This is a genomic window from Novosphingobium cyanobacteriorum (assembly GCF_029436685.1).
GTDB classification, from domain to species: domain Bacteria; phylum Pseudomonadota; class Alphaproteobacteria; order Sphingomonadales; family Sphingomonadaceae; genus Novosphingobium; species Novosphingobium cyanobacteriorum.
On sequence record NZ_JAROCY010000010.1, the window covers coordinates 1 to 115,343 of the forward strand.

Genomic DNA, 115,343 nt, shown 5'->3' on the forward strand with positions numbered 1-115,343 from the left:
CCGCAACTGGCGCGGCACCGCCTTCGGCGGCGCCAAGGGCCGCACCGACGTGCCCAAGATCGTCGACATGTACATGACCGGCAAGATCGAGATCGATCCCATGATCACCCACGTCATGGGCCTGGAAGAGATCAACACCGCCTTCGACCTGATGCACGCCGGAAAGTCCATCCGCAGCGTCATCGTCTTCTGATCATTCAAAAGGGAGTAACATGATGGCTGATCCAGTGATTTCGGGCGACGATGTGTTTTCGCATGCCTGTCTGGGGGCGAAGGATCTTGCAACGTCGACGGCCTTTTACGACGCTGCTCTGGCTCCGCTCGGTATCAAGAACATGGGGCCGTTCGGGGATTCTGCTGTGCTTTACGGCAAGACCAAGCCGGCGTTCCTGGTGCTGAAGCCTGGCAACGGCGATGCGCCTTCTGGCAACGGCGTGACCCTTGGTTTTGCCGCTTCCTCGCCGGCCGACGTGGATGCATTCCACGCTGCCGGTCTTGCAGCCGGTGGGACCTGCGAAGGTGCTCCGGGTGCCCGCGGCCACCTGCCCGGCGCCTATGCGGCTTACCTGCGCGATCCGGCCGGCAACAAGGTCTGCTCGTACACCTTCGTCTGAGGCCGCAGCATATGGAACAGGTCAGCTCCAACAAGAGCCACTTTGGTACGCAAGGGGTCTATACCCATCAGTCGGCAGAGACGGGCACGGCAATGACTTTCTCGGTGTTTGTGCCCGACCACGCCGAATCTGCAACGATGCCAGTGCTCTGGTACCTTTCGGGGCTGACCTGCACCCATGCGAATGTCACGGAAAAGGGCGAGTTCCGCGCTGCCTGCGCTGAACACGGGATCATACTGATTGCCCCTGACACCAGCCCCCGAGGGGACGATGTCCCTGATGACGAGGCCTACGATTTCGGCAAGGGGGCCGGCTTCTACGTGGATGCAACCCGGTCACCATGGGCAGCCAACTTTCGCATGCGCTCCTACATTGAACGCGAACTGCCAGCCCTCATCGCCGAAGAGTTTCCGGTTGACATGGGGCGCCAGGGCATCACGGGCCATTCAATGGGCGGGCACGGGGCATTGACCATTGCCTTGCGCAACCCTGGACGGTTTCGCTCGGTCAGCGCCTTTGCCCCGATTGTCAGTCCTTTGAACTGCCCCTGGGGTGAGAAGGCGCTTGCGGGTTATCTGGGGGCCGATCGCATGGCCTGGCGCGAATACGATGCGTGCGCCCTGCTCGAAGATGGTGCGCGCCTGCCGGATCTGCTGGTTGACCAGGGCGGGGCTGACACCTTCCTCGATGAACAGCTCAAGACCTCATTGCTGCAGGAAGCCTGCAGCAAAGCCGGCCAACCAGCAATGATCCGGATGCAGCCCGGTTATGACCACTCCTATTACTTCATCTCCACCTTCATGGCCCAGCACATTGCCTGGCACGCAACGCGGCTGAAAGATTGATGCGATCAATCTGAAGGAGCTCCGGCAGGCCTCACGCTGCGCCGGGCCTGCCAGAGGCTTCACCTTCCGCAAAGGTGGAGCCTGCATGAGCTGGACAGCGCCGGTAGTCAGCCAATGGGAAAAGCCAATTGGCGATCGATGTAGTTGGCCAAGGCGTGCGGGTCAGCGCCATGAAGACCCAGCTTGCTGCGCCGCCACAGCACGTCTTCGGCGCTGCGTGCCATCTCGTGGGCGACAAGGTAGTCAACCTCTGCGGCAAACAGGTCACCGCCAAAATTCTCGCCGAGATCATGCACAGTGCCAGCCCTGCCCAGCAGATCAGTCGTGCGGGACCCATAGGCGCGCGCGAGACGGTGGAGCAGGCTTTTCGGCAGGGCGGGATAGTCTGACTGCAGGCGGCGTGTGAAAGCGGCAAAGTCCCCACCCGGAATGTCGCCGCCGGGCAGTGCGGCCCCCCCGGTCCAGGCACCACTGGCCAGCGGGAAGAACGGCGCCAGTTTTTCCAGCGCATGTTCCGCCAGCTTGCGGAACGTGGTGATCTTGCCACCGAACACGCTGAGCATGGGCGCGACCCCATCGGCGGTGTCGATATCCAGCACATAATCGCGTGTGATGGCCGAGGCGCTGGCGGCGTGATCATCATAGAGCGGGCGGATGCCGGCATAGCTCCACACCACATCAGCCGGAGTGATCTGCTGCTGGAAATACGCGCAGATCGTGGCGCACAGGTACTCGGTTTCGTGCGGCGAGATCTCCGCCTTGCCCGGTGCCCCGGTCCACGGCTCGTCCGTGGTGCCGACCAAGGTGAAATCGCGCTCGTAGGGAATGGCGAAGACCACGCGCTTGTCCGCGTTCTGCAGCAGGAAGGCGTGATCGCCTGGGTAGAGCCGGGGCACAACGATGTGGCTGCCCTTGACCAGCCGCACGCCGCGATCCTGCCGCGCGCCGGCCGTCCGTTGCAGCACGTCTTCCACCCATGGGCCCGCTGCATTGACCAGACAGCGCGCGCGCACCGTGCGCCGGCCTTGGGCGTCCTCCAGTTCCGCCTGCCAGGCGGCGCCTTCGCGCCGTGCCGATACCAGCCGGGTGCGGGTGGCGACGGTTGCCCCCCGCGCGGCGGCATCCATGGCGTTGAGCACCACCAGCCGGCTGTCCTCAACCCAGCAGTCGGAATAGACGAAGGCCTTGCGCGCATCGCGCTTCAGCCCTGCGCCGAAGGCCGAGCTATGCAGGTTCACCGTCTGCGTGGCGGGCAGGATCTTGCGCCCGCCGATGTGGTCGTAGAGGAACAGGCCGAGCCGCACCATCCACGCCGGGCGCGGTGAATTGAGCTGCGGCAGCACAAAGCGCAGTGGCCAGATGATGTGTGGTGCCATGCCCAGCAGCCGCTCCCGCTCGATCAACGATTCACGCACCAGCCGGAACTCGCCGTATTCCAGGTAGCGCAGCCCGCCGTGGATCAGTTTGGTGCTGGCGGATGAAGTGTGGCTGGCAAGGTCTTCCTGCTCCACCAACATCACCGAAAGCCCGCGCCCCGCCGCATCGCGGGCGATCCCCGCGCCGTTGATCCCGCCGCCGACGATCAACAGGTCGAATTCTGGCGGGTCGACGGGGGAAGGCATGTTTGTGTGGTTCCTGCTTCGCTGCCGGCTTCATGCTGGCGCAAAAGAACCGGCGAAGCCAATGACAAATGAGACGAATGCAAAGCCGAATGCCTGTACGAGATGGGCCAACCCGGCTTGCAGCCAACACGGTTCCGGGCAAGAAGCGGGACGCGAGGAGGATCTGCCATGACCCAGGCGACACATCTGCTGGCGATCGACCAGGGCACGACATCCACGCGTGCCATCGTGTTCAACGGTCAAGCGCGGCCGGTGGCGACCGCGCAGGCGGAATTCGCGCAGCATTACCCGCAGCCGGGCTGGGTGGAGCATGATCCTGAGGACATCTGGCGCGATGTTCTCGGCACCGCGCGTGAAGCGCTGGCCAAGGCGGGCCTTTCCGCCCGGCAGGTGGCCGCCATCGGCATAACCAACCAGCGCGAGACGGCGGTGATCTGGGACCGCGCCACCGGAGAGCCGATCCACCGTGCCATCGTCTGGCAGGATCGCCGCACCGCCGATGTGTGCCAGGCTCTGAAATCCGATGGAGCCGAACCGCTGGTCGGCGCGCGGACCGGGCTGCTGATCGATCCCTATTTTTCCGGCACCAAAGTGGCGTGGATGCTGGACCATGTGCCCGGCGCGCGGGCGCGGGCGGAGCGAGGCGAGCTGGCCTTCGGCACGATCGACAGCTTTCTGCTCTGGCGTTTCACCGGGGGAAGGGTTCACGCCACCGATGTGACCAACGCCGGGCGCACCATGCTTTATGACATTCACCGTCAGTGCTGGGACGAAGACCTTTGCCGCCTGCTGCGCGTGCCGCTGCAGATCCTGCCGCAGGTGCATGACAACGCGCACGAATTCGGCACGACCGCGCCCGGCCTGTTCGATGCGCCGATCCCGATCGCCGGCATGGCGGGCGACCAGCAGGCGGCGCTGTTCGGGCAGGCCTGCTTCGGCGCGGGCGAAGCCAAGTCCACCTATGGTACCGGCTGCTTCATGCTGCTCAACACGGGTGAGACCGCCTTCACCTCGCACAACCGCCTGCTCACCACCCCGGCCTATCGCCTCGGCGGCCGGATGACCTATGCGCTGGAGGGTTCGATCTTCGTTGCGGGCGCGGCGGTGAAATGGCTGCGCGACGGCATCGGCGTGATCACCCATGCGCGTGATACCGATGACATGGCGACCCAGGTGCCCGACAGCCACGGGGTTTACATGGTGCCCGCCTTTGCCGGGCTCGGCGCGCCGCATTGGGATCCGGATGCGCGCGGCGCGATCTTTGGCCTCACGCTCGGCAGCACCCAGGCGCACCTGGCGCGCGCCGCTCTGGAAGCGGTGGGATACCAGACGCTGGACCTTGCCCGCACCATGGAGGCCGATGGCGCACGCTATCCCGCGGCTTTGCGTGTGGATGGCGGCATGGCGGCCAACGACTGGCTGTGCCAGTTCCTGGCGGACCTGCTGGAAACCACGGTGGAGCGCCCTGCGCATCTCGAAACGACCGCGTTGGGGGCGGCGTTCTTCGCCGGACTGGCGACTGGGGTGTGGTCGGGCCTGGACGACCTGGCCGCGACCTGGACCTGCAGCCGCCGCTTCGTGCCCGTGATGGATGCGGCAAAGCGACAGGGGCTGGTTGCAGGCTGGCACGATGCGGTGTCGCGCACCCTGTCACGGCCAGCCTAGCACCGTGCGGCGCTGGTTCCGGCAATCGACGCCGGCATCAGCCCGCCACCCGTTCCAGCCGGTAGATCCGTTCCGTGCCGTGGTTCTTGGCCAGCGCAATCCGGCCGACATAGCGGCAGGCGAAGCGATCTGGCGCGTTTAGCGCCACGGCGGCGGCCATAGGCTCGGTAAGCCAAACCTGCGCTGGTGGAGTGACCGGCTCTACGCGGGCGGCGCGGCTCACCTCGCTGCCATAGTAGTTGGCGGCGTTCGTGACCGGGTCTTCCACTTCATAGACTGCGCCGAAATGCGCGGCGATGCGCATGCCGCCGCCAGCCGGCAGGCCCAGTTCCGCAAGATCCAGCGCGGCCATGGCCTCGCTCAGGCTGACCAGCGCCTCGGCGGCGGTCGTCACCTCGTCGAAGGAAAGATAGAGCGCATCACCCCAGGTGTTGCGTGAAGTTATGCGGCTGCTGAAGGGCGCCAGCACATCGGCGCAACGCCCCATTACCCCGCGCCAGAATGCGGGCACGGAGGCTTCGGGCAGGCCTGAAAAACCCTTGAAGTCGGTAAACACCATGATCCGCAGGGCGCGTGGCGCATCGGCTTGGGGCGGTGCGGGAAAGGCGCTGGCGGCATTGGGGCGCGGAAGCCCCGCGCCATCGATGATCACGCTGCGCCCGCCGCTCGCCTTCCAGCGCGCGACGTCGGCGCCGGTGCCGGCGACCCCGTGCGAGGGCACGCCATCCCAAACTGCCAGCTGCACCGCCTCGCTGCCCACCTGCGCCGCGCGCAGGCGGGCAAGGCCCATGGCGACTTCGCTGCCAAAGGCGAACTGGTTTGGGTCCACCACATAGCGCATGGCGGAGGCGGCATAGGTCCGGCTGGCCGCGTCTCGGCAGCGCCTGTAGCGGTCAAGCCACTCCGCACCTGCGGGAAGGACCGAGGCGGCAATGAAGTCGTCCTCGTCGAACGGAAGCACGGCGTGCAGTTCCACGCCTGCGGCAAGGCAGGCTTCGGCAATGACAATGTCGGCCCCGCTGGCAAGCGCGCCAAAGGCCCATCCGATGCCTTCCCGCGCGATCGCATCGGCCGACTCCTGCGCAATACGGGCTTCCGCTGCGGGATCGATCCGGAACATGTGGCCGCAGAAATGCGCGGTGCGCGGTGGGCGGATGGCGGAAAGGTCCACCGTCACCCCCTGCTTCGCCGCCAGCGCTGAAAGCTGGCGGTACGTGGAGGCCCGGGCAGTCACGCTCGACCCGGCCAAGTCGGGCGCGGCCCGCAATGCATCTTCGGCCTCGGTCACGCGACCCAGAAGCAATAGGGCCTCCGCCCGCGTGGCCTGTGCCCAGTAATCGGGTCTTGCCACAGGTTGCAGGGCGGCGAGGGCGCGCTGCGCATAGTCAGCGGCGCGGGCCGGATCGCCGGCAAGCGCCGCAGTGGCGGCGGCGTTTATGGGCGCATAGAAATCGTCCGGTCCGCCGATGGCGGCAGCGTAGGCCTCGCTTGCCTCCGCAAAGCGCGCTGGTTGATCGGCGGGCGCTGCGGCAAAGGCTGCGTCCTTCAGGATGCGCCCTTCCAACGCGCGGCTGTCCACATCGCCCCGTTCGGCGATTCCGGCTGCGCGATAGCGGCGCAGTGCGTTGCGCCAATCACCAAGGCCGGCCAGCGCGCGCACTTCAAAATACGCAAGATCGCGGTCTTCGGGCTCGCCCTCGGCGGTGGCGAGGTCATAGGCCGCGATCAGGTCTCCCCGCGCCAGCGCACCGCGCGCATCCTGCAATCGGGCTGTCGTTGTCATCGCGCTGCTCCGGTCAGGCGGCTGCGTGCGGCGGCGCCGATCATCGTGTTTGCTGCCCAGCGCTTTTCAAGTGAGGGCAGGCTCTTTCTTACGAGCGCCATCCCCTCCGGCCTGCGTCCTCCAGCGATCAGGCAGCCGCCCCGCACATTCTCCACCCAGGCAACGCGCCAGGCGGTGTCGGCATGATCGCGGGCCACGGCCTTGGCAGCCTCTGAGGTCAGGGCCAGTCCTTCTGCGGTGTGGCCCATGCGGCACCACAAGGCTGCGCGGTCGGTCAGCACGGGGCCGAGCATCGGGTGATCGACCTTGCGGGCAATGCCGGCCGCCCGGCCGAACAGTGCATCGGCCTCTGCCATGCGGCCCTGCGCAGCGCGGACTAGGGCGAGGTTGGAAGTGAAATAGACAAGATCGTCGGCTTCCTTGCCACGCTGGCGCTCCACCAGGATGATCGCGCGTTCGAGCAAAGGCGCGGCCTCATCGAAACGGCGCTGGTCGATCAGCATGCGGGCAAGGTTGTTGAGCGTTATGCCGAGATCGGGGTGCATCGGCCCAAGCACGCGCTCATCGCGAGCCAGGTTGCCGCGATAGAGCGCTTCGGCGCCTTTCAGGTCGCCCTCGGCATAGGCCACGTTGGCCAGCATGTTGCGGTTGTCGGTCACGCTTGGGCTGTTCGGGCCTTCCACTTCGGTACGGATTGCGAGGGCTTCGGTCACCAGCCTGCGCGCCTCAGCATGGCGACCGGCATAGAACGCGTTGTAGCCAAGCCCTTCAAGATCGCGCGCCGCGTCGGCGCGACCTTCCTCTTTCAGCGCGCGGTCGATGGCCAGCGCCTCTCGCATCAGATCGTCACCCCTGGCTTCCTCGCCATCACCCGACAGCGCCTGCCCCAGGCTGAAAAGGACGTGCGACCGCATGGACGGGGTAACCCCGGGGTGGTTCAACAGCGTGCTGGCCCGACGGAAGTTCTCGATCGCCAGCGCGGTCTGGCCAAGTTGCGCCTGCGTTTCGGCCAGCGTGGTCCATTGCCGGACATGAACGTCGGGCTGGCCATGGGGCAGCTTCAGCGTACCCGCCACGATGGCATAGCCGCGATCATACAGCCCCAGCGCGTTGTAGACTTCGGCCAGCGTCACGCCGAGGTCGGCCTTGGCCGCAGGCTCCTTGTCCAGCCCGGTTTCCATCATGCGTGCACCACGGTCCACCACCTCGCGCGCGGTGATCTTGTCGCCTTCACCCTGGGCCACGGATGGATCGGAAACGCGGAACATGCCTTTCACGAAGCCGAGCGTGCGTTCGGCGGTCATGGTCCGGGCCTCTGCGATGCGGCGGGCCTCTTCGGCCTGCTGCCGCGCGATGACAGCGGCAATGGCAAGGCCGGTGGTCACCGCAAAGCCGAGGGTCGAAGCTGCCGCGACAATCGCAAGGCGGCGATGCCGGCGCTGCGCCTCGCGCTGGCGCAGTTCGTCATAGGGTACGCCAAGCAGCGCGGCGAGGACCTTCAGCCGCGCACCTTCGCGCCCGTCCTGCCCGGGGCGGGCATCGGCGGCCAGCGGTTCGCCCTCTGCGCCTTCGAGGATCGCTGGGGGGATGCAGTTGCGCGCAGGATCGGGCGAAAGTGGTTCGCCATCCACCACGATAAGCCGGATGCGATCGCGCCGCCCCATGGCCACGAAGGTGCGGATTTCCTCGTTCACCCAGCGCGAGGCGGCCGAGTTTGGCGAACAGATCACGATCAGGAAGGCGGATTGCTCCAGCCCCTCTCGCACAGCGGCGGCAAGGTCAGATGATGAGGCGAGCTCGTCGCGATCGCGGAAGAACGGGGGCAAGCGCTTCTGCAGCAGACCAAGGGGAGAATCGCGCCCGCGGAGGCGCTTGGGCACGACATAGCGTTCCAGCGCGCGGTGCAGGCGAATGGCCTCGCGCTTGTCCCTGTGGTTATAGCTTATGAAGGCGCTGTATTTCAGTGCTTGGCCCCCTGCATCCTTCCGGCATCCCCCGATGCTCGAACTGTTCCGGAATGACGCCCTTATGCGAAAAGGCACAGTCCGGATTGGCTAGTCGTGTTACGCGAAACATGAAAGAATTCAATCGAACAGCGGATTCGGTTGGTTAACGGGGACTTTCGGTGGGCAGAAGCAGGCGCGCGGCGATCGACCAGGATGGCAGCTGGATCTACCGGACGTACTACGAGGCAGCGCTGCCCGCAGACGCCACGATTTCTCACGATGCGGACTATGTCGTTGTTTCGCCAGGCGGCGGCGATGACTCTGACTATCCCGGTATTTCCACACCGTTCTACAGCGACCTGCACACCAGCACCCAGGATCTTGTGTTGTGGGGCAATGGCGTCGTCTCGCTGGGGGCGGTGACGCAGGAGCAGATCGATTTCATGAGTGCAGCCGATGGCAGCACTGACATGAACCTGTTTCCGGGGCGATACATCGCGGTCGGCTTCATTGGCACGGCGGATGAAATATTCCTCGGTATCAAGTCCGACCATACCGAGATCTATTTCACCAACACATTCACCGGCTCCAACGTGGCCGAGATTTACATATATGCCGATCATATCGAGGTGCGCGGGGCATTGACCACGGGCGGCCTTGATCTGGGCACCGGGGCCGTGATTTCGAATACCGCCGGTGGCACGCTCATCTATGACCTGCGCGATCTGATAGTGGTGAACGGCACGAGCGGTGCCGACGCCATCGCCGGCACCGACGCGCCGCAGACGATCAATGCGGGCGGTGGCGACGATATCGTCACCGGCGCGCTCGGCCCGCTCAAGGTTTTCGGCGGGGACGGCAACGATACGATAACCGGTTCGGGCCGGGCCGATGTGATCATTGGCGGCGCAGGGAATGACACGATCACCATTGGTGCGAACGATTTCATCGATGCTGGGACCGGCAATGATACCATCAAGGTTGTGGCGGGGCCGGCAGGCAGTCCGGGGACGACGATAGTCGGCGGGACAGGGTTCGATACACTCGTTCTCGATTTCAGCCGGCAGATTCCCGGTTTCTCCTTCATCCTGCCATCGCCAGGCGATCGCACGATTGCCAGTCCATCGATCAGTTACAGCGGTATTGAAGCCTTCCAGATCAGCGGTTCGATCTACAACGACTCGCTCCGCGGCAACAGCGGCAACGATGTGCTGAAGGGCGGGCTGGGCGCAGACACGCTGGTTGGCGGAGCGGGCGACGATATTCTGGATGCAGGAACAGGCCCGCGCCAGTCGCGCGAGCCTGTGGTTACCGCTGGCGGCTTCGATTTCGGGACTGCCGTTTCGCTCGATGGCAAGTTCACCCAAGGGCCCAACGGGACGCTCCCGTTCGTGCAGATCGACCAACTGACCGACGGCAGTGATCACTTCAACACCGACGACTACTTTGCGTTCACCGCTACGGAGGGATCATTCCTTTCGGTTGAACTGAACCAGTTTTTCGGAGGGACGGAGATCGCGTCCTATTCGCTCACGCTCTATGATAGCCAAGGCAACGTGATCGCCACCGACAATTCGGGCTTCAGCCTGTTTCCCTCGCTCGAACTCACCAACCTCGACGCCGGCACCTATTACCTGGAGATCGGCTCAACCAACAACTTCAACGGTCCTTCGCAGTTCGAGACCACGGTCACGCTGTCCAATGGCATTGTGCCGGTGCGCCACGATGTGCTGAAGGGCGGTACCGGCAATGACACCTATTTTGTCTATGCGAGCGACGACATCATCACCGAAAAGGCCGGTGAAGGTTTCGACCGGGTGATCAGCGATGTCGCCTGGCGGCTGGGCTCCAATCTTGAGGACCTGACGCTTTCAGGCATCGCCGCCATCAATGGCACCGGTAATACGCTGGACAACGTGCTCACCGGCAATTCGGCTGCCAACGTGCTCAAGGGGTTCGATGGGGCGGATACTCTGGACGGACTTGGCGGGGCCGACGTCATGCTTGGTGGCACGGGCGACGACACCTACATCGTCGACAGCAGCAGCGACCGCGTGCGCGAATTGGCGGCAGAGGGGAACGATACGGTTCGTGCCTCGGCCAGCTTCACCCTGTCCGACAATATCGAGAAGCTGGCGCTCACCGGCACGTCGGCCATCAACGGCTCCGGCAACGCGCTGGGCAACACCATGTCAGGCAACAATGCGGCGAACACCCTGAGCGGCAACGACGGCACCGACGTGCTGAACGGCGCCGGCGGCAATGATACCCTGCGCGGCGGAACCGGGTCTGACCGGCTTGACGGCGGGGAGGGGATAGACCTGCTGCAGGGCGGCACAGGTGGTGACCTGTTCATCTTCACCTCGGCCGGCGTGGCGGGATCAAGCAAGGCCACGCCCGAGCGCATCCTGGACTTCAAAAGCGCCGAAGGCGACCATATCGATCTGCGCGGCATCGACGCCAACACCGGGGCGGCAGGCGACCAGGCCTTCACCTTCATCGGCGGTGCGGCTTTCGGCAACCACGCCGGGGAACTGCGCGCGGTGGTCGGCGCAACCAGCACCTTCGTGTATGGCGACACCAACGGCGATGGCGTGGCCGACTTTGCGATCCGCCTGGATGGTGCGCCCGTGATGGTTGCGGGGGACTTCCTGCTCTGATCAGCGTGGGCAATTGCGGGCGATGCGCTTTTCCACCTCGCGCAGGTTGGTGGCGCGATCGAAAGCGGTGAGCATGCCCTTGCGTGAAAGCTCGGCATAGAGCGCGGCGGTTTCCCCGTCGGCGGCGCAGGCGGCATCCCTGCGTCCCGCATGGTCCAGCGCCTCGCCGATCAGGGTGTGGTCATAGGCCAGGTCGCGCGCCCGCTCGGGCGAAGGTGATTGCCGCAGCAGCCGCGCATCATCGGCCCGCACCGCCGCGAATTGCGCCAACGCCGGCCCGATCTCACCCGCACGGGCCAAGACCTGTGCCTGCGCGTTGCGGATCACGCGCAACCGGCGGACCGCCTCGGCATCTTCCACATCGCGCGCCACAGCCGCATCGGCCGCCGCGCGCGCGCGCGCCAGCCCCGCGCGTGCCTCTGTCAGGTTTCCCAGTTCCAGATGCGTGCTCGCCAGATCGTGCCAGGCTATGGTCCGTGAACTCAGCAGCTTGCCCTGCGGCACGCCAGCATGGGCAAAATCTTCCACCATGGCCGCACGTTCGGCATAGAACGGCAGCGCCGCCTTCGCTCCTTCGGTCTGGTAGATGCTTTCCGCCCGATACCCCGCAAAGCGAAAGCGCATGAGCGCTTCATCGGCCGATTGGGGAGCGCCGATCAGCGCAAGGCCCGCTTCGCCGTTGCGCCGCTCGGTTGCGAAGTCACCCTGCCATGATGCCAGTTCGGCAATGGCCTGCATCCGGGCCAACTGCATGGTGCGTGTTGGATTGCTGAGCGTGGCATAGATGGAAACGCCGCGCGCGGTCGCCAGTTCTGCACCCTTTTGATCGCCCAGCTTCCACAGATCGAGCCAGGCCCTGTCAAAGTGAACGCGCGCCAGCAGTTCTCGCGCCTCGACTTGCTGCAACGGAGCCAGAAGCGTCCGCGCGCGATCAAGGTTGCGCGCCGCCTGCTGTGGCTGGGCAAGGTTCGGGCTGCCCGCGCGCGCCTGAAACCGGGCGAGGCGCAGCAGTCCGTCTGCCGCCTCGATGCGAACGGGATCGGTCGCGTGCGGACTTTCGGCCAGCCGCTCGAGATAGACCTGCGCCACCGCTGCCGTCTCGGCCTGGACGCGCAGCGATCCGGGTATCGTCTCCAGGCGCGGCAGCACGCGCTCGATCAACGCCCGTGCGACTGCGCGGGCGTCGGCAAACCGGGCATCAGCCTCCGTCCGCTCTGCTTCGGCACGCAGGTAGAAAACGGTCGACGTCGCAGCAGCCCCGGCCAGCGCCACGAACAGCGCCGTGGCCACGGCAAGGCCAGCGGCATGACGGCGCATGAACAGCCGGCTGTGATAGGTCCAGCCTGCACCGCTCAAAGCAGCGAGCGGGAGTTGCTGGTCGAGCCGGCGCAGGTCTTCGATCAGCGCGGTCACGTCTGGATAGCGATGCTCCGGTGCGATGGCCAGCGCGCGGCGGGCAATGGCGCCAAGGTCACCTTCCAGCCAGCCGCACGGCAGCATCGTGCCCGTCTCGCGCGGCAGGTCCCCCACCGGAGACCTGCCCGCCATGATTTCCGCAAAGAGCATGCCCAGCGAAAACACATCGCCGGAAACGGTCGGTGCTGCACCGCCTGCGCGTTCCGGCGCGGCATAGGCGCGGGTCAGTGGGCTTGGTTCGGTGGAAAGGCTGCGCGCACCCGCTGTCTCGGCATCCAGATCGTCGATCAGCCGCGCGATGCCGAAATCCAGCAGGTGCACCTGTCCATCCCGATCCAGCATCACGTTGCTGGGCTTGATATCGGCATGCACCACCAGCGCGCGGTGGGCGTGGGCAACCGCCTCGCACACCGTGCGAAAGGCCGCCATCCGCTCGCTTCGGCTGGCATTTTTTGCTTCGAGGCCCTGCGTGATCGGCAGCCCATCCACAAAATCCATCGCCAGCCAGGGATGGTCGACATGCTCTCCGCCATCGACGATGCGGACAATCGCGGGGTGGCTCAGCCGGGCGAGGATCCGGCGTTCTTCCGCAAACCTCAGCCGGGCCGCATCGCTGGCGATATCGCGCCGGATCAGCTTGATGGCCACATCCTGCCGAAACAGGCCATCGGCGCGTTCGGCACGCACCACCGTGCCCATGCCCCCACGCGCGATCTGCCCGGTTACCCGCCACGCTCCGATGCGTTCCGCAATCACATCGTCCAGCGCAAAGGCGCGCACGAAGCTCTCGGTAAAGGGGAACTCCGCTTCGGTGCTCTCCATCGCCAGAAGCTGCTCCACCCGCGCCCGCAGGGCTTCGTCGCTGCCACAGGCCTGCGCCACCTTGTGCGCGCGCACGGCGGGGTCCGGCTCGCCGAGCGCCATCTCCACGATTTCCAGGGCCCGGGCATCCGTCATCGGCCAGGCGTCACGGATCGCGCAGTTCGGCCGCCAGCCACAGGCGCGCGGCTTTCCATCGGCGCTTCACCGTGCTTTCGGATTCGTCCCACAGCGCCGCCACTTCCGGCACCGAAAGGCCGACGAAGAAGCGCAGTTCCACCAGCGCGGCCAGATCGGGCGATGCCTGTTCCAGCCGGGTGAGGGCGGCATCCAGCGCCTCCACATCGTAAGCGGGCTCGCCCGGCCCGCCGGCAATGGTCATGGCATCGGGCACCTGTCGCTTGCGCGACCGACGCTGGCGAATGGCGTCGATCATCGCCTGACGCAGGATGCGTGCGCCCGTGGCAAATACATGGCGCTGGTCCGCCCATTCAATGCGGTCCAGCTTCAGCACGCGCAGGGCCGCCTCGTTCACCAGTTCGGTTGGCTGCATGGTGAGGAACGCGGCCTCGCGCCGCAGCAGGCGCGCCGCTGCCTGTCGCAGCTCGTCGTACACCGCCGCAAGCATCGCATCGCGCGTCACGGGGGGCTGCGCCCCTGTGCTGTCGCCGCGGGTCTTGTCCGCGTTCCCGCCGCTGCCCGGCATCGCCCGTCCCCTTTCCTGTGATGCAGGATAGGGGCAGGCTCGCCCGATTGGCAACGGTGATGGCCACGGCCCGGCCGATCGGCATCGTCAGGTAAAGATAAGGTCGGAAGCGGCCAGGTCCGGGTGCCCAGCCAGAACGGCGATGCGGATCTGCGCCTGCGATCCCGTGCCGTCGGCATCGTACCACAGGTTGCCGGTGGCCTTGTCATAGATCATTCGGTCATCGGCATCGCCCGCCTTGGTGCCCAGCACGAAGTGCGATGGATCGAGTGCCCCGTTGGCGCCCACGCCGCCGTAGTAGTAGCGCTCGAACGACAGAACGTCCTCACCATGTAAGAAGTCGATGATCTGGTCGCGCCCGGCATCGGCCACGTTAACGCCTGCGAAGCGGAAGGTATCGGTCCCTGCGCCACCGGTCAGCGTATCGTTGCCCGCACCGCCGCTCAGCACGTCATCGCCGTTGCCCCCCACCAGCGCATCGTTCCCCGCCCTGCCGGTCAGCACATTGGCCGCGGCATTGCCGGTCAGGGTGTTGTCCAGCTCGTTGCCGGTGCCGTCGATCGCGGCATTGCCCTTCAGCACCAGCAGTTCCAGGTTGGCTGAAAGCGTGTAGGTTACGCTGGACTGAACCGTATCGCGCCCTTCACCGGTGTTCTCGTTGCAGGTGTCGCCAGTGTTATCGACCACATACCTGTCGTTGCCCTGGCCACCGGCCATGTAGTCCGCGCCGCCCATGCCATCCAGCTTGTCGTTGCCATCCATGCCGCGCAGTTCATTGTAGGAGCCGTTGCCGCGCAGCTGGTTGGCGCTGGCATTGCCGGTCGCGCGATAGCCTGCGCCGGTAAGGACCAGCGTCTCGATATTGTCGGAGAGGGTGTAATCGACCGTGGACTTGACCGTGTCCCGTCCTTCGCCAGCCGCTTCAACGATCCGGTCATCGGTTTCGGTGACCAGATAGAAATCGTTGCCAAGGCCGCCGATCATCGTGTCAGCCCCACCGCGCCCATCAAGAATGTCGCTGCCGGCAAGGCCGGTCAGGATATTCACTCCTGCATCCCCGGCCAGTCGATCGGCAAAGGCGCTGCCGGTCAGGTTCTCGACGCTGTAGAACGTATCGCCTTCGGCATCGCCGAACTGCGAGGTTGCGTTCGCAAGGCTGATGGAGACCTTGGTGGCGCTTTGGGCATAGCTGGCGGTATCGCTGCCGTTGCCACCCGAAAGCACGTCTGCGCCTGTCCCACCGGTCAAGGTATCGTTGCCTTCGCCCCCGGCGAGCGTGTCGATACCAATGCCGCCAGTCAGCGCATCGTCGCCAAATCCGCCTTCAAGCCGGTCGTTGCCGTCCCCGCCGCCCATCGTATCGTTTCCATCCCAGCCGGTGATCAGGTCATTTCCTGCGCCACCCGTGTGGTTGTCTGCGGTGGCGCTGCCGCCAAAGGTCTCACCGGTCACGCCTGCTCCGGTTGAAAAACGTTCGATCACCGTCGTGTTGACGGCGCCGCCTGACCCATCGCTGCGCGCGCGGGCGTTGTTGTAGACCACGTCGATGGTGCCGTCGGTCCTCACCGCAAGGTCATTGATGCCGAAAAACTTCCCGGGCGTGGCGGCATCGGGATTGATGCGCGTCGTTTCCATGCTGGAACCGCCGGCGGTCACGATGCCGAGATAGGCATCGGCGAGGCTGGTGCCGTTGACGCCATACACGCCATCCTGCCAGGCAACGGCGATGCGGCCATCGGGCAGGGCATCGGCCCAGACGAACTTGGTGATGTTGCCGATGTCGGTGCCGCGATGAAACAGCAGCATGGCATCGCTGGTGGCCGCGCCATTGGCGGCGAAATAGCGGATCATCGTGTTGTAGCCGCTGAATGCCTTGCCGCCGAACACGCTCCCGTCGGCAACGTAGCTGTATTCGGTCCAGACCACGGCAAAGCCACCACCCGGCAAGGCGACGATATTGGCGCCATTATCCGCGTTGATGCGGCTCAGCCCGTCAAAGCCGCCATCGTTGCCAGCGTAGAAGGCGTTCTGGTCGACCACCACCGGTGTCAGTGCTGCGCCTTTTCCGGTTGAAACCTGCACCAGCAGGTGACCCTGCGTGTTGAACCCGCCGACCGACTGCTGGATCGCGATGTCCGAGAAGTATGCAAACGCAACCTGCCCGCCCGTTAGCGTGGCGGTATCGCGGATGGATTGCGCGCCGGTGAGGTAGGACGTGCTCGTGCTGCTGTATGCATAGGTTTCGGTCGATGCTGCGACAGAAGGGGCCACGGCCGCGCCCTTGCCGCTGAAATAGCGCGTGCGCACATCCATGTATTCATAGGAGTTGTAGGTTGCGGGGTGTCCCAGGCCATCGAGGTAGTTCACCGGGAGCAGGCTCGCACCAGCGAAGTCCGAGCCATAGGCGACGAAGAAGCCGCCGTTCTTGGTTGGAGTGACCGAATAACCGATGCCCGACGCGGCATCGCCACCCTGCTCGGCATTGGGCTGGATCGGCCCGCTCGTGGCGACGCCACTTGCCGAGAACGTCTGCAGCCGGACGCCACGGCCATAAGGCCCTTCATCAGAGAAGAGCACGAAGCCGCCGTTGGTCAGCCGTTCGAGGTTGCCGTATGAGAAGTGCGGATCAACGTAGTTTGCGATGATCGTGGTGCGGACGCCCGCATCGGACAGGGTCGAGATCCACTGCCCGTTGCCCGCCACCCGCACCAGCAGGTCCGCATTTGCGCCTGCATCGATCTGGGTGTCCTGCCCGGTTTCCAGCGTGTTCATGTGGACGATCGTCATGCTTGGCGCTCCTCTGCCGCTTGCGACCGTCCCGCTCGGGACAGCCCTCAAGAACAAAGGCGCAAAGCATCGGCAAACCGGGTCAGCCGAAGTTCAGAATAATTGGCGTGGGGGCAGGGGCCTCAAGGGGCGGTGAGATAGGCCAGGCACATACGGCCCAGTTCGCGCTTCAGCTGGCCCCAATCATAGTTGGTTACCGATTCCCCGGTCGATCCCAGGCTCAGCTGGCGGGCCAGTGTGGCGAAGATGATGTGGTAGGCTGAACTGGCGCGCAGTTCATGGTCGGAGCCGCCAAATTCGGGGGCGTAGCGAAGCATCGTCGCGATGGTGCGGTCCAGCGAGAATGCCGCCGTCTGCTTGCCCGGTTCTGCCACCTGCGGATCGTTGGCGGCGCGCAGCATCGACAGGCGCAGCAGCGGCGCATTCGATCGCAGCACTTCGGCATAGGCCTCGACATAGCGGGGCACGAAATCGGCCAGGGTGGTGCATTCGGCGCTCAGCACGCCCAGCATCATGTCTTCCGCCTCGGCCAGCAGGGCCAATCCCTGGCCAAGCACGGCGCGCACCAGGTTGTCCTTGCTTTCAAAGCGCAGGTAGATCGAACCAATCGATACATTGCCACGCTTGCTGACTTCCTGCAGCGTGAAGTCCTCGTTGCCGCGCTCGATCATCAATTCGCGGGCCGCTGCGAGCATGCGTTCAAGCGAGGCCTTGCTGCGGCCCTGCTGGGGCATGCGGCTGACCGTTTCGACCGAGAGGATCGCCATGTCTTGGGGAGTGTCGGCCGGATCGGACATCGCTGCAGGTTCGCCCTTCAAATCAGAATGCAGAAACTAGAAAGTCCCTGAAGGCCTGCATAGCGGGAATGACGCGGGGCTGGAACAACTTTTAAGCCGCACCAGCCCCTGCCGGAAGGGCGTCTCAATCGTGCCTGACCCCATGTCAGTCGATCTCAACCCCTTCTCAGTCGTTCTCAACTTACGTCATCCGGCGAAGTCGATGACTTTCTCGTCGTTGTTGAACGAAGGAAAGGGCATGTAGGAGATGCGCAGCTTCTGCTGGAGCGAAAGCTTGTGCTGGCCCTTTGGAAACCCGCCTGCGCGTTCCACATAAAGGGTTGCCGGCGCTCCGAAAGCCCAGCGGCGATCGAACGCGGTTTCCATCTCGTCCAGGGTCAATGCTCCCGGTCCTTCGTCAAAGCGAACGGCCTCGCGCGGCAGGACTTCACCGTCGATGCCGACATTCAGTTCCTCGACCATGGACAGGCCCAAGCCGCGGTAATAGCCGAGCTTGCTTTCGAACGCGAAGCCGGTGGGCGCTTCGGCAGGGCCGGTGTTGCGCAGCGTGGTGGGGTCGATGATATACTTGTCGAACATCAGGCCTGCTCCTTCGCCCCGAATTTCGTTTCTGCATCGGCGATAAGCCGTTCGAACATCACATGCTGGCGGCGCACCTGCTCGCGGCTGTCCACCTCGTGCACGTCCTGGATCCAGCGATTGCCTTCGTATTCGCTGGACAGGGTGCCTTCCCATCCGGCCTTGACCAGTTCGGGGATGACTTCGTCATAGGCGATGGCGGGGTCGGTGCAGTCCTCGTTCATTTCATAGAACTTGGCCTGGATGTGCCGGAAATAGGGCACATAGTCGCCAATCCGCTTGGGATTGGCATAAGGCGCGTGGCGAAGCGTTTCCGCCATGGCGATCTCCGCCTTGTTGCCGCCCATCTTCACCGCGACTTCATAGATCGTGTACTCGCACATGATCTTGGCTTCGTGCTGGTCGACGATGAACTGTGCGACTTCCGGCCGTGCTCCCTGGCGTTCGAAGCGGGCGCGGAAAGCGGGAGGGTAATGCTTCATGAAGATGCCCATGTCGGGCAGGATGCCGAGATGCTTCGTGTTGAGGCGATCGGCTTCCTCGATCGTGCGCAGGATCCACGCATGTTCAAGGTGCCAGGGCGCGTGGACTTCCACGCCCATGTGCACGTCCATTTCCTCGGCATACGGCACGCAGCGGCCAAGTATGTCGGGACGGACGAACACCAGCACACGCATGTTGCGGATGCCCAGGCGGTTGCAGAGCAGGAGGTCGCGCTTGATGCTCTCGACCTGCTCGTCATCGCTCATCAGGCGGTCCTTGCGGCGCTTGGTGTCAAGGAACATGTCATAGGCGGTGAAGTGGCAGCCGTGGCGGGCGACCATCTCCTTCCACTCTTCAACCTGCGCGTCGGTGAGGTTGGGGAAGGTGGGCATGTTCTGTTCGGGCAGTACCTCGATGCCTTTCGCGCCGATAGACGCGGCGAAGGACACGCAGTCCTCCACCGTCATACGGCCGAGAAACATCTCTTCCTGGAAGCTGTAGAGGCTCACGCCCCGGTGGATTTTTGCTGTCACTTGGCACCCTTCATGACGGATTGATCTGCCCGGTCATGGGATGCGGTGGGCCTCGACGGCGCCATCTCCTCTCCCACCCTCCGTTATTGGAATGAATATTCTTGTTATCGCGGGCCGTCAAGAGCGGAATGGCAGAGATCGGGCTGACAGCGTGGTGCCACGGGCAGGTTCTCGATGATCCAATGCGGGACAGCCCCTTGCAAAAATTGCTGCATCGCGGCGTATTCAGATGCCGCAGCGAGTGTTATGTGCGACGGACTGAACAGAGACAGGCCATGCACGGCTTGCTGTATAAGTAAAACTATGTAGGTATTGCGCCGTTAAAGCATTCCACCGGTCTGGAAACCGGTCGATGTGAAACGGTGGGGTGTGGTGCCTGGCAAAAATTGCTGCACTGCACAGGGGAACGGTTCGGCATCGGAACAGCGCATGACGACGCTAGAAAAGGATACCGATACCGGCACGAAAGTGCGCGGTGAGACGGAGCAGCAGGCCCGACGCCTGAAGCTGCCGCTTGCACCTGCACTGGAGCGCAGGCGCCTGCAATGCTACCTTGCGCTGATCGTCATGGATATTGCGGGCTTCGTCGCCTCGTTTCTCCTGGTCGATTATCTATACCTCGGAACGGTTTCGCCCGAAAACAGCGAGCAGATGTGGATCGGGATGATCCCGCTCTACCTGACCGCAGCCATTGCGCTGAAGGCGTATTCCATCCCGGCGCTGACTTCGCGCGCCAGTGCGCAGCGTGCCGCGGTTGCCGCACTGCTGGCTGCCTTCACGCTGACGTTGTTCATTGCCTTCTTCACAAAATCCAGCGCACAGTTCTCACGCTTCTCGACTGCGGCCGGCGTGGGTGTCACCGCACTGTCGCTGCTGTGGATCCGGGCAGCAGTGCAGGGCGCGATCCGTTTCCGGGTCGGTCCCACGGCGCAGAATGTCCTGGTGTTCGACGATGGCGGCGTGCCGGCGCGCGTCCCGCATGCCTGGCATATCGACACCAAGCAGCACCGCCTGATCCCCGATCGCGATGATCCCCACATGCTGGACCGGCCGGGCATGTTCATGGCCAACATGGATCGCGTGCTCGTGTCCTGCCCACCTGAGCGCCGGATGGACTGGGCGATGATCTTCAAGGGATCGAACATCAGTGGCGAGATCATCGATGCCGAGGTGACCCGTCTGGGTGTGCTGGGTGCCCGGCGAGGGCACGGCTTTGGCGCACTGGTCGTTTCCACCGGGCCACTGGGTTTGCGCGGCCGCGCTGCAAAGCGCGCCATGGACATTGCCATCGCCGGTTCTGCTCTTCTTTTTCTTGCACCCCTGCTCGGCGTTGTGGCGTTGCTGATCAGAATGGAGGACCGGGGGCCGGTGTTCTTCATGCAGCAGCGCCAGGGCCGCAACAACCGCCTGTTCTGGATCTACAAGTTCCGCTCGATGCGCGTCGAGAAGCTCGATGCCACCGGTTCACGATCAGCCAGCAAGGACGACGACCGGATCACGCGGATCGGACGGTTCATCCGTCGGACCAGCATCGACGAACTGCCGCAGTTGCTCAACGTTCTGCGTGGTGACATGGCTAGGTGGAGTCAGTCAGGTCCCCATAGTGCAGGTGAAACCGCTGGTGCGGCACGTGCGGATCTTCATAGATGTCTTCGATGCGGCCCGTGTTGAACGAGGAAGACCGGCGCTTCAGGCCGTGGACGATATAGCCCTTTTCCAGCAGCAGGCGGGATAGATAGGCACCATCCTGACCGGTAACGCCCGTGATCAACGCAACTTTCGCACCGCTATCTGTCATCTATGCACCTGACCGTTTATTTCGCAGTTGCACAATTTCCTACCGAGGAGATGCGTGGTTGCAAAGCGGAAAATCGGCGCGTGGTGTCCAAAGGTGGGGCACTCAATGCAAATCAGCATGTTGCGTTGGTCAAATGCAGCAATTTTTGCCGATTGGGCTCTGCGGCCTGTCACGTGCCCTGAAACCGTCGCACCTGACAAAATCGGCAGCGCACCTCGGACCTGCGGCCTGCTAGGACGGTGGCAAAGGGAGAGTCCTGCCATGATCAACCGCCGTATCGTCCTCGCTTCGCGCCCCACCGGCATTCCGGTTCCGGAGAACTTCCGCTTCGAGGAAGTGCCTGTGCCAGAGCTTCAGGAGGGCGAGGTCCTGCTGGAAAACCGCGTCTTCGCCATCGATCCGGCGGTGCGTGGGATGCTGGACGATGTGAAGAGCTACATGCCGCCCGTGCAGATTGGCGGGCTGATCCCGGCGATGGTGCTGGGCCGCGTCGTCGCCTCGCGCCATCCAGATTTCCGCGAAGGGGATTATGGCCGGGCCTTCAACGGCTGGGAGCATTATTCGGTCATCACGCCGGGCAACATCGCATTTGAAAACGTGAACGTTGCCAACGATTTGCCCCTGACATCCTATATGGGTGCGATCGGCTGGTCAGGCATCACCGCCTATGTCGGCCTTAAGAAGTACGGCGAGTTCCGTGAAGGCGACGAAGTGCTGGTTTCCGCCGCTGCCGGTGCAGTGGGTTCCGTCGCCGGCCAGATTGCGCGGCTCTCCGGCGCGGCGAAGGTGATCGGCACTGTGGGGTCGGACGACAAGGCGCGGATCGTCACCGATCTGCTCGGCTTCGATGGCGCGATCAACTACCGTTCGGCGCCCGATCTCGGCGCCGCGATGGACGAACATTTCCCTGAAGGCATAGACCTTTACTTTGACAATGTGGGCGGCATCACGCTCGATATGGCGCTGCCGCGGATGAAGGCGTTCGGCCGCATTCCGGTCTGCGGCATGATCGCCAACTACAACCACCAGACCGACCCCTACAAGCTGAGCAACATCTGGCAGGTGCTGGTCAACCGCATCACGATGCGCGGCTTCCTGGCGTATGAAGCCACGGACATGATTCACGAGGCAGAACAGGCACTTGCGGACTGGGTGCGGACCGGAAAGCTGGTCGCGACGGAGAACGTTTCGACCGGGCTGGAATCGACCCCGGCCGCGTTCATCCGCCTGATGTCCGGCGAAACGACTGGCAAGACATTGGTTCGGCTGGATGAATCCGTTTCCACGCTGGAGGGTTGGACGCCCGCGGGCTGACGGCCAAAATGGCGGATTTCCGCCATTGCCGCGTGCGGCCCAGCGTGCTTCAGTGCGTTGTGACGTAACAAAGGATGGGGCATGCGGACTGCGACATGGCTGGCGGCTGTCCTGACACTTGCCGCCTGCCGGGACATGCCCCCGTCAAGCCGCGCGAATCCGATTGCTTTCAATGCCTTGGCCGCCACGCCTTCGCCCGTGGTGCAGGCAACCACTGCCGCTATCCTCGCCCCGCTGCCAGTCTCACCGGGGCGGGAGGTGCCTGCGCCGTGGCGTGGCCTTACCATTGATTCCATTGCTGATTTTCCCGCCGTGCTGGCGGCGGTGAAAGCGCATCGGGCGCGGCCCATGGTGCGGGTGGTGATGGATCCGGGCACGCATCCGGCTGATTATGTAGACGCGATTACCCGATTGCGATCAAGGGCTTACATCCTTGCCGAGCCGATCGATTCCACCGCGATGCGCGCCCTGTCGCTCAACGGCGTGCGCAGGCGGATGCGTGAGTTCGTCACCGCGATGGCAGGTCAGGTCGATTACTGGGAAATCGGCAATGAAATCAACGGGGAATGGGTCGGATCAAACCCTGCCGAGATCAACGCCAAGGTCCAGGCCGCCTATGACGAGGTGAATGCGGCGGGCGGGCGGACGATGGTGACGCTGAACTTTTGGTCCGGCCCCGATTGCTATGCAAAGCCTTGGGAAACCACGCTTTATTACCCAAGGACAATGGCGAAAAGCCTGCGCCAGGGCATCGATGTGGTGTCCCTCTCGCTTTATGAAACCGCATGCAATCCGGTGCAGCGTCCGTCGGCACTGCAATTGGCCAATACATTCAACAGGTTGGGCCCGATGTTTCCCAACGCCCGGCTGGCCATGGGGGAAGTGGGGGCACAGCGCATTGAAGATGGCCTGCCCGCCGACCCTACGCTGGCGGAAAAGAAAAGAGTGGCAAGGACTTACTACGGAATGCAACAGGAACTTGCGAACCGCGTGGGGCCGCGTTTCGTGGGCGGATACTTCTGGTGGTACTATGTTCAGGACGCCGTGCCGCGCGCCCGGCCGGAAACGTTGTGGCCCACGTTGGATGCCCTTTTCGTCGGAATGTGACGTAAGTTGAGAGCGACTGAGACGGGGTTGAGATCGACTGAGGCCGGGTTGAGCCCGTCAGAGGCCGGTCTAGGCGACCCCCAGAATGCGCCGGTACAGGGCCAGGTAGTCGTCCGCCATCCGCTCCACCGAAAACCTCTCCTCCGCGATCCGGCGACAGGCCGACCGATCGATTTCCCCGATCCGCGCGATGGCCTCCACCGCTTCCTCCTCGGTGTCCACCAGAAAGCCGTTGACGCCGTGTTCGATCAGTTCGGGCATCGATCCCCGGCGTGTTGCGATTACCGGAGTGCCACAGGCCATGGCCTCCACCACCGACAGGCCAAAGGGTTCCTCGAAGTCTATCAGGTGGAGCAGCGCCTTTGCCTGCCCCAGCGCACGAATCCGCTCAGGCCCGCCGACAGGCCCGTGAAAGCGGATCTGGTCTCCATCGACCAGCGGCAGCACGCTGCGTTCGTGTTGGTCGCGGTCCTGCACCACGCCGTACATCTGCAGGCGAAGGCCGCTTTTCAGCGCGGCTTCGATCGCGGCCACCGGCCCCTTGTCCGGGTGGATGCGGCCGAAATAGAGCAGGTCAGGCCCGCCGGTGGGTTCGAAGGTGAACTGTTCGATCGGGATGCCGTGATGGATCGTGGCGGCATAGTGCAGCCGGGGACTGCGGTCCGCTTCGCTAATGGCGACATAATGCACCCGGTCCTGAAAAGGGCGGTACATCGGCAGGATGCGTTCGGAGGAGAAGCCGTGGATGGTGGTGACCATCGGCGTATCCACCAGCGGGGCGAAGGCATGGGCGGGAAAATCAGCCTGGTTGTGGATCAGGTCAAACTCGCCAGCCTTGGCGAACAGGTGGGAAAGATGGCGGTATTCCCACACCTTTGCGTCGATCGAGGGGTCCTCCTCATAAGGCGCGGGCACCACGCCATCGAGCTTGCCCGCCGTGACGCTGTCCAGCGTGGCAAAGAGGGTGACGTCCACGCCACGGGTGACCAGCGCCTCGGTGAGCAGGCTGGTGACGAGTTCCCACGGGCCGTAATGGCGCGGCGGAGTGCGCCACGCGATGGGCGCGAGCATCGCGATCTTCATGGCTGGTCAGTCCTCAGGCAACAGGATCACGCCTTCATGCGGGCGCAGGGTGACAGGATCGGCCGGCAGACCCCGGGTGGAAACCAGCGCCACGCCGCGCACGGGATGAGGCCGAGGCAGGGCGGAAAGGTTCAGCACCACCACAAGCCGTTCATCGGCAAAGGTGCGTTCATAGGCCAGCACCGCCTCGTCTGCGTGGAGCAGGCTGAACGCACCCCTGGTCAGCGCATCGCTCAGCCGCCGGAAATGCAGCAGTTTGCGCGTGAGCGCCAGCATCGATCCGGGATCGGCGGCCTGGGCGGAAACATTGCGGCTGCCCCAGTCGGGATTGAGCGGCAGCCAGGGTTCGGTGCTGCTGAACCCCGCGAAGGGCGCGCTGTTCCAGGGCATGGGGGTGCGTGACCGGTCCCGACCAAGGCCAAGGCCAGGCTGACGCAGGTCTTGCGGATCGCGCACGCGGTGGGCTGGGATCGGCACCTTGCCGATACCGAGTTCATCACCCTGGTACAGCGTGGGAGTGCCGCGCAGGGTGAGCAGCAGCATCATGGCCACGCGGGCCTGCGCTTCACCGATGCGGGCGGCGATGCGCGGGGCATCGTGGCTGCCGATGACCCAGTTGGGCCAGCCAGCGGGCGGCAGCGCGGCTTCATAGGTCGTGATGATCTCAGCCAGCGCGCGCGGGTTCCACGGGCAATCGAGCAGCGCGAAATTGAACGGCAGGTGGACGCCCGGTGCCGCCTCGCTGCCGTAATACGCCATCAGACGGGGCAAGGGCAGGCAGACTTCGCCGACCAGCAACCGTTCGCCATAGCTGTCAGCCATGGTGCGGAAGGCGGCAGCCAGTTCATGGATTTCCGGCTGGTCGGCGCTGTAGTGCTGCAGCACCTTGTGCTTTTCGCCCAGTTCGGGCCGGTAATCGGGGTTGGGGGGATTGTCGGGCAGTTCCGCCGCCTTGTAGCAATGCCACAGCACATCGATGCGGAAACCATCGACGCCGCGATCCAGCCAGAAATGCAGAACATCGAGCATGGCCTGCCGCACGTCCGGATTTCGCCAGTTGAGATCGGGCTGTTCGCGCAGGAAGGCGTGGAGGTAATACTGCCCGGTGGCCGCGTCCCACTCCCAAGCAGAACCGCCCATGTCGCTGGTCCAGTTGTTGGGTGGGCCACCATCGGGGGCGGGATCACGCCAGATATACCAGTCCCGCTTTGGGTTCGAGCGGCTGGAGCGGCTTTCATGGAACCAGGGGTGCTGGTCAGAGGTGTGGTTGGGCACGAAATCGAGCAGCAGCTTCAGCCCGTGCGCATGGACATCGTCGAGCAGTTTGTCGAACGAGGCAAGGCTGCCGAACATGGGGTCGACATCGCAATGATCGGCCACGTCATAGCCGAAATCCGCCATGGGAGAGGGGTAGATCGGGGAAAGCCAGATCGCATCAACGCCGAGTGAGGCAATGTAATCCAGCCTTCGGCGGATCCCTTCAAGATCGCCGACGCCATCGGCGTTGCTGTCCTGGAATGAGCGGGGATAGATCTGGTAGATGACGGCGCGTTCCCACCAGCGATCGCTCTTCGCGGCCGGGACGCGGGTGGTCTGCGGATTATTCCCTTCCATCGCCAGCGCAATGCACAACGGCATGGGGCGTTCCAGACGAAAATGCGGGCTGGCGCAAAGGCGGAACGGCCTGCCCCAGCGGATCAGGAAAGGGTCAGACGCGACGTATCCGGCTGGGATCGACCTGCGGGTTCACGACCCGGTGGCGTGATTCCACATGCCATTCGCCATTCACGCGGGAAACGTGGGCCTGTTGCTGAAGCGCCTGGCTCAGCATGGCAATGTCGAAGGGTTCATCGAGCCGCATGCCGAAGGCATGATCGCGAAACCAGCGGACCTCGCCCGTGATCTCCCGGCCGCCGGGCAGGACCACGACAATGCGCTCTCCACGGACCGGGGCAGGGCCCTTGCAACTGCCGCCAAGGCCATGTTCGGATACGTTGCGGATGACAAAGTCCCGCAGGTTCTGGCCACTACCGCGCAATCCGCCAAGCTGTGCCCGGACGATGCGCGGATGGCGCACTTCCCGCAGCACCTGGGCCTTGCTGAATTCGTGATCCATGAAAGACACGGCGACGCGATACCCCGAGAGCGGATGCGAAGACTGCGATGGTAGACCAGTTCGGTAAAGAGTCCGTTATGGACTGTTCCTGAGGACTGGGCGCAAGGGAACCTTGCGGCGGAGCCGCGTGTTACGGCTGATCAAGACGCGCGGAAGTGAGTTGAAATGGATTGGACCTATCGCATCGTTGACCACGGTCAGCACTTCGCCCTGCACGAGGTTTGCCTGGATGAAAGCGGCAGACCCGAAGAGTGGGTTGCAAGGGCCATAGACTTTGCGGTCGATCGCGATTGCGGGCCGGATGGCCTGATCGCCTCGCTGGAAGAAGCGCTGGCGGCGGCCCGTTCGTCGCCTCTGCTCGTGCTGCGTGAAGGCCGGCTGGAGCCCGCCTGACCCGGGGCCGTGGGGCCACCGAGCCAGGCAGGTGTTCGCCGCCAGCGGGGAAAGCGGCGGCGAACGGGGTTCAAGCCTGAACATCAGGCAGGTTGATCATGCGGCGTCGACCAGAACGATCTCCGCATCCTCGATCGCCGTGACGGTGACCGCTTCGACATCGCTGATCGCTGCGCCATCGCGGGCATTCACGGTCACATCGTCGATCCGGACCGCGCCCGTGGCGGGGACAAGGTATGCCTTGCGGTCCCTGCCCAGCGGATAGGTGGCGGTTTCACCCGCCTTCAGCTTGGCCGCCACGATGCGCGCATCGGTGCGGATCGGCAGGGCGTCGGTATCCTCCTGATACCCCGAAGCGAGGGTGACGAAGCGGCCGGCGCGATCCCCGGTGGGAAAGGGGCGGGTCCCCCAGCTGGGCTGTTCACCGGTGCGGGTGGGGATGATCCAGATCTGGAAGATGCGGGTCTCCACGTCCTCCATGTTGTATTCCGAATGGCGGATGCCGGTCCCGGCGCTCATCACCTGCACGTCGCCCGCTTCGGTGCGGCCCTTGTTGCCCAGGCTGTCCTGATGGGTGATGGCACCTTCGCGAACATAGGTCACGATCTCCATGTCACGGTGGGGGTGCGGGGGGAAACCGGTGTGCGGGGCGATCACGTCATCGTTCCACACCCGCAGATTGCCCCAGTGCATGCGCGCCGGATCATGATAGTTGGCGAACGAGAAATGATGCTTTGCATTGAGCCAGCCGTGGTTTTCACCGCCGAGGCTGGCGAAGGGGCGCAGTTCGATCATGGTCTGTCTCCGGGAAGGCATCTGGGATCATCGCCTTCGTTGCAACGGCAGATAGGACTTGCGGGCTTTTCTGTTCAGAGGGATAATGCGGATCGAAACGTTCCATTATCTTGAAAGGTCTTGCGCATGGCGCAGCCAGGCACGCCCACATATGACCAGCTGCGCATTTTCCTGACCATTGTCGATACCGGCAGTTTCGCCGCCGCGGGGCGCAAGCTGAACCGCGCGGTTTCGGTGATCAGCTATGGCATCACCAACCTTGAGGCGCAGTTGGGTGTCTCGCTGTTCGACCGCGAGGGGACGCGCAGGCCGGTGCTGACCGTGGCGGGTCGTGCGTTGCTGGCCGAGGCGCGGGCGATCGCGGCGGGTATGGATGGCCTGCGCGCCAAGGTGAAGGGGATGCTGGAAGGGCTGGAGGCGGAAGTCGACCTGGTGGTGGACGTGATGCTGCCTTCCGAGCAGGTGGCGCGGGTGCTGCGCGCCTTTGCAGTGGAATTCCCGACGGTGCAGCTGCGCCTGCATGTGGAGGCGCTGGGCGCGGTCTCTGCCATGGTGCTCGACGGGCGAGCGGTGGTCGGCGTTTCCGGCCCCCTGGCGAGCGAGGCTTCGGCGATAGAGCGGCTGGCGGCCTGTTCGGTGGAGATGGTGCCGGTGGCGGCGCCGGACCATCCGCTGGCGCGGATGGCGGCGATCCCGCCGGGGGCAGGCAGCGAGCATGTGCAGCTGGTGCTGTCGGACCGGTCGACCGTGACCGAGGGACGCGATTTCGGCGTGCTGAGCACGCGCACCTGGCGGCTGGCGGACCTTTCGGCCAAGCATGCGCTGCTGCGCGAAGGGATCGGGTGGGGCAACATGCCGCTGCCGATGGTCGAGGCGGACTTCGTGGCCGGAACGCTGGTGCGGCTGGCGCTGCCGGACTTCTCCGGCGAGACCTATCGCATGTCGGTGATCTGGCGGCGCGATGCGCCTCCGGGGCCGGCCGCAGCCTGGCTGGTGGACCAGTTCGTGGGGCAGGGCGCAGCGGCGGGTTAGGGGATTTCCCGGATTACCGTTCGTAAGTGGAATTAGAGGTGCCGTGCCAAGTGTACCTGATGCTGAAGCGCGTACCGACATCCGACATCGAATTGGGCATGTTCATCCACAAGCTGGAGGGGAGCTGGTTCAAGCATCCCTTCTGGAAGTCACGGTTTTTGCTGACTGATGAGAAGACGCTGGATTCGCTGCTGAATTCCGATGTGCCCAGCGTGGTGATCGACACCGAGCGGGGCCTGGACGTGCGCCCCGTGCGTCGCGACGCGACAGGTGGCGCGGTGGCAGACCGCGCGCCGGCGCGCAGGCCCATGCCCAGCCCTGCGCCAAGGCTGCGGGCCGTGGCTCCGGCGGCGAGCGCCGATCCCTATGCGCCAACCACCACCGCCAAGGAATTCGGCCGCTGTCGCAAGAACATGGTTCACGTGGGCCGCGTGGTCAGCCGGGTGTTCCTGGAAGCGCGGCTGGGCAAGGCGATCAGCAGCCAGGACGTGGAGCCGGTGATCGAGGAGGTCTATGCCTCGGTCCAGCGCAACCTCTATGCCTTCAACGGCCTGCTGCGCTGCCAGCAGGACAACGAATATGTCTATCGCCACTCGTTGGCGGTCAGCGCGCTGATGATCGCACTGGCGCGGCAGCTGAGACTGAGCCCCAACGACATGCGCGACGCGGGCATGGCCGGCCTGCTGATGGATGTGGGCGTGGGCCAGCTGCCGGTGGACGAGATTCCGCCGCAGGGCGATTATCGCGCGCTGCCGCCTGATCTGCTCGAACAGCACGTGCTGCTGGGCCATGCCCTGCTCAAATCCGCCGGCGACATTCCGCCGCGGGTGGTGGAGGCCTGCCTCAACCATCACGAGCGGCTTGACGGAACGGGCTATCCCAACAAGCTTTCCGGCCTTGAGATCGACCTGTTCGGGCGGATGGCGGCGATCTGCGATTGCTATGACAACTTCGTGTCGGGCGGTGCGGGCAGGCCTGCGCTCGATCCGGCGGAGGCGATCCGCGCGCTGGTGGCGATGGGGCCGAAGCTGGACCGCGACGTGCTGCGCGCCTTTGTCGAGACGCTGGGCGTCTATCCGATCGGATCGTTCGTCCGCCTGCGTTCTGAACGGCTGGCGATGGTGGTGGACGAGGACCCGGCAGATACCACCCGGCCGACGGTGCGCACGTTCTATTCGCTGATCCTGGAAAAGCGCATCCGCAGCGAAACGATCGCGCTGGCCAACTGCTTTGGCGAGGACGAGATCGTGGGCATTGCCGACCTTACCGGGCTGGACATTCCCGACGTGACGGACCTGCGGGCCTCGATCCTCGCGTCCTTCGGGCGCGAGGCGGCCTGACCGGGCTTCAGAACAAGGTCGTGACGAGGTAGAACAGCGCGCCCACGGTGGCCGATGCGGGGATGGTGATGATCCATGCCGCCACCACGTTGCCCGCCACGCCCCAGCGCACGGCCGAGGCGCGCCGCGCGGTGCCCGCGCCGATCACGCAGCCGGTGATCGTGTGCGTGGTGGAAACCGGGATGCCCAGCAGCGAGGCCGAGAACACGATCACCGACCCGCCGAGCGAGGCGCTGAAGCCCTGGTGGTGATCGAGCTTGGTGATGCGGCTGCCCATCGTTTCGATGATCTTCCACCCGCCGGCCATGGTGCCCGCCGCCATGGCGACATAGCAGCAGATCGCCACCCAGTGCGGCACTGCGAATTCGCCCTTCAGGTAGCCGGTGGAGAACAGCAGCACGGTGATCACGCCCATCGTCTTCTGCGCGTCGTTCAAACCGTGGCTGACCGAATAGGCGGCAGAGGACAGGAGGTGGAGCGAACGGAAGCTGCGCTCCGCCGTCTTGCTGGAGGCGCGGGCGAAGAGCCAGCTGGTGATCAGCATGACCAGCATCGACAGCATCATGCCCAGCACCGGTGACAGCACGATGGCGATCAGCGTCTTGTTCAGGCCTGTCCACTGGATGCCGGTGAAGCCGGCATGGGCCACGCCCGCGCCCACGATACCGCCCACCAGCGCGTGGCTTGATGAGGACGGAATGCCCTTCAGCCAGGTGACCACGTTCCAGAACATCGCGCCTGACAGCGCGCCGAACACCACTGCGGGCGTCACCAGATCCTTGTCGATCAGGCCCTTGCCGATGGTTTCGGCCACCTTGTGCAGGCTGGGGAAGGCGATGGTCAGGAAATAGGCGGCAAAGTTGAACGCGGCGGCAAAGAGCACGGCAGGCACCGGCTTCAGCAGCTTGGTGGAAACCACCGTGGCGATGGAATTGGCCGCATCGTGAAGCCCGTTGAGAAAATCGAACGCCAGCGCGACGATGATGAGCCCGACGAGCAGCGGGAAGGCAAGCTCGTGCATGTCAGGCGTTGTCGATCACGATGCCGTCGATCTCGTTCGCCACATCCTCGAACGCATCGACGATCATTTCCAAGTGCTTGTAGATCTCGCGTGCGACGAGGAAGCGCATCGTCGCCTTTTCCCCGTGTTCGCGGAACGCCCGCTTCAACCCGGCGCGGTGCAGTTCGTCGGCATGGTTTTCCATGCGCACGAGCCGCTCCGTCAGTTCATGCAGGCGGGTGCCGTTGCGGCCCACGTCGCGCAGCAGGGGCATGGCTTCCGCCACCAGGCGCGCGGCGTCGACGATGATCGCGCCCATGTCCTTCATTTCCTGTTCGAACGTGGTCACGTCATAGACGTCGACCGCCTGCACGGTGGCCTGCATCTCGTCGATGGCGTCGTCCATCGCGCCGATCAGGCTGGTGATCGCGCTGCGGTCGAACGGGGTCAGGAAGGTCTCGCGCACGGTGCGCAGCACTTCGCGGATCACGGTGTCGCCGTCGTTCTCGCGCTCGATCACCTCGCGGATGTGGTCGGCCGGGTTGCCGGTGCCCTGAAGCAGCCGGGCGAGCGCATCGGCACCGGCCACGATCGTCTGGGCATGGGCTTCGAACAGTTCGAAGAAGTTTCCGGTCATGGGCAGCAGGCGCTGGAACCAGGCAGACATGTGAGAGATCCTCGATTTGTGGGCGACCGTGGCCAGCATCCCCGTGCGGCGTGTGGCGGCCTGGAATTCCGATGCCACGAAGCTGCGCATCAGTTCGCGCAGGTCGGCCTCCTCCACCTTGTCGGCAGCATCGGCCAGCGTGAACCACATGCGTTCGCGCTCGTGCGCTTCCTTCCACGCGGGCAGTTCGTCGGTGACGGAAAGCGGGAAGACATCGACATCCACCATCAGCGATGCACCGCTGCCCTTGCGCTTGCGATAGCGGTAGGAGCCGAGCGGCACCGGGCAGACAGAGCCGCGCACGCCGGCTTCCTCCTCCGCCTCAAGCGCGGCGGCGGCGTGTGGCGTCAGGCCGCTCATCGCGTTGCCTTTCGGGATCACCCAGCGGCCGGTGCCGCGAGAGGTGACCAGCAGCACGCGTACGCTCGCATCCGGGCCAGAGCCTTCGGTGCGATAGGGCAGGGCGGCAATCTGGCGAATGGCTGGTCTCGAATTTGGCGTTACGGTCGCGGCGCGCTGCCACGATTGTCAAGAAACCGCAACATTCGGGGCGTCGGTATCCCCGAATACCAAGAATTCCGTGCCCGGTGACCTTGGTCTCGCCCGGATTTGGATGAAAAAAAGGGCCGGTCGGTTGCCCGATCGGCCCTGGAAAGTTTGGGAGAGGATGCCTGAAAGGCCCGTCCCATGTGCTCCCCGACTCGCCCTTTCGCAAGTGCGAACAGAGCAATCGTCGTTGCAGAAAACGCAACTCACCGCAAAAGCCGCGGAAGGGCGCGGGTCACAGCCTCTGCGCACTGCCGGTTATTGCCGCCTTTTCAGCAAGCTCCACGATTTCCGCCACGGCCAACGATTGCTGGATCGTCACCGAATCGCTTTCCATGCCCTTCAGGGCAAGCGTCAGCTGCCGGTAGAATTCGCGCTGATCGCCTGGGCAGGATTGCACTGCTTGCACCGAATCCGGGGTGTGAAGGGCCGGCGCATCGTCATCCAGCCCCCATCCGGGCGCGCCGGGTCGCATGCCGGAAACAAGCTGTGCCTCCTGCCGATCCATGCCCTGTTTCACCAGGCTGCCGCCGCTGCCATGGACCACGAAGCGTGGAGCGCCGCCCGCCACGAGCATCCCGGCGTGGAGGACCACGCGCAGCTGCGCATACTCAAGCACCACATGCGCCCAGTCCGTCGCCTCGGCCCACGGCCGCTGCTGCGCCATCGAAGCCATGATGCGCTCTGGCCGGCCGAACAGCATCAGCGCCTGGTCCACCAGGTGCGGCCCCAGATCGAACCACACCCCACTGGCCGGCCCGGCATTCTCGCGCCAGCGATCGCGCACGGTCGGGCGGAACCGGTCGAAGTGGGATTCGAAGTGCGCCACGGTGCCGACTGCGCCGCCTTCAATCGCGGCCTTGACCGACAGGAAATCGCTGTCCCAGCGCCGATTGTGGAAGACCGACAGGTTCACGCCCGCCGCCTTGGCCTGAGCCGCCAGGGCCTGCGCCTCGGCGAAGGTCGGGGCGATGGGTTTGTCCACCACCACATGCTTGCCCGCCGCGATGGCGGCGCGGGCAAGCGGTACGTGGCTGTCATTGGGCGTGGCGATGACCACCAGATCAATGTCGCCGCGCGCCAGCGCCGAAGCGAGATCGGGCAGGACCACCACTTCTGGCAGGTCCGCCAGCACCTTGTCCGGCTGGCTGGACACCACCACGCGCAGGGCAAGCGCCGGTTCGGCACCGATCAGCGGAGCGTGGAACGTGCGACCGGCAAAGCCATAGCCGACCAGCGCGACGCCGATCGTCATGCAGGCTGGCCGACCAGATCCAGCGCCAGCGCCTCGGCCACCTTGATGCCATCCACCGCGGCGGAAAGGATGCCACCGGCATAGCCCGCGCCTTCGCCCGCAGGGTAAAGCCCGCGGGTGTTCACGCTCTGGCAGTCAGGTCCGCGGCGAATGCGCACCGGGCTGGAGGTGCGGGTTTCCACCCCGGTCATGATCACGTCCGGATGATCGTATCCCGGCACCTGCCGCCCGAACACAGGCAGCGCCTCACGCAGGGATTCGATCACATAGTCGGGCAGGCAGCGGTTGAGGTCGGTCAGCGTCACGCCCGGCTGGTAGGACGGGACCACCGATCCGAAATCGCCCTCAGAAGCGCGGCCCGCCACCAGATCGCCCAGCTTCTGCCCTGGCGCGCGATAGTTCGATCCGCCGGCGGTGAAGGCCAGGCTTTCCCACTTGCGCTGAAAGTCCACGCCCGCCAGCGGCCCGCCCGGATAATCGCGCGAAGGGTCGATATCGACCACGAGGCCGGAATTGGCGTTGAATTCCGCGCGGGAATACTGGCTCATGCCGTTGGTGACCACGCGGCCTTCCTCACTGGTGGCGGCAACCACGCGCCCACCCGGGCACATGCAGAACGAATAGACGGTGCGCCCGGTGGACTTCGCCTGATGCGAAAGGGCATAGGCGGCGGGCCCGAGGATCTTGTTGCCGGCAAAGGGGCCATAGCGGGCCGTGTCGATCCACCCTTGCGGGTGTTCGATGCGCACGCCGATGGCGAAGGGCTTGGCCTCCACATGCACGCCGCGATCGTGCAGAACCTGGAAGGTGTCACGCGCGGAATGGCCCACCGCCATCACCACATGGCTGGCGGGCAGGAATTCGCCGTTGGACAGGTGCAGGCCCTTCAGACGGCGCTCGCCCTCGCGCTCCTCCACCTCGAAATCGTCGACCCGCGTGCCGAAGCGATATTCACCGCCCAGGCTTTCGATGGTCTCTCGGATCGACATCACCATGGTGACGAGGCGGAAGGTGCCGATGTGCGGGTGCGCTTCGGTGAGGATGTCATCCGGTGCGCCGGCCTTCACGAATTCCACCAGCACCTTGCGGCCCAGATGGCGCGGGTCCTTGATCCGGCTGTAGAGCTTGCCATCCGAAAAGGTGCCGGCGCCGCCTTCGCCGAACTGCACGTTGGATTCGGGGGTCAGCACCGAACGGCGCCACAGGCCCCAGGTGTCCTTGGTCCGTTCGCGCACGGCCTTGCCGCGTTCGATGATGATCGGGCGAAAGCCCATCTGCGCCAGGATCAGCGCTGCCAGCAGCCCGCAGGGGCCCGCGCCGATCACCACTGGCCGCTGCCCCTGCCAGCCGTCGGGTGCGGTTACGGGAGGGCGATAGGTGGTGTCCGGCGCCGGGCGCACATGCTGGTCATCGGCATGGCGGGCGAGCACGGCGGCTTCATCGCGCACCGTGGCGTCGATGGCGTAGACCAGCTTGATCGCGTTCTTCTTGCGCGCATCGTTGCCGCGCCGCGCCACGGCATAGCGGACAAGGTCGCCCGCCGGAATTTCGAGCCGTTCGCAGATGGCGGCGTCGAGATCTTCCGGGGCGTGGTCCAGCGGAAGCTTGAGTTCTGTAAGGCGAAGCATGCGCATCCCCTAGCCGCAGCGGATGGCAAGGGGAAGGCAGGGAAAGGGCAGGCTAGATCAGGCGCCCGCGCACCACGGCTTCCAGCACGGCGGGATGCAGTGGTTCCGCAAATTCGCAGCCGGCCTGGAATCGTTCAGCCCAGACGACATTGGCGCGGCGCGGTTCAAGCCCGGGCAGCGTGATCCACACCGTGTCCCCCACCCTGAAACGCTCCATTCCGGACAGACGCAGGCCATGGCAGGACAGGTCGATCGTCTGTGCGGCGAGGCGGACAATGCGGCGGCGGTACTTGATGCGCACGCCAAGGCGGTTGCGTTCCGACCGCCTTTCCGCGCTGCCATGCCTGCCGGAGATGATGGCCGTTGCCATTGCCTGCCCGTTCGAATTACGTTCGAAACGGTTTTAATGCCGAACCTCCTACCAAGGCCTTAACAAACGAATGCTGCCCTTCCGGGCAGATAGGCGTTTGACTCCGCGCGCAACGACACGAAATTGGCGGCAAAGTTCATAAAGGATCAAGCATGCGTCCATCTGCCGCATTGACCGCCGCCTGCACCCTTGCGCTGCTTTTGGGTGCCGCTTCGGCAGATGCCCGGCAGGCGCGCAAGGTGGGACGCGGGGCCTCGCTCCACCAGGGTCTGCTGATGCTGGACACGCATCTCGATACCCCCGCTTCGCTGGCGCTGCCCGGCTGGTCGATCATGGCGGCGCATGACGTCAAGACGGACTATACCCAGGTGGACCTGCCGCGGATGAAGCGCGGCGGGCTGGATGGCGGGTTCTGGGCGATCTACACGCCACAGGGGCCGCTTGATGCCGTGTCCACCCGCAAGGCGCGCGATTATGCACTGATGCGGGCAAGCGCGATCCGCGAGATGGTGGCCGCGCATCCGGAAAGCTTTGCCCTGGCGGATCGCGCGGCCGATGCGGCGCGGATAAAGGCGCAGGGCCGGCGGGTGGTGTACTTGTCCATCGAGAACGCCTGGCCATTGGGCGATGACCCCACGCTGCTGCAGGCCTTCCATGCCATGGGCGTGCGCATGGCGGGCTTTGCGCATTTCCGCGCCAACCAGTTTGCCGACAGTTCAACCGATGCGGAAAAGTGGGGCGGCCTCAGCCCCGCAGGCATCCAGTTGCTGGCGGAAATGAACCGGCTGGGCGTGGTGCCCGATCTCTCGCACAGCTCGGACAAGGCACTGGACGAAGCGCTGCGCCTGTCGAAAAGCCCGATCATCCTGTCGCATTCGGGATGCAGGGCGGTGTTCGACCACCCCCGCAACATCGATGACTCCCACCTGCGCGCGCTGGCGGCGAAGGGCGGGGTCATCCAGATCAATTCGGTCTATGTGAAGGCCCACGCCAGGAATCCGGAGCGGGAGGCCGCGACCAAGGCACTGGAAGAGAAGTATCCCGAAGATCGCAGGCTGACCCTGGCGGAATACGCTGCCATGCTGGCAGAAAAGCGCGCGATCGACCGCCGCTTCCCAGAGCGGGACCGGGCGACGTTCGACGACGTGATGGCCAACCTGCTCCACGCCATCAAGGTGGCGGGCGTGGACCACGTGGGCATCGGGCTGGACTGGGACGGCGGCGGCGGTGTGGCGGGACTGGAAGACGTGGCCGACCTGCCGAGGATCACCGCCGCCCTGCTGAAGGCGGGCTACAGCAGGGCAGACGTGCAGAAGATCTGGAGCGGAAACGTGCTGCGCGTGCTGGCGGCGGCAGAGGCCGCTGCGGGAAAATCCTAGGCCACTTCGCTGCGCAGGCCCAAGTGGGTGGCCAGCGCCTTCAGGTCTCGCTCAACGCCTTCGTTCACCAGCGTGGACAGGTGCGGCTGCACCGTCAGCACCAGTGCGCCATCCTGTCTGGACAGCGCGCTGCCTGAAAGGCCATCGGTCGTGGCCCCACTGAACCGGCGGCAAAGCCGCGTGGCGAGGCCCCAGGCCTGCGCCTCGCGCAGTTGCCCCGCGCTGATCAGGCGCTCGAACTCTGGCGGGGTTTCCAACCGGCCGGCATTGGCGATCATGGCGGCGGCCAGCATGCCCCGATCGCGCGCGTTGGCGCCTACCCAGCGCTTGCGCAGCGCCCAGTCGCGGGCCAGGTCCGCCCGCAGGTTGGGCTCCACCGTGGCCGAGGCGAGGCAGAGCATCGTCGCCGAAAGCCGCAGCCGTTCGCGCCGTTCCGATCCGTCGGCCAGGCTGGCGGCAGATGTCCATCCGGTGACCATCGCGGCGGTCTGCGATGATATGCCATAGTCTGCCGCAAAGGCCGCCGCGCCCGCCACCAGCGGGTCTTGCCCCAGCACCAGTTCCGGCATGCCTTCGCACAGCAGCCCTTCGCGCAGGCCCCAGGCCGAAAACACCAGCCGCGCGGGCTGCAGCTTGCGGATCAGCACGCCCAGCAGCGCTGCCGTGTCGGGCAAGGCGGCAAGGCGGCTGCCCGATACGCCGAACAGGGGCGGCAAGGTTTCCGGCTTGCGCTTCGCCAGCGCCGCAGCAATGCGCGCGGCATCGGTGGCGGCAAGTTCGAAGCCATGTGGATCGTCCACCGGCCATTCCAGCTTGGCCATGGCAAAGCGGGCAAAGGCGCGCAGCGATCCGCCCACCAGATAAAGCGTCTGCCCCTGCTCGAACTGCCAGTCCGCCTTGGCCAGCGCATTTGCGATGGACTGCGAGAACGCCCGCTCGCCGGCTGCGCGCATGGCGGGCAGGCGCAGGGTGCCCAGCGGCAGCGAAACGCCGTGGGTGCAGCCGTCCGGCGTCGCGTCGATCAGCTCAAGGCTGCCGCCCCCCAGATCGCCGACGATGCCCTTGGCCCGCGGAAAGGCGCCCAGCACGCCGTGCGCAGAGGTCAGCGCCTCGCCCTCGCCGGACAGCAGGCGCGGGGCAAAGCCCATCGCGCGTACCTTGTCGAGAAAGGCCTCGCCATTGCGCGCATCGCGCACGGCCGCGGTCGCCACCACTTCCACCTGCTCCACGCCTTTCAGCGACAGCAGCGTGCGATAGCGGGCGAGGGCGGCCAGCGCCTGTCCGCTCGCCTTGCCGGTCAGCAGCCCGGTTTCGGCCACGCCCTTGCCCAGCCGCGCGGTCACCTTTTCATTGTGCAGCACCTCGGGCGCGCGGCGCGGGCCGCCATAGATCACCATGCGCACGGTGTTCGACCCGATGTCGATGATCGCCCGCGTTTCCGTGGCGGCTTTGCGGCGGTCCTTCACACTCATGGTTCGGGTCTTGGGTCTCGCAAATCAGGCCCGCGTGGCGCCGCCCCGCCGCAGGGCGAGCTTGGGCACCTTGCGGCCCTTGGTCAGTGCCGCGCCACGCCCGGAAAGGGAAGGGTTGGTCATGAAGTAGCGGTGGACATTGAACGGTTTCGGCCCGTGATCGGTCCGTTGATAGGTGCCGTCTGCGTCCAGCTTCCACGATTGCTCGGTGTCGATCAGGTTGGCCAGCATCACCTGGTCCAGAACCTGGTCATGCACCGTCTTGTTCCGGATCGGCACCAGCACTTCCACCCGCCGGTCGAGATTCCGGGTCATTCCGTCGGCAGACGAGATGAACACCCGCGCCCGTCGGTTGGGCAGCTCGCCGCCATTGCCGAAGGCCCAGATGCGGCTGTGCTCCAGAAAGCGCCCGATGATCGACTTGACCGTGATCCGCTCTGAAATGCCTTCCACGCCCGGCCGCAGGCAGCAGATGCCGCGCACCACCAGGCTGATCTCCACCCCTGCCGCGCTCGCGGCATAGAGCCGGTTGATCAGCTGGCTGTCGGTCAGCGAATTGAGCTTGGCCCAGATCTGCGCCGGCTTGCCCGCCTTGGCGAAGGCGATCTCGCGCTCGATGCATTCATAAAGCTTCGCCCGCACCCCCACCGGAGAGATCGAGAGCACCTCGGTCGCCTTTGGTTCGATATAGCCGGTGATGAAGTTGAACAGCAGCCCGGCATCGCGGCCAAAGCGCGGATCGGCGGTGAAGAAGCTGAGGTCGGTATAGATCCGCGCGGTTACCGGGTGATAGTTGCCCGTGCCGAAGTGGCAGTATGTGCGGTATCCCTCGCCCTCGCGCCGCACCACCATGCTCACCTTGGCGTGGGTCTTCCAGTCGACGAAGCCATAGATCACCTGAACCCCGGCGCGCTCAAGCTGACTCGCCCACATCAGGTTCTGCTCTTCGTCGAAGCGCGCCTTCAGCTCGACCACGGCGGTGACAGACTTGCCCGCCTCCGCCGCCGCGATCAGCGCCGCGATCACCGCCGATTGCTTGCCTGCGCGATACAGCGTCTGCTTGATCGCGATCACGTCGGGATCGCTCGCCGCCTGGCGCAGGAAGTCGATCACCACGTCGAAGCTTTCGAACGGGTGGTGGATCACGATGTCCTTTTCGCGGATGGCGGCAAAGCAGTCGCCATTGTGCTCCAGGATGCGTTCGGGATAGCGCGGGTTATAGGGCTCGAACTTCAGCTCGGGCCGCTTCTCGTCCACCACGGTGGCCAGCCCGCTCATCGCCAGCTGCCCGCGTGACTTGATCACCAGCGCGTGGTCCAGCCGCAGGTGCGTGCGCAGCAGGTCTTCCGCCGCCGGGTCGAAATCGTCCTGCAGCTGCAGCAGGATCACCCGCCCGCGCCGCCGCCGCTGGATCGCGGTGCGGAAATAGCGGACGAGGTCCTCGGCATCTTCCTCGATCTCGATATCGCTGTCGCGCAGCAGGCGGAACACGCCGCTGCCGTGGATGCGGAAGCCGGGAAAGATGCGCGAAGCCTTGCGCCGCACCAGGTCCTCTATGGCGATCCAGCACGCCGCCTCGCCCGGCAGCCGCACGAAGCGGGGCAGGGCGGGCGGGATCAGGATCATCTCGTGCACCTGCGCCCCGTCGGACGCGCGCACCATCGAGAACAGGATGCCCGTGCCCTGGTTGGCGATGAACGGGAAGGGATGCGCCGGGTCGATCGCCTGCGGGGTCAGCGCCGGCATCACGTGCTCGTCGAAATAGTCGCCCAGCCAGTCGGCCTCGTTCTTTTCCAGCTTGCGGTTGCCGATCAGGCGGATGCCCGCATCGTCGAGCAGGCGGGTCAGCCCGGTCAGCACCTCGTGCTGGCGATGCACCAGCTGCTCGATCCCGGCATAGATGCGCTGCAGCTGCTGCGAAGGCGTCAGCCCGTCGATCGAGTTCTCGTCGATCCCGCGCCGCACCTGCCCGGCAAGGCCGGCCACGCGCACCATCATGAACTCGTCGAGGTTGCTGCCCGAAATCGACAGGAACCGCAGCCGCTCCAGCAGCGGATAGGTCTCGTTCCGCGCCTCCTCCAGCACCCGGTGGTTGAACGCCAGCCAGCTCATCTCGCGGTTGAAATAGCGCTCTGCTGGCGGCAGCGCCTGTTCGGGGCCGGGCACCGTCGGCGGCGCGATGGACTTCACGCCCGCAGGCGTCGCTCCCTTAAGCCCGGCGCTGCGATCCCCTGCATCTGCGGGCATGTCGGTCTTCCCTGTCCTTTCGGCGCGTCCGCCACTCGTGCCGGACCCATGTGGCCCGTGTGTTACACAAGTGTTTCATTTGTTTCACTGCACCCGATTTCCCGCTCTTGGCAAGCAGGGGGAGTGCTTGGCGGCAACCTTTTGGAATTCGGGGGGGCGGGCGACTTGTGTGGCGGAGAGCAACCGAGATTGGTGGACAGCTATCCGTCTGCCGGCCGTCGTTAAATGATCGCAAACGAGCAATAGACACGGCGCACTACGTGAAATCCAACGGATAGATCGAAATGCCACAGTGGCGACAAATAAACTTGTAGACTGCCGGGTTTCCACCCTCTTGGTACCCGCGCAGAAGTGACTGCCATTGGTCAAAGCTCAATCGGACGCGATCAAGATGATCGGCCAGTTCTTTCCCGGTCAAGCTAGCAATTTCATCACTTTTCGCATCGCCGTGAAACTCGCATGAATCCCCGCAATGCGACGCCCACTCCTCCTGTTGCCAGGAATTATAACCAGGAGTGCGCTTCGAAACCTCTTCTACGATGTTATTGGCAATTCCAGTTTTTTTAAGCGGAAAGGGGTCGGAAAATTCGCCATCGTATTTGTGCGATGCTTTGCCGCTAGAAATGCACCAAGGGCATAACTTCGGCTTTGGTCTTTGCGTGCTGTAAAAAGAGGCCGTGTACTCAAAACCGCGCATCAATCCGCAGCAATCACATGCCTCCGTGCTCGGCGAGATAGACCCAGTCGAAAGCGGGGCGGGGTGATATCGGAACTTCGGCAACTCCATCGGACGCATGTTACTAGCCCATCGGACGACCGCAAGTGGGCGCAAGCAGCCACCCCGAACTCACCCCTCAACCCGCGCCACCCGCACCTGCTGCCGGTTCAGCGTGGCCTGCCCGAAGATCGTCAGGAAGCTGATGTCGGTGGCGTCACGCCCCACGCCGATGCGCACGATGCCTTCGGGGGAGGCAAGGCCGGTGGGGTCCACCAGGTGCCAGCTCCCGGCCAGCCACACTTCGACCACCGCGTGGAAATCCTGCGGCTTCAGCCCCCAGGCATAGGCGCCGATCATGCGCGCGGGCACGCCGGCGGCGCGCGCCATCGCGGTCAGCAGGTGGGCGAAATCCCGGCACACGCCGCGCCCCGATACGAAGGTGTCCACCGCCGTGGTGCTCACGTTGCTCGATCCCGGCACATAGTCCACGTGCCCGCCGATCCAGTCGGTGATCGCGTGGATGGCGTCGCCGCCGTTCAGGTGGCCGAATTCCCGGCCCACGAACGTCTCCAGCCGGTCCGCCTCGCAATAGCGGCTGGGAAACAGGTAGGGCACCACCAGCGGCGGCAGGTCGTGCAGCCTGTCGGTGGCCAGCCCCGGCAGCGGCACCACGGCGCGCTCCACATCCACCGTCGCCGTATAATGCGCCGTCACCTGATCGCCGCCAAAGGCCCAGAACCGCCGCCCCAGGCTCTCCGCACCATCGATCGGCCGCATCACGTCGACCCCGCCCATCACCAGGTCCTCGGCCACGATCACTTGGTCCGCCATCTGCGCCACCTCGATCGCGAACAGCAGATCGACCGGCGAGGCGAGGGTGTAGTTCAGTTCGGCGTCGATCGAGAGGCGCATGGGGAATGTCTTTCGGTGGGAGGCAGCGGCTTCGGGAATCCGCAGGGGCGGCAACGGGCGCGATTGCGGTCGGTTCCGGCCTTTACCACCCGCACGCCCACCCCGCTGCGACTAACTTTCGTCTGCGGCTCAGTAAGTCTCGCTCCCCTCCCGCCTGCGGGAGGGGTTGGGGTGGGCATTGGAACATCACCTCCAAAAACTCTACTCAATTGGTCGACAAAAGCTTTCGCTTCGGCGCTGGCTCATTGTCTACTTTTCAGGTGGAGTTAACGATCGCGCCCAATCGCAGCCCTGCCACGGATGGATTCGCCAACCGCGCAGCGCTGAAAGGGTGGCTTTAGGGGCGGATAGAACTCCTTAAATGTCTACCAGATAAGTTGAGTATATCAGGCCGACGTCCCCGCGGACAAACAGGGAGTTGCACAATGAACCGCCGCGCCTTCACGGCTACAATCGCCTTGGCACTGGCCGCCGGCCCGCTTCTCGCAGGCTGCTCCGGCAAGCCGTCGAACCCCAACGCGGTCGAGCTCACCAATGTTTCCTATGATCCCACGCGGGAACTCTATCAGGCCATCAACCCGGCCTTCGCCGCATTCTGGAAGCAGAAGACCGGCAAGGACGTGACCTTCCGCATGAGCCATGGCGGATCGGGCAAGCAGAGCCGCGCGATCATCGACGGGCTGGATGCAGACGTCGCCACGCTGGCGCTGGGGTATGACATCGATGCAATCGCATCGAAGGCCAAGCTGCTGCCTGCCGACTGGCAGAAGGCGCTGCCCGACAATTCCTCGCCCTATACCAGCACCATCGTGTTCCTTGTGCGCAAGGGCAATCCCAAGGGGATCAAGGACTGGGCCGATCTCGTCCGTCCAGGCGTGGAGGTGATCACCCCCAATCCCAAGACCAGCGGCGGCGCGCGGTGGAATTTCCTTGCCGCCTGGGCCTATGGCAAGAAGGCTGGCGGCTCTGACGCGGCTGCCGAAGACTTCGTGCGCAAGCTCTATGGCAACGTGCCGGTGCTCGATAGCGGCGCCCGCGGGGCCACCACCACCTTCGTCGAACGCGGCATCGGCGATGTGCTGATCTCGTGGGAAAACGAGGCCTTCCTCGCCGAAAAGGAGCTGGGCAAGGGCAAGTTCGAGATCGTGGCGCCCTCGCTGTCGATCCTCGCGGAACCGCCCGTGGCCGTGATCACCGAGAACGCCAAGAAGCACGGCACCACCGAAGTGGCCGACGCCTACCTGCGCTATCTCTACACGCCCGAAGCGCAGACCGCGATCGCCCACGCCTTCTATCGCCCGCGCGACCCCAAGGTGGCGGAACAGTTCAAGAGCCAGTTCCCGGCGATCCCGATGGTCACTGTTGACAAGGACTTCGGCGGCTGGGGCCGCGCGCAGAAGACCTATTTCGATGAAGGCGGCGTCTTCGACCGCATCTACACGCCGAAGAAGTAACCCGCACTCGTTTCGAGCAGGCCACTGCAGATGTCTTCAACTTCCCTCACCGCAGGGCGCTGGCGCAGGCCGTCGGTGCTGCCCGGCTTCGGGCTGACCTTCGGGTTCAGCCTCGCCTGGCTCACCCTGATCGTGCTGATCCCGCTGGCCACGATCTTCCTCAAGGCCGCCGGCATGGGCTGGTCGCAGTTCGTGGACGTGGGCTTCAGCCCGCGCGCCATCGCGGCCTATCGCCTAAGCTTCGGCACCGCCGCTGCCGCCGGCCTTGTCAACGCGGTGTTCGGCCTGCTCGTTGCTTGGGTGCTGGTGCGCTATTCGTTCCCGGGTCAGCGCGTGATCTCGGCGCTGGTGGATCTGCCCTTCGCGCTGCCCACCGCCGTGGCGGGCATTGCGTTGACGGCGCTCTATGCGCCCACCGGCTGGGTCGGCCAGTATCTCGATCCGCTGGGCATCAAGGTCGCCTTCACCCCCATCGGCATCACCATCGCCCTGGTCTTCATCGGCCTGCCTTTCGTCGTCCGCTCGGTCGAACCCGTGCTGGCAGACCTGGGCAAGGATGTTGAGGAAGCCGCGGCAACGCTCGGCGCCACGCGGTCGCAGACCTTCTCCCGCGTGATCCTGCCCGCCATCGGCCCGGCGCTGCTCACCGGCTTCGCCATGGCCTTTGCCCGCGGGGTGGGGGAATATGGCTCGGTCATCTTCATCTCGGGCAACATGCCCGGAAAGACCGAAATCGCCCCACTGCTGATCGTCACACAGCTGGAACAGTATGCCTATGAAGGCGCCACCGCCATCGCCACGGTGATGATGCTGGCTTCGTTCTCCATCCTGCTGCTGATCAACCTGATCCAGGCGCAGGGCCGCAAGAGGATGGGGGCATGACGATGCGCGCCACCACCGAAGGCTTCGCCACGCGGCTCGTGCTGATCACGGTTGCCATGCTGTTCCTGGGCTTCTTCCTGCTGCTGCCGCTGGTGGCGGTGTTCAGCGAAGCCTTGAAGCAGGGGATCGGCGGCTTCATCGAACATGTTGATACGCCCGATGCCTGGGCCGCGATCAGGCTCACCCTGCTGATCGCCGCGATCAGCGTGCCGCTCAACATCGTCTTCGGCATTGCCGCCAGCTGGGCGATCACCAAGTTCAGCTTTCCGGGCAAGAGCCTGCTGATCACGCTGATCGACCTGCCGTTCTCGGTCTCGCCGGTCGTCTCGGGGCTCATCTTCGTGCTGCTGTTCGGCGCCAACGGCCTGTTCGGTGCGTGGCTGGCAGAGCATGACCTGAAGATCATCTTCGCGGTGCCGGGCATCGTGCTGGCCACGGTGTTCATCACCTTTCCCTTCGTGGCGCGCGAACTGATCCCGCTGATGATGGAACAGGGCAAGGATGACGAGGAAGCCGCGCTCTCGCTTGGCGCCTCGGGCTGGCAGACCTTCTGGCATGTGACCCTGCCCAACATCCGCTGGGGCCTGCTCTATGGCGTGCTGCTGTGCAACGCCCGGGCGATGGGGGAATTCGGCGCGGTCTCGGTCGTCTCCGGCCACATCCGGGGGGAGACCAACACCATGCCGCTGCATGTCGAGATCCTCTACAACGAATACGACTTCGTCGGCGCCTTCGCCGTGGCCTCGCTGCTTGCCTGCCTCGCGCTGGTGACGCTGGTGGCCAAGAGCGTGCTGGAATGGCGCTTCGACCTCCATGGGGGAGCAAAGCATTGATCCGCGTCCAGAACATCACCAAGCGCTTTGGCGACTACGCCGCGCTGCATGGTATCGACCTGGAGATCCAGGACGGTGAATTCATCGCGCTGCTCGGCCCCTCCGGTTCTGGCAAGACGACCCTGCTGCGCATCATCGCCGGCCTGGAATTCCAGGACAGCGGCGAGGTGTTCTTCAATGGCGAGGACGTTTCGCAGCGCAAGGTGGCGGACCGCCAGGTCGGCTTCGTGTTCCAGCAGTATGCGCTGTTCCGGCACATGACCGTGGCGGAAAACGTGGCCTTCGGCCTCAGCGTAAAGAGCCGCCGCGAGCGCCCTTCGAAGGCGGAAATCCGCGCCCGCGCCGATGAACTGCTGCGCCTCGTCCAGCTTGAAGGGCTGGGCAAGCGCTATCCCGGCCAGCTGTCCGGCGGCCAGCGGCAGCGCGTGGCGCTGGCGCGGGCGCTGGCGATCGAGCCCAAGCTGCTGCTGCTGGACGAACCCTTCGGCGCGCTGGACGCCAAGGTGCGCAAGGACCTGCGCCGCTGGCTGCGCGATCTGCACAAGCAGATGGGCCTGACCTCGATCTTCGTCACACATGATCAGGAAGAGGCGCTGGAGCTGGCCGACCGGGTGGTGGTGATGGACCACGGCAGGATCGAGCAGATCGGCCGCCCGGAAGAGATCTACATGGACCCGGCAACGCCGTTCGTCTCGCATTTCGTGGGCGAAACCAATCGCTTGGCCGGCCCTTCAGGCGGCGAAATCCACTTCCGCCCGCATGATGTGGAGCTGGTGGCCGAAGGGGGGCAGGCGGTGCTGGTGGACAATGTATTCCGCAAGGGCGGGTTCTGGCGCGTGGAAGGCGTTGCCGGGGACGCGCTTGTTGAAATCGACGTGGACGCCGCGTTGCCGGCGCCGGCGGTGGGAGAGACCTTGCGCTTTGCGCCCACCCGCCAGCGCCAGTTTTGAACGATGAAGGAGCATATGTTTCAAGGAGTTAGACCGATGAGCGAAAATCAGGGCGCGCGCAGCGATGCCGAGCGCCATCTTGAAGAAAGCCTGGCCAGCGTGCGCGAAGCCCTTTCGGGCCTGCGCTACGGCAACGTTTCGCTGACCATTCATGAAGGCCGCGTCGTGCAGATCGACGTGACCGAGAAGAAGCGGCTCAAGCCGAATTGACGTAAGTTGAGAACGACTGAGAGGGGGTTGAGACGGACTGAGACCGACTGAACCGCCCCTGAGACGACATTTTTCAGACCATAAACACCGTTCACACTGCCAACCGGACCACTGGAGGCGTCGTGACTCAATCCATGAGGATCACCGATGACTTTCACCGTCCGCCTGCTTGGCGGCGCGGCGCCGCTGGCGCTGCTGGCCGCTGCCAATCCCGCTTTTGCCGCTGCCGACGTCACGCCGGCTGCCGCTGACCAGACCACTTCGGCCGGCACCGGCCAGAGTGACAACGACACCATCGTCGTCACCGCCCGCCGCCGCGCCGAAACCGCGCAGGACGTGCCGCTGGCGATCTCGGTCGTCGGTGGCGATCACATCGACAACACCGGCGCGTTCAACGTTGGCCGCCTGCAGCAGCTGACCCCGACGCTGCAGTTCACCAGCACCAACCCGCGCAACACCTCGGTCAACATCCGCGGCATCGGTGCGCCGATCGGCCTGACCAACGACGGCATCGAACAGGGCGTGGGCATCTATGTGGACGACGTCTACATGGCGCGCGTGGCAAGCAGCACGTTCGACTTCCTGGACGTGAAGCAGATCGAAGTGCTGCGCGGGCCGCAGGGCACGCTTTATGGCAAGAACACCACGGCGGGCGCGATCAACATCACCAGCCGCCAGCCGACCTTCGACTTCGAAGGGCGTGCCGAGGCGAGCGTGGGCAACCTGGGCTTCACCCAGTTCAAGGCCGCGGTTTCCGGCCCGCTGAGCGAGACGGTGGCGGTGCGCGTGGCGGGATCGCTGACCAATCGCAACGGCACCCTGCTGAACGCCTTCAACGGCCACAAGGTGAACGAGCAGGACAACCTGGGCCTGCGCGCGCAGGTGCTGTTCAAGCCGAGCAGCAGCGTGGAAGTGACGCTGGCCGGTGATTTCAGCCGCCAGAACCCGGAATGCTGCGCGCAGCTTTATGTCCGCACCGGCGCAACCCAGCGCCCGCTGGCCCGCCAGTATGACGCACTGGCCGCGGCGCAGGGCTATGTCGTGCCGAGCACCAACCCCTATGACCGCATCACCGACGTGGACGCGACGCTGCGCGCCAAGAACCAGATCGGCGGCGTTTCGCTGCGGGTGAAGGCGGAAACCGGGCTCGGCACCTTCACGTCGATCACCGCATGGCGCACCTGGGACTGGGACCCTTCGAACGACCGTGACTTCATCGGCCTGCCGATCACCACGAAGAGCAACAACCCTTCGAAGCAGGACCAGTACACCCAGGAATTCCGCCTTTCCGGCGAGAAGGGCAAGCTGGGCTATGTGCTGGGCGCGTTCGGTTTCTATCAGAAGATCCAGACCAACGGCATCCAGCAGCAGGGTTCGGCCGCCAGCAAGTGGCTGATCAACCCGACGAACCCGCTGTCGAACGTTCCTGCGGTGCTGGACGGCCTGACCGCGAACAACGATATCCGCTTCACCAACACCAGCGCCGCTCTGTTCGGCAAGTTGACGTGGAAGGTGGCCGATGGGTTCTCGATCCAGCCCGGTTTCCGCCTGAACTACGACAAGAAGAACGGCGACTACAACTCGGTGGTCACCGACGGTCAGGGCAACCTGGTGGTGTTCGAGGTCGATTCCACGGGCAAGAGCCTGAACAGCAACGAGGAGAAGGCGCAGCTCGCCGTGCTGGCCCCGCAGGCGTTCATCGCCAAGTTCAGCGACTGGAACTTCTCGTACGACGTGACCGCATCGTACGACGTGACGCCCGACATCCACCTCTATGCAACCTATGCCAAGAGCTTCAAGACCGGCGGCATCAACCTGAACGGCGTGCCGGCGGATACCGCGGGCGTGCCGCTGCTGGCCCTCGCCACCGTGAAGCCGGAATCGGTCAATCACTATGAAGCGGGCATCAAGACCCAGTTCCTTGACCGGAAGGCCACGTTCAACGTGGCGATCTTCCGCACCGAGATCGGCAACTATCAGGCGCAGGTTTCCAACTACACCGTGGGTGCGCTGCGTGGCTACCTGGCCAATGCCGACAAGGCGCGCACGCAGGGCGTGGAAGTGGACTGGTCCTATCGCCCGAGCGAGCGCTTCAACGTCTATGGCAACGGCGCCTTCACCGATGCGACCTATCGCAAGTTCACCAACGCACCGTGCCCGCCCGAGCTTTCCGGCGGCAGCCAGCCGGTGGACGCCAACGGCAACCTGACCGCGACGCCGAGCGCGCCAGGCACGCCGGGCGTCAGCCCGCTTTCGTGCGACATTTCGGGCCAGCGCCTGCCCGGCGTTTCACGCTGGTCGGCCTCGTTCGGGGCCGAGGCGAACCTGCCGGTGAACCTGCTGGGCAAGGACGGGCAGGTCTACCTGGGCTTTGACGGCAACTACCGCTCGTCGTGGTCGTCCAACCCGTCGCCTTCGGCCTACACCTGGGTGAAGGGCTATGCGCTGAGCAACTTCCGCCTTGGCGTGCGCAGCGATGCCGGGTTCGACATCTTTGGCTGGGTGCGCAACGCCTTTGACGTGAACTATATTGACCAGCTTTCGGTCGCATCGGGCAACACCGGCCTGATCGTGGGCAACGTGGGCGACCCGCGCACCTGGGGCGCCACGGTGAAGCTGACGTTCTGATCCGGATGCCGGCCAGCGGGTTTCATACGCGCTGGTCGGCACCAACCACCGGATTGGAGACGTTTTTGCATGAAGGCCCTTGGACCCGCCAACGCCACTGATATGGTGATGGCTGGGGACGACAGGGGCCTTCATGTTGCTTTCAAGATTCTGGTTGGCCCTTTGCGCATTGGTGCTTGTGCTCGGGGTGCCGGTTCCCGCACGGGCTGCCTGGCTTCAGGCATCGAGTGCGCACTTCGTGGTCTATACCAACGACAACGAAAAGAATGTGCGTGCTTTCTCGGAACAGCTTGAGCGTTACCACACGGCGATCGCGCTGCTTACATCGAGCGAGACGAACGTTCCCAGCCCATCGAACCGGCTGACTGTTTACGTTGTCCGAAACGAGAATGAGGTCCGCAAGCTATATGGTGAGGATAATCCTTTCCTGGGAGGGTTCTACTTGCCGCGAGCAGGGGGCTCGATCGCCATTGTATCGCGTGTGAAGGCAGCAGGACGCGACCTGGACTGGTCGATGATCGCACTTTTGCACGAATATGCGCACCATTTCATCATATCATCGAGCGCCTATGGAATGCCGCGCTGGTATTCCGAGGGTGGTGCCGAGTTCTTCGCCTCAAGCCGGTTCAATGCCGATGGCTCGGTCGAACTGGGGCGCCCGGCCGCGCATCGAGGCAATGAGTTGTTTCTGGCGAGAGACGTCACGGCGGAAGAACTGCTTGACCCGGCAGCGTACGAGAAGCGCCGGACGCGGGGCTATGACGCCTTTTATGGCAAGTCGTGGCTGCTCTTTCACTACCTGACCTTCAGCAAACCCCGCGCCGGGCAGCTGACGAATTATCTCCATCTGATCGCCAAGGGCAAATCGCAGCGCGAAGCGGCACTGGAAGCCTTTGGCGATTTCAAGATCCTGGACAGGGAGCTTGATACCTACCTGCTCAAGAACCGTTGGAACTTCCTGACATTGGCGGGATCGGCGATCCGCATAGGCGCCATAGACATTCGCGCGGTAAGTGCGGGGCAGGCTGAGATGATGCCTGTTCAGATCCGGTCACGCCGTGGCGTGACAACGGAGCAAGCCAGGAAGCTGCTGGTTGATGCCCGCGAGATTGCGGCCCGTTTTCCCCGCGATCCGGCCGCGCTGACGGCGCTGGCCGAGGCAGAGCACGATGCAGGTAACGACAAGGAGGCCGTTGCCGCGGCGGATGCGGCGATCGCGCTCGATCCGATGCAGGCCAACGCCTATGTCCAGAAGGGGCTATCCCTGTTCAGGCTGGCCGAAGACGCACCGGATCGGGATTCGGCCTTCAACAATGCGGTAAAGCCTTTTGTCGCACTCAACCGGATCGAGAATGACCATCCGCTGCCGCTGTTCTATTTCTATCAAAGCTTCAGCAAGCGGGGGCGGACCCCGACCGACCTTGCATACCAGGGCCTTGTCCGTGCGCTGGAATTGGCGCCCTTCGATACGTCGCTTCGCATGACGCTGGCGATGGAGCAGATGCGGCGTCATCTGATGCCCCAGGCGCGAGAGACCCTGTTGCCAGTAGCGTTCTATCCCCATGGGGGCAAACTCGCCCTGGCGGCACAACGGTTGGTGGCGAAGATCGATGCCAGCCCCAAGTGGGACGGCACCGCTGCCGAACTGGTGATGAGTACCCCAGTTGGCGGAGACGAAGGCCAAACGGATGCGCCCGATCCTGCAGCGGCAGCGGGAGCACAGCCCGGGGGCGGGGGTGGCAAGCCCGCCGACAGTGACCTGCCGGCCGAGCCTGCGCAACCCTGAGCTCAATTGTTGCCGTCAATGAAATCGCCCAGCGCGCCGAGGACTGAACCTTCGCCGCGGTTCTGGCCGCCACCGCGCGCGGCTGCGGCCATGCGGCCGGCGAGGCGGGCGAAGGGCAGGGACTGGATCCATACCTTGCCGGGGCCGGTCAGGCGGGCGAAAAACAGGCCTTCGCCGCCGAACAGCACGCTCTTCACCCCGCCTGCGGTGACGAGGTCGAAGTCCACGGACGGGGTATAGGCGGCCAGGCAGCCGGTATCGACGTGGAGCTGTTCACCCGGCGCAAGCGTGCGTTCCACCAGCGTGCCGCCCATCTGCACGAAGACCCAGCCATCGCCATCCAGCTTCTGCATGATGAAGCCTTCGCCGCCGAACAGGCCGGTCATCACCTTGCGCTGGAAGGCGATGCCGATGGACACGCCGCGCGCGGCGGCGAGGAAGCTGTCTTTCTGGCAGATCAGCGTGCCGCCGATGTCGGACAGCTTGATCGGCAGGATCGAGCCGGGGGTGGGGGAGGCGAAGGCGACGCGGGCCTTGCCGCTGCCGCGATGGGTGAAGACGGTGGTGAACAGGCTCTCGCCGGTGACCAGCCGCTTGCCCGCGCCCAGCAGCTTGCCCATGAAGCCGCCGTCCTGTCCGCCCGAACCATCACCGAACACGGTGGTCATTTCGATGGTGGCGTCCTTCCACACGAAGGCGCCGGCTTCGGCCACGGCGCTTTCGCCCGGATCGAGTTCGATCTCGACGAACTGGAGCTCCTGCCCCTTGATCTCGAAGTCTATGTCGTCGGCCACGCCGGCGCTGCGCGCGTGGTGCCAGGGGCTGTTCGGTGCCATCGGAGGTCCTCCCGTGAAGTGGTTGCGGGAGGCAATGTAGCGCCTTGAATGTTAAAGCACAGTGGCGGCTGGTCGATCGATCAGGCCGCTTCGTCGAAGGGGATCAGGGCGAAGGCGCTGGCTTCGTCGAGCGGGCGGCCAAGGTGGAAGCCCTGGCCATATTCGCAGCCCATCTCGATCAGCGCGTTGCCCTGTTCGGGAGTTTCGATGCCTTCGGCCACGACCGAAAGGTTGAGGTTGCCGGCAAGGTCCATGATCGCGCGGATGATCTTGCGGCTCTTGGGATCGTCCATCGAGGAGATGAACGAGCGGTCGATCTTCAGCGTGTCAAACGGCAGGTTCTGCAGGTAGCTGAGCGAGGAATAGCCGGTGCCGAAATCATCGAGGCTGGTGCGCACGCCCCAGGCGCGGATTTCCTCGAGCACCTGGCGGGTGCGTTCGCTGTCGATGATCGCCACGCCTTCGGTCACTTCCAGCCGCAGGCATTCGGGCGGCACGCCGGTTTCGATCAGCACGCGCTGCACGTGGGCGGCGAAGTTGGGCTGCAGGAACTGCTGCGGGGCGATGTTGATCGATACGAAGGGCAGGTCTTCGCGGCTGTAGCGGTTGGCCAGCCGTTCATGCAGGCGGGCCATGGCGGTGCAGCCCTGGCGCAGCACCCAATCGCCGATGAAGACGATCAGGCCGCTTTCCTCCGCCGCAGGGATGAACGTGCCGGGATCGATCATGCCGCGGGTGGGGTGGTTCCAGCGGATCAGCGCCTCGAACCCGCGCAGCCTTTGCGATTTGTCGAGCGAGAAGATCGGCTGGTAATGCAGCACGAACTGGCGATCGCGGATGGCGTCGCGCAGTTCGCGTTCAAGGGCCATGCGGTTGCGCGCCTCGCAGCCCAGGGCCTCGCTGAACACGATCACGCCGCCGTGGCCGCTGGACTTGGCCTCATACATGGCAAGATCGGCATCGCGCCGGATCTGTTCCACATCGACATAGTCAGATCCGCTGTGGGCAATGCCGATGGAGGCGCCGACGCTGACCTGTTCGTTCTCGATGCGGATGGTCGGCTTCAGGGCGGCGATCATGCGATGGGCTAGGTCGGTGACGATCGTCTGATCGGGCAGCGCATCGAGCACGACGACGAACTCGTCGCCGCCGACGCGCGCAAGAGTGGCATGCCACGGAGCGAACGTGATCGGCCCGTCGCCTTCGGTTTCGCCGCGCTGGAAGGTCGTGATCGTCGATTTGAAACGACTTGCCACTTCGACCAGCACCATGTCTCCGGCGTGGTGACCATGCTTGTCATTGATGCCTTTGAAGCCATCGAGATCGATGACCATGACAGCCAGGCCTTCACGCCCCATCGGCAAGCGTTCGAAGGCAAGGCGCGAACGTTCATCCAGCAGCACGCGGTTGGGCAGCCCGGTCATGGCATCGTGCAACGCGTCGTGAAGCAGGGCGGCGCTGGCGCGTTCACGCTCCACCACACGGGCCAGCTGCGTCACCGCCTGGGTGATGGTGAGCAGGATGGCGTCCTTGTCCACCATCGGCTTGCGCGAGAAGAATTCGATGACGCCGACGAGCTCTTCGCCCAGCAGGATCGGGAAAGCACAGGCCGAAGCCATGTTGCAGGTTATGGCCTCGGCCCGATGGACGTAACACGTGTCGGTGCCGAAATCATCGATCCAGTGCGGGTGGGCATCGCGCAGAACGCGACCGGGCAGGCCGTTGCCGCGATTGAAGGTGGCATGTCGTGACCGCTCGATCAGGGCGAACAACTGGTCACTGTCGATGGCGTACCACGTGTCGCACGCAATGGCGGCGTCAAGTTCGCGGTCTATGCGATAGGCATTGCCGAAATCCCAGTCCATGTGGCCGCAGATTTCCTTGAGCGCGGCATCGACCACTTCGGCGAAGTTGTTGGAACGGTTGGCGTGGTCGGTGATCCGCTGCAGCAGCGCAAGGCGGACCTGGCTGTCATAAAGTTCGCGCAGGCCGCGCTCGGCGATGGCTTCGGCCTGCTCGCGCGCCTTGCGCTCGCGCTCCAGCATACGCTCCAGATCCTCGATCCGTTGCAGGTCTTCCGCGGGCAAGGGGATCGGATCGTATTTCACCGGGTCAGTTCATCCACTGCAGGGCGATGCGGCATGTCGGCAATCCGTCGAGCATGCAGGACAGGTGGTCGATCTCGATCGTTTCACCATAGTGGTCCGCCGCGCCGGCAATGAAGCCATGGGCCAGGTGGCACAGCTTGCGCGGCGAGCGATAGGCAACGCACAGGCGGCCATCGTCGAGATCGTGGAAATGAAAGCGCGGGCAGGCCGAGCCGGCATAGAGCTTGCGCACTTCAGGATGTATGATTTGATTAACGCCAAGGAGGAAATGGCGTGCGGAGGCATGGGGCGTGAAGAACGCCTCGTAGCGCTTTGCCAGCAGCGGAATGGCGCTTCGGCCGAACCACTGCAGTACCTGCTGCGGGGGCACGCCCAAGGCCACCGACGCGGCATCCACCAGCGCGATGATCTCCGCATCGGGGTAGCTGCCAAGCGAGGACCACGCGCCTTCAAGGCCGGTCATGCCCAACAGGCCCGTCCAGGCAGACAGGCCGTGTTCGCGGATCACCGCTTCTTCAAGGAGATTGAAGATCACGCCTTTCATGCCGCTGTCCGCCCGCCGCCTTTCAATGACCACTTTCCGGTCTTGCTGAATGCCAGCGAAGAATGCCCAAGGCATGAAACGTTGGACCGTGACCTTCCCCTATCGGTGCGGTAACCATGTTCCGGATTCGGGTTGGAGGAACACGACATGGGCGGCGATCCGGTGCGCAGGCGCTATTCTGGCTTGGCGATCGCACTGCACTGGGCCATCGCCCTGCTGCTGGCGTTCCAGATATCGCTGGGCTGGCGATTGGAGGACCTGCCGAAGGGACCGATCGGGTTCGCGGCCTTCCAATTCCACAAGTCGGTTGGCATCGCGATCCTGTTGCTGACCGTGGTGCGCGTTGGCGTGCGTCTGCTGGCGCGGCGACCGGCACCGGTCAAGGCTGCCCCGGCGCTGCGGCTGCTGGCGGGGCTGGTCCACATCGGGCTCTATGCAGTGATGCTGCTGGGGCCGATCACCGGCTGGATATTGGTGTCAACGGCCAAGGTCCGCATGCAGACGATGCTGTTCTCCACAGTGCCCTGGCCAAACCTGCCGGTAGGGCCCGCATGGCACGAACCGGCCGAACTGCTGCACGGCGCGCTGGCGTGGCTGGGGGTGGGGTTGTTCGTCCTCCATGTCGGCGGTGCGCTTCATCACCACATGCTGCGTGACGACGTGGTGGGGCGGATGATCCCGGCGCGGACCTGGAAGGGACTGACAGCAGGATTGCTGATCGGACTGGTCGGGATCGGCGGCGCGCTGGTGTGGGCCAAGGCCATGCATTTCGGCGCGGCACCGCTGGTGACACAACCGGCCGTGGCGGCATCGGAACAAGCGCCGGTAGAGCAGGCCAGCGAGCTGGCCGAGGCGGCGATCGCGCAGCCTTCCGCGGAAGCGTCGGAGCAACCGGGGGAAGAGGGCGCTGTGCCGTGGACGGTGGAGAAGGGGGGGAAGCTCGGCTTCAGCGTGGATTATTCGGGCAGCCCGGTGAACGGCAGCTTCGCCAAGTGGAACGCAGCCATCCGCTTCAGCCCGGATGACCTGCCGAATTCGTCGATCAAGGCCACCATAGACCTGGCATCGGTGGGCACCGGCGATAGCGAGCGTGACGACATGCTGCGCGGGGATAGCTTTTTTGCCGTTGCGGCGCATCCGAAAGCGACCTTCACGGCCAATGGCTTCAAGCCTGCCGGCCCAGGGCGCTACACCGCTTCCGGTACACTGTCGCTCAATGGCAAGGCGCGGCCGGTCAGGCTGGATTTCACTCTGGCGCTTTCAGGCGACACGGCCAGGGCCAAGGGCACTGCCAGCCTGAAGCGGACCGCGTTTGATGTGGGCACGGGAGAATTCGCCTCCACCGACGCGCTGGCTGATGCCGTTTCGGTGAACTTTGCGTTCAGCGCGCGCCGTCAGCCCTGAGAGTTGGGCAGCGCGGCGATGCCCGTGAAAAAGAAGCGGACATAATTGCGCGCCCATTCCTGGTGGCATTCCTCCGACACGGGTCCTTGGCTGTCCATGACACGGGCATGGCCAAGCAACCCTTCCAGCCAGAAACGGGCGGCACTGCAAACATCCGGAATCGAAGCCTCTCCGCCGGCGTCGGCCTCGGCAAAGGTGCGCGCGATGGATTCGATCGCATCACGCCAGATTTCGGCGCGCACGCCGGACTCTGGCAGCCCGCCTTTTTCCTGATCCAGCCAATCGACCAGCCGCTCGGCCAGTTTGCCATCGGGAGAAGTCAGCATCTCCACGATCTTCGCGCCGCGCACGCATTGTGCCTCAAGGAAGGGAAGCCCTACGCCCAGCGCAAGGATGAATTCCCTTCGCATTTCATTGCGCCGATGCAGCAGCGCATGCATCAGATCGTACTTGTTGGAAAACCGCGAATAGATTGTCGCCTTGCCGATCCGGGCATGTTTCGCAACGCGGTCGAAGGTGAAGCTTTCAAAGCCTTCGGCCAGAAGGACTTCCCAACTGGCATCCAGAATTCTGCCGGACAGTTGACCGGCTTCGGCTACCGATGGCCGGCCTCGCCTGGCAACCGGGGCCTGTTCGCAGGCCGTTTCACCCTGGAGCCAGATCGCCTTGTCGCTCTCAGTGTCGGACGGGGGTGCTTTGCTTGATGGCGGCACGGACATTATCCTGCCGCTGGTCGATGGCAGCCGGTGTCTCCGCAGAGCAGCGGTGCATCGGACAAGACATCGCCAAGCCTTCTGTGTAGGCCTGAATGAATTTCCGTCCTAACGTCGAAATCCAGTCCATCCGTCCCAAACTCCAGCCTGAAAGGCCATGGGCTTACTGCCCTTATGGGAAAGGAGACTGCCGGAAAAATTTTCCCGGTCAAGACGGTATAAACGGAACGAAACTGGCTCATTTCTGCGGTTCTCCAGCCTGCCAGCCCAGGCCCAGCGCCTTTTCGACAGCCACGAAGCCGGTCGTCAGCGCGGCTCGCTGCGATGCAGCATTGAGAGCGGCGGAAAGGGCCTGACGTTCGGCGGCCAGCGCGTCCGCCGTGCTGATCGTGCCGCCATTTGCCCGCTGTGCCTGCAATTCCGCCACTTTGCGCGCCTGGGCTTCCCCTTCAAGGGCCTTGCCATAGCCTGTCCGCAGTGCGCCGAACCGGGTCAACGAACCTTCTGCGTCTTGCAGTGCACCAAGCACGGTCTTGCGATAGGCGGCATCTGCCTCGGCAAAGGCGCCGCGCGCCGAACTGACCTGCGCCTCGGTTCGACCGCCATCAAAAAGGCTCCATTTGATCTGCGGCACGGCAAGGCCGATGATCTTCGAAGGATCGAAAATGTCTCCGATCGACTGTCCACCAAGGCCGAGCAGGCCCAGGAAGCTGATTTTCGGGAATCGGTTGGCAATCTGAACACCGATATCGGCGTTCGCAGCCGCCAGTTGGCGTTCCGCCCGGCGAACATCGGGCCGGTTGCGCAGCATTGTTGCCGGATCGCCCAAGGCGACCTCTGCCGGCGGAAGCGGGATGGGAGATGGCCCCGCCAGCTGCGCATCGAGCGCGCCGGGCTCCTTGCCCACCAGCAATGCGATCTGGTCTTGCAGAACGGTGATGTCAGCCTGGGTCGAGGCGAGGTCCGCCTCGCTCTGCGCAAGTGTGGCGCGGGCCTGGGCAAGCGGCTGGGCCGGGGCGGTGCCTGCGCGCAGGCGCTCTTCCGCATAACCGACCAGCGCGCGATCGATGTCTGCCTGCCGCATCTGGATTGCCGCCGCGGCCTGCTTGGCACGCAGCGAGACATAGGCACGGGCGATCTCGGCGCTGAGGGTGACCTGCGCGTCGGCCAAGCCCGCCTCTGCGGCCTCGGCACGGGCGTTGGCGGCTTCGATCTTGCGGCGCGTGCCGCCGAACAGGTCGATCTCCCACGAGGAGTCGAACCCTAGGTTGTAGACCTGCACGGAATCGCGTCCGCCGCCCTGTCCGTCCGCGCTGAACAGGCCGCCCGGCACGTTGAAATAGGGGGCAGTGCCGGAAACGTTGAGGCTGGGCAAAAGCGCGGTGCGATTGGCGGCAAGCCCGGCTCGCGCCTGCGCAATGCGGGCGTTGGCAATGGCGATGTCGGGCGCATCGGCAAGGGCCATCGTGATCAACCGGTCGAGCTGCGGATCGTTCAGCACAGTCCACCATTGCGACGCCGGTACCGTGTTGCTGGCGCCGAGCGGCGCGCGCAGGAATGTGCTGCGTGCGGCTGCCGCGTCGGCGACGCCGGGCGCGCCCTTGTAGTTCGGGCCGACCGTGGTGCACGCGGCAAGAGCGGCGCTGGCCATGAGCAGCAGCGAGATGTTGCGGGTTTTCGGCATCAGTGCATCGCCATCTTGAAATTGCCCTTGGGAAGCGGCCGCAGCAGCAGCACGAGCGGCACGACCGCCAGGATGCAGACCATCAGCGCCACGAAATCATCGGTGAAAGCCATGACCAGCGCATCGCGGGTGATCGACAGGTCGATGTTGCGGATTGCGCCGGCCATGCCTTCGGGGCCAGCGCCCAGCGCGGCGGCCTGGCCGTTCACCCAGTCCTGAACGGCGGGATCGCTGGATTGCAGCGCGGAATGCAGTGTCCAGCGATGAAACTCCAGCCGGGTTTCCTGCAGCGTGGCGAGCAGGGCGAGAGAGATGGAGCCCCCCAGGTTGCGTGCCGCGTTGAACAGGCCGGCGGCATCGCCCGCCTCGCTCGGCTTGACGCTGGCGATCGCGGCCTGGTTCAGGAAAAGCATCGACAAGGCCTGTCCAAGGCCGCGCAGAAGCTGCGACACATAGAATTCGGAGCCGTCTGATGCGGCGGTCAGCGTGGTATCGAGCCAGCACGACATGGCCATGATCAGCATCCCCGCCATCACCATGAAGCGCAGGTCGAAGCGCGTGACGAGCAGGGGGAAAAGCGGCATCATCATGGCCGCGGGTATGCCTGACAGAAACACGACGAAGCCGGCCTGCAGCGAATTGTATCCGGCCACCGCGGCCAGGAATTGCGGGATTACGTAAGACGTGCCGTAAAGCACCGCGCCAACCAGCAGCCCGAGCACGAAAACGGCAGCGAAGGCGCGGTTGCGCAGCAGGGCAAGTTTCACCACCGGCCTGCGGGCGAAAAGCTGGCCCGCCGCGATCAGGCCGAAGCCGAGCACGGTTACGATTGTGAGCTGCCAGATAAGGCTCGATTCGAACCATTGCTCGCGGTTGCCCTCTTCGAGCACGATGGTGAGGCCGCCAAGGCCGAGCGCGAGGCCGGCGATGCCCATCCAGTCGGCCTCCACCAGTTCCTCCAGCTTCATCGGCTGGTGCTTCAGGCCGACGATGAGGAATACCATCAGCAGGATGCAGACCGGCACGTTGACGAAGAAGGCATAATGCCAGCTGAGGTTTTCCGTCAGCCAGCCGCCGATCAGCGGGCCCATCACCGGGCCGAGGATCAGGGTGGAGCCGAACAGCGCGGTGCCCAGCGGCTGCTGGTGTCGGGGCAGGCGGGTGGCGATGATGGTCATGCCCGTGGGGATCATCGCGCCCCCGGTGAAGCCTTGCCCCACGCGGCCGATGATCATCATCGTCAGGTTGGTGGAAAGCCCGCAGACGATGGAGAAGCCGGTGAACAGGATCGACGCCACCAGCAGGAAGCGGCGCAGGCCGAAGACGCGCTCGAGCCACGCCGTCAGCGGGATGACGATGATCTCCGCCACCAGATAAGACGTGGCGATCCACGTGCCTTCGGTGGACGACGCACCGATTTCGCCCTGGATCGTGGGCAGCGAGGAATTGACGATGGAGATGTCCAGCGTCGCCATAAGGGCGCCGATTGCGCCCGCCACAACGGCCAGCCATGCGGTGATATCCGCATTGCCCTGGCGCGAAGGCGCGGGAGCAGCCTCTGCAGGAAGGGTGGCGGTGGCGCTCATTTGGCGGGAACGGCCTTTTCCTGCTCGTCGCGGATAGCATCGATCGCCTGCTTCGCGCCCGAGGTGTCGACCGAGACCTTCAGCGACAGGCCGGGCACCAGCACCTTGCGCGATTCAGGGCCGGCGTTGATGCGGATACGCACCGGCACGCGCTGCACGATCTTGGTGAAGTTGCCGGTCGCGTTCTGCGGCGGAACCAGCGAGAAGTTGGCGCCGGTGCCGGGGGTGATGCTTTCCACCGTGCCGTGGAATTCCACGCCGGGCAGGGCATCGACTTCCACCGTCACGGGCTGGCCCGGCCGCATCAGGCCGATCTGCGTTTCCTTGAAATTTGCCTCCACATACATCGCCTGCGTGGGCACGAGCGTCATCAGCCGCTGGCCGGGCTGGACGAACTGGCCAAGGCGGACCGCGCTGGAGCCGACCCTGCCGGCGATCGGGGCGGTGAGGCGGGTGGTCGCCACGTCGTTCTGCGCGGCCTGCTGCTGGGCGCGGGCGGCCTCGATCTGGGCGGCGCTCTGGCCCACCTGGGCGCGGATGGAGCTGACCTTGCTGCGGGCCGCGGCAAGCTGCGCCTCGCTGGCGCGGACCTGCGCAGCGGCCTTGTCACGGTTGGACACCATCTGGTCCAGTGTCTGCTTCGGCTCCGCGCCGGTGGCGACGAGCGGGCGGTAGCGGGCCACTTCGCTGTTCAGGAACGCTAGATCGCGCTGTGCGGCGGTGAGTGCGGCCTGGGCCTGGCCGACGCCGGCCTCAGCCTCGCCGATACCGGCACGGGTCGCCGCCTCGGTCGCCTGCGCCACGTTCACCTGCGCAGCCGCCTGGGCAAGGCGCGTCCGGTAATCGGTGGGATCGATCTCCACCAGCAATTGCCCGGCCTGGACCGATTGGTTGTCAGCCGCGGCAACAGTTTTCACATAGCCGGCGAGCTTGGAACTGATCGCCACGCCGTCGGCCTTCACATAGGCGTCTTCCGTTTCCTGCACGAAGCGGCCGTGGTTGCGATAGCCGATGTAGCTGTACCCGCCATAGAGCGCGCCGGCGATCACCACGCCAAGCGCAATCCGGCCGATCATGCGGCGTTTGCGGGCCTTGGCCGGGTCATCGGTCGCTTCGACATCCTGCGCGGGTTCGATCTGGTCAGTCATGACAATCCTGATATCTGAACGAAAACGTTCAATTACGTCTGGAGAAATGAAACGAGTTCGTTCTTTTTGCAAGTGCGGAATGCGCATCACGCTTGCAGATTTTGCAAACGCCTTTCGGGCGTTTGCTCAAGCCGGAAGAATTCGCGGATTTGCTGGATTATCGGCGTGTTGGCGCTGAAATGCGGACGTAACACCAAACGTCCAAGCTGGTTCCCCGAGGCGCCGGACAGGTTGCAGTCGCAACATGCCCAAAGGGGAAGCCGATCCGCATTGATCGACTCTTTCAATCAAACTGGGCGGAATTGATCATTGGAAATTGCCGTCCCGGCAGCCTACCTCACCATCGATCCCGAGTTCACCAACACGCAACCACAAAGGAAGCCTGACCAATGTCTCTCGTCGGAACCAGCATCAAGCCGTTCAAGACCACCGCCTTCGTGCAGGGCAAGTTCGTCGACGTCAGCGAAGCGGACGTGGCCGGCAAGTGGGCCGTGTTCTTCTTCTACCCGGCGGACTTCACCTTCGTGTGCCCGACCGAGCTGGAAGACCTTGCCGCCAAGTATGACGAGCTGAAGGGCCTGGGCGTGGAAGTCTATGCCGTGTCGACCGACACGCATTTCAGCCACAAGGCCTGGCACGACAGCTCGCCCGCCATCGGCAAGATCAATTACTACATGCTGGGCGATCCTACCGGCACCATCACCCGCAACTTCGACGTGATGCGTGAAGGCCAGGGCCTGGCCGACCGCGGCACCTTCGTGGTCGATCCGGACGGCGTGATCCAGATCATGGAAACCACCTGCGAAGGCGTTGGCCGCAATGCCGAGGAACTGGTGCGCAAGATCAAGGCCGCCATCTACGTCCGCGAACACCCCGGCCAGGTCTGCCCGGCCAAGTGGGAATCGGGCGCCGAGACGCTGGCCCCGTCGATCGACCTCGTCGGCAAGATCTAAGGTCCATACGGGCCCCCGTGCCGGGAGCAATCCCGGCACGCCGGGCGGCGTTTCCTCATTTCCGCCGCCCGGCCCTCTTTTCCCAAGAATGTTTCCCCGGGGAAACATTTTTGCCGCACGCCAATTTGTCCTCTCTTCACGTCAGGCACACAGTGCCGTGGCGAATGCTCCCTCCTGCGTTGAAAGACCAAGACGATGCCCGTCCTCGATCCTGCCACCACCGCCCAGCTGAAGGCCTACCTCGGCAACCTGCGCCGGCCGATCGAGCTGGTCGCGTCGCTCGATGAATCTCCCAAGTCACTGGAAATGCGTGATCTTGTTCAGGAGGTCGCTGCCCAGTCTGACAAGGTGACCGCCCGCTTCGACGGTGCCGACGCCCGCCGCCCCAGCTTTGCCATCCGTGCCGATGAAGGCCGGGCGGAGGCCGTGTTCGCCGGGCTGCCGATGGGCCACGAATTTACCTCGCTGGTGCTTGCCCTGCTGCATGTCGGCGGCCATCCGCCCAAGGAAGACGCCGAGCTTCTGGACGCCGTCCGTGCGCTGGAAGGGCCGCTTCACTTCGAGACGTTCTTCTCGCTCACCTGCCAGAACTGCCCCGACGTGGTTCAGGCGCTGAACATCATGGCGGCGCTGAACCCCAAAGTGACCCATACCGCCATTGACGGCGCGCTGTTCCAGGACGAGGTCGAGCGGCGCAAGGTCATGGCCGTGCCCATGGTGTTCCTGAACGGGGAACTGTTCGGGCAGGGGCGCATGGACCTGGCGCAGATCATGGCCAAGGTGGACAGCGGCGCCACGGCGCGGGCGGCCGAGAAGATCAAGGCCAAGGAGCCGTTCGACGTGCTCGTGGTCGGTGGCGGCCCCGCCGGCGCGGCAGCGGCAATCTATGCCGCGCGCAAGGGCATCCGCACCGGCGTGGTGGCCGAACGCTTTGGCGGGCAGGTGCTGGACACCATGGGGATCGAGAACTTCATCTCGGTTTCGCACACCGAAGGGCCCAAGCTGGCCGCGCAGCTGGAACAGCACGTGAAGGACTATGATGTCGACGTGATGAACCTGCAGAAGGCGACCGCGCTGAAGCCTGCCAACGGCGATGGCTTTGCCACCGTGGAACTGGAAAGCGGCGCTGCGCTGAAGGCGAAGACCGTGATCCTTTCCACTGGCGCGCGCTGGCGCCAGATGGGCGTGCCGGGTGAGGACGAATACCGCAACAAGGGCGTGGCCTATTGTCCGCACTGCGATGGGCCCCTGTTCAAGGGCAAGCGCACGGCGGTGATCGGCGGCGGCAATTCCGGGGTGGAAGCGGCCATCGACCTGGCCGGCATCGTCGCCCATGTGACGCTGATCGAATTCGACAGCCAGCTGCGCGCCGATGCGGTGCTGCAGGCCAAGCTGCGCAGCCTGCCCAACGTGACCATCGTCACCTCCGCGCTGACGACCGAAGTGCTGGGCAATGGCGAGAAGGTTACCGGCCTGCGCTATCGCGACCGCACCACGGAAGCCGAGCATGTGGTCGAACTGGAGGGCATATTCGTCCAGATCGGCCTTGTGCCCAACACCGAATGGCTCAACGGTTCGATCGCGCTCAGCAACCGGGGTGAGATCGAGATTGACGCACGGGGCGAAACCAGCCTGCCGGGCGTGTTCGCGGCGGGTGACGCCACCACGGTGCCCTACAAGCAGATCGTGATCGCGATGGGCGAGGGCAGCAAGGCGGCGCTTTCGGCGTTTGATTACCTGATCCGCCATTGATCGGCTGACGGTTTGACCGCGAAGGCCGGTTCCTGTGCAAAGTGCAGGGACCGGCCTTTGTGCTGTCTGGAATCTCGATTACATTCCGCGCTTTCGATTGTGGAGAGCGAATGTCCAGGCACCTTGTTCTCGGGGGAATTCTGCTGGCCGCGCTGGCAGGTGGCGCGGCCCTTTCCCAAGCACCGGCAAAGACGGACTGGCGCGATCTCAACCACAACGGTCGGCTAGATCCCTATGAAGATGCGCGGCTGCCCCGGCAAAGGCGTGTAGCCGATCTGCTGGGGCGGATGACCTTGGCCGAGAAGGTCGGCCTCATGCTGCATGGCACGCTGCCGGGTGAGGGCGGCAATCCCATGGGACTGGGGCAATCCTATGACCATGAGGGCGCGGCCCGCCTGATTGCCAGCGGCGTGAACAGCTTCATCACCCGCCTTGATACCGATCCCGCCCGATTTGCTGCGGAAAACAACGCCATCCAGAAAATGGCCGAGCAATCCCGCCTTGGCATTCCGGTGACGATCAGCACCGATCCGCGCAATCACTTTCAGGTGACCGTGGGGGCATCTTCCGCAGGGGGCGGCTTTTCCCAATGGCCCGAAACACTGGGCTTGGCGGCGATCGGTGACGAAGCGCTCGTTGAAAAGTTCGGCCGGACCGCCGCGCGGGAATATCGTGCCGTCGGCATTCACATGGCGCTGTCTCCGCAGGCAGACCTTTACACCGAGCCACGCTGGCCGCGCGGGACCGCCACCTTTGGTTCCGACCCGGCAACCGTGTCGCGGCTTGCCGGGGCCTATGTCCGGGGTTTTCAGGGCAGTGCCAAAGGCCTCGTGACCGGCGGTGTCGCCACCGTGGTCAAGCATTGGGCCGGCTATGGCGCTGAGCCGGAGGGCTTTGACGGCCACAACTGGTATGGGCGCACGGCGCAACTCGACAGTGCAAGCTTTCGCCAGCATCTCGCCGCGTTCGACGGGGCGCTTGCGGCGCATTCGGCCGGCGTGATGCCAACGTACGTTATCCCGCGTGGCGCCACGCGCAACGGAAAGCCGCTGCCCTTGGTGGGGGGCGGCTTCAACAAGCCGCTGATCGACGGGCTGTTGCGCCAGGATCGCCACTTTGCCGGGCTCGTCGTGTCAGACTGGGGCATCACCAACACCTGCCCGGAACAGTGCCGCGCGCCGACAGGGGAAAACCCCCAGGGCTTCGCCATCGCCATGCCCTGGGGCGTGGAGGCACTTTCCGAAAGCGATCGCTTCGCCATGGGCGCCAACGCCGGGATCGACCAGTTCGGCGGCGTGGCCGATCCGGCGCCGCTTTTGCAGGCGATCAAGGCGGGCAAGCTTTCCGTCGCGCGCGTGGATGCCGCAGCGCGGCGCGTTCTCTCGCTGAAGTTCCAGCTGGGCCTGTTCGACAATCCCTATGTCGATCCACAGGCGGCCGCGCGGGTACTGGGCGATCCGCAAAGCACGCAGCTGGCCGAAGCGGCGCAGCGCGCGGCGCAAGTTCTGCTGGCAAACCGTGGCGGCCTGCTGCCACTGTCGGCACCGCGCAAGCTGTGGCTGTCGGGCGTTTCTGCAGAGGCGGCGCGCGCTGCGGGCTTTACCGTTGTGGACGATATCGCGCAGGCCGATGCCGCGATCGTGCGCGTGGCCACGCCCCATGAAGTGCTTCACCCGAACCATTTCTTTGGCCGGATGCAGCATGAAGGGCGGCTCGATTTTCGGCCGGATGACGAGGCGACGCGGACGGTTGCCTATGCCGCCAGCCGGGTTCCGACGATCGTTGCGGTGGATCTCGATCGTGCTGCAGTGCTTACCGTGCTGAACGATGCGCTTCGCCATTCCCCCCGCAGCGCCCTTTTCGGCCTGTTCGGCGCGAGCGATGCGGTGCTGCTGGACCTGGTATCGGGCAAGGCGCGACCGCAGGGCCATCTGCCGTTCGAACTGCCATCATCGGCGCAGGCGGTGGCTGAGCAGGACCCGGCGCGCGGGGATGACAGCCGCAACCCGCTGTTCGCCCGGGGGGCCGGGCTGACCTATCCCTGATCGCCCCGCCGCAAAGCAGGGGATGAAGGCCACGGCGGGGCTTGCCGATTCGGCGCTGCCTCGCCAGAGGCTCTGGCTGTGAGCGCATCCATCGTGATCGGGACCGACCGTTCGGGCGTCCCGGTGAAAGTCGATATCGAGGAACTGCTGGCGACCCGCCTGCTGGTGCAGGGCAATTCCGGGTCCGGCAAGTCACACCTGCTGCGCCGGTTGCTTGAGGAAAGCGCCAGTCTCGTCCAGCAGGTGGTGATTGACCCGGAGGGGGACTTCGTGACGCTGGCCGAGCCGTTCGGCCATGTGGTGGTGGATGGCTCCGCCTATGACCAGGCGGAGATCGCCAAGCTGGCGGCGCGCATCCGCACGCACCGGGCATCGGTGGTGCTTGCGCTCGACGGCCTTGATCTCGAGGCGCAGATGCGTTGCGCTGCGGTTTTCCTCAACACCCTGTTCGATGCGCCGCGCGATGAATGGTATCCGGCGCTGGTGGTGGTGGACGAGGCGCAGATGTTCGCCCCTGCGGCCGCGGGCGACGTGTCCGACGAAGTGCGCCGGCTCAGCCTTGCGGCCATGACCAACCTGATGTGCCGCGGGCGCAAGCGCGGCCTTGCCGGCGTGATCGCCACGCAGCGCCTGGCCAAGCTGGCCAAGAACGTGGCGGCCGAGGCCAGCAATTTCCTGATGGGCCGCACCTTCCTGGATATCGACATGGCCCGCGCGGCAGACCTGCTGGGCATGGAACGGCGGCAGGCAGAGGCGATCCGTGACCTTGAGCGAGGGCACTTCCTTGGCCTGGGTCCGGCCATCGCGCGTCGGCCCGTCGGGGTGCGGATTGCGGACGTGCAGACCCGGGCGCGCAACGTGGTGCAGGGCCTGATGCCATTGCCGAGTGCGGCGGGCAGCGACATGGAATCGCTGCTTCTGGCGGAACCGCTGGCGATGGAGCCGGTGCGCCGGCCTGAGCCGGAGCCCGCCGTGGTGCTTGAGGCGGACGAACTGCTGGAACAGATCGAAAGCACCGTGCCTGCGGCGGAGCAGGTTGAGCCGCCGACCGAGCCGAGCCTGTTCCAGCAGGAGGAAACCGCCTCGCAAGTGGCGGCTATCCTGGCCGAAATGGCTGCCGAGCCGGACTGCACGTTCCAGCAGGCGGCGCAGCTGTTCCAGGATTTCACCGTGCGCTGCCGCATGGCCCGGATCGCCAATACCGGCATCGATCTGGCCGCGTTCCGGCGCCGCTTCGCCATGGCGGTGGCAGGGATCCCCGACGAAAGCGACCTGCGCTGGCGCGATGTGCTGCGGATCGCGGCGCAGGTGCCGGACGACCTGCTGGCCCCGTTCCTGACCCTGGCCGTTGCGGCGACCGAGGGCATGCCCTGTCCCGATGACGACGCCCTGGCCACGATCTATGGCACGCGATCGCCCGGCCGCATCCGGCGGTTGCTGGACCATCTGGAGCGCAGCGGCCTGATCGTGGTGCGCACCGACTATGGCGGCCGGCGCAGCGTGGGCATTCCCGAACTGGGGCTGACAACGGCACCTGTCGCCGCCTGAGCTCCCCCTTTGGGTGCAGTGCGGAATTGTTTTGCCATGCATACGGTTGCTGCCTAATGACAGGCCGCCGCGCGGGGTTGAGATTTGCGGCCGCATGGATTGGGAAGACGAGCCGGGGGCTGCATGACAACCGAACTGCTGACACGCCAGGCGATCACGCCGGAACTGGTTCTTGACGGCCTCGATGACGTTCTGGGTCTGCACATCGGCACGGCCAACACGCTTTTCGTCACGCGTCTCGAACGCCAGCTTGAAGCGATGAAGGTTACGCCCAAGCAGGTCGCCATTCTCTGGCTGGTCAAGGCCAACCCCGGTGTGAAGCAGACAGATCTCTCACGGTTCTTCAAGATCGAGCGGCCCACCGTCCATCAGTTCGTGCGCAGCCTTATGCGCAATGGTTTTCTGATCAACGAACCGTCGAAGCTTGACAGGCGTGCCGGTGGTCTCTGGATCACCGGAGAGGGCGAGACCGTGCTGAGTGCGGCCCGCGTGATCATTGCTGAAAGCGAAGCAGCATTGACCGCCTGCCTTTCCAGCCATGAAAAAAGCGAGCTCTACCGCCTGATCATGAAGGTCTATCTCTCCGCCGCGCAAAAAGGGTGATGCCATTAAGCTGCGCGACAGCCAAAGGGCGTTATCTGCGGATTCGAAATCAGGGGAGTTATCCATGAAGTTTGCCGGACTTATCATTGGGCTGGCCGCTGTCGCCGCCGTTGGTGCGGGTGCGACCAGCGCGACTGCTGCCGGGGCCGACGCGGCCAAGGGCAAGACCGTTTTTGCTCGCTGCGTCGCGTGCCATGACCTGAATACTGGCAAGACCTTGCTCGGCCCCTCGCTCAAGGGTGTGATGGGGCGCAAGGCCGGCTCGGTGGCCAACTTTGCCTATTCTCCCGCGATGAAGGCCAAGGGCGTGACGTGGAATGCGACGACGCTTGATGCCTTTCTCACGGCGCCGATGAAGTATGCGCCGGGCACGCGGATGCCGTTCGCCGGCATCCCCAATGCACAGGACCGTGCCGACCTGATCGCGTATCTGCAACAATCGGCCAAGTGAGACTGAAACCGCTGCGCCGCTCCTGACGACGGCGCAGGCGAACCCGGCTTGCAATCGCATCCTGCGTTGTTAGAAGATTTGTTCTAATAACGCAGGATTGCCCATGTTCGATCGTCGCACCGTTCTGGCCGGGGCTGCAGCCCTCTCTGCCTCGCCCTTGTCGGCAAAGGCCCTGCGCAAGCCCGGCCCGTTGTTTCCGAAGGGCTTTATCTGGGGGGCTGCCACGGCGCCGCACCAGGTTGAAGGCAACAACACGGCGTCCGACCTCTGGCTGGTCGAAAATGTGCCGGGTTCGATCTATGCTGAGCCCTCGCTCGATGCGGCGAACAGCCTTGAGCTCTGGCCGGTCGATCTTGATCTCGTGAAGGCCCTGGGCCTCAATGCCTATCGCTTCGGGATCGAGTGGGCGCGGATCGAGCCGGAGGAAGGCCGGTTCTCGATCGCCATGCTCGACCATTACAAGCGCATGATCGAGGGCTGTCGCGAGCGCGGCATCATGCCGATCGTCACCTTCAATCACTTCACGACACCTCTGTGGTTCGCCAAGCGCGGCGGGTGGGGCGATGCGGGTTCGGCCGATCTGTTCGCCCGGTATTGCGAGCGTGCTGCGCGCCACCTGGCTGCGGGCATCGGATATGCGACCACGCTCAACGAGCCGAACCTTGCGGGCAAGATTCAGGAACTGTTGCCCGGCAACCTGCGGGAGGGAGACAAGGCGACGCAGGAGGCAGCAGCCCGAGCCGTGGGCAGCACGCGCTTTCAGGCGGGCAATGCTCTGTATGTGGCAGATGTTGCCGCTACACAGGCCAACATGATCGCCGCCCACATGAAGGGGCGCGCCGCCATCAAAGGCGTGCGACCTGACCTGCCCGTCGGCACCAGCCTCGCCATGCTGGACGAACAGGCTGCAGGCAAGGACACCACGCTGCGCGACAAGGCTCGCGCCCACTTCTATGATGAATGGCTGAATGCCGTGCGTGGGGACGATTTCCTGGGCGTGCAGAACTACGAACGGCACATATGGGGCAAGGACGGTCAGCTACCCGCGCCTGCCGGTGCGCGGCTCAACACGATGGGCGCTGAAGTCTGGCCGGGTTCGCTTGCCGGAACGGTCCGCTATGCCCATGCCGTGTCCGGCTGTCCGATCATGGTGACCGAACATGGCGTCGGCACCGATGACGACACGATCCGCGAATGGCTGATCCCTGCGGCGCTGGCTGACCTGAAGCTGGCGATGGAGGACGGCGTGCCGGTGCTCGGCTATGTGCACTGGTCGCTGGTGGACAACTTCGAGTGGGGATTTGGCTACCGTATTCATTTTGGCCTGCACTCGCTTGATCGCACGACATTCGAGCGCAAGCCAAAGCCCAGCGCGGCGGTGCTGGGCGCGATAGCGCGGGCGAACAGCCTCAAGGCCTAGAGTCCAGGTGGCACGAGGAGGGCCCGTGGCATCGCATCCTCGCGCGCCGTTCGCTATCTGTTGGCCAGGATCGACCTGTTGATCTCGGCGATGCTGGTGACCGATGTCAGCGCCATCGCCACCCGCATCTCCGCCTCGATCAGCCTGAGCATGTGTTCAACCCCTGCCTGACCGCGCGCGGCCAGGGCAAAGGCCCAGGCCCGCCCCAGCAGCACGCCCTTTGCGCCGAGGGCGATCATGCGCACGACATCGAGCCCCGAACGAATGCCGCCGTCAGCCAGCACGGTCAGCCTGTCTCCCACTGCGTCCACAATGGGCGGCAGCGCCTTGGCCGTTGACAGCACGCCATCCAGCTGTCGCCCGCCATGGTTTGAAACGACGATGCCATCGGCCCCCAGTTTCGCCGCTTCGCGCGCGTCTTCGGGATCGAGCAGACCCTTGATGACCAGAGGGCCTTTCCATTCGGAGCGAATGAAATCGAGATCGCGCCAGCAGATTGTCGGGTCGAAATTGCCGCGCATCCACGCGAAGAAGTCCTCGATCCCGGTCTTGCCATCCATCTTGTGGACCACGTTGCCCAGCGCATGCGGGCGACCGCGAATGCCCACGTCCCACGCCCACTTCGGCTTCATTGCGCCTTGCAGGGTGCGGCGCATGGCCCCCTTCAACCCAGGGGCACCGGCAAGCCCGGTGTGCACGTCGCGATAGCGGCTGCCCGGCACGGCCATGTCAACGGTGAACACCAAGGTGGGGCAACACAGCGCTGCCGCATGTTGCAGCATCTCGCGCATGAAGCCGCGGTCGCGCGTCATATACAGCTGGAACCAGAAGGGCTTGCCGGCAGCCGCGGCCACTTCGGCCATAGAACAGGCCGAGACGGTGGAAAGCGTGAACGGAACGCCCCGGCTCTCGGCAGCACGCACAGCCTGGCATTCGCCGCGCCGGGCGTTGAGCCCGGCAAGGCCGATGGGGGCAAGGGCCACGGGCAGCGCCAGCTTCTGCCCGAACAGTTCGGTCGACAGGTCGATCTGCGAAACGTCGCGCAGCACCCGCTGGCGCAGTGCGATATCCTGCAGATCGGCGACATTCCGCCCCAGCGTGACCTCGGCATAGGAACCACCATCGATGTATTCGAACAGGAAGCGCGGCAGCCGGCGGCGGGCCAGTTCGCGGTAATCGGCAATCGAGGCGGCAATCATGCGGGCGCTCCAGTCCGGGTCTGGCCGATTTCGGCCTGCTAGCGGTTTCTGCAGGCACAGGTGTCACCTTCGAGCGGCACGACCTTTGCCAGTTCACCCCACAGGCACTGTGCGGTTTCTATCAGGCACCGCGCGCCGAAAGAAACATCGATGTGCAAATTGACGGCATGGATCGCCATGTCAGGCCGCCATGCACCAAGTTCGCGCACGAGAGCTTCTGCTCCGACAAGGCGGCCTTCGATCATCAGGCAGTCGGTCGACCTGGCGATTGCCTGGAAGGTGCAATCCACTCTGGCCAAACTGAGGCATGTGGCCACGAGCCGAGTGCTGTTGCCTTAGATATCAAGGTGGCGCAGACCGTGGCTTTCGATCGGCACGTTCGTGCGCAAGACGCGATTGAACTTGCTTTAGTGGCCGACCAAGGGGCTGGCCACGCTGAACGTCTTGCCCAGATCGATGATGGTGGTGGTGCAGCGAGTTACACGCAACCTCTACCCTAAGCCCTTTATATCGATCAATTCTGGCAATACTGATAGCCTTTCCGCGATGGTCAGCCAATCGCGGGGGCGTTATCGATCGTCTGCTGGGTTCATGGACCAAATCGGGCCTTGGAGAGAGATGGATGCCTTTACGCCATAGAGCTGCCGCTGCCCTGCTTCTGGCGAGTTCCGCCCTTCTACCCGGTATTGTGTTTGCAGAAACGCCGGTGCCTGCCGCGCCATCGCTGGAAGCGCAGTTCCGTGATCCACCCGCGAGCGCACGCCCGCGCGTGTGGTGGCACTGGATGAACGGCAACGTGACCAAGGACGGCATCGCCAGGGACATGGCGTGGATGAAGCGTATCGGCATCGCCGGGCTGCAGAACTTCGACGCCAATCTGGGCACGCCGCAGATCGTGGAAAAGCGACTGGCCTACATGACGCCCGAATGGAAGGACGCCTTCCGCTTCGCCGCGCAGGAAGCGGACCGTCTGGGCCTGGAACTTGCCATCGCGGCGTCACCGGGCTGGTCCGAAACCGGTGGCCCCTGGGTGCCCCCGGCCGACGGCCTGAAGAAAGTGGTGTGGAGCGAAATGACCGTTGAGGGTGGCAAGCGGATCAGCGCACCCATGCCGCCGCCGCCTCAGGTCACCGGGCCTTTCCTTGACCTGCCCCTGCATGAGCCATTCGCGGACGGCGGCGCCACCGCCCAGCCACCCCGTCCGCAATACTACACCGACATCGCGGTCCTTGCGTTCCCGGTTCCGGGCCTTGCCGATGTGGCCAGGCCGACAGTGACGACCGGCAGCGGCGTGCCTCTGGACGGAAGGTCCCTGGACGATGGAAGCTTGCAATCCGGCGTCGAACTGCCGCGCGGCACACCAGAAGATCCCGCCTCGCTGACCTTCACCTATCCCGATCCTCGCACGGTTCGATCTGCGACCCTGTTCATCCCCGGGGCGAAGGGCATGTTTTCCGGCGCCACGGTTGAGCCGCAGCTGTTTGCAGCAACCAGCGATGGCCAGTGGCGCAAGATCGCCGATCTGCCGGTCAGCGAAGCGCCGACGACGGTATCCTTCGCGCCCGTTGTCGCGGCGCGTTTCCGCATCGTGCTCACGCCCGCGCCATTCCGGGGCAGCAATCTGGGCGATTCTGCTCCGGGTGCGGCGCCACCGGCATTTCTGCAAGGGCTGTTGGGGGCAGCCAAGGCGCCCTTCCGGGTGGTACAGGCGCGCCTGTCTGCCGAGCCGATGATCGACCGGTACGAAGCCAAGGCCGGGTTCGCCATCGAACGCGATTACTATGCGCTCGGCCAGCCGGATGCCGAAACGCGGGGTGTCGATCCGGCCACCATTGTCAACCTGACGGGCAAGCTGCGGCCCGACGGTACGCTGGACTGGACGCCGCCAAAGGGCAGCGCGTGGCGTATCGTCCGGCTGGGTGCCAGCCTGCTCGGCACCACCAACCATCCCGCTCCGCCAGAGGCCACGGGGCTTGAGGTCGACAAGTTCGATACCGCCGCCGTCACGCGCTATCTCGAACACTACCTCTCCACTTACCGGGATGCAGTGGGTGAGGGCATGGTCGGCCCGCGCGGCGTGAGCGCGCTGTTGACCGATTCGATAGAGGTGGGCGCGGCCAACTGGACCCCGAAGATGGTGGCGCAGTTTACCCGCCTGCGCGGCTATGATCCCACGCCCTGGTTTCCCGCGCTGGCCGGAACGATCGTTGGCACGCGCGCCGAATCCGACAAGTTCCTGTATGATTACCGCCGTACGCTGGCCGAATTGATGAGCGGCGATCACTACGCCACGGTCGCCCGCATCTCCCATGAAAACGGGCTGAAAGTCTATGGCGAGGCGCTGGAGGACAACCGCCCTTCGTTGGGCGACGACATGTCGATGCGCAGCCATGCCGACGTGCCGATGGCCGCCCTGTGGACCTTCAGCCGGAGCAAGGGGCCGAACCCCAGCTATCTTTCCGACATGAAGGGCGCTTCGTCGGTCGCACACGTCTATGGCCAGAACCTGGCGGCGGCGGAATCGATGACCGCGGCGATGTCTCCCTGGAACTTCGCGCCGGCCGATCTGCGCAGGTTCGTCGACCTCGAATTCGCCATGGGCATCAACCGCCCGGTGATCCACACCTCGGTCCACCAGCCAACGGACGACAAGCTGCCCGGCATCTCGCTCGCCATGTTCGGCCAGTATTTCAATCGCCACGAATCCTGGGCGGAAATGGCCAGGCCCTGGGTGGACTACATCTCGCGCAGCTCGCTGCTGCTGCAGGCGGGGCGGAACGTGGCCGATGTCGCCTATTTCTATGGCGAAGAAGCGCCGATCACCGGGCTGTTCGGGCAAAAGCCGGTTTCAGATGCGCCCACGGCCAACGCCTGGGACTTCCTCAGCCCGGATGCGCTTGATGGCGCACTGGTCAACGATGGGGCCCTGCTGCGCTCGCAGGGCGGGGCGCTCTATCACGCGATCTACCTTGGCGGCTCTTCAAGGCACATGACATTGAAGGCGCTGCGTCGGCTGTCCGCGCTGGTCGAGGGCGGCGGTTCGCTCATCGGCCTGCCGCCGGAGTCCTCCCCGGCGCTGGCTGATGCCGATCCCGTCCGTGCTGCCGAATGGGCCGCGCTGGTGCGGAAGCTGTGGCCCGGCACACCGTCCGCCGCAGTGGGCAGGGGCCGCGTGATCGCCACCGCCGATGTCGATGCCGGGCTCAAGGCATTGGCCATCGCACCCGATTTCGTGCCCGCCAACGCCCCCGCCGATGCGCAGGTCCTGTTCGTGCACCGCGCTCTCGGCGATGGCGAACTGTGGTACCTGGCCAACCGCAAGACGCGGGAGGAACGCTTTGAAGGCCGCTTCCGCGTCACCGGAAAGCAGCCGGAACTGTGGCATGCCGACACCGGCAGGAGCGAACCCGTCAGCTACCGCATCGAAAACGGGATAACGGTCGTGCCGCTCGCGCTTCCGGCCGAAAGCTCGGTCTTCGTCGTGTTCCGCAAGCCCGCAACCGCGCAGGCGCGTGAGGTGAGGGCACCGGCGCAGGTGCCATTGGCGTCCATCACCGGGCCGTGGACAGTCACCTTCCAGCCAGGCCGTGGCGCGCCCGCATCGATCGTGCTGCCGGCGTTGCAGTCGTTGGAAACGCACGCCGATCCGGGCGTGAAGTACTTTTCGGGCGAGATGACCTATTCGCGCAGCTTCCGCCTGCCAAAGGGTTACCGCAAGGGCCATCCGTTGTGGCTGGATCTGGGCGCGGTGCACGATCTTGCCGAGGTGACGGTCAACGGCAAGGCCACGGGTGGCGCTTGGCACGCGCCCTATCGAGTGGACATCTCCAACGCCGTGAAGGCAGGGCGGAACCAGCTGTCGATCCGCATTGCCAACACCTGGGTCAACCGGCTGATCGGGGATGCACAGCCCGGCGTCACCCAAAAGGTCTCATGGACTGCCGAACCAAGCTATCTGCCCGATGCCCCGCTGCGACCATCAGGGCTGGTCGGCCCGGTTTCCCTCGCTACTGAACGCTGAACGCCATATTTGCCGGGAAATTCTACCCCCGCCGTTGACTTTCCCGGCCAAACCGCCATTTCTGCGACATGCTTTCGCAGAAGACGCGCTATACCATCCGCGCACTGCAACACCTGGCGGATACTTTCGGAGAGGGGCCGGTGCGCCTTGACGCGATCGCCGATGCCCAGAACATTCCGCGCAAGTTCCTGACCGTGATCCTGTCGGAAATGGCGCGTGAAGGCATCGTGGTTTCACAGCGGGGGCGCGAAGGGGGCTATGAACTCGCCCTGCCGCCGGTGGACATCCGTTATGGCGATATCATCCGGCTCACGCGGGGGAGCCTTGCCCTGGTCCCCTGCGCCAGCCGCAACGCGCACGAACGCTGCGCCAACTGCCTGCCCGAGGCGGAATGCCGGCTTCGCGGCCTGATGCTGGGCCTGCGTGACGAGATGGCCGCGATGCTTGACCGCGTGACGCTGGCCGATCCCATCACGCTTGAACCGCCGTTCGAGGAAGCAGCCTCCTGATTTTTCCGGGCTGAACTTCGCGGGGGAGACGCGCGCAACTTCACTTGGCGTTCAGCAGGTCGCTGGCTATAGCGTGCGCCATGACGCTCGAAGCCCTTCGCCGCAGCCCCCTGCGCATCCCCGTGCTTGCCGCCGCCACGCTCGCCATTGCGCTCACCTCCGGTTGCGGTGGCGGGGCCAAGGCGAAGAAGGACGTGGCCTATGTCGCACGCGACGTGGACACGCTCTATGCCGCGGCCAAGGACCGGCTCGATCGCGGCGATTCCAAGCAGGCCGCCGCCCTGTTCGACGAAGTGGAGCGCCAGCATCCCTATTCGCCCTGGGCCCGCCGCGCCCAGCTGATGAGCGCGTTCAGCTATTACGTCGCGCGCGATTATGCCAAGTCGGTGCAGGCGGCGCAGCGCTTCCTGTCGATCCACCCCGGCAACAAGGACGCGCCCTACGCCTACTACCTCGTCGCGCTGTGCTATTACGAACAGATCAGCGACGTCAGCCGTGACCAGAAGATCACGCAGCAGGCGCTGCAGGCGATGACCGAAGTGGTCCGCCGCTATCCCAACACGCCCTATGCCACCGACGCGCGGCTGAAGCTTGACCTCGTGAACGACCACCTCGCGGGCAAGGAAATGGACATTGGCCGCTTCTACCAGCGCAGTGGCAAGTGGCTGGCCGGCACGCTGCGGTTCCGCACCGTGATCGACAAGTACCAGGCCACCAGCCACACGCCCGAGGCGCTCTATCGCCTTGTCGAAAGCTATCTGGCCCTCGGCTTGCCGCAGGAAGCGCAGAAGGCGGCAGCCGTGCTGGGCAGCAACTTCCCCGGCAGCGAATGGTACGAGCGCGCCTTCAAGCTGATGAACGACAAGGCGCCCGGCACCACCGCCAGCTGACCTTGCCATCTTTGGCAAAAAGAAAGGGCCGCCCGGCGGGGCGGCCCTTTTCGCGTCCGGCAGGGGGGGCTTGGGCCGGCGCGAAACCCTGTCAACCGAACGCTGGCTCCCGCGCTACTGCTGCCGATTCGCTCAGCGCGGTCAGGAACTGGTCCGTCGCGCGGTCCCACGAATAGCGCCCGCCATAGACGGCGGTGCCCATCCGGTCACAGCGCAGGGCCTTGCCGATCGCAATGGAAAGATCCTCGTGCAGGGCGCCAACCTGCATCGGCAGGTCATCGGCGGGGCCATGCCCAGTGGGGCCAACCACATCGATCGGGCCCGGCACCGGATAGGCCGCCACCGGCACGCCGCAGGCCATAGCCTCGATCATCACCAGGCCGAATGTGTCGGTGCAGCTCGGGAATACGAACACGTCTGCCGCGCAATAGGCGCGTGCCAGCCGCTCGCCTGACAGCGCGCCAAGGAACTTCACGTTCGGATAGGCAGCGCGGAGCATGGCAAGGTCCGGTCCGTCACCCACGACGACCTTGGTCCCTGGCACATCGGCATCCAGATAGGCGCGCAGGTTCTTCTCTATCGCCACCCGGCCCACATTGAGCATGATCGGGCGGGGCAGGTGCTTAATCTCGTCAAGCGGCTCGTGGTCAGGGCGGAACAGGTCCTTGTCGATCCCGCGCGACCACAGGCGTGTATGCGTGATGCCCTGTCCGGCAAGCTCCGCCGCCAGCGTCGGGGTGGAAACCAGCACTGCCCGGCTCGCCGCGTGGAACCGGCGCATCAGCGGCCAGAAATGATTGGGGCTCAACCCCGTGCGCACCGCGGCATAGTCTGGAAAGCGCGTGTGAAAAGCGGTGGTGAAGGGCACGCCCTCTGCCTTGCACCAGCTGCGCGCGCTCCAGCCGATCGGCCCTTCGGTGGCGATATGGACGATGTCCGGCCGGAAATCGCGCAGCGTGCGGCGCGTGCCGAAGCGCGGCGCCATGGCGAGCCGGATCTCGCTGTAGCCGGGCAGGGCAAAGGTGAAGAACTGGCTCGGCGTAACCAGCTCAACTTCGTGCCCGCGACGGGTCAGGCGGTCCACGGTCGTGGCCAGCGTGCGGACCACGCCGTTCACCTGCGGGGACCAGGCATCGGTGCAGATGGCGATTCTCATGCGGGCAGCTCCTCGCGTGCGGTGTCGTTCACGGGCATGTCTGCGGGGTCTGTCTTGCGCTGTTCCGCCACCCAGTCGAGGATGCTGATCGCGCCGTCGAAATCCTCGATCAGTGCGGTGCAGCTCTCAACCCAGTCCCCGTCGTTGTAATAGGTCACATCGCCGATCTGGCGGATCTCGGCACAATGGATGTGGCCGCAAACCACGCCGTCCACGCCCATGTCGCGCGCGGCGTGCGCCACCGCTTCCTCGAAGTCGCAGACAAACTGGACCGCGTTCTTCACCTTCTTCTTCATGTAGGCGGAAAGCGACCAGTACGGCATGTCGAGCCGGCGGCGCACCGCATTGAACCAGCGGTTGGCGCGCAGCAGCACTTCGTAGGCCTTGTCACCCAGAAAGGCGAGCCAGCGGGCATAGAGCACCACGCCGTCAAAGCCGTCGCCGTGCGTCACCAGCAGGCGGCGTCCGTCGGCGGTGCGGTGGATCGCCTCCAGCGCCAGCTCCACTCCGCCAAAGCTCATGCCGGCATAGGGGCGCAGCATCTCGTCATGGTTGCCGGCGATCAGCACCACCCGCGTGCCGCGATGCGCCATCTTCAGGATGCGGCGGACAACTTCGTTGTGCGCGTCCGGCCAGTACCAGCCCTTTGACAGGCGCCATCCGTCTACGATGTCCCCCACCAGATAAAGCGTTTCGCATTCGATGCTGCTCAGGAAATCCAGCAGCATCGTGGCGTTGCAGCCACGCGTGCCCAGATGGATGTCGGAAATCCACACCGTGCGCAGCTTGCGCTTGGGGCGGAAGCCGCGCGGCTCGGGAAGGTCCAGCCAGGCCGGGATCGAGGTCGCGAGTTCGGCGGGAGAGGGCAGGGCCCGCTTGGGTCGTGCACTGGTCGGCATGGCGTTGCCTCTTCGGTTTCGTTCCATCTGCCGCGAATCCCTGTCACATTCGTGTTTCGTTCGCATGGCACGCCGTCATGGATGTGAAACAAGAGGGGAACGCAGGGGCGTGACGCGGCCTTCGGGACGCGTTATGGACCGGCAGGATGCTGACCGGACTTTCCATCCGCAACGTGGTGCTGATCGAGGCGCTGGACCTTGCCTTTGCGCGCGGACTCGGCGTGCTGACGGGCGAAACCGGCGCGGGCAAGTCGATCCTGCTGGATTCGCTCGGGCTCGTGCTGGGGGATCGTGCCGATGCCGGGCTTGTCCGCGCGGGCGAAGATCTTGCCAGCGTGACCGCCACTTTCGAATTCGCCGAACTGCCCGATGCGCTGCGCGCGGCGCTGGCCGATGCGGAGGTCGATGTCGAACCGGGCGAACCGCTGATCGTCAAGCGCCGGGTCAAGGCCGATGGCGGCAGCAAGGCTTTCGTCAACGACCAGCCAGTGAGCGTCGCCCTCCTGCGTGAAATGGCGCGCAGCCTGGTCGAACTGCACGGCCAGCACGACGATCGCGGTCTGGTGAATGCGCGCGGTCACCGCGCATTGCTGGATCGTTACGCGCGCGCCGCCGTGGGTGAAGTGGCCGAGGCGTGGGACCGCTGGCGCAAGGCGGAGGATGAACTCGCCACCGCCGTGGCGCAGGTGGAGGCCGCCAGGGCCGAGCAGGACCTGCTGCTGGCCCACCTTGCCGAACTGGCCGCGCTGGAACCCGTTGTGGGCGAGGAAGACGAACTCGCCAGGGCCCGCGCCGACATGCAGAAGGGCGAGAAGCTCTCCGACGATCTTTCCGCTCTCCAGCACCTCTGGTCCGGCTCTGACTCGGCGCTCGCCACCCTGCGCGGTGCCGCGCGCCGGCTTGATCGCATCGCCAACGAGCACCCGCTGCTGGCCGAAGCGCTCGAATCACTCGATCGCGCGTTGATCGAGGCGGGCGAGGCGGAGGACCGCATCACGGCTGCTGTCGATGCCCTGGCCCACGATCCCCTCGCGCTCGACCGGATCGAAACCCGCCTGTTCGATCTGCGCGCCGCCGCCCGCAAGCATGGCTGCACCGTGGACGATCTGCCCGATCGCATGGCTGCGATGCGCACCGCGCTCGACGCCATCGAAGGGGGCGAGGCGCACATCGCCGCGCTTCAGCGCGCCGCGCAGGAAGCCGGGCTGGACTACCGGGCCAAGGCCGAAGCGCTCTCTGTCACCCGCGCCGAAGCCGCGCGCCGGCTTGACAAGGCGGTTGCCGCCGAGCTGGCCCCGCTCAAGCTCGATGCCGCAAAGTTCCACACCGCCGTTGTCCGCCTGCCGGAAGACCGCTGGTCCTCGCTCGGCGTCGATGCTGTCGAGTTCCTCATTTCCACCAATCCCGGCGCCGATTTCGCCCCGCTCGCCAAGATCGCCTCGGGCGGCGAACTCTCGCGCTTCATCCTCGCGCTCAAGGTCGCCCTTGCCGAAGAAGGCGGTGCGGCCACGATCATCTTTGACGAGATCGACCGCGGTGTCGGTGGCGCTGTCGCCAGCGCGATCGGCGAACGCCTCGCCCGGCTCGCCTCGGCAGGTCAGCTCCTGGCCGTCACCCACAGTCCGCAGGTCGCCGCGCGGGGCAACGCGCACTATCTCATCGCCAAGAGTTCCGAAGGCACCGTCACCCGCACCTCGGTCATGCTGCTCGATCAGGCCGGCCGACAGGAAGAGATCGCCCGCATGCTCTCCGGGGCGGAGATCACCGCAGAAGCGCGCGCGCAGGCGGACCGGCTACTGGAACAGGCCTGATATGGAGCCACACCCGCTCGACCGCCCGGTGTGGAACAGCCTGCGCGGCCGCCTGTCGCACCTCGCACAAGGGTATGGCGGCGTGCTGCGCATCGATCCGGACTACGGCCCCTTCGCCGCTGCCGAACCGGGTGCGGAGGCCGATTTCGCCCGTTGCCTGCGCTCGCCCGAGGACGAGATCTGGATCGTTGAACCCACCGTAGTTGCGCCGGCGCCGGGCCTGCGCGTGATCCGCACCGCGCCCCTGCTGCAGATGATCGCCGATGGTCCGCTGCCTGCTTTTGCCGGGGATGACGATCTCGTCCCGCTTGGCGAGGAAGACGTGCCCGAAATGACCGCCCTCGCGCTCGCCACGCAGCCCGGCCCGTGGGGCCCGCGCACCTGCCACTACGGCCAGTTCCACGGCATCCGCCGCGAAGGTCGCCTTGCCGCCATGGCGGGCGAACGGTTCCGCCCCGCGCCGGGCCTTGGCGAAGTCAGCGGCGTGTGCACCTGGCCGCAGTTCCAGGGTCAGGGCATGGCGGGCCGGCTGATCCGCCGCGTGATGGCCGGGCTCGCCGTGCGCGGTGATGTGCCGTTCCTCCACAGCTATGCAGGCAATGCCCCGGCGATCCGGCTATACGAATCGCTCGGCTTTCGGGCACGGCGCGCCATGGTGGTCACGGTCTTGGGGATGGCGGAATGAGCGTTGAGGGGATGACCGAGGCGGACGCCGCCAACGAGCTGATGCGCCTCGCGCGGCAGATCGCCAGGCATGACCGGCTCTATCACGCTGACGACGCGCCCGAGATCACCGACGCCGAATACGATGCGCTCGTCCGCCGCAATGCCGAGATCGAGGCCGCATTTCCGCACCTGATCCGGCCCGACAGTCCCAGCCGCAAGGTGGGGCATGAGATCGCCGCCTCGCCACTGGGCAAGGTGGCGCACGAGGTTCGCATGATGAGCCTCGACAACGCCTTTTCAGACGAGGAGGTGGAGGAATTCGTCGCCCGCGTCCGCCGCTTCCTCGCGCTGCCGGCAGAGGCCGAGGTGGCGATGACCGCCGAAGACAAGATCGACGGCCTGTCCTGCTCGCTGCGCTACGAGAACGGCCGGCTTGTCCGCGCCGCCACCCGTGGCGATGGCCAGGTGGGGGAGGATGTGACCGCCAACGTCGCCCATATCGCCGATATCCCGCAGGTCCTCACCGGTGATGCGCCCGCCGTGTTCGAGATCCGTGGCGAGGTCTACATGGCCAAGGCCGATTTCCTCGCGCTCAATGCGAGCCAGGAGGAAAAGGGGGACAAGGTCTTCGCCAACCCGCGCAATGCCGCCGCCGGATCGCTTCGCCAGAAGGACGCCAGCGTCACCGCCGCCCGCCCCTTGCGCTTCCTCGCCCACGGCTGGGGCGCGGCGAGCGAGGTTCCGGCGGTCACGCAGTTCGAAATGATGCAGCAGATCGCGGCGTGGGGCGTGCCCGTCTCGCCCCTTCTGGTGCGCTGCACCGATGCCGCCGCCATGGTCGGGCATTACCGGTCGATCCAGCAGCAGCGGCCGGGCCTGCCGTATGACATCGACGGCGTGGTCTACAAGGTCGACCGGCTCGATTGGCAGGAACGCCTCGGCTTCGTCGCCAAGGCACCCCGCTGGGGCCTGGCGCACAAGTTCCCCGCCGAGCGCGCCGAGACGGTGCTCGAGGCCATCGACATCCAGGTTGGCCGCACCGGCAAGCTCACCCCCGTCGGCCGCCTGCGCCCGGTGCTGGTCGGTGGCGTCACCGTCACCAACGTCACCCTTCACAACCGCGACGAGATCGGCCGCCTCGGCTTGCGCGTGGGCGATCGCGTGGTCCTGCAGCGCGCGGGCGACGTGATCCCGCAGGTGGTCGAGAACCTCACCCGCGAGACTCCACGCGATCCCTACCACTTCCCCGATCACTGCCCCGAATGCGGCTCCGAAGCGGTGGCCGAAGAAGGCGAGGTGGACGTGCGCTGCACCGCCGGCCTGATCTGCCCGGCCCAGCGCGTCGAACGGCTCAAGCACTTCGTCAGCCGCGCCGCGCTCGATATCGAAGGGCTGGGCGAGAAGACCATTGTCGAATTCTTCGGCCTCGGCTGGCTGGAAAGCCCGGCCGACATCTTCCGGCTGCGCAAGCGCCGCGCCGACATCGTCGGGCGCGAAGGCTGGAAGGACAAGTCTGTGGACAACCTGTTGGCAGCCATCGAGGCCAAGCGGCAGCCCGATGCCGCGCGCCTGCTCTTCGGCCTCGGCATACGCCACGTCGGCGCAGTGACGGCGCGGGACCTGATGAAGCGCTTCGTCACCCTGCCTGCGCTGCGCGAAGCGGCGGAGAAGGCCAAGGCCGGCGATGGTGACGCCGTGGCCGACCTGACCGGCATCGAAGGCGTAGGCCCCGTGGTCGTCGAGGCACTGGGCGATTTCTTCCACGAACACCACAATGTCGAGGTATGGGAAGACCTGCTCTCCGAAGTCAGCCCGCCGGACTATATCGTCGAAACCAAGGCCAGCGCCGTCGCGGGGAAGATCGTGGCCTTCACCGGCAAGCTCGAAACCATGAGCCGCGACGAGGCCAAGGCCCAGGCCGAGGCACTCGGCGCCCGCGCGGCCGGATCGGTCTCGGCCAAGACTGGGCTTGTCGTCGCAGGCCCCGGTGCTGGCTCGAAGCTCAAGCAGGCCGCCGCGCTCGGCATCGAAGTGATCGACGAGGCCGCGTGGGCCGAGATCGTCAAGAACGCAGGCTAGGGGAGAACCGATGCTGATCATGGTCCTGGCTGCTGCGGCGGCAACGCTTGCCCCGGCCGACGTGCATTTCCGGCGTGAATATCGTGCTGCGCCGCGCGCTGTCCGCGCCTTCCTGATCCGCCGGGCCGGGTGCAACCACTGGGGTGGCGAGGAAGGCTATGACGCAGACCGCGCGCGCCAGATCGCCGACGCGGCGCGCCAGCTGCGCTGCAACCGGATCGAGGCGGATGAACGCCGCATCAAGCGTCGCTATGCCAAGTCGCGTCGCGTCCGTTGGCTGCTCGCCACCAGTCGCGATTGGGATACCTTGCCGTGACGGCGGCAGTGGGGAACGCCTGACATGGCCCTTCACACCTGGTGGCTGTTCGTCGTGACCGTCTTCTTTGTCTCCGCCTCGCCGGGGCCGAACATGCTCCATGTAATGGCGCGTAGCGTGGAGCTGGGGCTTGGGCGCTCGGTGCTGGCCATGGCCGGATGCTTCGTGGCGGTTTCCAGCCTCCTCACCGCCTCGGCCATGGGTCTCACCGCGCTGCTTATGGCCATTCCCGGCGCCTTCACCGTGCTGCGTTATGCCGGTGCCGCCTATCTGGTCTGGCTGGGCTATAAATCGTGGGTGGCGCAGGATGCGCCGATCGACATCGGGGAAGGGGAGGTCAGGCCCGGCGTCTCGCCGCTGCGCATCTTCTCCACCGCCTTCATGATCGGCATCTCCAATCCCAAGGCGCTGCTCTTCGCCGCCGCCTTCCTACCGCAGTTCATCGATCCGGCGCGGCCCCAGGTGCCGCAGTTCGCGATCATGGTCGGCACGTTCGCGGTGATCGAGATCTCGTGGTACTTCGTCTATGCGGTCGGCGGGCGCTCCATCGCCGGGTTCCTTGAACGGCCTGCCCCGCGCAAGGCGTTCAACCGGTTGACTGGCGCGATCTTCGTCGCCTTCGGCCTTGCCATGGCAGGATCACGCGCATGATGTTTGAAGACCTTGCCGCCATCGGCATTATCGCGGGTGAGGCGCTGAAGGCGCGCAGGCAGACCATCGCCGTTGTCGATGGCGCCACCGGCGGCCTTATCTCGGCTGGCCTGATCGCCACGCCGGGCGCCACCGGCTTCTTTCGCGGAGGCGGCGTGATCTACACCCTCGATGGCCGGCGGATCATGCTGGGCCATGAACCCGGCTCGCTGCGGGGATACACCTCCGCCACCGAAAGCTATGCGCTGGTGCAGGCAGACCTGATTCGCAGGCGCTTCGGCGCGGATTGGGGCATGGCCGAATCCGGCTCGGCTGGGCCCAACACGCACCCCATGGGAGTGCCCAGCGGCACCAGCGCCATCGGCCTTGTCGGCCCAGACGGCTTTGAGACGGCCATCACCGTCCGCACGGAAAGCACCGACCGCGTGGCCAACATGCAGGCCTTTGCCAAGGCCGCACTTGAGCTGCTGCGCAATACGCTGGCCTGACGCAGGGCGGCGCGTGCCCCCTTCGACAGGCTCAGGGTGAGCGGGGCGGGGGCACGCGGTTCAAGATAACAGGAACCGCTCGTGGTGAGCCTGTCGAACCACCACCGCGCAACCTCACCGCCCGCGCAGCCTCACCACCGCTGCGACCATTCCGGCAGCGCCCCGACCCGCGTTCCGCGCACCTGTCCGCCAGGGCGCCGGCGCAGCCACAGTATCGACCAGTCGCCACGCACCATCCGCGCCGCCAGCCTCAGGCCTGCCTTGCGATAGGCCGCACGCACCACCGGCTCCTGCGTTTCCAGCAACCCGGCCAGCAGCACGCTGCCACCCGGCGCCACGCTGCGGGCGAAATCTGGGGCCAGTTCCACCAGCGGCCCGGCAAGGATGTTGGCGATCAGCAGGTCAAAGGGGGCGCTGGCCCGCAGCAGGGGATGGTCCATCCCCGCGGCGATCACCATCGCCATGCGGCCCGGCCCGTCGCCCAGTTTCACCCCGTTGGCATCGGCATTGTCCGCCACCACCGGCCCGCACACCGCGTCGATGTCGCTCGCCACGACCCGCGCGGCGGGCCACAGGTGCATCCCGGCAAAGGCCAGCAGGCCGGTGCCGGTGCCGATATCGGCCAGGTTGCGCACCCGCACCCCTTGCGCCTTCATGTGCGTCAGCATGGCAAGGCAGCCTGCCGTCGTCGCGTGCTGTCCGGTGCCGAAGGCCTGGCTGGCCGGGATCAGGAAGTTGCGCACGCCGGGCTCCGATACCGGTGGATACTCAGCCGTGTGAACATGGAAGCAGCCCTCCCGGATCGGCTCCACGCCCTGCTGGCTCAGCGTCACCCAGTCCTCGTCGGGCAGTTGCTCGATCACCAGCTTGATCGTGTCTCCGCCGAACAGCGCCTCGACCGCGGCCTTGTCTGTCTTGGTCGGCTTGTGGTCAAGCCAGGCTTCCAGCTGCCAGTCGTCAGGCTTGTCTTCGGCGATCTCGCTGCCGGCGATCACGATGCCGGGGTCCCAATCCCACGCGTCCTCGTGCGCCACCAGCGCCGCCTGCACCTGCTCACGCGGGCCGAATACGGTGATTTTCCAGCTTTCTTCAGCGGACATAGCTGGCTCCATTGGCATCTATTGTGGTTCCGGTCATGCTCGGCGGTGCATCCAGCGCGCAGAACGTGGCGATGGCGGCGATCTCTTCCGGCGTGGCGACCCGGCCCAGCGGAATGTCGGCCAGCAGGCCCGGCCCGCCCCGGCTGGCAAGGTAATCTCCCGCCATCGCCGTGTCGGTAAAGCCCGGTGTGATGGCAAAGCTCAGGATGCCGTGCGCGGCATAGCCCCTGGCAATGGTCTTGTGCATGGCGATCATCCCGCCCTTGGCCGCGGCATAGTGCCAGTGCGCCGGGGAATCGCCGCGGAACCCCGCCCGGCTCGCCACATGGACACAGCGTCCCGCCGTCCCGCGCTCAAGCCAGTGCTTCACCGCAAAGCGGGAAAGCTGCGCCGCGCTGGTCAGGTTGATGCGCAGCGTATCCTCGAACGCATCCAGCCAGGCGATGTCGCTCGCCTCGATCGGGTTCGTCTGAAACAGGCCGGCATTGTTCACCACCACGTCGATCGTGCCGCCTGCCATTTCAAGCGCCTGCTGCCACAGCGCCTGCGGGGCGAGAGGATCGGAAAGATCGGCGCCGATCACGCCGGGGGCCTTGCGGCTGCCATGGCGGATCACCCTGGCGCCGCGCGCTTCAAGCGCCGTGGCGATGGCCCCGCCGATGCCGCGGGTGGACCCGGTAACAAGAATGGTCTGAGTGGTCATGGGCCCCTCTAGGACAAGGCTTTGCCGCTCTGCAACACGCTGGGGCGATATTCCCCTTCGGCATAGGTTGCGCCGTGCGGCATTTCGACTAATACGAATCGCCATCCGGCCGCTGCATTGCGGCATCTTGAACAGGAATGAGGGGGTTTTCATGGCGCAGGCGCGCTCAAACCGGCCACTTTCGCCGCATCTTCAGATCTGGCGATGGGGCCCGGCGATGCTGGTTTCGATCCTCCATCGCGTTACCGGCAACGGCATGGCCTTTGCCGGGCTTGGCCTGCTGCTGTGGTGGGTCGGCGCGATTGCGGGCGGGGCTGAATGCTATGCCACCTTCATCAGCTATGTCTGGTCGGGCGATGCCGGCGCACTTTCGGCCGTGACCGCCATACTCGGCAAGATCCTGCTCGTCGGCCTGACCTGGGCCTTCTTCCAGCACATGGCCACCGGCCTGCGTCACTTCGTGCTCGATGTCGGCGCGGGATATGAACTGGAAGCCAACGCGCGCTGGTCCAGCTTCACCATCCTCTTCTCCGTCGCCGCCACGGCCCTGTTCTGGGCTTTCGTGCTGCTGCACTGAGCCTTCGGGCTCGATAGACGATCCTTCGGGGGTTTCATGGGTAACGGTACTTCCATCGGCCGGGTTCGCGGGCTTGGCGCCAGCCATCACGGCACGCACCACTGGCTGCTGCAGCGGCTGACCGCAGTCGGCAATCTCATCCTCATTCCGTTCCTGCTGGTCAGCCTCGCGCTGCTGCCGGCGCACGATTACGCCACGGTTCACCAGTGGGTGGCCAAGCCGATTCCGGCGACCGCCCTCGTGCTGATCTTCATCAACACCTTCACCCACGCACGCATGGGCGTGCAGGTGATGCTGGAAGACTACATCCACGAAGAAGGCGGCAAGGTCGCAGCCTGGCTGCTCGTCAACATCGTGCCCTTCGCCGCCATGGCGTTCGGGATCATCTCGGTCATCCGCATTGCTCTCGGGGGCGCCTGAGCCATGACTTCCACACAGTCTGCCTACAAGATCATCGACCATACCTACGACACCGTCGTCGTGGGCGCGGGCGGTTCGGGCCTGCGCGCCACCATGGGTTCGGCCCAGGCCGGCCTGCGCACCGCCTGCATCACCAAGGTCTTCCCCACCCGTTCGCACACCGTGGCGGCGCAGGGCGGCATTGCCGCCTCGCTGGGCAACAACAGCCCCGACCACTGGACCTGGCACATGTACGACACCGTAAAGGGGTCTGACTGGCTGGGTGACCAGGACGCCATCGAATACATGGTGCGTGAAGCCCCTGCCGCGGTCTATGAGCTGGAGCACGCCGGCGTGCCGTTCAGCCGCAACGCCGAAGGCACCATCTACCAGCGCCCGTTCGGCGGCCACATGCAGAACATGGGCGAAGGCCCGCCGGTGCAGCGCACCTGCGCCGCGGCTGACCGCACCGGCCACGCCATGCTCCACGCGCTGTACCAGCAGAGCCTGAAGTACGACGCGGACTTCTTCATCGAATACTTCGCGATCGACCTGATCATGGAGAACGGCGAGTGCCGCGGCGTGATCGCCATGTGCCTCGACGACGGTTCGATCCACCGCTTCCGCAGCCATGCCGTGGTGCTGGCAACGGGCGGTTACGGCCGCTGCTACTTTACCGCCACTTCGGCCCATACCTGCACCGGCGACGGTGGCGGCATGGTGCTGCGCGCCGGCCTGCCGCTGCAGGACATGGAGTTCGTGCAGTTCCACCCCACCGGCATCTATGGCGCGGGCGTGCTGATCACCGAAGGCGCGCGTGGTGAAGGCGGTTACCTGACCAACTCCGAAGGCGAGCGCTTCATGGAGCGCTATGCCCCTTCGGCCAAGGACCTTGCCAGCCGTGACGTCGTCTCGCGCTCGATGGCCATGGAAATCCGCGAGGGCCGTGGCGTTGGCCCGCACAAGGACCACATCTTCCTGCACCTTGACCACATCGACCAGAAGGTGCTGGCCGAGCGTCTGCCGGGGATTACCGAAAGCGGCAAGATCTTTGCCGGTGTGGACCTGACCCGCCAGCCGCTGCCAGTGGTGCCGACGGTGCACTACAACATGGGCGGCATCCCCTGTAACTACCACGGCGAAGTGGTGACCATCGGCGCAGACGGCAATCCGGAAACGGTTGTGCCGGGCCTGTTCGCGGTGGGCGAGGCGGCCTGCGTCTCGGTTCACGGCGCGAACCGCCTGGGTTCGAACTCGCTGATCGACCTCGTGGTGTTCGGCCGCGCCACCGGCCTGCGCCTGAAGGAGCTGATCAAGCCGGGCACGGCGCACAACGCGCTGCCCAAGGACAGCGCCGACCTGGCGCTGACCCGTCTCGACCACTTCCGCCACGCCAAGGGCGGATCGCCCACGGCGCAGGTGCGCACGGAAATGCAGCGCACGATGTCGGGCCATGCGGCGGTGTTCCGCACCGACGAGCTGATGGCCGAGGGCAAGGTGAAGCTGGCCGACACCTACAAGCGGATGGAGGACATCCACGTCTCCGACCGCTCGCTGATCTGGAACTCGGACCTGATCGAGACGCTGGAGCTGGACAACCTGATCGCGCAGGCGACGGTGACCATGCACAGCGCGCACAACCGCAAGGAAAGCCGCGGCGCCCATGCGCACGAGGACTTCCCCAACCGCGACGATGCGACCTGGATGAAGCACACCGCCAGCTGGTTCGAAGGCTGGGGCGGCAAGGGCGGCGCGGTGAAGATCGACTACCGCCCGGTCCACGAATACACGCTGACCGACGACGTTCAGTACATCAAGCCCAAGGCGCGCGTGTACTGATCACGGCCTGAAGGCAGTGGGAAAATCGAAGGGCCTCCGGAGCGATCCGGGGGCCTGTTCGTCTGGCGTTCAGTCGGCTGACCGGACCTCCGCAAAACCGACCCGGACCGGGCCATCAGAGCGGCGAGGTTGACACAGTTGACACGATTGACACTATCGGGACATCAAAGCACATAGCCTCTTCGAGCCATGTCCCGGACGTGCGGTCCGATCCCTGCACGCTGCCGAAACACCCGGAAATCTGCGGATTCGTTCACATGTTGAAAGAGCGGCCTGGGTGAATCATGCACATTTGGCGGTGTGTAGGAAAATGGTTTATTCCTGACAGCAGTGTCTGTTATCTTCGCTGTTGGATTTCGGTGGGTTGATGCGCCATTTCATCCCGATCCAAGCTTCGCCAGCGGACTGCGACGGCAAGCTGCGCCATCCTTCCCCCATCCTTCGACAAGCTCAGGATGAACGGGGGAAGGGGGCATTCAACGACGGTGTTGTTGTTCCTTGCTGCCCTTCTCGGCCTCCTTGACCTTCGCAGCCTCGGCATCGCGGGCGGCTTTTACCGCGGGGGTGGCGCTGCGGGCGGGGTATTTGCAGCCCTTTTGCTGGCCATAGCCTTTCAGGAAGGCGCGGCGGGCGGTGCCGGCGTAGAGAGCAAGCTGCCACTGGCGTTGGTTTTCGTTGGCGCCGGTCAGTTCGCGGATGACGCCGCCGAACGGGATCAGGCTGCCGACGATGGACTTGGCGATATTGCCGACGCCGGGACCACGGCGCGAGGGTTCGGCAATGTCGACATCGTCACCCAGAACGGAATCGAGGCGGGCGACTTCGCCCTGAACATCGATGCAGCGCTTCAGCCCGACGAGGGTGTAGGGATCGCTGCGGGCGGACTGAAGAATAGGCGGGATCTCGTCCTTCTTGAGGTTGAGATCGCTGAGCGGCTTGGTGACGACCTGGCCGGGGGTGGCGTCCTTGGGATCCATGGCGGTCTGGGCGGGAGTGGTGGCGGGTGCAAGGGCCAACAGGGCGGCGGCGGCGAGCAGGATGGGTCTGGTCAATGAAGTTCCCCTTTTGGCCGGTTCTACTCGGGGGGTGGGGCAAGGTTCCCGTGAGGTCATTATCGGGCGCACGATAGGGGGGGCGAGGTGGTGCTGCGGTGGTTCGACAGGCTCACCACGAGCGGGTTGGTGAGCGGTACGGACACGGGGACGGTACCGTTTTTTGGTTCGCGCAGAGATCGCAGAGGGCGCAGAGGGCGCAGAGAGAAGGGGGGAAGGATTTTCGCGCGAAGACGTGAAGACGACAAGGGTTGTGCTGGCGGCCTCGCCACCCCTTATTGGCCCGGGTAACGGATACCGAGGGACTGAGGGGGACTGCGGGGGGTGCCCTCTGCGTCTTTGCGCGAAACCTATCTCTTATGTCTCTCCGCGATCTCTGCGGCCTCTGCGCGAAATATTTCTGACTTTGAGCGGCATCGCCGGGGCAATCACCCCCATCCAGGCTTTGCTAGCCGGTTCCACCGGAAAGCTTCGCTATCCATCCCCCGTCTCCTTCGACAAGCTCAGGATGAGCGGGGAAGGGGTGTGACGTGTGCGCTCAGCCGAGGTCGGCGAAGGTGTTGCAGGCGTTGGGGTCGGCGGTGTCGAGGCCCTTGCGCAGCCATTGCATGCGCTGGGCGGAGGAGCCGTGGGTGAAGGCGGCTTCGACGGGGCGGCGGCCGGCGGCCTTCATCAGGGTATCGTCACCGATCTGGTGGGCGGCGCGCATGCCTTCTTCAAGATCGCCCGCTTCGAGCCGGTCACGGTTCTTGCCCGCCCAGACGCCGGCGTAGCAATCGGCCTGGAGTTCGAGGCGGACCGATAGCTGGTTCGCCTGGCTGGGGTTGCGCTGCTGCAGATCATGCACCTTGCCCGAGGTGCCGAGCAGGCTCTGGATATGGTGGCCATATTCATGCGCCATCACATAGATGCGCGCGAAATCGCCACCGGCGCCCATCTGCTTGTCCATCTCGGTGTAGAAATCGGTGTCGATGTAGATCCCTTCATCGGTGGGGCAATAGAACGGGCCCATGGCGCTTTGCGCCGCGCCGCAGCCGGACGAGCCGGATTGCGCATAGAACACCAGCTTGGGCGCTTCATAGCGCACGCCGGACTGATCGAGGATCGGCTGCCAGGTGTGGTTGAGCGAGGCGAGCGCGTTGCAGCTTTCCTTGCTGAAGGCGTTGACGTTGCAGCTTTCGCCGATGTTCTGCCCCCCGGCCTGGCGTGCGGGCGTGTTCAGGGCCTGTTGCCCGCCGCCGACGAGATTGCCCAGGCCACCGAACAGGGCCATGCCGATGACCACGACGATGATGCCACCGATGCCGAAGCGGCTGCCGATCATCGACAGCAGCATCATCGGGAGGCCGCCGCCGCCTCCACCGCCGAAGCCGCCGAGCCCGGAGCCGCCGCTGCCGCGCTGGTCTTCAACCCGGATGTCATTGTCGTAATCGTCGAGCCGCATGGTCCTGTCCCCGAGTGGCCCGGCGCGGGCCCTCAGGACAGAAATGGCCACGCCGCCGCTGGTTCCGCAAGAGGCTTGCAATCGGTGTGGCAACGACACCTTGATAAACTGACGTTCACAATTCCCAAGCTAATGGGAACTTGCGCGCCTGTTCCGCTTTTGTCAGCAGAAGGGGTGCGGTGAAGCGTGTGGGGGCGTCGATGAGTCGTTGGGGCAAACGGCCGATGGGAGGCGTGGCGATTGTCGCCGCGATCCTTCTGGCGTTGCCCGTCGGCGCCACGGCCGCATCGAAGAAGCCCGATCCATTGGAAACCGCGCTGCGCGGGCATGTGGAGACGCTGGCGAGCGATGCTTTTCTGGGCCGCGAGCCCGGCACCGAGGGTGAAACGCTGACACTGCGCTATCTGGCGCGTCAGTGGTTCGACATCGGGCTGGAATCCGGAACCAACGATCCCGCCAATGCCTGGTTCGCGCCGGTGGAACTGGTAGAACGGGTGCCCGATGCCAGCAGGGCGCAATTCCTGCGCGGCAAGCGGCGGCTGCCGATCGGCGACGCGGGCGTATTCGTGGTGACATCCGGCCTGCGCAGCCTGATCGAGAATGCGCCGGTGGTCTATCTGGGCAATGCGGCGACTGCCGGGCGCACTGAACTGGCCGGGCGGATCGCACTGGTGCTCGACAGCCAGAGCCCGCCGGTGGTGAAGGGCGGCGGCGCGGAGGAGAACCCGCGCGGCGAGGACCGGGCTGGCAAGCTGCTGGATGCGGGCGCGGCGGGCGTGATCACCGTGCTGGACAGCGAGCGCACGCTGGATGCGGTGATCGCACGGCGCAAGCGGGCGGGCTATGCCCTGGCGGGCGAGGTGCTGGGCGGCGATATCGAGGCCTTCATCACGCCGCAGGTGGCGGATGCGCTGCTGGCGGGCGGAACTGCGGGTAACCTGGATGCGCTGCGCCGGGCCGGGGCTGCCCCGGATTTCGCGCCGCGACCGCTGGGGCTGAACGCGACGCTGGAGGCGACGAGCCGCGAGACACGGATCAAGACGCACAACCTGATCGGCAAGCTGGAAGGACGGCGCAGCGACCTGGGCGCGGTGCTGATGGTGGCGCACTGGGACCACTTTGGTCAATGTGCCGAGCCGCCGGCCGAGCACCTGGTCTGCAACGGCGCGGTGGACAATGCCAGCGGGCTGGCGGTGATCACCGAAGTGGCGCGGGCGCTTTCGCAAGGGCGCCCACTGGACCGCGACGTCTATTTCGTGGCGACGACTGGCGAGGAGATGGGCCTGCTGGGCGCGCTGGCGTTCACCGAGAATCCGCCGATCCCGCTGGACCGGATCGTGGCGGTGCTGAACGTGGACAGCACGGGATTGGTGCCTGCCGGCATGCCGGTGAGCGTGATCGGCAAGGGGCGCACATCGATCGACGGGGATGTGGCCCGCGTGCTGAAGGCGATGAAGAAGAAGGTGGTGGAGGGCGACGGCGCCAACGCCTTCATGCGGCGGCAGGATTCTTGGGTGTTCCTGCAGCACGACGTGCCGGCGGTGATGGTTTCGACCAGTTATTCCGATCCGGCGCGGCTGGAGACGTTCATGGATGAGCGATACCACCGCACGGCCGACCAGGCGGAGCTGGTGCAGTATGGCGGCATGGCCGAAGACGCACGCATCCAGTTGGAACTGGTACGCTATTTCGCGGACCTGAAGCGCTATCCAGGCCCGGCGGGAAAAGCGGTTCCCAACCCCTAGCATTTGGGGATTTGCTTGTTTACATGGGCCGCCACGAATCTCCCCGCACAGGAAGTGGCACCCAGCATGGATATCCCCCTCGGCCTTACCTTTGACGACGTGCTGCTGCGTCCGGCCGAATCCGACATCCTGCCTTCAATGGCGGATACGCGCACCCGGCTGACCAAGGGCATCGCGCTGAACATTCCGGTGATCTCCAGCGCGATGGACACCGTGACCGAGGCCGACATGGCCATCGTGATGGCGCAGCTGGGCGGGATCGGCGTGCTCCACCGCAACCTGACGATCGAAGAGCAGTGCGCCGCCGTGCGGGCGGTGAAGCGCTTTGAAAGCGGCATGGTGGTGAACCCTATCACGATCACGCCCGACGCCACGCTGGGCGATGCGCAGGCGCTGATGACGGCCAACCGGATCAGCGGCATTCCCGTGGTGGAGGCGAGCGGCAGGCTGGTGGGCATCCTGACCAACCGCGACGTGCGCTTTGCCGACAACCCGCAGCAGCCGGTGCGCGAACTGATGACGCACCAGAACCTGGCCACGGTGAAGACCGGGGTGAGCCAGGAAGAGGCCCGCCGCCTGCTGCACCAGCGGCGGATCGAGAAGCTGCTGGTGGTGGACGACGATTATCGCTGCGTGGGCCTGGTGACGGTGAAGGACATCGAAAAGGCGGTGACCTATCCCAACGCGACCAAGGACGAGGCCGGGCGCCTGCGCGTGGCGGCGGCGACCACGGTGGGCGACAAGGGCTTCGAGCGCACCGAAGCGCTGCTGGCGGCGGAATGCGACGTGGTGGTGATCGATACCGCGCACGGCCACAACCGCGACGTGAGCCGCGCGGTGGAACGGGTGAAGAAGCTTTCCAACAGCGCGCAGGTGATTGCCGGCAACGTGGCGACCGCGGAAGCGGCGCGGGCGCTGTGCGACGCGGGCGCGGACGGGGTGAAGGTGGGCATCGGGCCGGGCTCGATCTGTACCACCCGCATCGTGGCGGGCGTGGGCGTGCCGCAGCTGACCGCGATCATGGAAGCGGCCGAGGCGGCCGACAAGATGGGCGTGCCGGTGATCGGCGATGGCGGCCTGCGCACTTCGGGCGATGCGGCCAAGGCGCTGGCGGCGGGCGCTTCGACGGTGATGATCGGATCGATGCTGGCGGGCACCGAGGAAGCGCCGGGCGAGACGTTCCTGTACCAGGGCCGCGCCTACAAGGCCTATCGCGGGATGGGTTCGGTTGGCGCGATGGCGCGCGGCAGCGCAGACCGCTATTTCCAGCAGGACATCAAGGACCAGATGAAGCTGGTGCCCGAAGGCATCGAAGGGCAGGTGCCGTTCAAGGGCCCGGCGCGCGATGTGGTCCACCAGCTGGTGGGCGGGATCAAGGCGGCGATGGGCTATACCGGCAGCGCCACGATCGACGACCTGCGGCGCAAGGCGCAGTTCGTGCGCATCACCAACGCGGGTCTGCGCGAAAGCCACGTTCACGACGTGACGATCACGCGCGAGGCGCCGAACTACAAGGTCGGCTGAGGCTGGCCACGGGCACGGGGCGATGACACCGGCGGCGCGGGTGCAGGCGGCGATCGACGTGCTCGACGCCGTGATCGCGGCGGCGCGCGGGCAGGGCGCCTCGGCAGACCGGGTGGCGGCAGAGTGGTTCCGCACCCGGCGCTTCGTGGGATCAAAGGACCGGCGGGCGATCCGCGACCTGGCCTGGCGCGCGATCCGTGCCTGTGGCGAGGTTCCGGCGAGCGGGCGCGCGGCGATGCTGCGGGTGGCGCAGGACGATGCGGCGCTGGCGGCGCTGTTCGATGGATCGAACTATGGCCCCGCGCCGTTGCGCGAGGGCGAGACGGTGGCCGGGGGTGGCGTTGCGCCGCAGTGGCTGGCCGAGGCGCTGACGGCATCGGGGCTTGATGAAGCCGAACAAGCGGCGCTGCTGGGGCGGGCGCCGCTGGATATCCGCGCGAACCGGCTGAAAATCACGCGCGAGGCGCTGGCCGAACAGTTGCCGGTGGCGAGCGAGCCGGTGATGGCGGACGGTTTGCGGCTGGAGACCGGTGCACGGGCGGAGGATTGGCCCGAATTCGGCGAGGGTCTGTTCGAGGTGCAGGATGGCGGCAGCCAGCTGGCCTGTGCCGCCTTTGCCGCGCAGCCGGGCGAGGCGGTGGTGGACCTGTGCGCCGGGGCAGGGGGCAAGACGCTGGCGCTGGCGGCGGCGATGGACAACCGGGGCGCGCTGCTGGCCTGTGACATCGACCGGGCGCGGCTGTCACGCCTGCCGGACCGTGCGGCGCGGGCCGGGGCCATGGCGGAGACGCGGCTGCTGAACCCCGGCAAGGAATCCGGGATGCTGGCCGACTGGGCGGGCAAGGCGGATGGCGTGCTGATCGATGCGCCGTGTTCGGGCACCGGCACATGGCGGCGCAATCCCGAGGCGCGCTGGCGGCTGAGCCCCGCGGCGGTCGAACGCTATGCCACGATGCAGGCGCATGTGCTGCGTGTGGGGGCAGGGCTGGTGAGGCCGGGCGGGCGGCTGACCTACATCGTCTGTTCGCTGCTGGATCGCGAAGGCGCCGGGGTGATCGACGCGTTCCTGGCGGAGCGGCCGGATTGGCGGGCCGAACCGATGGACCTGCCTGCCGGTCGCCCTCGTGGAAAAGGTTGGCGGCTTACACCCTTGTCCGACGCGACAGACGGGTTTTTCTTCGTTAACCTGCGACGCGCATGATACTGGATACCTCAACACGCGCCGGAGAGCGCAAGAGGTCGGATTCCCGGCTCAAGGAGCTTTTGATGCGTTACACCCTGCCCGCCGCCGCGCTTTCGCTGGTGCTGGCGATGACCGGATCGATGGGATCGGCCAAGGTGGAGCAAGTGGCCGACCCGCGCGCGCAGGCGCTGCTGGCCAACGGCCACGCCGACCTGGCATCGGGACAGGTGGATGCCGCGACCGATGCCTTCGAGGCGGCGCTGGCAGTCGATCCCGGATATGTCGGTACCTACATCGCGCTGGGCGAGGCGGCCCGCAAGGCGGGGCTGCAGGGCAAGGCGATCCATTATTACCGCGAGGCGTTGCAGCGCGATCCCAACAACCTGGGTGCAATTGCCGGCGAAGGCGCGGCGATGGCCGAGAAGGGTGCGCTGGAAAAGGCGCGGACCAACCTGGCGCGGCTGGAAGGCATCTGTGGCAAGGCCTGCGCCGAGACGCAGGAACTGGCCGCGGTGATCGCCAAGGGCCCGACCCCACGCGTGCTTTCGGCCGAGGCGGTTAAGCCGCAGCCGGTGGTGGAGAGCAATTGACCTGAGACAGCCCTCCCCCTGCCCCTCCCGCAGGCGGGAGGGGAGAAGAAGGGGCTGCCAATCCCCCTCCCGCCTGCGGGAGGGGTTAGGGGTAGGCTTTCTGGCGGTCAGATCAAATCCCGGAATTCTTCGAGGACCTGGCGGTAGACGCGGCGTTTGAAGGGGACGATCAGGTCAGGCAACTGTTCGGGTTCCACCCATTTCCAGTCGAGAAATTCCGCCGGATGGTGGGCGTTGAGATCGACATGATGGTCTTCGCCGGTAAAGCGCAGCAGCAGCCATGACTGGCGCTGGCCACGGTAGCGCCCGCCCCAGATTCGGCCGATCATCTCGGGCGGCAGGTCATAGAGCAGTTCTTCGCGCGTCTGCGCGATCACGGTGACGAGATCCGCGGTGACGCCGGTTTCTTCGTGCAGTTCGCGCATCGCGGCGGCGTGCAGCTCCTCGCCATCGTCGATGCCGCCCTGTGGCATCTGCCAGGCATCGCCTTCCTTGCTGTCGATCCGCTTGCCCACGAACACGCGTCCGTGGGCATTGACCATCATCACGCCCACGCAGGGGCGATAGGGCAGGGCGGAATGTTCCTCGGTCATCTGGTCCTTTCGAGCAGCAGTTTCATCGCTGCGAACACGGAGTGCAGGTCTGCCTGCGCGCTGGGGATGGCGCGGCGGACCTGGGTGAAGCCGTGGATCGTGCCCTTCATTTCAAGGAACACGACCTCAGCCCCGGCCTTGATCAGTTCTGCCCCATAGACCCTGCCGCTGTCACGGATCGGATCGAGCCCGGCGGTTACCAGCACCGTGGGCGGGGTGGCGGCGTGATCGCTGTAGATCGGATAGGCGCGCTTATGCCCGGCGATTGCATTGTAGGAATCGGCAAACCACTTCATCGACGCCGCCGTCAAGAGAAAGCCTTCGGCAAAGTGCAGGAAGGACTGGTGATCGGGCTTGTCATCGCTGAGCGGATAGATCGGCACCTGCATGACAACCGGGACGGCCGCCGGCTTTTCAAGCAGGGCCTGGGTGGTGACGATGGTGAGGTTTCCGCCCGCCGAATCGCCGATGGGGATCAGGCCGGTGACCTGCCGGCCAAGGTCCACAGGGCTGGCGGCGACCCAGCGGGTTGCGGCTTCGCAATCGTCGGGCGCGGCGGGGAAGGGGTGTTCGGGTGCGAGTCGGTAATCAACCGCGACGACGGGCAGGTCCATCTCCGCCGCGATTTCCGTGCAGAGGGAATGATGGCTTTCGAGATCACCGATGACGAAGCCACCGCCGTGGAAGAACATGATCACCGGGCCGGGGCCACGATCTGCCCGCGCATCATACAGCCGTAGCGGAATCGGACCGGCAGGGCCGGGGCACGAGAGGTCCTTGATCACGGCCAGATCGCGGGGCGGCATCTCGGCAATCTGGCCCATGGCGATGTAGCTGGCGCGCGCGGCATCCAGCGGCATTTCATGCATCTGGGGGCCTTCGACACTGTTCAGGTAATCTAGGAAGGCCTTTACATCAGGGCGGACGTAATGCTGCGGAGCGTCGGCTTCGGCCATGTTTTCAATGTCCTCTCGATCTTGCATGGGGCTGTTGCTGGCCCCATTTGTTGATTGTGGACAGGTTAGGTGCGGTTTTGCAACTTGACTAGGCCGGTTGTGCGCGATCAAGGAATCGCACGACATTTTGCGCAGAGCAGATTTTCTTTTTTGCGCCGGGGATTGGCCGGGTCTAGGCGGCCCAAGATGAAGCAGGGCTGCATCTGGCGGCTGACAGAGGAACGAGATGGCTACAGCATTGGTTGACGGACCCGACGCCCTGACCGGCGGCAAGGATGCGCCCGAAGCGGTTGTCGTCCGCTTTGCGGGCGATTCCGGCGACGGCATGCAGCTGACGGGTGGTCAGTTCACGCTTTCGACCGCGCTGGCGGGCAACGACCTGGCGACTTTCCCCGACTTTCCGGCGGAAATCCGCGCGCCGCAAGGCACACTGTTTGGCGTTTCGGCCTTCCAGATCAACTTCGGATCGACCGACATCGAGACAGCGGGCGACCAGCCCGACGTGCTGGTGGCGATGAACCCGGCGGCGCTGAAGACCAACGTGCCGGCGCTGAAGGCCGGTGGCCTGATCATTGCCGACAGTGGCGAGTTCAACAAGCGCAACCTGGAAAAGGCCAAGTACGACGCCAATCCGCTGGAAGACGGCAGCCTGGAGAAGTGGCAGCTGCTGGCCTTCGACATCAGCGCGCTGACGCTGGAAGCGGTGAAGCCCTTTGGCCTTGGCAACAAGGAAGCGCTGCGCTGCAAGAACATGTGGACGCTGGGCCTGGCGCTGTGGATGTTCGACCGCGACCGGCAGCCGCTGATCGACTGGCTGAACGCCAAGTTCAAGAAGAACCCGGTGCTGGCCGAAGCCAACGTTGCGGCGCTGAACGCCGGCCACGCCTATGGCGAGACGGCCGAGCTTTCGGGCCCGCTGAAGCAGTATCACATCGCGCCGGTTGAAAGCGAACCGGGCCTTTACCGCACGGTGACAGGCGCGGAATCGATCAGCCTTGGGCTGGTGGCGGGCGCGCAGCTGGCGGGTCTGCACATGTTCTTTGGCGGCTATCCGATCACGCCGGCAAGTTCGATCCTGCACAACCTGGCCAAGCTGAAGGAATTCGGCGTCACCACGTTCCAGGCGGAAGACGAGATCGCGGCGATCTGCTCTGCCATCGGCGCGAGCTATGCCGGGCAACTGGGGGTGACGTCGTCCTCCGGTCCGGGCATCGCGCTGAAGGGCGAGGCGATGGGCCTTGCCATCATGACCGAGCTGCCGCTGGTGATCGTGAATTCGCAGCGCGGCGGCCCTTCGACCGGCCTGCCGACCAAGACCGAGCAGAGCGACCTTTACCAGGCGGTCTATGGCCGCAACGGCGATGCGCCGATCCCGGTGATCGCGGCGCGGTCTGCCGCGGACTGCTTTGACTGCGCGATCGAGGCCTGCCGCATCGCGGTGCAGTACATGACGCCGGTGATCCTGCTGACCGACGGCTATATCGCCAACGCGGCGGAGCCGTGGAAGGTGCCCGATCCGGCGACCTATACCCCGTTCCCGGTGACGTTCCTGGAAGAGGCAAACGGTCCGGACGGCAAGGTGCTGCCCTTTGCGCGTGACGAAAAGGGCGCGCGGCCCTGGATCAAGCCGGGCACGCCGGGCCTGATGCACCGCATCGGCGGCATCGAGAAGAACCCCGGCACCGGCAACATCGACTACAGCCCGGCAAGCCACCAGATCATGACCGACGCCCGCAAGGCGAAGGTGGACGGCGTGGCAAAGTCCATCCCGGCCCAGGACGTGACGTTGGGCGACGAGACCGGCAAGCTGGCCGTGGTCGGCTGGGGCAGCACGTTCGGCCCGATCCACCAGGCGGTGCGCCGGGTGCGGCGCAAGGGCCTTTCGGTGAGCCACATCCATGTGCGCCACGTGTGGCCGATGCCGGAGAACCTGGGCGACCTGCTCAAGGGCTTTGACAAGGTGCTGGTGCCCGAGATGAACACCGGCCAGTTCAAGACTGTGCTGCGCGACCAATATCTGGTTGACGCCAAGCCGCTCAACAAGACCAGCGGCCAGCCCTTCACCATCGCGGAAATCGAAGCCGCGATCGAAGCTGCTCTGGTTTGAGGGACGAAGACCAATGAACGACATGACTCCCTTCACCACGACGCTGAAGGACTGGGAAACCGACCAGGAAGTGCGCTGGTGCCCGGGCTGCGGCGACTATGCCATCCTCAAGGCGGTGCAGCGCACCCTGCCCGAGATCGGCGCGAACCCGGCCAAGACGGTGTTCGTTTCGGGCATCGGCTGCTCCAGCCGCTTCCCGTATTACGTGGAAAGCTATGGCTTCCACACCATCCACGGCCGCGCGCCGGCGTTCGTGACCGGCATCAAGCTGGCCAACCCGGAACTGGACGTGTGGATGGTGACGGGCGACGGCGACGGCATGTCGATCGGCGGCAACCACACGATGCACATCATCCGTCGCAACGTGAACGTGCAGATCCTGCTGTTCAACAACGAGATCTATGGCCTGACCAAGGGCCAGTATTCGCCGACGAGCCGCGAGGGCACCAATTCGCCGACTTCGCCAATGGGATCGGTGGACCGGCCGGCGCTGCCCTGCGCCTTTGCACTTGGGTCTGGCGCGCGCTTCATCGCGCGGGCCTATGACGTTTCGAAGAACCTGCCGGCAGTGCTGAAGGCGGCGCACGCACACAAGGGGGCGGCGTTCGTGGAAATCTTCCAGAACTGCATCGTCTATAACAAGGACCGCTTTGACGACTTCGTGGCCAAGGGCGTGGCCGACCAGAACCAGCTGTGGCTGGCCGATGGCGAGCCGATGCTGTTCGGCAGCGAGAAGAGCGGCGGGGTGAAGGGCATTGCGCTCGACATGGAGACGCTGAGCCTCAAGGTCGTGGACGTGGTTGACGGCGACTGGCAGGCGGCGGGCGTGATCGTGCACAACGTGAAGAATCGCGCGATCGCCCACATGCTGGTGGAAATGCCGTTTGGCCCGTTCCCGATGGCGCTGGGCGTGATCTTTGACGATCCGCGGCCAAGCTATGAGGAAACGCTCCTGGCACAGGACGAGCAGGCCCGCGCGGGCAAGAGCGCGAACCTGGCCGCGCTGCTGGCCAAGGGCCAGACCTGGACGGTTAGCGGGACGGCGGCCGACCCGGTCTGACACCAGACGGCGCTGTGGGGCGGGACGCTTGGACAACCTGACCCACAGCCTTGCCGGCTGGGCGCTGGCCGAAACGGGCCTGAAGCGCCGCACGCGGCTGGGCACGGCGGCCTGCGTGCTGGCGGCCAACATGCCGGACATCGACGTGTTCTTTGGCTGGGCGCCGTGGGCGCCGCTGGCGATGCACCGCGGGTTCACCCATGGACTGGTGGGCGGCGTGCTGCTGATGCCGCCGCTGCTGGCCGCGCTGCTGTGGCTGTGGGGCAGGAGGCGGCCTGAAACGGAGACGGGCCCGCCGCTGCGGTTCGGATGGCTTGTGGCGCTGTGCTATCTGGGCGCGCTGACGCATCCGTTGCTGGACTTGCAGAACGTCTATGCGGTGCAGCTGTTCTCTCCGCTGAGCGCGCGATGGTTCCATAGCGATGGGCTGTTCATCGTTTCGCCGTGGCTGCTGGCCATGCTGGGCGCGGGGATCTGGCGGGCGCGCAGGAGCGACCGGGGCAGGGCGGCGGTGGCGGCGCTGGCGGGCTGCATGGCGTTCATTGCTCTGAATATCGGGATATCGGCGCTGGCATGGGCCGCGCCGGAAAGCGATGCGCCCTATGCACGGCCCGACAGGGTGTTCGCCGCGCCGGAGCCGCTGGTGTTCTGGCGGCGCGATGTGGTGTGGCGGCAAGACGGAGCGATCGTGCATGGGCGGTTCGATCCACTGGTGCGGGTGACGGGGCTTGTGGCGTTCGGTGCCCCGGTGCCCGACCGCATGGCCGATCCGGTGGTGCGGGAGGCGTCGGTCGATCCGGTGGCGCGCAGGTTTCTCGATTGGTCGCAGATGCCCGTCGCCAAATTGGCGCGCGATGGGGAATGCACCCGGGTAACGTTCGGCGATGCGCGGTTTTCAGGGCCTGCGATGAGTCGCAACTTCAATGTTTCGGTGCGGGTTTGCCCAAAGGTGCAGGTGCCAGAGCGCGGGGCAGGCGTTGCACAAGGGCATGATGACCTCCCCTTCGATCGTCTGGCTGCGCCGCGACCTGCGGCTTGAGGACCAGCCCGCATTCGCCGCCGCAGCGGCCCAAGGCCCGGTAATCCCCGTTTACGTGCTGGACGACGATGCGCCCAGGCAGTGGCGCATGGGCGGTGCTTCGCGGTGGTGGCTGCACCACAGCCTGGAGCGGCTGGACGCCGATCTGCGGCTGCGCGGATCGCGGCTGATCCTGAAGCGCGGCAAGGCGCACGAGGCGCTGGCGGCGGTGCGACGCGAAACGGGGGCGCGGACGGTGCACTGCATCCGCCATTACGAGCCGTGGTGGCGCAATGCCGAGCGCGCGGTGGCCAAGCAGTTCGAACTGCAGTGCCATGACGGCAACTTTCTTGCCCCGCCGGGATCGGTGCTGACCGGAAGCGGCCAGCCCTACAAGATCTATACCCCGTTCTGGCGCGCGCTGAGCGAGCGGATGCCGCCGGCAAGGCCGGTGAAGGCGCCGGCGACGCTGCCCGCGCCGGAGTTCTGGCCGGACAGCGACAGGCTGGAGGACTGGGGCCTGCTGCCGATCAAGCCGGATTGGGCCGGCGGGATGCGCGCCGAATGGGTGCCGGGCGAGGCCGGGGCGCGGACGCGGCTGCGCGAGTTTGCCGACCGGGCATCGCGCTATGGCCAGCGGCGCAACCTGCCTTCGGTGGAGGGCACGTCGAAGCTTTCCCCCCACCTGCATTTCGGCGAGATTTCACCGGCCACGGTGTGGCACGCGGTGGCCGACGAGGGCGGTTCGGTCGGCACGTTCCTGGGGGAACTGGGCTGGCGCGATTATGCCCAGAACGTGATCCTGCAATATCCCGATTACGGATCGCGCAATGCGCGCGAAGCCTATGACCGGCTTGAATGGCGCCATGCGAAGCGCGAGCTGGCGGCATGGCAGCAGGGGCGCACCGGCTATCCGATCGTGGACGCGGGGATGCGCGAGCTGTGGGCCACCGGGTGGATGCACAACCGCGTGCGGATGATCGCGGCAAGCTTTCTGGTGAAGCACCTGCTGATCGACTGGCGCGAAGGCGAGCGCTGGTTCTGGGATACGCTGGTGGATGCCGATTATGGCCAGAACGCGGTGAACTGGCAGTGGACTGCGGGCACGGGCGTGGATTCGAACATGTTCGTGCGGATCATGGCGCCGCTGACGCAATCGCAGAAGTTCGATGCAGCCGCATACATCCGCCAGTGGGTGCCGGAGCTGGCGCACCTTTCGGATGAGGACATCCACGATCCGAAGGTGCCGCCGAAGGGCTATCCTGCCAAGATCATCGGCCATGCCGAGGCGCGGGCCCGCGCATTGGCGGCACATTCCGCCATGAAGACGCCCGAGGAGGCATTGCCCTGACGCGTGCGATTGCGCATACCGCATGGCATGAACGCCGAGACACCGGGCAGGGGGGAGCATCTGGTTTCAGGCGGGCAGCCCAAGGCGGCGGCCCGCGGCCTGCTGGCGAGGATCGTTTCCGGTCCGGTTGAGCGGGTGATCGCGCGGATCGATGCGGGCCTGGCCGAAGGATCGCTGCTGGCCCACCTGCCTGACGGAACCGTGCGGCTGCTGGGTGCGCGGGCAGACGGGCCGGTGGCGGAGATCACGCTGCATTCCTGGAACGCGATCCGCCGCCTCGCCACCGGGGGATCGGTGGGCTGGTACCAGGCGTGGGAAGCGCGCGAGTGGGACAGCCCGGACGCAGTGCAGATCTTCGCGCTGTTCATGCGCAACGCCGCGACGCTGGGCGATGTGGCGCGGGCCAAGGGGCCGTGGCGCTGGCTGGCGCGGGCGTGGCACTGGCTGCACCGCAACAGCCGAAAGGGCGCCGAGCAGAACATCCACGCCCACTATGACCTGGGCAACGATTTCTACGCCCAGTGGCTCGATCCGACGATGAGCTATTCCAGCGCGCTGTGGCAGGGCCTTTCGCCGGATGCGTCGCTGATCGATGCGCAGGTGAACAAGGTGGACCGGCTGGCCGACAGGCTGACGTTGCAGGCGGGCCAGCGGGTGCTGGAGATCGGCTGCGGATGGGGCTTCCTCGCGCGGCGGCTGGCCGAGCGGCGTGGCGTGCATGTGACCGGCATCAGCCTGAGCAACGAACAACTGGACTGGGCGCGGATCAAGGGGCCGAAGGGCACCGAATACCTGCATTGCGACTATCGCGCGGTCGAAGGCGTGTTTGACGCGGTTGCCAGCGTGGAGATGGTGGAGGCGGTGGGCCGGGAATACTGGCCCTCATACCTGGACGCGATTGCGCGGGCGCTGAAACCGGGCGGGCGTGCGGCGATCCAGTACATCGCCATCCGGGACGACCTCTTCCCGGCCTATGCCGCGAGTGCGGACTTCATCCAGGCCTATGTCTTTCCGGGCGGGATGCTGCTGGGCGAGGCGGAGTTCCGATCCCTGTCCGAGGCGCGCGGCCTGCGCTGGGAGGCGCCCCATCACTTCGGTCAGGACTATGCCCGCACCCTGCGGCTGTGGCGCAAGGACTTCGAGGCGGCGGTGGAGGCGGGGCGGTTGCCGGCGGGATTTGACGAACGGTTTGTTCGGCTGTGGCGGTATTACCTGATGTATTGCGAGGGCGGCTTTGCTGGCGGGGGGATTAGCGTGGCGCAGGTTACGCTGGTGAGGGATTAGGATTTTCGGATCAGGTAAAATGGCTGGTTGCGGGCAGTTGCGGACATGAGCGCTTATTGTGCCTAGCTCAAAATCTTGGGGGTCACATGATTGCAGCCATCACACTCATGTTGACGGCGCCATTGGCGGTCGTCGGCTCGGCTGACGAATATTCACTTCCCCAATGCCACGAGGATGTTGCTACAGGAGTGTGGTGGCCCGATTTAAGCTGTGCAAGGAATGAATTCAAGAATGCAGACGCCGCGCTCAATAAAGTCTGGAAAACCGTTATCAAAGGAACGGTCTCGACGCAGAAGAGCAGGCTGATAAGTGACCAGCGGCATTGGCTTTCGCAAATGCAAGCAACTTGTGCGGCGATTAGAGATCAATCCGGCGAGCCAGCCATACTCGAATATCGCAAACTCGCATGCAAGGCCGATTTGACACTGCAACGAACCAAGGTACTTCGAAGATTAGTGCGCCGCTGAACGGCAACTCCCAAACAATCTAGGTCGCTGCCGCTCTGTCCAATGTGTCCGCTTGCCCTAGCAAACCGGCCGGAACACGCCATCTCCCCGATAACGGGCGAGGATGTTGTCGTGGACGATGGGGCTGAGGAGTTGGGAGAAAGCGCAGCCGACCTGGCCGTTTTGCCACCAGATCACTGTCGCTTGCAGGGATTCGAGGCCCGGCAAGGTGAGCCAGCAGTGCGAGCCCACGTGCATGCGGTTCAGCGCGGTGGCGCAGAAGCCGCCGAGCGAGAGGTCGTTGACCACGGTGTGGAAGCCCTTGGCACCCGAGCCGCGCAGGGTGGCCGGAATGTTGACCTTGCTGCGCGGGGCGCAGCGGTCTTCCTGCGAGGAGTGTTCGTAGCTGCCCGGCCCGAACCGGGAATCGCGCCAAGTCGTGCTCATCCAACCCATCCCGCAACGGCTGCATGGGTGCAGCCCCGGAAATGGACAATCTATGATCGCCTTGCCCTAACCAACCGTAATCAGAACTGGTTAACGCGTTCGCGGTGCGGGCTGGTGAACGGTTTACCAAGAAGCGCGACGATGGCCTTGGCGACGTCCTCGGGCGGCTTGACCGTCCCGGGATCCTCGCCGGGATAGGCTTTGGCGCGCATGGCGGTGCGCGTGGCGCCGGGATCGAGGATGGCGACGCGGATTGCGGTGGTGCTGGCGACTTCCTGCGCATAGGAATCGAGCAGGTTGTCAAACGCCGCCTTGGTCGAGCCATAGGCACCCCAGAATGCGCGGGGCGTGGCACCGACGCTGCTGGTGAGGCCGATGACGCGGGCGTCCTTGCTGGCCTTCAGCATGGAATGGAACGCCGCGATGATCGCCTGCGTGGCCACGACGTTGAGCATCAGCGCGCGGTTGAGGTCGTGCTGGTCGATCTGCCAGACCGGGGTGAGCACGGGCAGGACGGCGGCGTTGATGACGAGGATGTCGAGCGCCTGCCAACGGCCCTTGATCGCGGTGGCGAGGCGGGCGATCGCGTCGGGCTCGGCCAGATCGACCGGGGCAATGGTGGCGGTGCCGCCGGCGGCGTGGATCGATTCCTCCACCGCCTCAAGCTCCTTTGCCGTGCGGGCGACGAGGATGACGTGCGCGCCTTCGGCCGCAAGCGCGCGTGCGGTGGCCGCGCCGATGCCCTTGCTGGCGCCGGTGACCAGCGCCAGTTGCCCCTGCAGCGATCCCATTCAGGCGACCTTTTCGACCGGGAGCGAAAGCTGTCCGGCGGCGCTTTCACGCTCGAGCAGGTCGGTGAGCCGGGTGGGATAATCGCCGGTGAAACAGGCATCGCAATACTGCGGGCTGCCGGACGAACGCGCGGCTTCACCCACGGCGCGATAGAGGCCGTCGATCGAGACGAAGGCGAGGCTGTCAGCCTGGATGAACTTGGCCATGGCGTTCACGTCCATCCGCGCGGCAAGCAGCTTCGAGCGTTCGGGCGTATCGACGCCGTAGAAGCAGGAATGTTCGGTTGGCGGGCTGGCGACGCGGAAGTGGACTTCGCTGGCGCCGGCTTCGCGCATCATCTGCACGATCTTGAGGCTGGTGGTGCCGCGCACGATCGAATCGTCGATCAGCACGATGCGCTTGCCCGCCACGAGCGCGCGGTTGGCGTTGTGCTTGCGCTTCACGTCGGCATTGCGGGCGCCATCCGAAGGCTGGATGAACGTGCGGCCGACATAGTGCGAGCGGATGATGCCGAGCTCGAACGGAATGCCAGACTGCTGGGCATAGCCGAGCGCGGCGGGCACGCCGCTGTCGGGCACCGGGATGACCAGATCGGCGTCGACCACCGATTCCTTGGCCAGTTCCATGCCGATGGCCTTGCGCACTTCATACACCGAACGGCCGCCCATGACCGAATCCGGGCGGCTGAAATAGACGTGTTCGAAGATGCAGGGGCGCGCGGCGGGGCTGCCGAAGGGGCGATGGCTGGAAATGCGGCCATCGAGGGTGACGTGCACCAGTTCACCCGGCTGAACTTCGCGCACGAAGTCTGCACCGACGACATCGAGCGCCACCGTTTCGCTGGCGAAGACCACGGCATCACCCATCTTGCCCATCACCAGCGGACGGATGCCGAGCGGATCGCGGCAGGCGATCATGCCTTCGGGCGTCATGCAGATGAGCGAATAGGCGCCTTCGACCAGGCGCAGCGCATCGACGAAGCGATCGAGCAGGGTGGGATAGCGGCTGGTGGCGACGAGGTGGATGATCACCTCGGTATCCGAGGTCGACTGGAAGATCGCGCCCTTGTTCACAAGATCGCGCTTCAGCGTCATCGCGTTGGAAATGTTGCCGTTGTGCGCAATGGCGAAGCCACCGGCGGCCAGATCGGCAAACAGCGGCTGCACGTTGCGCAGGCCCGATCCACCGGTGGTGGAATAGCGGACGTGGCCCGCGGCCATCATGCCCGGAAGTTCGGCAAGCGCCTGGCCGCTGGAAAAGTTTGCGGCGACATGGCCGATGCCACGGCGGGAGTAGAACTCCTGCCCGTCGAAGCTGGTGATGCCTACCGCTTCCTGTCCGCGGTGCTGCAGGGCGTGCAGCCCCAGTGCCGTCATCGCGGCCGCATCGCGCGCGCCGAGCACGCCGAAAATGCCGCATTCCTCGCGGAGCTTGTCGCCGTCCGCGTCCTCGAAGGGGTGTGTCAGGTTCATGGGTCTCGCGCCGGGTCCATGGGCGCGTGGTGCGCCGGCTTGGTCGCCGCCCATGTGGCGACCTTTGTCACAGAACGCAAGGGGGCATCGCAGTGAAGGGATCGGGCCGTGCCGAAGCAATCCTCGAGTGCGGGAGCCGATCGGTTGCAACGATCGAACGGGCCCATGATGGTTGACGCCATCCTGCATTGAGAAGCCATACTCTCAACGGCTTAGGGCGGAATTAACCGCTTCGGACCGAAATGGGCCGGATGGATGGAGCCCGATTCAGAATCGCAGCACCGCTGCTGACTGCGCTGCTGTATTTCACCGGCGCCGCTTTCAGCGTGCACTACAGCCGCTTTGGCGGCGGCGTGGCCATGATCTGGGTGGCAAGCGCCATACTGGCCGCGCGGCTGATTGTCATCGAACTGCGCGAATGGCCGCTGACGATGGCCGCCTGCACGATTGCCAGCACGGTCGCCACCGGCCTGTTCGGGTTGGGGTGGGTGGCTGCATTGCCGTTGTCGCTGGTCAACATGGCGGAGGCCGCGGCGGTGGCCTGGACATTCCGCACCCTGGTGCGCACGTGCTGGCCCAAGGACGTGCTGGAACTGGTGGCCGGTTTCTATCTGGTTATCGGATTGCTGATTCCGGTCATGTCCGCCGTTGCCGGGGCGGGAATCGCGCATCTGGCCAACGACATTCCTTTCGAAACCAATTTCTTTCACTGGTTCGTCGGCCATGCAGTGGGCCTGCTGGCGATCCTGCCCTTCTGCATTTCGGTGGCGCGTACCCGCCGCTTCAACGAGCGGCTCGTGCCGAAGGGGCATGGCATGTCGGGCGTGCTGTTGTGCGCCACGATGGCGCTGATCACGTTCGGCGTCTTCTCCCAAACGATCCGCCCGTTGATGCTGGCGCCGCTGCTGTTTGTTATGCTGACTGCTGTGTGGGCAAACGTGGCAATGGCGATGGCGCTGCCCGTGATCCTTGCGCTGGTTGGTGGTGTGCTGACGCTGCATGGCCTGGGGCCAATGGGCGTGATGGCGTTCGATCCCGGTGACCGCATCCAGTTGTTCCAGCTCTATGTGGCCATCACCGCGCTGTGCGCGCTGCCGGTGGCGGTAGACATGGAACGGCGGCGACAGGAAATCCGCCGGCTGGCGAAGCAGGAGCGGCGCTGGCGCAAGCTTTCCGGGCTGGCCGGAGAGCGGATCGCCGAGCTGGCGCATGAGGCGGCAACCGACGCGTTGACCGGCCTGCCCAACCGCCGCGCCTTCGAGCGCGCGCTGGCGACGACGATCGAATCGGGAACCATGGCCTGTGTCGCGATGGTTGATGTGGACCACTTCAAGCAGATCAACGACCGCCACGGGCATGGCGTGGGTGACGAGGTGCTGACCGGATTTGCCGAGTTGGCCGGGCAGGCGCTGCGGGGCAGCGACATGATTGCGCGGCTGGGCGGCGAGGAATTCGCGCTCCTGCTGAAGGAGGCGAACATCGCGCATGCCGAGATGGCCTGTGCCAGGCTTGCGCAGCGGCTGGCCGACAATGCCATCGTGACCAGCGCCGGTCCGCTGCGGATCACGGTGAGCTGCGGGCTGGCTGAGCTGCATGAAAGCGGCGAGGCGGCGATGCTTTCGGCCGACAAGGCGCTGTACAAGGCGAAGGCCGCAGGGCGCGCCAGACATGCGGTTGCCGCCTGAGGGAACCTGAAGGGACCATCGGCGTTTGAGCGCGGACCGCCACCCTGGCGGGACCGGCAAGGCCATTGCGCGTTGCGGGAACTGGGCCTAAATCGGCCGCACCTTCTGCGCGAAAGACCCCCGCTTGATCCTCAGCCCGTTCGAATGGACCATCGCCAAGCGCTACATGCTGCCGGGGCGAGGGGAAGCGTTCATTGCCCTTGTTGCCGGGATCAGCCTCGTCGCCGTGATGCTCGGCGTGGCGGCGCTGGTGATCGTGATGAGCGTGATGAACGGCTTTCGCGCTGAACTGCTCGACAAGATCGTGGGCCTGAACGGCCATGCCATCATCCAGGCCTATGGCGGCAGGCTGGATAACTGGCAGGACATCCTGAAGAAGGTGGAGGCGACGCCCGGCGTCACCCGCGCCAGCCCGCTGATCGAACAGCCGCTGCTGGCCAGCTTCAACGGCCGGGTTGAGGCGATCCTGGTGCGGGGCAACACGTCTCAGGACATCGCGCGGATTGCGCAAAAGCGCGTGGCTGGCAGCTTTGCCGACCTGAAGCCCGGATCGGACACCGTGGTGATCGGATCGCGGCTTGCCGAGAACCTGGGCGCGCAGGTGGGCGACACGATCACGATCATCAACCCGCAGGGCCGATCGACCCCGTTCGGCACGGTGCCGCGCGAGATCGGCTATCGCGTGGCGGCGATCTTCGAGATCGGCGTCTATGACTATGACAACGCGTTTGTCGTGATGCCCATACCCGATGCGCAGACGCTGCTGCTGACGGGTGATTCCATCGGCATGATCGAGGTGACGACCAGGGACCCGGACAAGGTCATGGACTATCTTGGCCCGCTGAAGGAGCAACTGGCCGGGCGCGCGGTGGTGACCGACTGGAAGACGATCAACGCCAGCCTGTTCGAGGCGCTGGCCGTGGAGCGCGTGGCGATGTTCGTGGTGCTGTCCATCATCGTTCTGGTGGCGGTGTTCAACATCCTGTCCAGCCTGATCATGCTGGTGCGCGCCAAGACGCGCGACATCGCGATCCTGCGCACGATGGGGGCGACACGGAAAAGCCTGCTGAAGGTGTTCGTGGCCATCGGCTTCGTGATCGGGGCCATGGGCACGCTGACCGGGCTTGCGCTGGGCATGCTGTTCCTGTTCTTCCGCCAGCCCATCGTCCATGCCGTGGAATACGTGACCGGGCAGAACCTGTGGGATCCTTCGATCCGCTTCCTGACCGACCTGCCGAGCCGCAGCGATCCGGTGGAGATCACCGTGATCTGCATCATGGCGCTGGTGCTGAGCTTTCTGGCAACCCTGTACCCCGCGTTGAAGGCGGCGAGTACCGACCCGGTGCAGGTGCTGCGCTATGAGTGAAGCCGTCGTCCGCCTGAAGGACCTGCGCCGTTCGTTCTCGCAAGGGGGCGTAACCATCGACGTGCTGCGCGGCGTCAACCTGGAAATCCAGCCCGGCGAGATCGTGGCGCTGCTGGGCCCGTCCGGTTCCGGCAAATCGACGATGCTGCAGGCGATCGGCCTTCTGGAAGGCGGGTTTTCCGGCCTGATCGAGATTGCCGGGACCAATGCATCAAGCCTTTCGGGCGATGCGCGCACCACGCTGCGGCGCGATCACCTGGGTTTCGTGTACCAGTTCCATCACCTGCTGCCGGATTTCAACGCGATCGAGAACGTGGTGCTGCCGCAGCTTGTGGCCGGCAAGGCTGCGGGCGAGGCCAAGGACCGTGCGACCGAACTGCTGACCGCGCTGGGGCTGGGGCATCGCCTGGAGCACAGGCCGAGCCAGCTTTCCGGCGGCGAGCAGCAGCGTGTGGCCGTGGCCCGCGCACTGGCCAACCGGCCGGAACTGGTGCTGGCGGACGAACCGACGGGCAACCTGGATGAGGCGACGGCGGACCGCGTGCTGGAGGAATTCCTCAAGCTGGTGCGCGGGGAAGGCAGTTCCGCGCTGATCGCCACGCATAACGAGCGGCTTGCCTTCCGGATGGACCGGGTTGTCCGGCTGCATGAAGGAATTTTAACGTAGGCTGGCGGGATACGGGAACCGGGCGTGCGCGTTTATTGCGCGAGAAGGAGATCGTATCGATGAACACCACGATCCGCGCCGAATCCCATGACACCCGCCGCGACTTCTGGTCAGACCATGCCACCGTTTTGCGTCGCGAGGCCGCGGGTGGGCTGCTGCATGATTTCGCCACGCTGCATGCCGGGACCCTGGCAGACATGGTACGCATGGTTGCCCGCATGACGGCGGACGAGCGCGACGGCCTGGTGATCGAGAAGGCGGGCGACCGCCAGTATGGGCCTGGCGAGATCATGGCGCTGGCCCACCGCGACGACTTTCCGGGCGGCCCTATTTCCCGTTGATCCGCATCCCCTGCCGTGCGACCTTTTGGCATGAGCAGGGGAGAAGACATGTCCGGTCTTGATTGGCAGGCGCAAGCAACGCTGCACCAGCGCGACGATGACGGTTCCGAGATGCAGTACAACTTCAGCGTGGTGAAGAAGGGCCCGCTGGGCGAACTGGTGCGCGAGGTGGCCGGCATGGATGCCGAAGCGCGTGCGCGGCTGGTGATTGACGTGCCGGGCGGAAAGTCGCTGAATGTCGGAGAAATCCTTGAGCTGGCGAAGGTGGAGGGCTTTGAATGAGCGGCCCTGCAACCATTGCCGATTTCACCGCGAAGAAGCCGAATGGCGAGGAGATCAGCCTGGCGGACAAGCTGGGCAAGGTGATCCTTGTGGTCAACACGGCCAGCAAGTGCGGGTTCACGCCGCAGTATGACGGGCTTGAGGCGCTGTGGAAGCAGTATGGCGAGCGTGGGTTCGAAGTGCTGGCCTTTCCGTGCAACCAGTTCGGCGCGCAGGAGCCGGGCACGGCGGACGAAATTGAAAGTTTCTGCAAGGTCAATTTCGGCGTCAGCTTTCCGTTGATGGCGAAGATCGATGTCAACGGACCCAATGCCGCGCCGCTGTTCGACTGGCTGAAAGCCGAGGCTCCGGGTGTGCTGGGCACCAAGGGGATCAAGTGGAACTTCACCAAGTTCCTGATCGACCGGCAGGGCAAGGTGGTGAAGCGGTATGCCCCCACCGACAAGCCTGCGAGCATCGCCAAGGACATCGAGACGCTGCTGTGAGCGCAGCTGTTTGATCGGTTGATAAGCCGGGCCCGGCTCTCGCAGAATCGGCCCCGGCCCCCTACCTTTCCGGCATGGCCGGTTACGCTCCCTTCGTCCCCCTTCGCGTCTTTTCATCATACACCATGCTGGATGGCGCGGTTGACCCCAAGGCCATCGCCAAGACGGCGGCGGAGCGCGGATTTCCGGCGATAGCCATCACCGATCGCAACGGGCTTTACGGCTCGGTCGCCTTTGCCAAGGCGTGCAAGGACGTGGGTGTCCAGCCGGTGATCGGCACGATGCTGGCGGTGGCGCGGCCAGAACGGGAAGGCGCTTCGGCGCCCGGCTTCGGCGCACAGGCCCCGACGATCGACTGGCTGGCGCTCTATGCGCAGGATTCGACCGGATACGACAACATCTGCCACCTGGTCAGCCGCGCGCATCTGGAGCGCCCGCTGGAGTTCGCGCCGCACGTGGTGCTGGCGGACCTGGTGGGGCATACCGATGGCCTGCTGTGCCTGAGCGCGTGTGGCGAAGGGGCGCTGACCCGGCTGCTGGCCGAGGGGCAGCAGAGCGCGGCTGAAACCTACCTGAGCCGGCTTGAGGAGTTGTTTCCCGAGCGGCTCTATCTTGAACTGGCCCGGCGCGGCGATGCGGCCGAGGATGCGGCGGAAGCGGCGCTGACCGACCTCGCCTATGCACGCAACCTGCCGCTGGTCGCCACCAATCCGGCCTGCTTTGCCGATCGCGGTTTCTACGCCGCGCATGACGCCATGCTGTGCATTGCCAGTTCAACCCACGTTGACAGCACCGACCGCCCGCGCTCGTCCGCCGAGTGGTGGATCAAGCCGGCGCCGGTGATGGAGGACCTGTTCAAGGACCTGCCCGAAGCCATCGCCAACACGCTGGTGGTGGCGCAGCGGTGTGCAGTGATGCCGCCCAAGCGCAAGCCGATCCTGCCCAGCCTTGCCGGTGACAAGGAAGGCGAGGCGCGGATGTGCGCGGCAGACAGCCGCACCGGCCTGGTCGAACGGCTGAAGCCCTACTACGCGGAAGCCTGCCATGGTGAACTGGCGCAGGTGCTGACGCTGGGGCCGGATGCGGAGCCGGCGGAGGCGGACTATCCTGCGCTGGCCGAGGCGGGCGTGTTTGCCGAAGTGCTGGATTATCGCAAACGGTTGGAGTTCGAGATCTCGATCATCAACCGCATGGGTTTTGGCGGATACTTCCTGATCGTGGCCGACTTCATCAAGTGGGCCAAGGAACATGGCATCCCGGTGGGGCCGGGGCGCGGATCGGGCGCGGGCTCGCTGGTGGCGTGGGCGCTGACCATTACCGACCTCGATCCGATCAAGCTGGGCCTGCTGTTCGAACGCTTCCTTAACCCGGAACGCGTCTCGATGCCCGACTTCGACATCGACTTCTGCGAAACCCGGCGTGGCGAGGTGATCCGCTATGTCCAGCAAAAGTATGGAGACGATCACGTTGCGCAGATCATCACCTTCGGCAAGCTGAAGGCGCGCGCGGTGCTGCGCGATACCGGCCGCATCCTGCAGATGAGCTATGGCCAGACGGACCGGCTGTGCAAGATGGTGCCGAACCATCCGACCGACCCATGGCCGCTGCCGCGCGCGCTGAATGGCGTGGCGGAGCTGAAGCGCGAATACGACCGCGACCCCGACGTGCGCCGGTTGATCGATCTCGCCATGCAGCTGGAAGGCCTGCCGCGCAACAGCTCCACCCACGCGGCGGGCGTGGTGATCGGTGACCGGCCGCTGGCGCAGCTGGTGCCGCTCTATCGCGATCCGCGGTCAGACATGCCGGTGACGCAGTTCGACATGAAGCATGTCGAGGATGCGGGGCTGGTGAAGTTCGACTTCCTGGGCCTGAAGACGCTGTCGGTGCTGCGCAAGGCGGTGGACCTGCTGGGCAAGAGGGGCATTTCCATCGACCTTTCGGCGCTGCCCTGGGACGATGCCGACGTCTACAAGCTGCTGCAGTCGGGCGATACGGTGGGCGTGTTCCAGCTGGAATCCGAAGGGATGCGGCGCACGCTGGCAGCGGTGAAGCCCACCAATTTCGGCGACATCATCGCGCTCGTTTCGCTCTATCGCCCCGGCCCGATGGACAACATCCCGCTGTTCGGCCGACGCAAGAACGGGCTGGAGGCGATCGAATACCCGCACGACAAGCTGGCGGGCAT

The 115,343-nt window shown here is 65.2% G+C and carries 98 protein-coding genes and 2 pseudogenes (1 of these 100 running past the window's edge); 56 read left to right on the top strand and 44 right to left on the bottom strand.

Features of this window, described 5'->3' with window-relative positions; translation table 11 throughout:
- The 3 genes and pseudogenes from POM99_RS11420 to fghA form a co-directional block, all read left to right on the top strand.
- Positions 1 to 193 (top strand): annotated as a pseudogene (locus POM99_RS11420) (S-(hydroxymethyl)glutathione dehydrogenase); the annotation flags it as partial.
- A gap of 22 nt (positions 194 to 215) precedes the next feature.
- A complete protein-coding gene (locus POM99_RS11425; RefSeq protein ID WP_277277872.1) occupies positions 216 to 614 on the top strand; it encodes a VOC family protein in 399 nt (132 codons plus the stop codon).
- An 11-nt stretch (positions 615 to 625) separates the two neighbouring features.
- Entirely contained in the window at positions 626 to 1,459 is an 834-nt protein-coding gene (gene fghA / locus POM99_RS11430) for an S-formylglutathione hydrolase (RefSeq protein WP_277277874.1), read from the top strand.
- 107 nt (positions 1,460 to 1,566) lie between these two features.
- Here fghA and glpD read toward each other — a convergent pair whose 3' ends face one another.
- Positions 1,567 to 3,081, bottom strand: coding sequence for a glycerol-3-phosphate dehydrogenase (gene glpD, locus POM99_RS11435; RefSeq protein WP_277277876.1), 1,515 nt, complete (start codon positions 3,079 to 3,081; stop codon positions 1,567 to 1,569).
- 168 nt (positions 3,082 to 3,249) lie between these two features.
- Between glpD and glpK the strand changes: the two genes are divergently transcribed.
- Positions 3,250 to 4,746 (top strand): glycerol kinase GlpK, encoded by a 1,497-nt coding sequence (glpK, locus tag POM99_RS11440; protein ID WP_277277878.1) that lies wholly within the window; start codon positions 3,250 to 3,252, stop codon positions 4,744 to 4,746.
- Positions 4,747 to 4,783: 37 nt separating this feature from the next.
- Here the strand turns inward: glpK and POM99_RS11445 are convergent, their stop codons facing one another.
- Positions 4,784 to 6,529, bottom strand: coding sequence for a nucleotidyl cyclase domain-containing protein (locus tag POM99_RS11445; protein ID WP_277277880.1), 1,746 nt, complete (start codon positions 6,527 to 6,529; stop codon positions 4,784 to 4,786).
- The gene (locus POM99_RS11450; protein ID WP_277277882.1) at positions 6,526 to 8,571 is read right to left on the bottom strand and encodes a tetratricopeptide repeat protein; all 2,046 of its coding nucleotides are present in this window, start codon (positions 8,569 to 8,571) and stop codon (positions 6,526 to 6,528) included. Before POM99_RS11450 ends, POM99_RS11445 begins: the two co-directional genes overlap by 4 nt.
- Before the next feature lie 83 nt (positions 8,572 to 8,654).
- Here POM99_RS11450 and POM99_RS11455 point away from each other — a divergent pair, with 83 nt between their 5' ends.
- On the top strand, positions 8,655 to 11,135 hold the full coding sequence (locus POM99_RS11455) for a pre-peptidase C-terminal domain-containing protein (protein WP_277277884.1): 2,481 nt from the start codon (positions 8,655 to 8,657) through the stop codon (positions 11,133 to 11,135).
- On the opposite strand, the gene POM99_RS11460 is transcribed toward POM99_RS11455, so the two are convergent.
- From POM99_RS11460 to POM99_RS11485, 6 genes are all read right to left on the bottom strand, one after another.
- On the bottom strand, positions 11,136 to 13,508 hold the full coding sequence (locus tag POM99_RS11460) for a protein kinase domain-containing protein (protein WP_277277886.1): 2,373 nt from the start codon (positions 13,506 to 13,508) through the stop codon (positions 11,136 to 11,138). It abuts the gene before it with no gap.
- A 10-nt stretch (positions 13,509 to 13,518) separates the two neighbouring features.
- Entirely contained in the window at positions 13,519 to 14,076 is a 558-nt protein-coding gene (locus tag POM99_RS11465; protein WP_277277888.1) for an ECF-type sigma factor, read from the bottom strand.
- Positions 14,077 to 14,163: 87 nt separating this feature from the next.
- Positions 14,164 to 16,863, bottom strand: a complete 2,700-nt coding sequence (locus POM99_RS11470) for a calcium-binding protein (protein WP_277277890.1) — start codon at positions 16,861 to 16,863, stop codon at positions 14,164 to 14,166.
- Positions 16,864 to 16,985: 122 nt separating this feature from the next.
- On the bottom strand, positions 16,986 to 17,660 hold the full coding sequence (locus tag POM99_RS11475; protein WP_277277891.1) for a TetR/AcrR family transcriptional regulator: 675 nt from the start codon (positions 17,658 to 17,660) through the stop codon (positions 16,986 to 16,988).
- A 186-nt stretch (positions 17,661 to 17,846) separates the two neighbouring features.
- The gene (locus POM99_RS11480) at positions 17,847 to 18,239 is read right to left on the bottom strand and encodes a C-glycoside deglycosidase beta subunit domain-containing protein (protein WP_277277894.1); all 393 of its coding nucleotides are present in this window, start codon (positions 18,237 to 18,239) and stop codon (positions 17,847 to 17,849) included.
- Positions 18,239 to 19,231: a sugar phosphate isomerase/epimerase family protein gene (locus POM99_RS11485; RefSeq protein ID WP_277277896.1), complete on the bottom strand. Its 993-nt coding sequence runs from the start codon at positions 19,229 to 19,231 to the stop codon at positions 18,239 to 18,241. The genes POM99_RS11480 and POM99_RS11485 overlap by 1 nt, the downstream gene beginning before the upstream one ends.
- Positions 19,232 to 19,684: 453 nt before the next feature.
- Here POM99_RS11485 and POM99_RS11490 point away from each other — a divergent pair, with 453 nt between their 5' ends.
- Positions 19,685 to 20,926 (top strand): sugar transferase, encoded by a 1,242-nt coding sequence (locus POM99_RS11490; RefSeq protein WP_277277898.1) that lies wholly within the window; start codon positions 19,685 to 19,687, stop codon positions 20,924 to 20,926.
- Here POM99_RS11490 and POM99_RS11495 read toward each other — a convergent pair.
- Positions 20,835 to 21,053: pseudogene (locus tag POM99_RS11495) on the bottom strand (GDP-mannose 4,6-dehydratase); the annotation flags it as partial. The gene POM99_RS11490 and the pseudogene POM99_RS11495 sit on opposite strands and share 92 nt — an antisense overlap.
- Before the next feature lie 261 nt (positions 21,054 to 21,314).
- Between POM99_RS11495 and POM99_RS11500 the strand changes: the two are divergent.
- Positions 21,315 to 22,367, top strand: a complete 1,053-nt coding sequence (locus POM99_RS11500) for an NADP-dependent oxidoreductase (protein WP_277277900.1) — start codon at positions 21,315 to 21,317, stop codon at positions 22,365 to 22,367.
- A 312-nt stretch (positions 22,368 to 22,679) separates the two neighbouring features.
- Positions 22,680 to 23,474, top strand: coding sequence for a glycoside hydrolase 5 family protein (locus POM99_RS11505; RefSeq protein ID WP_277277902.1), 795 nt, complete (start codon positions 22,680 to 22,682; stop codon positions 23,472 to 23,474).
- Between the two features lie 69 nt (positions 23,475 to 23,543).
- Here the strand turns inward: POM99_RS11505 and POM99_RS11510 are convergent, their stop codons facing one another.
- The 3 genes from POM99_RS11510 to POM99_RS11520 all read right to left on the bottom strand — a co-directional run bounded on the left by POM99_RS11510 (position 23,544) and on the right by POM99_RS11520 (position 26,673).
- Positions 23,544 to 24,557 carry a glycosyltransferase family 4 protein gene (locus POM99_RS11510; protein ID WP_277277904.1) on the bottom strand — a complete coding sequence of 338 codons (1,014 nt, stop codon included), beginning with the start codon at positions 24,555 to 24,557 and terminating at the stop codon, positions 23,544 to 23,546.
- Positions 24,558 to 24,563: 6 nt separating this feature from the next.
- Positions 24,564 to 26,171: an alpha-amylase family glycosyl hydrolase gene (locus POM99_RS11515; RefSeq protein WP_277278194.1), complete on the bottom strand. Its 1,608-nt coding sequence runs from the start codon at positions 26,169 to 26,171 to the stop codon at positions 24,564 to 24,566.
- A gap of 94 nt (positions 26,172 to 26,265) precedes the next feature.
- On the bottom strand, positions 26,266 to 26,673 hold the full coding sequence (locus tag POM99_RS11520) for a hypothetical protein (protein ID WP_277277905.1): 408 nt from the start codon (positions 26,671 to 26,673) through the stop codon (positions 26,266 to 26,268).
- Positions 26,674 to 26,838: 165 nt separating this feature from the next.
- Between POM99_RS11520 and POM99_RS11525 the strand changes: the two genes are divergently transcribed.
- Complete coding sequence (locus tag POM99_RS11525; protein WP_277277907.1) at positions 26,839 to 27,066, top strand: hypothetical protein; 228 nt, start codon at positions 26,839 to 26,841, stop codon at positions 27,064 to 27,066.
- A 96-nt stretch (positions 27,067 to 27,162) separates the two neighbouring features.
- On the opposite strand, the gene POM99_RS11530 is transcribed toward POM99_RS11525, so the two are convergent.
- Positions 27,163 to 27,861, bottom strand: a complete 699-nt coding sequence (locus tag POM99_RS11530) for a pirin family protein (RefSeq protein WP_277277909.1) — start codon at positions 27,859 to 27,861, stop codon at positions 27,163 to 27,165.
- A 126-nt stretch (positions 27,862 to 27,987) separates the two neighbouring features.
- Here POM99_RS11530 and POM99_RS11535 point away from each other — a divergent pair, with 126 nt between their 5' ends.
- Positions 27,988 to 28,893, top strand: a complete 906-nt coding sequence (locus POM99_RS11535; RefSeq protein WP_277277911.1) for a LysR family transcriptional regulator — start codon at positions 27,988 to 27,990, stop codon at positions 28,891 to 28,893.
- 59 nt (positions 28,894 to 28,952) lie between these two features.
- Positions 28,953 to 30,233 (top strand): cyclic di-GMP phosphodiesterase, encoded by a 1,281-nt coding sequence (locus POM99_RS11540; protein ID WP_277278196.1) that lies wholly within the window; start codon positions 28,953 to 28,955, stop codon positions 30,231 to 30,233.
- Between the two features lie 7 nt (positions 30,234 to 30,240).
- Here POM99_RS11540 and POM99_RS11545 read toward each other — a convergent pair whose 3' ends face one another.
- The 5 genes from POM99_RS11545 to POM99_RS11565 form a co-directional block, all read right to left on the bottom strand.
- Positions 30,241 to 31,254: an inorganic phosphate transporter gene (locus POM99_RS11545; protein WP_277277914.1), complete on the bottom strand. Its 1,014-nt coding sequence runs from the start codon at positions 31,252 to 31,254 to the stop codon at positions 30,241 to 30,243.
- Between the two features lies 1 nt (position 31,255).
- A complete protein-coding gene (locus tag POM99_RS11550) occupies positions 31,256 to 32,317 on the bottom strand; it encodes a DUF47 family protein (protein WP_277277916.1) in 1,062 nt (353 codons plus the stop codon).
- Positions 32,318 to 32,681: 364 nt separating this feature from the next.
- Complete coding sequence (locus POM99_RS11555) at positions 32,682 to 33,701, bottom strand: oxidoreductase (RefSeq protein WP_277277918.1); 1,020 nt, start codon at positions 33,699 to 33,701, stop codon at positions 32,682 to 32,684.
- A complete protein-coding gene (locus POM99_RS11560; RefSeq protein ID WP_277277920.1) occupies positions 33,698 to 35,329 on the bottom strand; it encodes an NAD(P)/FAD-dependent oxidoreductase in 1,632 nt (543 codons plus the stop codon). Before POM99_RS11560 ends, POM99_RS11555 begins: the two co-directional genes overlap by 4 nt.
- 52 nt (positions 35,330 to 35,381) lie before the next feature.
- Entirely contained in the window at positions 35,382 to 35,699 is a 318-nt protein-coding gene (locus tag POM99_RS11565) for a PilZ domain-containing protein (RefSeq protein ID WP_277277922.1), read from the bottom strand.
- A gap of 152 nt (positions 35,700 to 35,851) precedes the next feature.
- Here POM99_RS11565 and POM99_RS11570 point away from each other — a divergent pair, with 152 nt between their 5' ends.
- Entirely contained in the window at positions 35,852 to 37,078 is a 1,227-nt protein-coding gene (locus POM99_RS11570) for a dipeptidase (RefSeq protein WP_277277924.1), read from the top strand.
- On the opposite strand, the gene POM99_RS11575 is transcribed toward POM99_RS11570, so the two are convergent.
- From POM99_RS11575 to POM99_RS11590, 4 genes are all read right to left on the bottom strand, one after another.
- Positions 37,075 to 38,550: a Ppx/GppA phosphatase family protein gene (locus POM99_RS11575; protein ID WP_277277926.1), complete on the bottom strand. Its 1,476-nt coding sequence runs from the start codon at positions 38,548 to 38,550 to the stop codon at positions 37,075 to 37,077. The two genes, POM99_RS11570 and POM99_RS11575, sit on opposite strands and share 4 nt — an antisense overlap.
- Before the next feature lie 24 nt (positions 38,551 to 38,574).
- On the bottom strand, positions 38,575 to 40,662 hold the full coding sequence (locus tag POM99_RS11580) for an RNA degradosome polyphosphate kinase (protein WP_438823010.1): 2,088 nt from the start codon (positions 40,660 to 40,662) through the stop codon (positions 38,575 to 38,577).
- Positions 40,663 to 41,053: 391 nt separating this feature from the next.
- On the bottom strand, positions 41,054 to 41,593 hold the full coding sequence (locus tag POM99_RS11585) for a CbrC family protein (protein WP_313792131.1): 540 nt from the start codon (positions 41,591 to 41,593) through the stop codon (positions 41,054 to 41,056).
- A gap of 51 nt (positions 41,594 to 41,644) precedes the next feature.
- On the bottom strand, positions 41,645 to 42,427 hold the full coding sequence (locus tag POM99_RS11590; RefSeq protein ID WP_277277934.1) for a transglutaminase-like domain-containing protein: 783 nt from the start codon (positions 42,425 to 42,427) through the stop codon (positions 41,645 to 41,647).
- 425 nt (positions 42,428 to 42,852) lie between these two features.
- Between POM99_RS11590 and POM99_RS11595 the strand changes: the two genes are divergently transcribed.
- The 7 genes from POM99_RS11595 (at position 42,853) to POM99_RS11625 (ending at position 51,170) form a co-directional block, all read left to right on the top strand.
- Positions 42,853 to 43,881 carry a sulfate ABC transporter substrate-binding protein gene (locus tag POM99_RS11595; protein ID WP_277277936.1) on the top strand — a complete coding sequence of 343 codons (1,029 nt, stop codon included), beginning with the start codon at positions 42,853 to 42,855 and terminating at the stop codon, positions 43,879 to 43,881.
- A gap of 30 nt (positions 43,882 to 43,911) precedes the next feature.
- Entirely contained in the window at positions 43,912 to 44,763 is an 852-nt protein-coding gene (cysT, locus tag POM99_RS11600) for a sulfate ABC transporter permease subunit CysT (protein ID WP_277277938.1), read from the top strand.
- On the top strand, positions 44,760 to 45,596 hold the full coding sequence (gene cysW / locus POM99_RS11605) for a sulfate ABC transporter permease subunit CysW (protein WP_277277940.1): 837 nt from the start codon (positions 44,760 to 44,762) through the stop codon (positions 45,594 to 45,596). Before cysT ends, cysW begins: the two co-directional genes overlap by 4 nt.
- Complete coding sequence (locus tag POM99_RS11610) at positions 45,593 to 46,546, top strand: sulfate/molybdate ABC transporter ATP-binding protein (protein WP_277277942.1); 954 nt, start codon at positions 45,593 to 45,595, stop codon at positions 46,544 to 46,546. The genes cysW and POM99_RS11610 overlap by 4 nt, the downstream gene beginning before the upstream one ends.
- A gap of 36 nt (positions 46,547 to 46,582) precedes the next feature.
- Positions 46,583 to 46,756: a YezD family protein gene (locus POM99_RS11615; protein ID WP_277277944.1), complete on the top strand. Its 174-nt coding sequence runs from the start codon at positions 46,583 to 46,585 to the stop codon at positions 46,754 to 46,756.
- A 147-nt stretch (positions 46,757 to 46,903) separates the two neighbouring features.
- Positions 46,904 to 49,384: a TonB-dependent receptor gene (locus POM99_RS11620; protein WP_277277946.1), complete on the top strand. Its 2,481-nt coding sequence runs from the start codon at positions 46,904 to 46,906 to the stop codon at positions 49,382 to 49,384.
- Positions 49,385 to 49,622: 238 nt separating this feature from the next.
- Entirely contained in the window at positions 49,623 to 51,170 is a 1,548-nt protein-coding gene (locus POM99_RS11625; RefSeq protein ID WP_277277948.1) for a hypothetical protein, read from the top strand.
- A gap of 2 nt (positions 51,171 to 51,172) precedes the next feature.
- On the opposite strand, the gene POM99_RS11630 is transcribed toward POM99_RS11625, so the two are convergent.
- The 3 genes from POM99_RS11630 to POM99_RS11640 form a co-directional block, all read right to left on the bottom strand.
- Entirely contained in the window at positions 51,173 to 52,006 is an 834-nt protein-coding gene (locus tag POM99_RS11630; protein ID WP_277277950.1) for a TIGR00266 family protein, read from the bottom strand.
- Between the two features lie 80 nt (positions 52,007 to 52,086).
- A complete protein-coding gene (locus POM99_RS11635; protein ID WP_277277952.1) occupies positions 52,087 to 54,114 on the bottom strand; it encodes a putative bifunctional diguanylate cyclase/phosphodiesterase in 2,028 nt (675 codons plus the stop codon).
- A gap of 4 nt (positions 54,115 to 54,118) precedes the next feature.
- Positions 54,119 to 54,658: a heme NO-binding domain-containing protein gene (locus POM99_RS11640; RefSeq protein WP_277277954.1), complete on the bottom strand. Its 540-nt coding sequence runs from the start codon at positions 54,656 to 54,658 to the stop codon at positions 54,119 to 54,121.
- Positions 54,659 to 54,805: 147 nt separating this feature from the next.
- Here POM99_RS11640 and POM99_RS11645 point away from each other — a divergent pair, with 147 nt between their 5' ends.
- Positions 54,806 to 56,062, top strand: a complete 1,257-nt coding sequence (locus tag POM99_RS11645) for a YceI family protein (protein ID WP_277277957.1) — start codon at positions 54,806 to 54,808, stop codon at positions 56,060 to 56,062.
- On the opposite strand, the gene POM99_RS11650 is transcribed toward POM99_RS11645, so the two are convergent.
- The 5 genes from POM99_RS11650 to POM99_RS11670 all read right to left on the bottom strand — a co-directional run bounded on the left by POM99_RS11650 (position 56,053) and on the right by POM99_RS11670 (position 61,480).
- Entirely contained in the window at positions 56,053 to 56,775 is a 723-nt protein-coding gene (locus tag POM99_RS11650) for a TetR/AcrR family transcriptional regulator (protein WP_277277959.1), read from the bottom strand. The two genes, POM99_RS11645 and POM99_RS11650, sit on opposite strands and share 10 nt — an antisense overlap.
- A 238-nt stretch (positions 56,776 to 57,013) precedes the next feature.
- Positions 57,014 to 58,459, bottom strand: coding sequence for an efflux transporter outer membrane subunit (locus POM99_RS11655; protein ID WP_277277961.1), 1,446 nt, complete (start codon positions 58,457 to 58,459; stop codon positions 57,014 to 57,016).
- A complete protein-coding gene (locus tag POM99_RS11660) occupies positions 58,459 to 60,045 on the bottom strand; it encodes an MDR family MFS transporter (RefSeq protein ID WP_277277963.1) in 1,587 nt (528 codons plus the stop codon). The genes POM99_RS11655 and POM99_RS11660 overlap by 1 nt, the downstream gene beginning before the upstream one ends.
- Positions 60,042 to 61,193 carry an HlyD family secretion protein gene (locus POM99_RS11665; protein ID WP_277277965.1) on the bottom strand — a complete coding sequence of 384 codons (1,152 nt, stop codon included), beginning with the start codon at positions 61,191 to 61,193 and terminating at the stop codon, positions 60,042 to 60,044. The genes POM99_RS11660 and POM99_RS11665 overlap by 4 nt, the downstream gene beginning before the upstream one ends.
- An 86-nt stretch (positions 61,194 to 61,279) precedes the next feature.
- Positions 61,280 to 61,480: a hypothetical protein gene (locus tag POM99_RS11670; RefSeq protein WP_277277967.1), complete on the bottom strand. Its 201-nt coding sequence runs from the start codon at positions 61,478 to 61,480 to the stop codon at positions 61,280 to 61,282.
- 102 nt (positions 61,481 to 61,582) lie between these two features.
- Between POM99_RS11670 and ahpC the strand changes: the two genes are divergently transcribed.
- The 7 genes from ahpC to POM99_RS11705 all read left to right on the top strand — a co-directional run bounded on the left by ahpC (position 61,583) and on the right by POM99_RS11705 (position 69,965).
- Positions 61,583 to 62,146 (top strand): alkyl hydroperoxide reductase subunit C, encoded by a 564-nt coding sequence (gene ahpC / locus POM99_RS11675; RefSeq protein WP_277277968.1) that lies wholly within the window; start codon positions 61,583 to 61,585, stop codon positions 62,144 to 62,146.
- A gap of 195 nt (positions 62,147 to 62,341) precedes the next feature.
- Positions 62,342 to 63,898, top strand: a complete 1,557-nt coding sequence (gene ahpF, locus POM99_RS11680) for an alkyl hydroperoxide reductase subunit F (protein WP_277277970.1) — start codon at positions 62,342 to 62,344, stop codon at positions 63,896 to 63,898.
- A 110-nt stretch (positions 63,899 to 64,008) separates the two neighbouring features.
- Positions 64,009 to 65,943, top strand: coding sequence for a glycoside hydrolase family 3 protein (locus POM99_RS11685; protein WP_277277972.1), 1,935 nt, complete (start codon positions 64,009 to 64,011; stop codon positions 65,941 to 65,943).
- A gap of 78 nt (positions 65,944 to 66,021) precedes the next feature.
- Positions 66,022 to 67,491, top strand: a complete 1,470-nt coding sequence (locus tag POM99_RS11690) for a helicase HerA domain-containing protein (RefSeq protein ID WP_277277974.1) — start codon at positions 66,022 to 66,024, stop codon at positions 67,489 to 67,491.
- A 123-nt stretch (positions 67,492 to 67,614) separates the two neighbouring features.
- Positions 67,615 to 68,094, top strand: a complete 480-nt coding sequence (locus POM99_RS11695; protein ID WP_277277976.1) for a MarR family winged helix-turn-helix transcriptional regulator — start codon at positions 67,615 to 67,617, stop codon at positions 68,092 to 68,094.
- A 64-nt stretch (positions 68,095 to 68,158) separates the two neighbouring features.
- Positions 68,159 to 68,545, top strand: coding sequence for a c-type cytochrome (locus tag POM99_RS11700; protein ID WP_277277978.1), 387 nt, complete (start codon positions 68,159 to 68,161; stop codon positions 68,543 to 68,545).
- A 103-nt stretch (positions 68,546 to 68,648) separates the two neighbouring features.
- Positions 68,649 to 69,965: a family 1 glycosylhydrolase gene (locus POM99_RS11705; protein ID WP_277277980.1), complete on the top strand. Its 1,317-nt coding sequence runs from the start codon at positions 68,649 to 68,651 to the stop codon at positions 69,963 to 69,965.
- A gap of 53 nt (positions 69,966 to 70,018) precedes the next feature.
- Here the strand turns inward: POM99_RS11705 and lldD are convergent, their stop codons facing one another.
- Entirely contained in the window at positions 70,019 to 71,164 is a 1,146-nt protein-coding gene (lldD, locus tag POM99_RS11710; RefSeq protein ID WP_277277982.1) for an FMN-dependent L-lactate dehydrogenase LldD, read from the bottom strand.
- A 38-nt stretch (positions 71,165 to 71,202) separates the two neighbouring features.
- Positions 71,203 to 71,409: a hypothetical protein gene (locus POM99_RS11715; RefSeq protein WP_277277983.1), complete on the bottom strand. Its 207-nt coding sequence runs from the start codon at positions 71,407 to 71,409 to the stop codon at positions 71,203 to 71,205.
- A 461-nt stretch (positions 71,410 to 71,870) separates the two neighbouring features.
- Here POM99_RS11715 and POM99_RS11720 point away from each other — a divergent pair, with 461 nt between their 5' ends.
- The 3 genes from POM99_RS11720 to POM99_RS11730 all read left to right on the top strand — a co-directional run bounded on the left by POM99_RS11720 (position 71,871) and on the right by POM99_RS11730 (position 76,584).
- Complete coding sequence (locus tag POM99_RS11720) at positions 71,871 to 75,185, top strand: glycosyl hydrolase (protein WP_277277985.1); 3,315 nt, start codon at positions 71,871 to 71,873, stop codon at positions 75,183 to 75,185.
- Between the two features lie 68 nt (positions 75,186 to 75,253).
- The gene (locus POM99_RS11725) at positions 75,254 to 75,694 is read left to right on the top strand and encodes an RrF2 family transcriptional regulator (RefSeq protein ID WP_277277987.1); all 441 of its coding nucleotides are present in this window, start codon (positions 75,254 to 75,256) and stop codon (positions 75,692 to 75,694) included.
- Positions 75,695 to 75,774: 80 nt separating this feature from the next.
- Positions 75,775 to 76,584 (top strand): outer membrane protein assembly factor BamD, encoded by an 810-nt coding sequence (locus POM99_RS11730; protein ID WP_277277989.1) that lies wholly within the window; start codon positions 75,775 to 75,777, stop codon positions 76,582 to 76,584.
- Positions 76,585 to 76,675: 91 nt separating this feature from the next.
- Here POM99_RS11730 and POM99_RS11735 read toward each other — a convergent pair whose 3' ends face one another.
- Together POM99_RS11735 and POM99_RS11740 are read right to left on the bottom strand one after the other, a co-directional pair.
- The gene (locus POM99_RS11735; RefSeq protein WP_277277991.1) at positions 76,676 to 77,740 is read right to left on the bottom strand and encodes a glycosyltransferase family 4 protein; all 1,065 of its coding nucleotides are present in this window, start codon (positions 77,738 to 77,740) and stop codon (positions 76,676 to 76,678) included.
- Positions 77,737 to 78,639 (bottom strand): UDP-2,3-diacylglucosamine diphosphatase, encoded by a 903-nt coding sequence (locus tag POM99_RS11740; RefSeq protein WP_277277993.1) that lies wholly within the window; start codon positions 78,637 to 78,639, stop codon positions 77,737 to 77,739. The genes POM99_RS11735 and POM99_RS11740 overlap by 4 nt, the downstream gene beginning before the upstream one ends.
- A 146-nt stretch (positions 78,640 to 78,785) precedes the next feature.
- On the opposite strand from POM99_RS11740, the gene recN reads away from it, so the two are divergent.
- From recN to POM99_RS11770, 6 genes are read left to right on the top strand one after another with little or no spacing between them, the layout of a single operon-like run.
- Positions 78,786 to 80,450 (top strand): DNA repair protein RecN, encoded by a 1,665-nt coding sequence (recN, locus tag POM99_RS11745; RefSeq protein ID WP_277277995.1) that lies wholly within the window; start codon positions 78,786 to 78,788, stop codon positions 80,448 to 80,450.
- Between the two features lies 1 nt (position 80,451).
- Positions 80,452 to 81,135, top strand: a complete 684-nt coding sequence (locus POM99_RS11750) for a GNAT family N-acetyltransferase (protein WP_277277997.1) — start codon at positions 80,452 to 80,454, stop codon at positions 81,133 to 81,135.
- Entirely contained in the window at positions 81,132 to 83,195 is a 2,064-nt protein-coding gene (gene ligA, locus POM99_RS11755; protein ID WP_277277998.1) for an NAD-dependent DNA ligase LigA, read from the top strand. Before POM99_RS11750 ends, ligA begins: the two co-directional genes overlap by 4 nt.
- Positions 83,196 to 83,205: 10 nt before the next feature.
- Positions 83,206 to 83,511, top strand: a complete 306-nt coding sequence (locus POM99_RS11760; protein ID WP_277278000.1) for a hypothetical protein — start codon at positions 83,206 to 83,208, stop codon at positions 83,509 to 83,511.
- Positions 83,512 to 83,535: 24 nt separating this feature from the next.
- Complete coding sequence (locus tag POM99_RS11765) at positions 83,536 to 84,162, top strand: LysE family translocator (RefSeq protein WP_277278002.1); 627 nt, start codon at positions 83,536 to 83,538, stop codon at positions 84,160 to 84,162.
- Positions 84,159 to 84,650, top strand: coding sequence for a CinA family protein (locus POM99_RS11770; protein WP_277278004.1), 492 nt, complete (start codon positions 84,159 to 84,161; stop codon positions 84,648 to 84,650). Before POM99_RS11765 ends, POM99_RS11770 begins: the two co-directional genes overlap by 4 nt.
- Positions 84,651 to 84,781: 131 nt before the next feature.
- Here POM99_RS11770 and POM99_RS11775 read toward each other — a convergent pair whose 3' ends face one another.
- Positions 84,782 to 85,750 (bottom strand): 50S ribosomal protein L11 methyltransferase, encoded by a 969-nt coding sequence (locus POM99_RS11775; RefSeq protein WP_277278006.1) that lies wholly within the window; start codon positions 85,748 to 85,750, stop codon positions 84,782 to 84,784.
- Positions 85,740 to 86,453: an SDR family NAD(P)-dependent oxidoreductase gene (locus tag POM99_RS11780; protein ID WP_277278007.1), complete on the bottom strand. Its 714-nt coding sequence runs from the start codon at positions 86,451 to 86,453 to the stop codon at positions 85,740 to 85,742. The genes POM99_RS11775 and POM99_RS11780 overlap by 11 nt, the downstream gene beginning before the upstream one ends.
- Positions 86,454 to 86,604: 151 nt before the next feature.
- On the opposite strand from POM99_RS11780, the gene sdhC reads away from it, so the two are divergent.
- Genes sdhC through sdhA form a run of 3 tightly spaced genes read left to right on the top strand, consistent with a single transcriptional unit; the run spans position 86,605 to position 89,268 of the window.
- Positions 86,605 to 87,030 carry a succinate dehydrogenase, cytochrome b556 subunit gene (gene sdhC / locus POM99_RS11785; protein ID WP_277278009.1) on the top strand — a complete coding sequence of 142 codons (426 nt, stop codon included), beginning with the start codon at positions 86,605 to 86,607 and terminating at the stop codon, positions 87,028 to 87,030.
- A 36-nt stretch (positions 87,031 to 87,066) separates the two neighbouring features.
- Complete coding sequence (gene sdhD, locus POM99_RS11790; protein ID WP_277278011.1) at positions 87,067 to 87,450, top strand: succinate dehydrogenase, hydrophobic membrane anchor protein; 384 nt, start codon at positions 87,067 to 87,069, stop codon at positions 87,448 to 87,450.
- Between the two features lie 3 nt (positions 87,451 to 87,453).
- Positions 87,454 to 89,268 carry a succinate dehydrogenase flavoprotein subunit gene (gene sdhA, locus POM99_RS11795; RefSeq protein WP_277278013.1) on the top strand — a complete coding sequence of 605 codons (1,815 nt, stop codon included), beginning with the start codon at positions 87,454 to 87,456 and terminating at the stop codon, positions 89,266 to 89,268.
- A gap of 476 nt (positions 89,269 to 89,744) precedes the next feature.
- On the opposite strand, the gene POM99_RS11800 is transcribed toward sdhA, so the two are convergent.
- Positions 89,745 to 90,320, bottom strand: coding sequence for a hypothetical protein (locus tag POM99_RS11800; RefSeq protein WP_277278015.1), 576 nt, complete (start codon positions 90,318 to 90,320; stop codon positions 89,745 to 89,747).
- A 538-nt stretch (positions 90,321 to 90,858) separates the two neighbouring features.
- Positions 90,859 to 91,764 (bottom strand): KPN_02809 family neutral zinc metallopeptidase, encoded by a 906-nt coding sequence (gene ypfJ, locus POM99_RS11805; RefSeq protein ID WP_277278017.1) that lies wholly within the window; start codon positions 91,762 to 91,764, stop codon positions 90,859 to 90,861.
- 200 nt (positions 91,765 to 91,964) lie between these two features.
- On the opposite strand from ypfJ, the gene POM99_RS11810 reads away from it, so the two are divergent.
- From POM99_RS11810 to POM99_RS11825, 4 genes are all read left to right on the top strand, one after another.
- On the top strand, positions 91,965 to 93,509 hold the full coding sequence (locus POM99_RS11810) for a M28 family metallopeptidase (RefSeq protein WP_277278020.1): 1,545 nt from the start codon (positions 91,965 to 91,967) through the stop codon (positions 93,507 to 93,509).
- A 66-nt stretch (positions 93,510 to 93,575) separates the two neighbouring features.
- Positions 93,576 to 95,033: an IMP dehydrogenase gene (gene guaB / locus POM99_RS11815; protein ID WP_277278022.1), complete on the top strand. Its 1,458-nt coding sequence runs from the start codon at positions 93,576 to 93,578 to the stop codon at positions 95,031 to 95,033.
- A 22-nt stretch (positions 95,034 to 95,055) separates the two neighbouring features.
- Positions 95,056 to 96,234, top strand: a complete 1,179-nt coding sequence (locus POM99_RS11820) for an RsmB/NOP family class I SAM-dependent RNA methyltransferase (protein ID WP_277278024.1) — start codon at positions 95,056 to 95,058, stop codon at positions 96,232 to 96,234.
- A gap of 65 nt (positions 96,235 to 96,299) precedes the next feature.
- Entirely contained in the window at positions 96,300 to 96,806 is a 507-nt protein-coding gene (locus POM99_RS11825) for a tetratricopeptide repeat protein (RefSeq protein ID WP_277278026.1), read from the top strand.
- Between the two features lie 107 nt (positions 96,807 to 96,913).
- Here the strand turns inward: POM99_RS11825 and POM99_RS11830 are convergent, their stop codons facing one another.
- Together POM99_RS11830 and POM99_RS11835 are read right to left on the bottom strand one after the other, a co-directional pair.
- Complete coding sequence (locus POM99_RS11830; protein ID WP_277278028.1) at positions 96,914 to 97,399, bottom strand: RNA pyrophosphohydrolase; 486 nt, start codon at positions 97,397 to 97,399, stop codon at positions 96,914 to 96,916.
- Positions 97,396 to 98,355 (bottom strand): alpha/beta hydrolase, encoded by a 960-nt coding sequence (locus POM99_RS11835; protein ID WP_277278030.1) that lies wholly within the window; start codon positions 98,353 to 98,355, stop codon positions 97,396 to 97,398. Before POM99_RS11835 ends, POM99_RS11830 begins: the two co-directional genes overlap by 4 nt.
- A gap of 226 nt (positions 98,356 to 98,581) precedes the next feature.
- On the opposite strand from POM99_RS11835, the gene POM99_RS11840 reads away from it, so the two are divergent.
- From POM99_RS11840 to POM99_RS11865, 6 genes are all read left to right on the top strand, one after another.
- The gene (locus tag POM99_RS11840) at positions 98,582 to 100,462 is read left to right on the top strand and encodes a 2-oxoacid:acceptor oxidoreductase subunit alpha (RefSeq protein ID WP_277278031.1); all 1,881 of its coding nucleotides are present in this window, start codon (positions 98,582 to 98,584) and stop codon (positions 100,460 to 100,462) included.
- A 13-nt stretch (positions 100,463 to 100,475) separates the two neighbouring features.
- Positions 100,476 to 101,522: a 2-oxoacid:ferredoxin oxidoreductase subunit beta gene (locus POM99_RS11845; protein ID WP_277278033.1), complete on the top strand. Its 1,047-nt coding sequence runs from the start codon at positions 100,476 to 100,478 to the stop codon at positions 101,520 to 101,522.
- A 28-nt stretch (positions 101,523 to 101,550) separates the two neighbouring features.
- Positions 101,551 to 102,561 carry a metal-dependent hydrolase gene (locus tag POM99_RS11850; protein ID WP_277278035.1) on the top strand — a complete coding sequence of 337 codons (1,011 nt, stop codon included), beginning with the start codon at positions 101,551 to 101,553 and terminating at the stop codon, positions 102,559 to 102,561.
- Positions 102,515 to 103,891, top strand: coding sequence for a cryptochrome/photolyase family protein (locus tag POM99_RS11855; protein ID WP_277278198.1), 1,377 nt, complete (start codon positions 102,515 to 102,517; stop codon positions 103,889 to 103,891). The genes POM99_RS11850 and POM99_RS11855 overlap by 47 nt, the downstream gene beginning before the upstream one ends.
- Positions 103,892 to 103,918: 27 nt before the next feature.
- Positions 103,919 to 105,175: an SAM-dependent methyltransferase gene (locus POM99_RS11860; RefSeq protein WP_277278037.1), complete on the top strand. Its 1,257-nt coding sequence runs from the start codon at positions 103,919 to 103,921 to the stop codon at positions 105,173 to 105,175.
- An 86-nt stretch (positions 105,176 to 105,261) separates the two neighbouring features.
- Positions 105,262 to 105,642 carry a lysozyme inhibitor LprI family protein gene (locus POM99_RS11865; protein WP_277278038.1) on the top strand — a complete coding sequence of 127 codons (381 nt, stop codon included), beginning with the start codon at positions 105,262 to 105,264 and terminating at the stop codon, positions 105,640 to 105,642.
- A gap of 57 nt (positions 105,643 to 105,699) precedes the next feature.
- On the opposite strand, the gene POM99_RS11870 is transcribed toward POM99_RS11865, so the two are convergent.
- From POM99_RS11870 to purF, 3 genes are all read right to left on the bottom strand, one after another.
- Complete coding sequence (locus tag POM99_RS11870) at positions 105,700 to 106,068, bottom strand: PilZ domain-containing protein (protein ID WP_277278040.1); 369 nt, start codon at positions 106,066 to 106,068, stop codon at positions 105,700 to 105,702.
- 80 nt (positions 106,069 to 106,148) lie between these two features.
- A complete protein-coding gene (locus POM99_RS11875) occupies positions 106,149 to 106,859 on the bottom strand; it encodes an SDR family NAD(P)-dependent oxidoreductase (RefSeq protein ID WP_277278042.1) in 711 nt (236 codons plus the stop codon).
- Positions 106,860 to 108,332, bottom strand: a complete 1,473-nt coding sequence (purF, locus tag POM99_RS11880; protein WP_277278045.1) for an amidophosphoribosyltransferase — start codon at positions 108,330 to 108,332, stop codon at positions 106,860 to 106,862.
- A 251-nt stretch (positions 108,333 to 108,583) separates the two neighbouring features.
- On the opposite strand from purF, the gene POM99_RS11885 reads away from it, so the two are divergent.
- The 7 genes from POM99_RS11885 to dnaE all read left to right on the top strand — a co-directional run.
- The gene (locus POM99_RS11885) at positions 108,584 to 110,017 is read left to right on the top strand and encodes a GGDEF domain-containing protein (RefSeq protein WP_277278047.1); all 1,434 of its coding nucleotides are present in this window, start codon (positions 108,584 to 108,586) and stop codon (positions 110,015 to 110,017) included.
- A gap of 124 nt (positions 110,018 to 110,141) precedes the next feature.
- Positions 110,142 to 111,383 carry a lipoprotein-releasing ABC transporter permease subunit gene (locus tag POM99_RS11890; RefSeq protein ID WP_277278049.1) on the top strand — a complete coding sequence of 414 codons (1,242 nt, stop codon included), beginning with the start codon at positions 110,142 to 110,144 and terminating at the stop codon, positions 111,381 to 111,383.
- Complete coding sequence (locus POM99_RS11895; protein ID WP_277278051.1) at positions 111,376 to 112,050, top strand: ABC transporter ATP-binding protein; 675 nt, start codon at positions 111,376 to 111,378, stop codon at positions 112,048 to 112,050. The genes POM99_RS11890 and POM99_RS11895 overlap by 8 nt, the downstream gene beginning before the upstream one ends.
- A gap of 59 nt (positions 112,051 to 112,109) precedes the next feature.
- Positions 112,110 to 112,391 carry a hypothetical protein gene (locus POM99_RS11900; protein WP_277278053.1) on the top strand — a complete coding sequence of 94 codons (282 nt, stop codon included), beginning with the start codon at positions 112,110 to 112,112 and terminating at the stop codon, positions 112,389 to 112,391.
- A 48-nt stretch (positions 112,392 to 112,439) separates the two neighbouring features.
- Positions 112,440 to 112,673: a hypothetical protein gene (locus tag POM99_RS11905; protein ID WP_277278055.1), complete on the top strand. Its 234-nt coding sequence runs from the start codon at positions 112,440 to 112,442 to the stop codon at positions 112,671 to 112,673.
- Positions 112,670 to 113,158: a glutathione peroxidase gene (locus POM99_RS11910; RefSeq protein WP_277278057.1), complete on the top strand. Its 489-nt coding sequence runs from the start codon at positions 112,670 to 112,672 to the stop codon at positions 113,156 to 113,158. The genes POM99_RS11905 and POM99_RS11910 overlap by 4 nt, the downstream gene beginning before the upstream one ends.
- A 74-nt stretch (positions 113,159 to 113,232) precedes the next feature.
- On the top strand, positions 113,233 to 115,343 hold the 5' portion of the coding sequence (gene dnaE, locus POM99_RS11915) for a DNA polymerase III subunit alpha (RefSeq protein WP_277278059.1). Its footprint extends 1,486 nt past the window's final position; only the first 2,111 of its 3,597 coding nucleotides appear in the window; the start codon lies at positions 113,233 to 113,235; its stop codon lies beyond the right edge, outside the window.

Coding starts and splice junctions, on each gene's coding strand:
- POM99_RS11425 (WP_277277872.1), top strand. CDS start 216: ATGGCTGATCCAGTGATTTCGGGCGACGATGTGTTTTCGCATGCCTGT.
- fghA (WP_277277874.1), top strand. CDS start 626: ATGGAACAGGTCAGCTCCAACAAGAGCCACTTTGGTACGCAAGGGGTC.
- glpD (WP_277277876.1), bottom strand. CDS start 3,081: ATGCCTTCCCCCGTCGACCCGCCAGAATTCGACCTGTTGATCGTCGGC.
- glpK (WP_277277878.1), top strand. CDS start 3,250: ATGACCCAGGCGACACATCTGCTGGCGATCGACCAGGGCACGACATCC.
- POM99_RS11445 (WP_277277880.1), bottom strand. CDS start 6,529: ATGACAACGACAGCCCGATTGCAGGATGCGCGCGGTGCGCTGGCGCGG.
- POM99_RS11460 (WP_277277886.1), bottom strand. CDS start 13,508: ATGACGGATGCCCGGGCCCTGGAAATCGTGGAGATGGCGCTCGGCGAG.
- POM99_RS11465 (WP_277277888.1), bottom strand. CDS start 14,076: ATGCCGGGCAGCGGCGGGAACGCGGACAAGACCCGCGGCGACAGCACA.
- POM99_RS11470 (WP_277277890.1), bottom strand. CDS start 16,863: ATGACGATCGTCCACATGAACACGCTGGAAACCGGGCAGGACACCCAG.
- POM99_RS11475 (WP_277277891.1), bottom strand. CDS start 17,660: ATGTCCGATCCGGCCGACACTCCCCAAGACATGGCGATCCTCTCGGTC.
- POM99_RS11480 (WP_277277894.1), bottom strand. CDS start 18,239: ATGTTCGACAAGTATATCATCGACCCCACCACGCTGCGCAACACCGGC.
- POM99_RS11490 (WP_277277898.1), top strand. CDS start 19,685: ATGACGACGCTAGAAAAGGATACCGATACCGGCACGAAAGTGCGCGGT.
- POM99_RS11500 (WP_277277900.1), top strand. CDS start 21,315: ATGATCAACCGCCGTATCGTCCTCGCTTCGCGCCCCACCGGCATTCCG.
- POM99_RS11510 (WP_277277904.1), bottom strand. CDS start 24,557: ATGAAGATCGCGATGCTCGCGCCCATCGCGTGGCGCACTCCGCCGCGC.
- POM99_RS11515 (WP_277278194.1), bottom strand. CDS start 26,171: ATGGAAGGGAATAATCCGCAGACCACCCGCGTCCCGGCCGCGAAGAGC.
- POM99_RS11520 (WP_277277905.1), bottom strand. CDS start 26,673: ATGGATCACGAATTCAGCAAGGCCCAGGTGCTGCGGGAAGTGCGCCAT.
- POM99_RS11525 (WP_277277907.1), top strand. CDS start 26,839: ATGGATTGGACCTATCGCATCGTTGACCACGGTCAGCACTTCGCCCTG.
- POM99_RS11530 (WP_277277909.1), bottom strand. CDS start 27,861: ATGATCGAACTGCGCCCCTTCGCCAGCCTCGGCGGTGAAAACCACGGC.
- POM99_RS11535 (WP_277277911.1), top strand. CDS start 27,988: ATGGCGCAGCCAGGCACGCCCACATATGACCAGCTGCGCATTTTCCTG.
- POM99_RS11540 (WP_277278196.1), top strand. CDS start 28,953: ATGCTGAAGCGCGTACCGACATCCGACATCGAATTGGGCATGTTCATC.
- POM99_RS11545 (WP_277277914.1), bottom strand. CDS start 31,254: ATGCACGAGCTTGCCTTCCCGCTGCTCGTCGGGCTCATCATCGTCGCG.
- POM99_RS11555 (WP_277277918.1), bottom strand. CDS start 33,701: ATGACGATCGGCGTCGCGCTGGTCGGCTATGGCTTTGCCGGTCGCACG.
- POM99_RS11560 (WP_277277920.1), bottom strand. CDS start 35,329: ATGCTTCGCCTTACAGAACTCAAGCTTCCGCTGGACCACGCCCCGGAA.
- POM99_RS11565 (WP_277277922.1), bottom strand. CDS start 35,699: ATGGCAACGGCCATCATCTCCGGCAGGCATGGCAGCGCGGAAAGGCGG.
- POM99_RS11570 (WP_277277924.1), top strand. CDS start 35,852: ATGCGTCCATCTGCCGCATTGACCGCCGCCTGCACCCTTGCGCTGCTT.
- POM99_RS11575 (WP_277277926.1), bottom strand. CDS start 38,550: ATGAGTGTGAAGGACCGCCGCAAAGCCGCCACGGAAACGCGGGCGATC.
- POM99_RS11580 (WP_438823010.1), bottom strand. CDS start 40,662: ATGAGCTGGCTGGCGTTCAACCACCGGGTGCTGGAGGAGGCGCGGAAC.
- POM99_RS11585 (WP_313792131.1), bottom strand. CDS start 41,593: ATGCGTCCGATGGAGTTGCCGAAGTTCCGATATCACCCCGCCCCGCTT.
- POM99_RS11590 (WP_277277934.1), bottom strand. CDS start 42,427: ATGCGCCTCTCGATCGACGCCGAACTGAACTACACCCTCGCCTCGCCG.
- POM99_RS11595 (WP_277277936.1), top strand. CDS start 42,853: ATGAACCGCCGCGCCTTCACGGCTACAATCGCCTTGGCACTGGCCGCC.
- cysT (WP_277277938.1), top strand. CDS start 43,912: ATGTCTTCAACTTCCCTCACCGCAGGGCGCTGGCGCAGGCCGTCGGTG.
- cysW (WP_277277940.1), top strand. CDS start 44,760: ATGACGATGCGCGCCACCACCGAAGGCTTCGCCACGCGGCTCGTGCTG.
- POM99_RS11615 (WP_277277944.1), top strand. CDS start 46,583: ATGAGCGAAAATCAGGGCGCGCGCAGCGATGCCGAGCGCCATCTTGAA.
- POM99_RS11620 (WP_277277946.1), top strand. CDS start 46,904: ATGACTTTCACCGTCCGCCTGCTTGGCGGCGCGGCGCCGCTGGCGCTG.
- POM99_RS11630 (WP_277277950.1), bottom strand. CDS start 52,006: ATGGCACCGAACAGCCCCTGGCACCACGCGCGCAGCGCCGGCGTGGCC.
- POM99_RS11640 (WP_277277954.1), bottom strand. CDS start 54,658: ATGAAAGGCGTGATCTTCAATCTCCTTGAAGAAGCGGTGATCCGCGAA.
- POM99_RS11645 (WP_277277957.1), top strand. CDS start 54,806: ATGGGCGGCGATCCGGTGCGCAGGCGCTATTCTGGCTTGGCGATCGCA.
- POM99_RS11655 (WP_277277961.1), bottom strand. CDS start 58,459: ATGCCGAAAACCCGCAACATCTCGCTGCTGCTCATGGCCAGCGCCGCT.
- POM99_RS11660 (WP_277277963.1), bottom strand. CDS start 60,045: ATGAGCGCCACCGCCACCCTTCCTGCAGAGGCTGCTCCCGCGCCTTCG.
- POM99_RS11665 (WP_277277965.1), bottom strand. CDS start 61,193: ATGACTGACCAGATCGAACCCGCGCAGGATGTCGAAGCGACCGATGAC.
- ahpC (WP_277277968.1), top strand. CDS start 61,583: ATGTCTCTCGTCGGAACCAGCATCAAGCCGTTCAAGACCACCGCCTTC.
- ahpF (WP_277277970.1), top strand. CDS start 62,342: ATGCCCGTCCTCGATCCTGCCACCACCGCCCAGCTGAAGGCCTACCTC.
- POM99_RS11685 (WP_277277972.1), top strand. CDS start 64,009: ATGTCCAGGCACCTTGTTCTCGGGGGAATTCTGCTGGCCGCGCTGGCA.
- POM99_RS11695 (WP_277277976.1), top strand. CDS start 67,615: ATGACAACCGAACTGCTGACACGCCAGGCGATCACGCCGGAACTGGTT.
- POM99_RS11700 (WP_277277978.1), top strand. CDS start 68,159: ATGAAGTTTGCCGGACTTATCATTGGGCTGGCCGCTGTCGCCGCCGTT.
- POM99_RS11705 (WP_277277980.1), top strand. CDS start 68,649: ATGTTCGATCGTCGCACCGTTCTGGCCGGGGCTGCAGCCCTCTCTGCC.
- lldD (WP_277277982.1), bottom strand. CDS start 71,164: ATGATTGCCGCCTCGATTGCCGATTACCGCGAACTGGCCCGCCGCCGG.
- POM99_RS11715 (WP_277277983.1), bottom strand. CDS start 71,409: ATGATCGAAGGCCGCCTTGTCGGAGCAGAAGCTCTCGTGCGCGAACTT.
- POM99_RS11725 (WP_277277987.1), top strand. CDS start 75,254: ATGCTTTCGCAGAAGACGCGCTATACCATCCGCGCACTGCAACACCTG.
- POM99_RS11730 (WP_277277989.1), top strand. CDS start 75,775: ATGACGCTCGAAGCCCTTCGCCGCAGCCCCCTGCGCATCCCCGTGCTT.
- POM99_RS11735 (WP_277277991.1), bottom strand. CDS start 77,740: ATGAGAATCGCCATCTGCACCGATGCCTGGTCCCCGCAGGTGAACGGC.
- POM99_RS11740 (WP_277277993.1), bottom strand. CDS start 78,639: ATGCCGACCAGTGCACGACCCAAGCGGGCCCTGCCCTCTCCCGCCGAA.
- recN (WP_277277995.1), top strand. CDS start 78,786: ATGCTGACCGGACTTTCCATCCGCAACGTGGTGCTGATCGAGGCGCTG.
- POM99_RS11750 (WP_277277997.1), top strand. CDS start 80,452: ATGGAGCCACACCCGCTCGACCGCCCGGTGTGGAACAGCCTGCGCGGC.
- ligA (WP_277277998.1), top strand. CDS start 81,132: ATGAGCGTTGAGGGGATGACCGAGGCGGACGCCGCCAACGAGCTGATG.
- POM99_RS11760 (WP_277278000.1), top strand. CDS start 83,206: ATGCTGATCATGGTCCTGGCTGCTGCGGCGGCAACGCTTGCCCCGGCC.
- POM99_RS11765 (WP_277278002.1), top strand. CDS start 83,536: ATGGCCCTTCACACCTGGTGGCTGTTCGTCGTGACCGTCTTCTTTGTC.
- POM99_RS11770 (WP_277278004.1), top strand. CDS start 84,159: ATGATGTTTGAAGACCTTGCCGCCATCGGCATTATCGCGGGTGAGGCG.
- POM99_RS11775 (WP_277278006.1), bottom strand. CDS start 85,750: ATGTCCGCTGAAGAAAGCTGGAAAATCACCGTATTCGGCCCGCGTGAG.
- POM99_RS11780 (WP_277278007.1), bottom strand. CDS start 86,453: ATGACCACTCAGACCATTCTTGTTACCGGGTCCACCCGCGGCATCGGC.
- sdhC (WP_277278009.1), top strand. CDS start 86,605: ATGGCGCAGGCGCGCTCAAACCGGCCACTTTCGCCGCATCTTCAGATC.
- sdhD (WP_277278011.1), top strand. CDS start 87,067: ATGGGTAACGGTACTTCCATCGGCCGGGTTCGCGGGCTTGGCGCCAGC.
- sdhA (WP_277278013.1), top strand. CDS start 87,454: ATGACTTCCACACAGTCTGCCTACAAGATCATCGACCATACCTACGAC.
- ypfJ (WP_277278017.1), bottom strand. CDS start 91,764: ATGCGGCTCGACGATTACGACAATGACATCCGGGTTGAAGACCAGCGC.
- POM99_RS11810 (WP_277278020.1), top strand. CDS start 91,965: ATGAGTCGTTGGGGCAAACGGCCGATGGGAGGCGTGGCGATTGTCGCC.
- guaB (WP_277278022.1), top strand. CDS start 93,576: ATGGATATCCCCCTCGGCCTTACCTTTGACGACGTGCTGCTGCGTCCG.
- POM99_RS11820 (WP_277278024.1), top strand. CDS start 95,056: ATGACACCGGCGGCGCGGGTGCAGGCGGCGATCGACGTGCTCGACGCC.
- POM99_RS11825 (WP_277278026.1), top strand. CDS start 96,300: ATGCGTTACACCCTGCCCGCCGCCGCGCTTTCGCTGGTGCTGGCGATG.
- POM99_RS11830 (WP_277278028.1), bottom strand. CDS start 97,399: ATGACCGAGGAACATTCCGCCCTGCCCTATCGCCCCTGCGTGGGCGTG.
- POM99_RS11835 (WP_277278030.1), bottom strand. CDS start 98,355: ATGGCCGAAGCCGACGCTCCGCAGCATTACGTCCGCCCTGATGTAAAG.
- POM99_RS11840 (WP_277278031.1), top strand. CDS start 98,582: ATGGCTACAGCATTGGTTGACGGACCCGACGCCCTGACCGGCGGCAAG.
- POM99_RS11845 (WP_277278033.1), top strand. CDS start 100,476: ATGAACGACATGACTCCCTTCACCACGACGCTGAAGGACTGGGAAACC.
- POM99_RS11855 (WP_277278198.1), top strand. CDS start 102,515: ATGACCTCCCCTTCGATCGTCTGGCTGCGCCGCGACCTGCGGCTTGAG.
- POM99_RS11860 (WP_277278037.1), top strand. CDS start 103,919: ATGAACGCCGAGACACCGGGCAGGGGGGAGCATCTGGTTTCAGGCGGG.
- POM99_RS11865 (WP_277278038.1), top strand. CDS start 105,262: ATGATTGCAGCCATCACACTCATGTTGACGGCGCCATTGGCGGTCGTC.
- POM99_RS11870 (WP_277278040.1), bottom strand. CDS start 106,068: ATGAGCACGACTTGGCGCGATTCCCGGTTCGGGCCGGGCAGCTACGAA.
- POM99_RS11875 (WP_277278042.1), bottom strand. CDS start 106,859: ATGGGATCGCTGCAGGGGCAACTGGCGCTGGTCACCGGCGCCAGCAAG.
- purF (WP_277278045.1), bottom strand. CDS start 108,332: ATGAACCTGACACACCCCTTCGAGGACGCGGACGGCGACAAGCTCCGC.
- POM99_RS11885 (WP_277278047.1), top strand. CDS start 108,584: ATGGATGGAGCCCGATTCAGAATCGCAGCACCGCTGCTGACTGCGCTG.
- POM99_RS11895 (WP_277278051.1), top strand. CDS start 111,376: ATGAGTGAAGCCGTCGTCCGCCTGAAGGACCTGCGCCGTTCGTTCTCG.
- POM99_RS11900 (WP_277278053.1), top strand. CDS start 112,110: ATGAACACCACGATCCGCGCCGAATCCCATGACACCCGCCGCGACTTC.
- POM99_RS11905 (WP_277278055.1), top strand. CDS start 112,440: ATGTCCGGTCTTGATTGGCAGGCGCAAGCAACGCTGCACCAGCGCGAC.
- POM99_RS11910 (WP_277278057.1), top strand. CDS start 112,670: ATGAGCGGCCCTGCAACCATTGCCGATTTCACCGCGAAGAAGCCGAAT.